This window comes from Methylobacterium sp. E-025, from assembly GCF_022829705.1.
Classification (GTDB): Bacteria; Pseudomonadota; Alphaproteobacteria; order Rhizobiales; family Beijerinckiaceae; genus Methylobacterium.
On record NZ_JAKSYR010000109.1, the window covers coordinates 1 to 110487 of the forward strand.

111 protein-coding genes, 2 tRNA genes, 1 pseudogene and 1 riboswitch (1 of these 115 only partly in view) are annotated in these 110487 nt (G+C 72.7%); of the genes and pseudogenes, 54 read left to right on the forward strand and 60 right to left on the reverse strand.

What is annotated here, in order from left to right:
* Positions 1-62: 62 nt before the first annotated feature.
* From MKK64_RS14720 to MKK64_RS14730, 3 genes are all read left to right on the forward strand, one after another.
* Positions 63-139 (forward strand) — tRNA-Met (locus MKK64_RS14720).
* 78 nt (positions 140-217) lie between these two features.
* Positions 218-976: a precorrin-6A synthase (deacetylating) gene (cobF, locus tag MKK64_RS14725; RefSeq protein WP_243935673.1), complete on the forward strand. Its 759-nt coding sequence runs from the start codon at positions 218-220 to the stop codon at positions 974-976.
* A 63-nt stretch (positions 977-1039) separates the two neighbouring features.
* Positions 1040-2677, forward strand: coding sequence for a DEAD/DEAH box helicase (locus MKK64_RS14730; RefSeq protein ID WP_243935674.1), 1638 nt, complete (start codon positions 1040-1042; stop codon positions 2675-2677).
* A 403-nt stretch (positions 2678-3080) separates the two neighbouring features.
* Here MKK64_RS14730 and MKK64_RS14735 read toward each other — a convergent pair whose 3' ends face one another.
* Positions 3081-3479 carry a hypothetical protein gene (locus tag MKK64_RS14735; RefSeq protein ID WP_243935675.1) on the reverse strand — a complete coding sequence of 133 codons (399 nt, stop codon included), beginning with the start codon at positions 3477-3479 and terminating at the stop codon, positions 3081-3083.
* 133 nt (positions 3480-3612) lie between these two features.
* A complete protein-coding gene (locus MKK64_RS14740) occupies positions 3613-4758 on the reverse strand; it encodes a sensor histidine kinase (RefSeq protein ID WP_243935676.1) in 1146 nt (381 codons plus the stop codon).
* A 225-nt stretch (positions 4759-4983) separates the two neighbouring features.
* On the opposite strand from MKK64_RS14740, the gene MKK64_RS14745 reads away from it, so the two are divergent.
* The 6 genes from MKK64_RS14745 to MKK64_RS14770 all read left to right on the forward strand — a co-directional run bounded on the left by MKK64_RS14745 (position 4984) and on the right by MKK64_RS14770 (position 11962).
* The gene (locus tag MKK64_RS14745) at positions 4984-5481 is read left to right on the forward strand and encodes a (2Fe-2S)-binding protein (protein ID WP_147844299.1); all 498 of its coding nucleotides are present in this window, start codon (positions 4984-4986) and stop codon (positions 5479-5481) included.
* Complete coding sequence (locus MKK64_RS14750) at positions 5478-6560, forward strand: FAD binding domain-containing protein (protein ID WP_243935677.1); 1083 nt, start codon at positions 5478-5480, stop codon at positions 6558-6560. The genes MKK64_RS14745 and MKK64_RS14750 overlap by 4 nt, the downstream gene beginning before the upstream one ends.
* On the forward strand, positions 6553-8808 hold the full coding sequence (locus tag MKK64_RS14755) for a xanthine dehydrogenase family protein molybdopterin-binding subunit (protein ID WP_243935678.1): 2256 nt from the start codon (positions 6553-6555) through the stop codon (positions 8806-8808). The genes MKK64_RS14750 and MKK64_RS14755 overlap by 8 nt, the downstream gene beginning before the upstream one ends.
* A 366-nt stretch (positions 8809-9174) precedes the next feature.
* Complete coding sequence (locus MKK64_RS14760) at positions 9175-9468, forward strand: hypothetical protein (protein ID WP_147729318.1); 294 nt, start codon at positions 9175-9177, stop codon at positions 9466-9468.
* Positions 9469-9683: 215 nt separating this feature from the next.
* On the forward strand, positions 9684-10394 hold the full coding sequence (locus MKK64_RS14765) for a carbonic anhydrase (RefSeq protein ID WP_147730031.1): 711 nt from the start codon (positions 9684-9686) through the stop codon (positions 10392-10394).
* Positions 10395-10405: 11 nt separating this feature from the next.
* Positions 10406-11962, forward strand: coding sequence for a SulP family inorganic anion transporter (locus tag MKK64_RS14770; RefSeq protein ID WP_243935679.1), 1557 nt, complete (start codon positions 10406-10408; stop codon positions 11960-11962).
* 96 nt (positions 11963-12058) lie between these two features.
* Here MKK64_RS14770 and MKK64_RS14775 read toward each other — a convergent pair whose 3' ends face one another.
* From MKK64_RS14775 to MKK64_RS14795, 5 genes are all read right to left on the reverse strand, one after another.
* The gene (locus MKK64_RS14775; RefSeq protein ID WP_147859538.1) at positions 12059-13333 is read right to left on the reverse strand and encodes an adenylate/guanylate cyclase domain-containing protein; all 1275 of its coding nucleotides are present in this window, start codon (positions 13331-13333) and stop codon (positions 12059-12061) included.
* Between the two features lie 26 nt (positions 13334-13359).
* The gene (hflX, locus tag MKK64_RS14780; RefSeq protein ID WP_147843072.1) at positions 13360-14766 is read right to left on the reverse strand and encodes a GTPase HflX; all 1407 of its coding nucleotides are present in this window, start codon (positions 14764-14766) and stop codon (positions 13360-13362) included.
* A 142-nt stretch (positions 14767-14908) separates the two neighbouring features.
* Complete coding sequence (gene hfq, locus MKK64_RS14785; protein ID WP_066925253.1) at positions 14909-15163, reverse strand: RNA chaperone Hfq; 255 nt, start codon at positions 15161-15163, stop codon at positions 14909-14911.
* 222 nt (positions 15164-15385) lie between these two features.
* Complete coding sequence (locus tag MKK64_RS14790) at positions 15386-16756, reverse strand: sigma-54-dependent transcriptional regulator (RefSeq protein ID WP_147726345.1); 1371 nt, start codon at positions 16754-16756, stop codon at positions 15386-15388.
* Positions 16753-19104 (reverse strand): sensor histidine kinase, encoded by a 2352-nt coding sequence (locus MKK64_RS14795; protein ID WP_147843073.1) that lies wholly within the window; start codon positions 19102-19104, stop codon positions 16753-16755. Before MKK64_RS14795 ends, MKK64_RS14790 begins: the two co-directional genes overlap by 4 nt.
* Positions 19105-19250: 146 nt before the next feature.
* Between MKK64_RS14795 and MKK64_RS14800 the strand changes: the two genes are divergently transcribed.
* The 3 genes from MKK64_RS14800 (at position 19251) to MKK64_RS14810 (ending at position 22647) form a co-directional block, all read left to right on the forward strand.
* Positions 19251-19343 (forward strand) — tRNA-Sec (locus MKK64_RS14800).
* 112 nt (positions 19344-19455) lie between these two features.
* Complete coding sequence (locus MKK64_RS14805; protein WP_243935680.1) at positions 19456-20388, forward strand: AEC family transporter; 933 nt, start codon at positions 19456-19458, stop codon at positions 20386-20388.
* Positions 20389-20514: 126 nt separating this feature from the next.
* Positions 20515-22647: a TonB-dependent receptor gene (locus MKK64_RS14810; protein ID WP_243935681.1), complete on the forward strand. Its 2133-nt coding sequence runs from the start codon at positions 20515-20517 to the stop codon at positions 22645-22647.
* 21 nt (positions 22648-22668) lie between these two features.
* On the opposite strand, the gene MKK64_RS14815 is transcribed toward MKK64_RS14810, so the two are convergent.
* From MKK64_RS14815 to MKK64_RS14825, 3 genes are all read right to left on the reverse strand, one after another.
* Positions 22669-22842, reverse strand: coding sequence for a metallothionein (locus MKK64_RS14815; protein WP_147843076.1), 174 nt, complete (start codon positions 22840-22842; stop codon positions 22669-22671).
* A gap of 159 nt (positions 22843-23001) precedes the next feature.
* Positions 23002-23424, reverse strand: coding sequence for a hypothetical protein (locus tag MKK64_RS14820; RefSeq protein WP_243935682.1), 423 nt, complete (start codon positions 23422-23424; stop codon positions 23002-23004).
* Between the two features lie 125 nt (positions 23425-23549).
* Positions 23550-24050 (reverse strand): peptide deformylase, encoded by a 501-nt coding sequence (locus MKK64_RS14825; protein ID WP_243935683.1) that lies wholly within the window; start codon positions 24048-24050, stop codon positions 23550-23552.
* 294 nt (positions 24051-24344) lie between these two features.
* Between MKK64_RS14825 and MKK64_RS14830 the strand changes: the two genes are divergently transcribed.
* A complete protein-coding gene (locus MKK64_RS14830) occupies positions 24345-24758 on the forward strand; it encodes an EF-hand domain-containing protein (protein ID WP_147726351.1) in 414 nt (137 codons plus the stop codon).
* A 365-nt stretch (positions 24759-25123) separates the two neighbouring features.
* Positions 25124-25507: a hypothetical protein gene (locus MKK64_RS14835; protein WP_243935684.1), complete on the forward strand. Its 384-nt coding sequence runs from the start codon at positions 25124-25126 to the stop codon at positions 25505-25507.
* A 13-nt stretch (positions 25508-25520) separates the two neighbouring features.
* Here MKK64_RS14835 and MKK64_RS14840 read toward each other — a convergent pair whose 3' ends face one another.
* Entirely contained in the window at positions 25521-29891 is a 4371-nt protein-coding gene (locus tag MKK64_RS14840) for a translocation/assembly module TamB domain-containing protein (protein WP_243935685.1), read from the reverse strand.
* Entirely contained in the window at positions 29891-31813 is a 1923-nt protein-coding gene (locus tag MKK64_RS14845) for an autotransporter assembly complex protein TamA (protein WP_147843414.1), read from the reverse strand. The genes MKK64_RS14840 and MKK64_RS14845 overlap by 1 nt, the downstream gene beginning before the upstream one ends.
* A gap of 565 nt (positions 31814-32378) precedes the next feature.
* On the opposite strand from MKK64_RS14845, the gene MKK64_RS14850 reads away from it, so the two are divergent.
* The 3 genes from MKK64_RS14850 (at position 32379) to MKK64_RS14860 (ending at position 33719) form a co-directional block, all read left to right on the forward strand.
* Positions 32379-32588: a cold-shock protein gene (locus MKK64_RS14850; RefSeq protein WP_018043862.1), complete on the forward strand. Its 210-nt coding sequence runs from the start codon at positions 32379-32381 to the stop codon at positions 32586-32588.
* 311 nt (positions 32589-32899) lie between these two features.
* A complete protein-coding gene (locus tag MKK64_RS14855) occupies positions 32900-33280 on the forward strand; it encodes a DUF6481 family protein (RefSeq protein WP_147727286.1) in 381 nt (126 codons plus the stop codon).
* Positions 33281-33407: 127 nt separating this feature from the next.
* Positions 33408-33719: a hypothetical protein gene (locus MKK64_RS14860; RefSeq protein ID WP_243933454.1), complete on the forward strand. Its 312-nt coding sequence runs from the start codon at positions 33408-33410 to the stop codon at positions 33717-33719.
* A 155-nt stretch (positions 33720-33874) separates the two neighbouring features.
* Here the strand turns inward: MKK64_RS14860 and MKK64_RS14865 are convergent, their stop codons facing one another.
* The 8 genes from MKK64_RS14865 to MKK64_RS14900 all read right to left on the reverse strand — a co-directional run bounded on the left by MKK64_RS14865 (position 33875) and on the right by MKK64_RS14900 (position 38568).
* Positions 33875-34084 (reverse strand): hypothetical protein, encoded by a 210-nt coding sequence (locus MKK64_RS14865; RefSeq protein WP_147843412.1) that lies wholly within the window; start codon positions 34082-34084, stop codon positions 33875-33877.
* A gap of 177 nt (positions 34085-34261) precedes the next feature.
* A complete protein-coding gene (locus MKK64_RS14870) occupies positions 34262-34936 on the reverse strand; it encodes an HAD family hydrolase (RefSeq protein WP_243935686.1) in 675 nt (224 codons plus the stop codon).
* 4 nt (positions 34937-34940) lie between these two features.
* Entirely contained in the window at positions 34941-35231 is a 291-nt protein-coding gene (locus MKK64_RS14875; RefSeq protein WP_147727282.1) for a hypothetical protein, read from the reverse strand.
* 116 nt (positions 35232-35347) lie between these two features.
* Entirely contained in the window at positions 35348-36664 is a 1317-nt protein-coding gene (locus tag MKK64_RS14880) for an AmpG family muropeptide MFS transporter (RefSeq protein WP_243935688.1), read from the reverse strand.
* Between the two features lie 181 nt (positions 36665-36845).
* Positions 36846-37253, reverse strand: coding sequence for a DUF2934 domain-containing protein (locus tag MKK64_RS14885; protein ID WP_243935690.1), 408 nt, complete (start codon positions 37251-37253; stop codon positions 36846-36848).
* Positions 37254-37365: 112 nt separating this feature from the next.
* Positions 37366-37626: a hypothetical protein gene (locus MKK64_RS14890; protein ID WP_147859544.1), complete on the reverse strand. Its 261-nt coding sequence runs from the start codon at positions 37624-37626 to the stop codon at positions 37366-37368.
* Between the two features lie 106 nt (positions 37627-37732).
* Complete coding sequence (locus MKK64_RS14895) at positions 37733-38137, reverse strand: hypothetical protein (RefSeq protein ID WP_147727278.1); 405 nt, start codon at positions 38135-38137, stop codon at positions 37733-37735.
* On the reverse strand, positions 38134-38568 hold the full coding sequence (locus MKK64_RS14900) for a hypothetical protein (protein ID WP_243935692.1): 435 nt from the start codon (positions 38566-38568) through the stop codon (positions 38134-38136). Before MKK64_RS14900 ends, MKK64_RS14895 begins: the two co-directional genes overlap by 4 nt.
* 197 nt (positions 38569-38765) lie before the next feature.
* On the opposite strand from MKK64_RS14900, the gene MKK64_RS14905 reads away from it, so the two are divergent.
* Positions 38766-38930 (forward strand): hypothetical protein, encoded by a 165-nt coding sequence (locus MKK64_RS14905; RefSeq protein ID WP_187276682.1) that lies wholly within the window; start codon positions 38766-38768, stop codon positions 38928-38930.
* 15 nt (positions 38931-38945) lie between these two features.
* Here MKK64_RS14905 and MKK64_RS14910 read toward each other — a convergent pair whose 3' ends face one another.
* The 6 genes from MKK64_RS14910 to MKK64_RS14935 form a co-directional block, all read right to left on the reverse strand.
* Positions 38946-40295 (reverse strand): NTP/NDP exchange transporter, encoded by a 1350-nt coding sequence (locus MKK64_RS14910; protein WP_243935693.1) that lies wholly within the window; start codon positions 40293-40295, stop codon positions 38946-38948.
* Positions 40296-40373: 78 nt separating this feature from the next.
* Positions 40374-41114: an NADPH-dependent F420 reductase gene (locus MKK64_RS14915; RefSeq protein ID WP_243935694.1), complete on the reverse strand. Its 741-nt coding sequence runs from the start codon at positions 41112-41114 to the stop codon at positions 40374-40376.
* Positions 41104-42033 (reverse strand): aldo/keto reductase, encoded by a 930-nt coding sequence (locus MKK64_RS14920; protein WP_243935695.1) that lies wholly within the window; start codon positions 42031-42033, stop codon positions 41104-41106. The genes MKK64_RS14915 and MKK64_RS14920 overlap by 11 nt, the downstream gene beginning before the upstream one ends.
* 111 nt (positions 42034-42144) lie before the next feature.
* Positions 42145-42483, reverse strand: a complete 339-nt coding sequence (locus tag MKK64_RS14925; RefSeq protein ID WP_147843737.1) for a hypothetical protein — start codon at positions 42481-42483, stop codon at positions 42145-42147.
* Between the two features lie 66 nt (positions 42484-42549).
* Positions 42550-42996, reverse strand: a complete 447-nt coding sequence (locus tag MKK64_RS14930; protein ID WP_243935696.1) for a CHRD domain-containing protein — start codon at positions 42994-42996, stop codon at positions 42550-42552.
* 114 nt (positions 42997-43110) lie between these two features.
* Complete coding sequence (locus MKK64_RS14935) at positions 43111-43539, reverse strand: helix-turn-helix domain-containing protein (RefSeq protein WP_147727688.1); 429 nt, start codon at positions 43537-43539, stop codon at positions 43111-43113.
* Between the two features lie 241 nt (positions 43540-43780).
* Here MKK64_RS14935 and MKK64_RS28445 point away from each other — a divergent pair.
* From MKK64_RS28445 to MKK64_RS14980, 10 genes and pseudogenes are all read left to right on the forward strand, one after another.
* Positions 43781-44086 (forward strand): annotated as a pseudogene (locus tag MKK64_RS28445) (acyltransferase family protein); the annotation flags it as partial.
* 76 nt (positions 44087-44162) lie between these two features.
* Positions 44163-44873, forward strand: coding sequence for an acyltransferase family protein (locus tag MKK64_RS14940; RefSeq protein ID WP_243935697.1), 711 nt, complete (start codon positions 44163-44165; stop codon positions 44871-44873).
* Positions 44874-45124: 251 nt separating this feature from the next.
* On the forward strand, positions 45125-45226 hold the full coding sequence (locus MKK64_RS14945) for a K(+)-transporting ATPase subunit F (protein WP_210246746.1): 102 nt from the start codon (positions 45125-45127) through the stop codon (positions 45224-45226).
* A 14-nt stretch (positions 45227-45240) separates the two neighbouring features.
* Positions 45241-46956: a potassium-transporting ATPase subunit KdpA gene (kdpA, locus tag MKK64_RS14950; RefSeq protein WP_243933466.1), complete on the forward strand. Its 1716-nt coding sequence runs from the start codon at positions 45241-45243 to the stop codon at positions 46954-46956.
* A gap of 3 nt (positions 46957-46959) precedes the next feature.
* Positions 46960-47175, forward strand: a complete 216-nt coding sequence (locus MKK64_RS14955; protein ID WP_243933467.1) for a hypothetical protein — start codon at positions 46960-46962, stop codon at positions 47173-47175.
* Positions 47176-47211: 36 nt separating this feature from the next.
* On the forward strand, positions 47212-49302 hold the full coding sequence (gene kdpB, locus MKK64_RS14960) for a potassium-transporting ATPase subunit KdpB (RefSeq protein WP_243935698.1): 2091 nt from the start codon (positions 47212-47214) through the stop codon (positions 49300-49302).
* 30 nt (positions 49303-49332) lie between these two features.
* Positions 49333-49935 (forward strand): K(+)-transporting ATPase subunit C, encoded by a 603-nt coding sequence (locus tag MKK64_RS14965; RefSeq protein WP_147843526.1) that lies wholly within the window; start codon positions 49333-49335, stop codon positions 49933-49935.
* A gap of 44 nt (positions 49936-49979) precedes the next feature.
* Entirely contained in the window at positions 49980-52715 is a 2736-nt protein-coding gene (locus MKK64_RS14970; protein WP_243935699.1) for a sensor histidine kinase, read from the forward strand.
* Positions 52712-53422 (forward strand): response regulator, encoded by a 711-nt coding sequence (locus tag MKK64_RS14975; protein WP_147728118.1) that lies wholly within the window; start codon positions 52712-52714, stop codon positions 53420-53422. Before MKK64_RS14970 ends, MKK64_RS14975 begins: the two co-directional genes overlap by 4 nt.
* A gap of 112 nt (positions 53423-53534) precedes the next feature.
* Positions 53535-54116 (forward strand): peptidase S14, encoded by a 582-nt coding sequence (locus MKK64_RS14980; protein ID WP_147728117.1) that lies wholly within the window; start codon positions 53535-53537, stop codon positions 54114-54116.
* Between the two features lie 122 nt (positions 54117-54238).
* On the opposite strand, the gene MKK64_RS14985 is transcribed toward MKK64_RS14980, so the two are convergent.
* The 7 genes from MKK64_RS14985 to MKK64_RS15015 all read right to left on the reverse strand — a co-directional run bounded on the left by MKK64_RS14985 (position 54239) and on the right by MKK64_RS15015 (position 62522).
* Positions 54239-56551, reverse strand: coding sequence for a TonB-dependent receptor family protein (locus MKK64_RS14985; protein WP_243935700.1), 2313 nt, complete (start codon positions 56549-56551; stop codon positions 54239-54241).
* 64 nt (positions 56552-56615) lie between these two features.
* On the reverse strand, positions 56616-56984 hold the full coding sequence (locus MKK64_RS14990; RefSeq protein ID WP_243935701.1) for a DUF2946 family protein: 369 nt from the start codon (positions 56982-56984) through the stop codon (positions 56616-56618).
* Positions 56981-57598 carry an SCO family protein gene (locus MKK64_RS14995; protein ID WP_243935702.1) on the reverse strand — a complete coding sequence of 206 codons (618 nt, stop codon included), beginning with the start codon at positions 57596-57598 and terminating at the stop codon, positions 56981-56983. Before MKK64_RS14995 ends, MKK64_RS14990 begins: the two co-directional genes overlap by 4 nt.
* On the reverse strand, positions 57588-58100 hold the full coding sequence (locus tag MKK64_RS15000) for a copper chaperone PCu(A)C (protein ID WP_147729784.1): 513 nt from the start codon (positions 58098-58100) through the stop codon (positions 57588-57590). The genes MKK64_RS14995 and MKK64_RS15000 overlap by 11 nt, the downstream gene beginning before the upstream one ends.
* A gap of 240 nt (positions 58101-58340) precedes the next feature.
* Complete coding sequence (locus tag MKK64_RS15005; protein ID WP_147862925.1) at positions 58341-58709, reverse strand: hypothetical protein; 369 nt, start codon at positions 58707-58709, stop codon at positions 58341-58343.
* 103 nt (positions 58710-58812) lie between these two features.
* Complete coding sequence (locus tag MKK64_RS15010; protein WP_409567956.1) at positions 58813-60966, reverse strand: TonB-dependent receptor; 2154 nt, start codon at positions 60964-60966, stop codon at positions 58813-58815.
* A 118-nt stretch (positions 60967-61084) separates the two neighbouring features.
* A riboswitch (cobalamin riboswitch) is annotated at positions 61085-61299 on the reverse strand.
* Between the two features lie 68 nt (positions 61300-61367).
* Positions 61368-62522: a DUF2778 domain-containing protein gene (locus MKK64_RS15015; RefSeq protein ID WP_243935703.1), complete on the reverse strand. Its 1155-nt coding sequence runs from the start codon at positions 62520-62522 to the stop codon at positions 61368-61370.
* A gap of 361 nt (positions 62523-62883) precedes the next feature.
* On the opposite strand from MKK64_RS15015, the gene MKK64_RS15020 reads away from it, so the two are divergent.
* A complete protein-coding gene (locus MKK64_RS15020) occupies positions 62884-63237 on the forward strand; it encodes a hypothetical protein (RefSeq protein WP_147729975.1) in 354 nt (117 codons plus the stop codon).
* A 75-nt stretch (positions 63238-63312) separates the two neighbouring features.
* Here MKK64_RS15020 and MKK64_RS15025 read toward each other — a convergent pair whose 3' ends face one another.
* The 3 genes from MKK64_RS15025 to MKK64_RS15035 form a co-directional block, all read right to left on the reverse strand.
* Positions 63313-64737: a mannose-1-phosphate guanylyltransferase/mannose-6-phosphate isomerase gene (locus tag MKK64_RS15025; protein WP_243935704.1), complete on the reverse strand. Its 1425-nt coding sequence runs from the start codon at positions 64735-64737 to the stop codon at positions 63313-63315.
* A 157-nt stretch (positions 64738-64894) separates the two neighbouring features.
* On the reverse strand, positions 64895-66694 hold the full coding sequence (locus MKK64_RS15030) for an alkaline phosphatase family protein (RefSeq protein WP_243935705.1): 1800 nt from the start codon (positions 66692-66694) through the stop codon (positions 64895-64897).
* A 146-nt stretch (positions 66695-66840) separates the two neighbouring features.
* Positions 66841-67512, reverse strand: coding sequence for a metal ABC transporter permease (locus MKK64_RS15035; protein ID WP_243935707.1), 672 nt, complete (start codon positions 67510-67512; stop codon positions 66841-66843).
* A gap of 222 nt (positions 67513-67734) precedes the next feature.
* Between MKK64_RS15035 and MKK64_RS15040 the strand changes: the two genes are divergently transcribed.
* The 9 genes from MKK64_RS15040 (at position 67735) to MKK64_RS15080 (ending at position 75800) form a co-directional block, all read left to right on the forward strand.
* Positions 67735-69069 (forward strand): LarC family nickel insertion protein, encoded by a 1335-nt coding sequence (locus MKK64_RS15040; protein WP_243935708.1) that lies wholly within the window; start codon positions 67735-67737, stop codon positions 69067-69069.
* Positions 69066-69896, forward strand: coding sequence for an adenine nucleotide alpha hydrolase (locus MKK64_RS15045; protein WP_243935709.1), 831 nt, complete (start codon positions 69066-69068; stop codon positions 69894-69896). Before MKK64_RS15040 ends, MKK64_RS15045 begins: the two co-directional genes overlap by 4 nt.
* Entirely contained in the window at positions 69893-70573 is a 681-nt protein-coding gene (gene larB, locus MKK64_RS15050) for a nickel pincer cofactor biosynthesis protein LarB (RefSeq protein WP_243935711.1), read from the forward strand. The genes MKK64_RS15045 and larB overlap by 4 nt, the downstream gene beginning before the upstream one ends.
* Positions 70574-70605: 32 nt before the next feature.
* On the forward strand, positions 70606-71721 hold the full coding sequence (locus MKK64_RS15055; protein ID WP_243935713.1) for an aldo/keto reductase: 1116 nt from the start codon (positions 70606-70608) through the stop codon (positions 71719-71721).
* Positions 71722-71803: 82 nt separating this feature from the next.
* Positions 71804-72406, forward strand: coding sequence for a HupE/UreJ family protein (locus MKK64_RS15060; protein WP_147859046.1), 603 nt, complete (start codon positions 71804-71806; stop codon positions 72404-72406).
* Positions 72407-72584: 178 nt separating this feature from the next.
* Positions 72585-73145 carry an iron transporter gene (locus MKK64_RS15065; protein ID WP_405042906.1) on the forward strand — a complete coding sequence of 187 codons (561 nt, stop codon included), beginning with the start codon at positions 72585-72587 and terminating at the stop codon, positions 73143-73145.
* A 2-nt stretch (positions 73146-73147) separates the two neighbouring features.
* A complete protein-coding gene (locus MKK64_RS15070; protein WP_243935714.1) occupies positions 73148-73528 on the forward strand; it encodes a cupredoxin domain-containing protein in 381 nt (126 codons plus the stop codon).
* Positions 73529-73531: 3 nt separating this feature from the next.
* Positions 73532-74935 carry a 4Fe-4S binding protein gene (locus MKK64_RS15075; protein WP_243935715.1) on the forward strand — a complete coding sequence of 468 codons (1404 nt, stop codon included), beginning with the start codon at positions 73532-73534 and terminating at the stop codon, positions 74933-74935.
* A gap of 40 nt (positions 74936-74975) precedes the next feature.
* Complete coding sequence (locus MKK64_RS15080; protein ID WP_147859047.1) at positions 74976-75800, forward strand: FTR1 family protein; 825 nt, start codon at positions 74976-74978, stop codon at positions 75798-75800.
* 102 nt (positions 75801-75902) lie between these two features.
* On the opposite strand, the gene rplS is transcribed toward MKK64_RS15080, so the two are convergent.
* Complete coding sequence (gene rplS, locus MKK64_RS15085; RefSeq protein ID WP_147729513.1) at positions 75903-76298, reverse strand: 50S ribosomal protein L19; 396 nt, start codon at positions 76296-76298, stop codon at positions 75903-75905.
* A 284-nt stretch (positions 76299-76582) separates the two neighbouring features.
* Here rplS and MKK64_RS15090 point away from each other — a divergent pair, with 284 nt between their 5' ends.
* The 4 genes from MKK64_RS15090 (at position 76583) to MKK64_RS15105 (ending at position 79548) form a co-directional block, all read left to right on the forward strand.
* Positions 76583-77149, forward strand: a complete 567-nt coding sequence (locus MKK64_RS15090) for a NifU family protein (protein ID WP_243935716.1) — start codon at positions 76583-76585, stop codon at positions 77147-77149.
* A gap of 189 nt (positions 77150-77338) precedes the next feature.
* A complete protein-coding gene (tsaB, locus tag MKK64_RS15095; protein WP_243935717.1) occupies positions 77339-78028 on the forward strand; it encodes a tRNA (adenosine(37)-N6)-threonylcarbamoyltransferase complex dimerization subunit type 1 TsaB in 690 nt (229 codons plus the stop codon).
* A 115-nt stretch (positions 78029-78143) separates the two neighbouring features.
* On the forward strand, positions 78144-78665 hold the full coding sequence (locus MKK64_RS15100) for a GNAT family N-acetyltransferase (protein WP_147844003.1): 522 nt from the start codon (positions 78144-78146) through the stop codon (positions 78663-78665).
* Between the two features lie 7 nt (positions 78666-78672).
* Positions 78673-79548 (forward strand): lysophospholipid acyltransferase family protein, encoded by an 876-nt coding sequence (locus MKK64_RS15105; protein WP_243935718.1) that lies wholly within the window; start codon positions 78673-78675, stop codon positions 79546-79548.
* Between the two features lie 6 nt (positions 79549-79554).
* Here MKK64_RS15105 and MKK64_RS15110 read toward each other — a convergent pair whose 3' ends face one another.
* Together MKK64_RS15110 and MKK64_RS15115 are read right to left on the reverse strand one after the other, a co-directional pair.
* The gene (locus MKK64_RS15110) at positions 79555-79854 is read right to left on the reverse strand and encodes an addiction module antidote protein (protein WP_147844005.1); all 300 of its coding nucleotides are present in this window, start codon (positions 79852-79854) and stop codon (positions 79555-79557) included.
* Positions 79851-80111, reverse strand: coding sequence for a type II toxin-antitoxin system RelE/ParE family toxin (locus MKK64_RS15115; RefSeq protein ID WP_409567957.1), 261 nt, complete (start codon positions 80109-80111; stop codon positions 79851-79853). The genes MKK64_RS15110 and MKK64_RS15115 overlap by 4 nt, the downstream gene beginning before the upstream one ends.
* Positions 80112-80259: 148 nt before the next feature.
* Here MKK64_RS15115 and miaB point away from each other — a divergent pair, with 148 nt between their 5' ends.
* The 7 genes from miaB to MKK64_RS15150 all read left to right on the forward strand — a co-directional run bounded on the left by miaB (position 80260) and on the right by MKK64_RS15150 (position 88104).
* The gene (miaB, locus tag MKK64_RS15120) at positions 80260-81642 is read left to right on the forward strand and encodes a tRNA (N6-isopentenyl adenosine(37)-C2)-methylthiotransferase MiaB (protein WP_147729193.1); all 1383 of its coding nucleotides are present in this window, start codon (positions 80260-80262) and stop codon (positions 81640-81642) included.
* A 70-nt stretch (positions 81643-81712) separates the two neighbouring features.
* Positions 81713-82795: a PhoH family protein gene (locus MKK64_RS15125; RefSeq protein WP_243937865.1), complete on the forward strand. Its 1083-nt coding sequence runs from the start codon at positions 81713-81715 to the stop codon at positions 82793-82795.
* Positions 82795-83301, forward strand: a complete 507-nt coding sequence (gene ybeY / locus MKK64_RS15130; RefSeq protein WP_147729656.1) for an rRNA maturation RNase YbeY — start codon at positions 82795-82797, stop codon at positions 83299-83301. The genes MKK64_RS15125 and ybeY overlap by 1 nt, the downstream gene beginning before the upstream one ends.
* A gap of 36 nt (positions 83302-83337) precedes the next feature.
* The gene (locus tag MKK64_RS15135) at positions 83338-84510 is read left to right on the forward strand and encodes a CBS domain-containing protein (RefSeq protein ID WP_147859051.1); all 1173 of its coding nucleotides are present in this window, start codon (positions 83338-83340) and stop codon (positions 84508-84510) included.
* Positions 84507-86168, forward strand: coding sequence for an apolipoprotein N-acyltransferase (gene lnt / locus MKK64_RS15140; RefSeq protein WP_409567958.1), 1662 nt, complete (start codon positions 84507-84509; stop codon positions 86166-86168). Before MKK64_RS15135 ends, lnt begins: the two co-directional genes overlap by 4 nt.
* The gene (locus MKK64_RS15145) at positions 86165-87358 is read left to right on the forward strand and encodes an MFS transporter (protein WP_409566112.1); all 1194 of its coding nucleotides are present in this window, start codon (positions 86165-86167) and stop codon (positions 87356-87358) included. Before lnt ends, MKK64_RS15145 begins: the two co-directional genes overlap by 4 nt.
* 182 nt (positions 87359-87540) lie before the next feature.
* Positions 87541-88104 carry a YgjV family protein gene (locus MKK64_RS15150; protein WP_243935721.1) on the forward strand — a complete coding sequence of 188 codons (564 nt, stop codon included), beginning with the start codon at positions 87541-87543 and terminating at the stop codon, positions 88102-88104.
* A 57-nt stretch (positions 88105-88161) separates the two neighbouring features.
* On the opposite strand, the gene panD is transcribed toward MKK64_RS15150, so the two are convergent.
* Positions 88162-88623 carry an aspartate 1-decarboxylase gene (panD, locus tag MKK64_RS15155; RefSeq protein WP_147729911.1) on the reverse strand — a complete coding sequence of 154 codons (462 nt, stop codon included), beginning with the start codon at positions 88621-88623 and terminating at the stop codon, positions 88162-88164.
* A gap of 139 nt (positions 88624-88762) precedes the next feature.
* Positions 88763-90193, reverse strand: a complete 1431-nt coding sequence (locus MKK64_RS15160) for an RsmB/NOP family class I SAM-dependent RNA methyltransferase (protein WP_243935722.1) — start codon at positions 90191-90193, stop codon at positions 88763-88765.
* A gap of 78 nt (positions 90194-90271) precedes the next feature.
* On the opposite strand from MKK64_RS15160, the gene MKK64_RS15165 reads away from it, so the two are divergent.
* On the forward strand, positions 90272-90523 hold the full coding sequence (locus MKK64_RS15165; RefSeq protein WP_243935723.1) for a DUF1674 domain-containing protein: 252 nt from the start codon (positions 90272-90274) through the stop codon (positions 90521-90523).
* A 78-nt stretch (positions 90524-90601) separates the two neighbouring features.
* Positions 90602-90910 (forward strand): cupin domain-containing protein, encoded by a 309-nt coding sequence (locus tag MKK64_RS15170; protein WP_147844212.1) that lies wholly within the window; start codon positions 90602-90604, stop codon positions 90908-90910.
* 20 nt (positions 90911-90930) lie between these two features.
* On the opposite strand, the gene MKK64_RS15175 is transcribed toward MKK64_RS15170, so the two are convergent.
* Together MKK64_RS15175 and bluB are read right to left on the reverse strand one after the other, a co-directional pair.
* Positions 90931-91446 (reverse strand): L,D-transpeptidase, encoded by a 516-nt coding sequence (locus MKK64_RS15175; protein WP_243935724.1) that lies wholly within the window; start codon positions 91444-91446, stop codon positions 90931-90933.
* A 173-nt stretch (positions 91447-91619) separates the two neighbouring features.
* Positions 91620-92267, reverse strand: a complete 648-nt coding sequence (bluB, locus tag MKK64_RS15180) for a 5,6-dimethylbenzimidazole synthase (RefSeq protein WP_243935725.1) — start codon at positions 92265-92267, stop codon at positions 91620-91622.
* 414 nt (positions 92268-92681) lie between these two features.
* Here bluB and MKK64_RS15185 point away from each other — a divergent pair, with 414 nt between their 5' ends.
* Positions 92682-93056, forward strand: coding sequence for a DUF2794 domain-containing protein (locus MKK64_RS15185; protein WP_147727234.1), 375 nt, complete (start codon positions 92682-92684; stop codon positions 93054-93056).
* Positions 93057-93341: 285 nt separating this feature from the next.
* Here MKK64_RS15185 and MKK64_RS15190 read toward each other — a convergent pair whose 3' ends face one another.
* The 3 genes from MKK64_RS15190 to MKK64_RS15200 all read right to left on the reverse strand — a co-directional run bounded on the left by MKK64_RS15190 (position 93342) and on the right by MKK64_RS15200 (position 97645).
* On the reverse strand, positions 93342-94109 hold the full coding sequence (locus MKK64_RS15190; protein WP_147844215.1) for a Bax inhibitor-1/YccA family protein: 768 nt from the start codon (positions 94107-94109) through the stop codon (positions 93342-93344).
* Between the two features lie 273 nt (positions 94110-94382).
* Positions 94383-96953, reverse strand: coding sequence for an ABC transporter permease (locus MKK64_RS15195; RefSeq protein ID WP_243935726.1), 2571 nt, complete (start codon positions 96951-96953; stop codon positions 94383-94385).
* On the reverse strand, positions 96953-97645 hold the full coding sequence (locus tag MKK64_RS15200; RefSeq protein WP_243935784.1) for an ABC transporter ATP-binding protein: 693 nt from the start codon (positions 97643-97645) through the stop codon (positions 96953-96955). The genes MKK64_RS15195 and MKK64_RS15200 overlap by 1 nt, the downstream gene beginning before the upstream one ends.
* Positions 97646-97852: 207 nt before the next feature.
* Here MKK64_RS15200 and MKK64_RS15205 point away from each other — a divergent pair, with 207 nt between their 5' ends.
* Positions 97853-98503, forward strand: coding sequence for an arylesterase (locus MKK64_RS15205; protein ID WP_243935727.1), 651 nt, complete (start codon positions 97853-97855; stop codon positions 98501-98503).
* A gap of 2 nt (positions 98504-98505) precedes the next feature.
* Positions 98506-99045, forward strand: coding sequence for an RNA 2',3'-cyclic phosphodiesterase (gene thpR / locus MKK64_RS15210; protein ID WP_243935729.1), 540 nt, complete (start codon positions 98506-98508; stop codon positions 99043-99045).
* 8 nt (positions 99046-99053) lie between these two features.
* On the opposite strand, the gene coaA is transcribed toward thpR, so the two are convergent.
* The 14 genes from coaA to MKK64_RS15280 form a co-directional block, all read right to left on the reverse strand.
* Positions 99054-100064 carry a type I pantothenate kinase gene (gene coaA / locus MKK64_RS15215; RefSeq protein WP_147725797.1) on the reverse strand — a complete coding sequence of 337 codons (1011 nt, stop codon included), beginning with the start codon at positions 100062-100064 and terminating at the stop codon, positions 99054-99056.
* Complete coding sequence (locus MKK64_RS15220) at positions 100061-100384, reverse strand: phosphoribosyl-ATP diphosphatase (protein ID WP_147725798.1); 324 nt, start codon at positions 100382-100384, stop codon at positions 100061-100063. Before MKK64_RS15220 ends, coaA begins: the two co-directional genes overlap by 4 nt.
* Positions 100385-100575: 191 nt before the next feature.
* Complete coding sequence (gene hisF, locus MKK64_RS15225) at positions 100576-101352, reverse strand: imidazole glycerol phosphate synthase subunit HisF (protein ID WP_147725799.1); 777 nt, start codon at positions 101350-101352, stop codon at positions 100576-100578.
* Positions 101353-101363: 11 nt separating this feature from the next.
* Complete coding sequence (locus MKK64_RS15230) at positions 101364-101849, reverse strand: DUF29 domain-containing protein (RefSeq protein WP_243935731.1); 486 nt, start codon at positions 101847-101849, stop codon at positions 101364-101366.
* Between the two features lie 37 nt (positions 101850-101886).
* Entirely contained in the window at positions 101887-102633 is a 747-nt protein-coding gene (gene hisA / locus MKK64_RS15235; RefSeq protein WP_147725801.1) for a 1-(5-phosphoribosyl)-5-[(5-phosphoribosylamino)methylideneamino]imidazole-4-carboxamide isomerase, read from the reverse strand.
* Positions 102634-102677: 44 nt separating this feature from the next.
* Positions 102678-103340 carry an imidazole glycerol phosphate synthase subunit HisH gene (gene hisH / locus MKK64_RS15240; protein WP_147725802.1) on the reverse strand — a complete coding sequence of 221 codons (663 nt, stop codon included), beginning with the start codon at positions 103338-103340 and terminating at the stop codon, positions 102678-102680.
* 22 nt (positions 103341-103362) lie between these two features.
* A complete protein-coding gene (locus MKK64_RS15245; RefSeq protein ID WP_147725814.1) occupies positions 103363-103842 on the reverse strand; it encodes a DUF2628 domain-containing protein in 480 nt (159 codons plus the stop codon).
* An 87-nt stretch (positions 103843-103929) separates the two neighbouring features.
* Positions 103930-104517: an imidazoleglycerol-phosphate dehydratase HisB gene (gene hisB, locus MKK64_RS15250; RefSeq protein WP_147842693.1), complete on the reverse strand. Its 588-nt coding sequence runs from the start codon at positions 104515-104517 to the stop codon at positions 103930-103932.
* An 88-nt stretch (positions 104518-104605) separates the two neighbouring features.
* Entirely contained in the window at positions 104606-105481 is an 876-nt protein-coding gene (locus MKK64_RS15255; RefSeq protein ID WP_147725804.1) for an S-methyl-5'-thioadenosine phosphorylase, read from the reverse strand.
* Positions 105482-105743: 262 nt separating this feature from the next.
* The gene (locus MKK64_RS15260) at positions 105744-106655 is read right to left on the reverse strand and encodes a cytochrome c1 (protein WP_243935732.1); all 912 of its coding nucleotides are present in this window, start codon (positions 106653-106655) and stop codon (positions 105744-105746) included.
* A gap of 20 nt (positions 106656-106675) precedes the next feature.
* Positions 106676-107962 carry a cytochrome b gene (locus MKK64_RS15265; RefSeq protein WP_147725806.1) on the reverse strand — a complete coding sequence of 429 codons (1287 nt, stop codon included), beginning with the start codon at positions 107960-107962 and terminating at the stop codon, positions 106676-106678.
* Between the two features lie 17 nt (positions 107963-107979).
* Positions 107980-108552 carry a ubiquinol-cytochrome c reductase iron-sulfur subunit gene (gene petA, locus MKK64_RS15270; RefSeq protein ID WP_147842694.1) on the reverse strand — a complete coding sequence of 191 codons (573 nt, stop codon included), beginning with the start codon at positions 108550-108552 and terminating at the stop codon, positions 107980-107982.
* A 214-nt stretch (positions 108553-108766) separates the two neighbouring features.
* Complete coding sequence (locus MKK64_RS15275) at positions 108767-110203, reverse strand: MATE family efflux transporter (RefSeq protein WP_243935733.1); 1437 nt, start codon at positions 110201-110203, stop codon at positions 108767-108769.
* 98 nt (positions 110204-110301) lie between these two features.
* Positions 110302-110487: the 3' end of an ABC transporter ATP-binding protein gene (locus tag MKK64_RS15280; protein WP_147859056.1), read on the reverse strand. 1698 nt of this gene lie beyond the right edge of the window; the window shows 186 of its 1884 coding nt (coding positions 1699-1884); its start codon lies beyond the right edge, outside the window; it ends in the stop codon at positions 110302-110304.

A 110487-nucleotide genomic window follows, 5' to 3' on the forward strand; every position in this document is an offset into this window, starting at 1 on the left:
CAGTCCCTCACCACGATCGCCGAACGTGCCGGTCCACACACCAGGACCAGCACGCACCCTGGCGCGGGGTGGAGCAGCCCGGTAGCTCGTCAGGCTCATAACCTGAAGGTCACAGGTTCAAATCCTGTCCCCGCAACCAAATCAGCATGAAGCCCGCGCCGTCCGACACGACGGCGCGGGCTTCGTCGTGCGCGGTCAACGAGCCTCGTCAAGCCTCATGCGAACCCTGCGCGTTATCGGAATCGGGACCGGCGATCCGGAGCACCTCACCCTCCAGGCGGTGCGGGCCCTGGCCGACGTCGACGCGGTGTTCGTCCTCGACAAGGGCGCCGACACGGACGACCTCGTCGCCCTGCGCCGAACGATCTGCGCCCGGCACATCCGCAAGGCGTATCGCCTGGTCGTGGCGCAGGATCCCCCGCGCGAGCGCCGGCCGGCGGACTACGCTGCCACGGTCGAGGCCTGGCACGCCGCCCGGGCCGACCTCCTCGGCGGCCTGATCGCGACGAATCTCGGGGCAGGGGAGGTCGGCGCCTTCCTGGTCTGGGGCGATCCGGCGCTCTACGACAGCACCCTGCGCATCCTCGAGCGCATCCTCGCCCGCGATGCCCGAGCCTTCGCCTATACGGTGATCCCCGGCATCTCCAGCGTGCAGATGCTGGCGGCCGCCCACCGCATCCCGCTGAACCGGATCGGCGGGGCCGTCCACATCACCACGGGCCGCGCGATCGCCGATGGCCTGCCGCCGGGCGTCGGCAGCGTCGTGGTGATGCTCGACGCCGACCCGCGCTTCGACCATCTCGATCCCGAGCTGACGATCCACTGGGGTGCCTATCTCGGCTCGCCGGACGAGCTCCTGATCGCCGGGCGGCTCGGCACCGTCGGGCCGGAGATCCGCCGGCAGCGTGCCGCGGCGCGCGCCCGCCACGGCTGGATCATGGACGTCTACCTGCTGCAACCGCCCGAGACGCCCTGATCCCAGCCGGGCGCGGCGAACGGGCCACGGACGCGTGCGCCCGGCTGCGGTAGAGCATGCGCCATGCTGACCTTGCGACCCTACCAGCGTGCCAGCCTCGACGCGCTTGCCGCCGCCTGGAGCGGGGCAGGGGGGCAGCCCCTGCGTGACGGCCTGATCGTGCTGCCGACCGGTGCGGGCAAGGCGCTGGTGATCGCGGCGCTTGCGCGGGAGACGCTGCAGGCGGATCCCCTCGCCCGCATCGTCGTCGTCACCCACAGCCGGGAGCTGATCGCCCAGAACTTCTCCGAGCTCACCGGCTACTGGCCGGAGGCGCCGGCCGGGATCTTCTCCGCCGGGCTCGGGCGGCGGGAGGCGGGGGCGCAGGTGCTGGTCTGCGGCATCCAATCCGTCGCCGACCGGCTCGACGCGATCGGCCCGCGCGACCTGGTCATCGTCGACGAGGCGCACCTGATCCCGCGCTCGGCCGAGACCCGCTACGGCCGCTTCCTCGCCGGCTTGCGGGCGCTGCGGCCGGAGCTTCGCGTCGTCGGCTTCACCGCGACGCCCTATCGGCTCGACAGCGGACGCCTCGACGAAGGCGCGGGCCGGATCTTCGAGGGCATCGTCTACGAGGTCGATGCCGGCGACCTGATCGGGCAGGGCTATCTCTGCCCGCTCCTGTCCAAGGCGACGCTGACCGCCCTCGACGTCGCCGGCGTGGGCAAGCGCGGCGGCGACTACATCCCGAGCCAGCTCGAAGCGGCGGTCAACCGCGACTGGATCACCCGCGCCGCGGTCGAGGAGATGGTCGGCTACGGCCGCGAGCGCCGGGCCTGGCTCGCCTTCTGTGCCGGGCTCAGCCACGCGGACGCGGTGCGCGACGCGATCCGCGCGGAGGGCCATTCCTGCGAGACGATCTCCGGCGAGACCCCGCGGCGCGAGCGCGACCGGATCGTGGCGGCCTTCCGCGCCGGGCGGATCCGCTGCCTGACCTCCGTCGGCGTGCTCGCCACCGGCTTCAACGTGCCGGAGGTCGACCTCATCGCCCTGCTCCGGCCGACCCAGAGCACCGGGCTCTACGTGCAGCAGGTCGGGCGCGCGCTGCGCAACGCGCCCGGCAAGCGCGACGCGCTGATCCTCGACTATGCCGGCCTGGTGCGGATGCACGGCCCGGTGGACGTGGTCACCGCCCGCACCGCCGCCGCGGTGAAGGGCAGGGAAGGGCTGGCGCGGGCCAAGCCCTGCCCCGGCTGCGGCGCGCTGATCGCGCTCAACGCCTCGACCTGCGAGCCTTGTTGGATCGAACCGGAGGACGACGCGGCGTCCGCCAAGCACGAGGCCGCGGCCGACGACGAATTGCCGATCCTGTCCGAGCGCGCGGACGGCTGGCGGCCGGTCTCGGATTGGCGCTTCGAGCGCGGGGCGGACGGCCTCGACATCGTGCTGCGCTGCTCCGACGGCGCCCATCGCATCCGGCTCGCGCTGGAGCGGACGGGCTTTGCCCGCGACAAGGCGGTGCAGTGGTGGCGCGGGCTCGGCGGCGGCCGCGCGGCGCCGATGGATGCCGCCGAAGCGCTGGACCGCCGCGACGAGCTGGTGTGCCCGGCGTCGATCCGCATCCGCCCGAGCGGCCGGGCCTCGGAGGAGGTGGCCTGCCGCTTCCCCGACGGACGCATCGTCTCCGATGTCCGCCGCCTGGCCGATGCGCTGGCCGCCTGATGCCGAGGGCGTTCGTGACTCGGGGCAAGCGTAGAGGGCAGGGGGGCTCGGAGCGCCCTCGCCCGGGACGACGCGCGCCTGGATCCGCCGGGCCCGGATCGCCGAGGCCGTGAAGGCGATCCTGCCGGATGCTGGCATGCCAGCTGGTTCGGGACCGGCCGAAGCCCCCTCGCCCCGGGACATCGGTCTATTAAGTTCCATAATATATCTTATGCGAATAGCGGATGTACCCTGTAGGGGCGTGTTTCCGCAGGCGATCCCGGGCGGTCGGCGGCCGGAATCGAATGCGGTCAGCGCACCGTGACGCGCACGTCGGACTCGTAGCCGGTGCCGTCGGCGTTGATGACGAAGATCCGGAAGGTGTCGAGCCCCTCGAACCCCTCCTCCGAGGTGTAGGTCAGCTTCAAGCCCGGCACCTTGCGGGCGTTGCAGGCCGCCAGCGCCGATCCCACGCCGTAACGGGAAATGAATCCGTCTGCGCCAGCTCGATCGAGCCGTGCCGGGGCTGCTCCAGGCTGCGGATCACCACCGGGCCCTGCGAGGAGCAGTCCGGGAACAGCGAGGCGAAGAACGCGATGGTGCGGGCCTCGCCCTTCGGCACCACCCGCATCAGCGGGAACGCGGCCGGCGGCGGAGGCGCGGGCGGCGCGGGCGGCGTCAGCGTGGTCGGCGGAATCGGATCGGCCGGCGTGGCGAGGGCCGGGCGCGTGCAGGCGGGAGCGGCGAGACACAGGGCCGCGAGCGCGGCGATCGGCAAGCGGGGCATGGCCGGGACGCGGGTCAAGACCGGGACGCGGGGCATGGCATCTCCTCGTATCCGGCCTGCAGCGTAGGGTGCGCCAGCGTCCGGCGCATGACGCATGACCGGCCTCCCCGATGCAAATCTTCGTGCGGTCGCGCAGCGCCCTCCGGCGCCCACCGTGCCGGAACCGGTCTCACGCCTCCAGCGGGATCTCGATGTAGAAGCGGGCGCCCTGCCCGCGCGGCGTCGCGATCCGGGCGTCGAGCTGGCGGGCGAGGTTCGCGATCACGCGCATGCCCAGGCTGCCCGAGGCCCGGCCGATGTCGAAATCCGCCGGCAGGCCGACGCCGTCGTCCGACACGTCGAGGACGAGCGCCGCGCCGGTGCAGGCGGCGCCCACGCGCACCTCCCCGGTCCTGTCGGGATAGGCGTACTTGATCGCGTTGGTGACGAGCTCGTTGACCATCAATCCCATCGGGATCGCCCGGTCGGCCGAGACCCGCAGCGGCTCGGCGCTGCAGCGGATGCGGTGGTTCGGCGCGCTGCTCTGCAGGTTGGCCGTCAACGTCTCCAGGAACTGCGCGAGGTCGATCTCGCCCGGCGTGGTGTCGCCCTGGCGCCAGAGCTGGTCGTGGACCCCGGCGATGGCCTCGACCCGGGTGCGGGCGTCGATCAGGGCGTCGCGCACGGCCGGGTCGTCGGCGTTGCGCGCCTGCAGCGCGAGCAGGCTCGCGACGATGGCCAGGCTGTTCTTCACCCGGTGGCTCATCTCGCGGACGAGCAGGTCCTGCCGCGCCAGCGCCTGCTTGAGCAGCCCCTCCGTGCGCTGCCGCTCGATCGCGCCGCCGAGCAGGTTGGCGAAGCCCTGCATGAAGGCGATGTCGGCCTCGGTGAACATGCCCTCGCGGGTATCGTCGACCTCGAGCACCCCGAAGGCGCCTTCGCGGTTCTCGATCAGCACGTTGATCGCCCGGCGGATGCCGTGCTCGGCCATGATCTGCGGCGTGCGGAAGCGGTTCTCGTTCTCGAGGTGGTTGGAGATCACCGGCCGGCCGGTCTTGAGGGCGAAGCCCGCGGGCGAGGCGAGGTCGGCGCCGACGCGGGCGTGGCCGACGACGTTCGGTCCCCAGCCGACGCCGGCGCGCACCAGCAGCATGTCCTCGTCGTGCAGGTGCTCCAGCGCCTTGCAGAACTCGGCGCCCATGCCCTCGGCGCAGAGTTCGGTCGCCCGCTGCAGCAGCGCGTCGACGTCCTCGCCGCGCAGGGCCTCGACGCCGAACTCGGACAGGATCGCCTGCTGGCGGAGGCGGTAGCTCAGGTCCGGATGGTGATCGCTCATGACGCGGGGAGGGTAGCAGGGATGGGTGCGGGAGGCGACGCACGTTGCGGACCGCCCTGCCCGCGCCGTTCCCGTTCGCGCCCCCTTCCCTGCCCCCGCCCTGCGCGCTGCCGCGCCCCCTGCCCTCGCCGCGCGAAGGTCCGTCCCCTGGCCTTCGCACCGCACGATCCTATCTGGTTTCATTCCAAGCTGCGCCATCCCAGCTGCGCCATGCCCGGAGATCGCATGATACCTCTCAGGCTCACCGTGAACGGCACGGTGCGCGAGGTCCTCTTGGAGGATCCCCGCGTGACCCTGCTCGACCTGCTGCGCGAGCGCCTCCATCTCACCGGATCGAAGAAGGGCTGCGACCGCGGCCAGTGCGGCGCCTGCACGGTGCTGGTCGACGGCCGGCGGATCAACGCCTGCCTCGCGCTCGCCGTCAGCCTCGACGGCGCCTCCGTCACCACCATCGAGGGGCTGGCGGACGGCGACGCTCTGCACCCGGTGCAGGCGGCGTTCATCGCGCATGACGGCTTCCAGTGCGGCTTCTGCACGCCGGGCCAGATCATGAGCGCGGTCGGGCTGATCACGGAGGGGCAGGCGGGGACCGATCCCGAGCGGATCCGTGAGGGCATGAGCGGCAACCTCTGCCGCTGCGGCGCCTATGCCGGCATCAGTGAGGCGGTGCTGGCCGCGCAGGGCGCCGGCGACGGCGCGGCGATGCGGGAGGACGCGGCATGAACCTGTTCGACTACACCCGTCCCGTCAGCGTCGCCGAGGCGATCGCGGCGGCGCAGGCGCCCGGAGCGGCCTATCTCGGCGCCGGCACCAACCTGCTCGACCTGATGAAGGGCGGCGTCGTGACGCCGGCCCGCCTCGTCGACGTCACCCGCCTCCCCGGCCTCGACCGGATCGAGTTCCTGGACGACGGCGGCGTGCGCATCGGCGCGCTGGTGCGCAACAGCGACCTCGCCCACGATCCGCGCTTCGCCAAGACCTATCCCGCGGTGGCCGAGGCGCTTCTCGCGGGCGCCTCGGCGCAGCTGCGCAACGCCGCGACCGCCGCCGGCAACCTGATGCAGCGTACCCGCTGCCCGTACTTCGCGGATGCCACCTCCCCCTGCAACAAGCGCGCGCCGGGCTCGGGATGCGCCGCGATCGGCGGGGCGACGCGGCTGCACGCGGTGCTCGGCTGGAGCGAGCACTGCATCGCCACCAACCCATCGGATTTCTGCGTGCCGCTGGCGGCCTTCGACGCCGTCGTCGAGATCGAGGGCGCGGGCGGCCGGCGTGCGGTGGCGCTGGTCGACTTCCATCGCCTGCCCGGCGATGCGCCGGAGCGCGAGACCGACCTGGCGCCGGGCGAGCTGATCGTCGCGGTGCGCCTGCCGCCGGAGGCGGCCGGGTTTTCGGCCCATGCCCGCTACCTCAAGGTCCGCGACCGCACCTCCTACGCCTTCGCGGTGGTCTCGGCCGCGGCCGGCCTGCGCCTCGACGGCGACCGGATCGGCGAGGCCCGCCTCGCGCTCGGCGGGGTGGCGCTGAAGCCGTGGCGGGCGCGGGAGGCGGAACGCCTGCTCGCCGGCCAGGCGCCGGACCCGGATGTGTTCCGAAAGGCCGCCGACGCGGCGCTCGCCGAGGCCAAGCCGTCGGGCGAAGCCAACGCCTTCAAGATCGAGCTCGCCCGCCGCATCCTCGTGCGGGCCCTGACGCTGGCGGCCGCCGGCACGCCGGAGCGCCTGCCGGCGCTGCCGGCCTCGCTGTTCGCCGCCCCTTTCGCCGTCCCCTCCCCTTCGCCGGCAGGAGCCGCCCATGGCTGAGATCGCATTGACGTCCGCGCCGCAGCGGGCCCGCCACGGATCGAGCATGGGCCAGCCCCTGACCCGGCGCGACGGGCCGCTGAAGGTCACCGGCCGGGCGACCTTCGCGGCCGACAACGTCGCGGACGGCACCCTCCATGCGGCGCTCTGCGTCGCCCGGATCGCCCGCGGGCGCGTCACCCATCTCGACGTGGCGGCGGCCGAGGCCCATCCGGGCGTCGTCGCGGTGATGACGCCGGACAACGCCCCGGCGCTCGCCCAGCACCCGGACGACAAGCCCCACGGCTTCATCTTCCGCCTCGACCTGCTGCAGGATTCGGCCGTCCGCTACGCCAACCAGCCGATCGCGGTGGTGATCGCCGAGACGCTGGAGGCGGCCACCGAGGGCGCGCGCCTGCTGAGCCCGCGCTACGAGGCCGAGACGCCGCGCATCGGCCTCGACGCCGAGCCGCCGTTCACGCCCCCCGGCATCGGCGTCGGCCAGCCCCCGGAGGAGACCCACGGCGACGTCGAGGCCGGCCTCGTCGCCGCGAGCCGGCGGATCGCGGCGACCTACGAGACCCCGGCCCAGTACCACAACGCCATGGAGCCGCACGCGGCGGTGGCCTCCTGGGACGGCGACCGGCTCACGCTGCACACGCCGAGCCAGGGCATGTCGATGGCCCAGGGGCGCCTCGCCGGGCTGTTCGGGATCGCGCCGGAGAACATCCGGATCGAGAGCCCGTTCCTCGGCGGCGGCTTCGGCTCGAAGGGCCTGATCTCGGGCCCGCAGATCCTGGCCTGCATGGCCGCGCGCCTCGTCGGCCGGCCGGTCAAGCTGGTGCTCGCGCGCGCGCAGATGTACGGCCCGGTCGGCCACCGCGCCGAGACCCGGCAGAGCTTCCGCCTCGGCGCCGACGACGCCGGCAAGCTGACGGCGCTGGAGCACGAGACGCTGACGGCCTCGAGCCGGTTCGACGACTTCTTCGAGCCGGCCGGCGGCGTCTCGCACACCCTCTACGCCAGCCCGGCCATCGCGGTCCGGCACCAGGCGGTGCGGGTCGACACCGGCACGCCGCTGTTCATGCGCGCGCCCGGCGAGGCCTCGGGCAGCGTCGCGCTGGAGAGCGCGATCGACGAGATGGCGCTGGCCTGCGGCATGGACCCGCTGGAATTCCGCCTGGCGAACTATGCCGAGGTCGAGCCGATCTCCGGGAAGCCGTTCTCCTCCAAGGCCCTGCGCGAGTGCTACACCCGCGGCGCCGAGCGCTTCGGCTGGTCGGCGCGGCCGAGAGCGCCGCGGCAGACCCGCGACGCGAACGGTCTCCTCGTCGGCTGGGGCATGGGCACCGCGACCTTCCCGGCGCTGATGTTCGAGGCGCAGGCGAAGGCCGAGCTGCGGGCCGACGGCACCGGCCTGATCGAGACCGGCGCGCACGACATGGGGCAGGGCGCCTGGACCGCGCTCGGCCAGATCGCCGCCGACGGGCTCGGGATCGGCCTCGACAGGCTGACCTTCCGGATGGGCTCCTCCGACCTGCCGAACGCCGGCATCGCCGGCGGCTCGGCTCACACCGCCACCGCGGGCGGGGCGATCCACGCGGCGGGCCAGGCGGTGATCGCGCAGCTCGCCGACCTCGCCACCAACGATTCCGCCTCCCCGCTCTACGGCGCGGGCAATGCCGGATTCGTCGCCCGCGACGGACGACTCTTCCGGCGCGACGACGAGAGCCGCAGCGAGGCGTATTCCGACATCCTGGCACGCGCCGGACGGGCGAGCCTCACCGCGACCGGGAAGGCCTCGACCGATCCGGCGGCGGCCAAGACCTACGCCATGCACGCCCACGGCGCGGTCTTCGCCGAGGTGAAGGTCGACCCCGATCTCGGCCAGATCCGCGTCACCCGCCTCGTCGGCGCGTTCGCGGCCGGCCGCATCGTCAACCCGCGCCTGGTCACAAGCCAGTATTACGGCGGGATGATCTGGGGAATGTCGTTCGCGCTGCACGAGCACGCGGCGATGGACGCCCGCACCGGCCGCTTCCTCAACGACAACCTCGGCGAATACCACGTGCCGGTGAACGCGGACACGCCGGCCATGGAGGCGATCCTGGTGCACGAGGACGACGCTCACGTGAACGCGCTCGGCATCAAGGGCGTCGGCGAGATCGGCATCACCGGCTCGGCCGGCGCCATCGCCAACGCGGTCTGGCACGCCACCGGCATCCGGGTGCGCGAGATCCCGATCACGCTGGACAAGCTGCTCGGGTAGCGCCCGCCGTCGCGATCCGGCAGCCCACGCCGGCGCGAACCCGGTCCCGACCACCCTGCCCTCCCGGAGGCCCGTCGCTCAGCGGCGCGGCCTCCGTCGTCGTTCGGCCCGACCCGCGATCCGCAGGTCGCCTGCGCTCCCGAAGGGCTGCGGCGGCGCCGGCCAGCGTCTAATCCCGCTCCGTTCGTCGCAGCGGACGGTCCGCGTGCGCCGCCGCACCCAAGTCGAAAGAGAAACGGATTAAATATAGTCTGATATACTTGTGCATCCGCACACATATTCGTCGAACGACATTGGTTATGTTCTTCTCGTCGGCGCAGGGCGGCATGTCCTGCAGAAGAAAACTTTGAGAGGAAGGATTATCTCATGACGCGCATCGTTGCCTCGGCGCTCTTCGCCGCCGTTCTCGCCCTCCCCGTCGCGGCTCGGGCCGGCGAGGGCGGTGGCGGCGACCGCCAGCCGGCCGGCGGCGGCCACATGAGCTCCTACGTGAACGACCCCTACCACGACCCCCGCTCCGCCCATTCGCAGCGCAACCGCACCGGGCAGCTCCTGGGCGCGCCGATGTATTCCGACATGCCCGGCGCCACCGTCGCGCGCCGCGACGTGGTCTCGCCGCACTGGGCGTCCGGAAGCGCGGCCCCCCGCGGCCGCCGCTGATCCGATCCGCCGACCGGCGCCGGCATCCGGCGCCGCCCCGCCCGACATCCGAGCCCGCACGGCCGCCCCCGCGCGGGCTCGCTCGCGTCCGCGCCGCGCAGGGCCGACGGGATCGCCGTCGCGGCGCCGCTCGACGGGACGCGCCCCGCCGTGCCGGCATCGCAGCGATCGCCGCGAGTCGGCGCCCACATCGTTTCAGCGCAAGAGGATCCTTCGTGGACAACATCATCCAAGGCATCTCCGAGTTTCAGGACAAGGTCTTCCCGGGGCAGCAGGCGATGTACCAGCGGCTGGTCAGGGACGGGCAGCAGCCCAAGGCCCTGATCATCGCCTGCGCCGATTCCCGCGTCTCGCCCGAGCACATCACCCAGGCCGGCCCGGGCGAGCTGTTCGTCTGCCGCAACGCCGGCAACATCGTGCCGCCGTTCTCGACCGCCACCGGCGGCGTCTCCTCGGCGATCGAGTACGCCGTCGTGGCGCTCGGCGTCCGCGACGTGGTGGTCTGCGGCCATTCCGATTGCGGCGCGATGAAGGGGCTGATGAGCCCCGAGGCCCTGGCGAGGATGCCCAACGTCGCCGCCTGGCTCCGGCACAGCCACGCGGCCGAGCGGATCGTCTGCGAGGCCTATCCCGCCGACATGGACCCGAAGGAGCGCCACCGGGCGCTCGCCCTGGAGAACGTGATCGTCCAGCTCGCGAACCTGCGCACCCACCCGAGCGTGGCCGCGGGCCTCGCCAAGGGCCAGCTGCGGCTGCACGGCTGGTTCTTCGAGATCGAGACCGGCATTCTGCTGGCCTATGACGGCGAGGCCGGCCGCTTCCTGCCGCTCGACGCCCTCGATTCCGCCGGCGACTTCCCCGTCGCCCAGGGCTCGGCCGTGCGCATGGCGGCGCCGGAATACGCGCCGCCGCAGGCGGCCGCGTAGGGGCCGGGCCGATGCGACCCACCCAAACGCTCCCAGCGCGCATCCTCCCGGCCTCCCTCGCGCGGGACCTGCCGGCCTCCTTCGTCGTGTTCCTCGTGGCGCTGCCGCTGTGCATGGGCATCGCCCTGGCCTCGGGTGTGCCGCCCGAGCGCGGGCTGATCACCGGGATCGTCGGCGGCATCGTCGTCGGACTGCTCGCGGGCTCGCCGCTGCAGGTCAGCGGGCCGGCGGCGGGGCTTGCCGTCATCGTGTTCGAGTTCGTGCGCCAGCACGGGCTCGGGATGCTCGGCCCGGTGCTCGTGCTCGCCGGCGCGGTCCAGGTCGCCTCCGGCGCGCTCCGGGTCGGAGGATGGTTCCGCGCGATCTCGCCGGCGGTGGTGCACGGGATGCTCGCCGGCATCGGCCTGCTGATCGTGCTCGGCCAGGTCCACGTGCTCACCGACGCCCTGCCGCTGGCCTCGGGCCTCGACAACCTCGTGGCGATCCCGGCCGCGTTCTTCGACTTCGTCACGGGCGAGGGCAACCGCGTCGGCGCCGTCACGGTCGGCCTCGCCACCATCGCGGCGATGATCGCCTGGGAACGCCTGCGGCCGGCGCGGATGAGGATGGTGCCCGGCGCGCTGATCGGCGTCCTCGCCGGCACCGCGGTCGCCGGGCTCGGCGGCCTCGCGGTCAAGCGGATCGAGGTCCCGGACGCGATCCTGTCCACCCTGTCGATGCCGGGGGCGGCGGAGTGGGGCCGGCTGCTCGAGCCGACGATGATCGTGATGGCGTTGACCATCGCCGCCGTCGCCAGCGCCGAGAGCCTGCTGTCGGCGGCCGCCGTCGACCGGATGCACGACGGGCCGCGCACGCAGTACAACCGCGAGCTCGGCGCGCAGGGCGTCGGCAACCTGATCTGCGGCCTGATCGGCGGCCTGCCGATGACCGGGGTGATCGTGCGCTCCTCGGCCAACGTCCAGGCCGGCGCGGCGACGCGGGCCTCGACGGTGCTGCACGGGACGTGGATCCTCGCCTTCCTGCTCGCCCTCCCCTGGGTGCTGAAGCTGGTGCCGACGGCCGCGCTCGCCGGCATCCTGGTGGTCACCGGCTGGCGCCTGATCGGGCCCCACCACGCCGTCCACCTGCACGCGCGCTACGGCTGGCTCACCGCCGCGATCTGGCTCGCGACGATGGTGATGGTGGTGGCCACCGACCTGCTCACCGGCGTGCTGGTCGGGCTCGGGCTCAGCCTGCTCCAGGTCATTCCTACGCTGCGCAAGGGCCGCCTGCGGATCGAGCACGCGGCGGCGACGGAGGTGGCGGGGGTGCCGGAACTGCGCCTCTCGGGCTCGGCCACCTTCCTGCAGCTCCCGCACCTCACCGAGGCGCTGGAGCGGACCCCCGAGGGCGGCGAGGTCCGCCTCGGGACGAAGGACCTCGCCCACATCGACCACACCTGCCTGGAGATGATCGGGGACTGGGCGGGACGGCGCGCCGCCTCGGGCACGCGGGTGTCGGTCGTCGGCGGGTTCGGCCGGCCGCACGAGAAGCTCGTCGCGGCCGTGGCGGCACCGTTCAAGGACTGAGCGGCGGACACGCGGGAACGAGGGGACGGAACGACGGAGCCGGCATCGCGCGAGCGGTGCCGGCTCATCGCGTGCCCGAGCCCGCGCGTTCCGGCCTTACGCGTCCGCCGGGACGGCGGCATCCGCGATCGCGAAGAGGGGCGGCTGCAGGGCCCCCGCCTCCGCCACCGGCACCGCCCGCGCGCCGTCCGGGAGGGCGGGCCCCAGAAGGCGCAGGAAATCCTCGGAGGCGGCGACGTCGAGATCAGCCGCCTTGGCGCGGGTCTCGAGGCGGGCGAGGGTGTTCATCGCCGGGCCGAGCACGGTGTACTCGGCGCGCAGCCCGTCGTCGAAGACGCCGACGAGGAGGTCGCCGGCATGGAGCGCGACGACGACGCGGAGCGGGAAGTCGCCGGCCTCGGCGCGGGTGCGGTTCAGGGCGGACAGCCGGGTGCGGATCGCGCGGGCGCAGGCCAGCGCGCCGCGGGCCTGCGCCACCGGGCCACCGACCACGAACTGCGCCAGCACGGCGTCGCCGACATACTTGTCGACGATGCCGTCGTGCTCGGTCACGGCCGCATGCGCCAGGGCGCGGATGGCGAGCAGCGCGCGCACCATCGCCTCGGGCGGGTGCTCGCGGCTCAAGCGCGAGAACCCGCGGACGTCGAGGGCCAGCAGGCAGGCATGGCGCCGGCGTGCCGTTCCGAGGTCGCCGTCGCGGGCGAGCTCGGTCGCGACGCCGTCGGGAACGAAGCGGGCGAGCTGCGTGCGCTCGTGCTCGAGGCGCACGGCCTCGCCGGCGGCGTGGCGCAGGCGCGCGACCCCGTCGACCACCACGACGCTCGCGGCCAGGAAGGTCAGCAGCCCCGGCACCTGCTCGCCGAGATCGACATGCGGGCCGAGGAAGCCGGCCGGGTTGACGAGGCCGACGAGGATCGCGGCGCCCCAGGCGAAGACGACCGTGCCGGAGAACAGGGCCGCGTGCCACACGCGCATGCTGAGCGCGGTCTGCAGCAGCAGCAGGAAGGCCGGCAGCCGGCTCACCGCGTCGGCGGCCCCGCCATCGTCGGCGGCGCCCGCCAGCATGTGCTCGACGAGGACGTAGATCGCCAGCCCGGCGTTCAGCCCGGTGCCGGCCCAGGCGAAGCCTTCCGCGTGGCGCCCCTCCCCGCGCTCGGCCCGGCCGAACCAGACCGAGCCCGCCGCATAGAGGCCGAGGATGAACCAGTGGCTCAGCGCGTGCAGCGAGCCGTCGTAGACCTGCGCCGCCATCAGCAGCACGAGCACGATCACCACGCGCAGGACCAGCAGGCGACCGCCGGTGGCGCGCTGCATCAGCCGCAGGACGGTGTTCTCGTCCTGCGCGCGCTGTGCGGCCCTGTCGTCGAGCATGAGGCGGGTGCCCGCGCGGGTCGGGACTACCCGGCCCGGCTGAGCCGGCGGGCGCCGCCGAAGCGGTTGAGGAAGCGCGGCTCCTTCTCCGGCGCGATCCGGATGGCGAGGTGCAGCGTGCCGCCCTCCTCCATGCGCCGGTCGAGCACCTCGGCGTTCTCGTAGAGCCAGTGCAGGGCCGCGCCCTCCTCGGGGCCGAGGATGACCGCGAAGGTCGAGCGCGCGCGGGCGATGCGCGCCTCGATCCGCGCGGTCAGCGCCGACAGCCCCTCCCCCGTCAGCGACGAGACCAGCACCGGTGCGGCGCCGTCGCGGTCGTTGCGGTCGTGGGCCGAGAGGTTGGCGAGGCGCGTGCGCTCGCCCTCGTCGAGCAGGTCCGCCTTGTTCCAGACCTCGATGATCCGGTCGGCCGACATCTCGATTCCGAGCTCGCCCAGCACCGTGCCGACATCCTCGGCCTGCGCCTCGGAATCGACGTGGGCGACGTCGCGCACGTGGAGCAGGATGTCGGCCTCGATCACGTCTTCCAGCGTGGCGCGGAAGGCGGCGATCAGGGCGGTCGGCAGGTCGGAGATGAAGCCGACGGTGTCGGACAGGATCACGGTCTCGCCGTGCGGCAGCTTGGTGGCGCGGGCGGTGGGGTCGAGGGTGGCGAACAGCATGTCCTGCGCCACCACCTGCGCCTTGGTCAGGGCGTTGAACAGCGTCGACTTGCCGGCATTGGTGTAGCCGACCAGCGCCACGATCGGGTAGGGCACGCGCGCCCGGCTTTGCCGGTGCAGGCCGCGGGTGCGGGTGACGGCGTCGAGGTCGCGCTCGATCCGCGTCATGCGCTCCTGGATCATGCGCCGGTCGGCCTCGATCTGGGTCTCTCCGGGGCCGCCGAGGAAGCCGAAGCCGCCGCGCTGGCGCTCCAGGTGGGTCCAGGACCGCACCAGCCGCGACTTCTGGTAGGCCAGGTGGGCGTGCTCGACCTGGAGCGTGCCCTCGCGCGTCGAGGCGCGGCGGCCGAAGATCTCGAGGATCAGGCCGGTACGGTCGATGACCTTGGCGCCGAATTCCTTCTCGAGGTTGCGCTGCTGCACCGGCGACAGGGCGCAATCCATCACCACGAGGCCGATCTCGCTCGCCTTGATCAGGCCGGCGATCTCCTCGACGCGGCCCTTGCCGAGATAGGTCGAGGGCCGGATGCGGGCGAGGCTGAGCGGGATCGCCTCGACCACGTCGAGCTCGATCGCGGCGGCCAGCCCCACCGCCTCCTCCAGCCGCGCCTGCGTCGAGCGCGAGACCGGCGCCGGCCCGTGCGGCGACGCGGCCGCGGTGCGGCTGAGGTAGGGACCGATGACGAGGGTGTGGGTCGCGGCGGCGATCTCGCCTTCCGGCGCGGCCATCGCCTGCAGTCGGGCCTCGCCGGAGGTCAGCGTCTCGGTCATGGAATCCTTGAGCCGCCGCCCGTCGGGGCGGCGGCGTGATGCGTTTCGGAACCCCTCAGATGGGGCTGAGCGGCCGGCGAACCAAGATGGCGCGGAACACGCTCGCGCGGACCGGGGCCGGCCGCGCGTCAGGAGCGCCCGGTCACGCCTTCTCGGGGGCGGTCTCGTCCGGCTCGAACAGCTGCACGGGATGGCCCGGCATGATCGTCGAAATCGCGTGCTTGTAGACGAGCTGGGAATGGCCGTCGCGGCGAAGCAGCACGCAGAAGTTGTCGAACCAAGTCACCACGCCCTGCAGCTTGACGCCATTGACGAGGAAGATCGTCAACGGAATCTTGTTCTTGCGGACATGGTTGAGGAAGGTGTCTTGCAGGTTCTGTGCGCGTTCGGCCGCCATCTTCTTGTCCTTTGTTGTCTTGGCGCCCGCCTTCGGGAGCGGGTTTTCGTTCTATCCGCGGCATCGATCCTGCCGCCGCAGCGCTGGTCTTGAGGAGCCCGCCGCGGAGCGGAATCGTGCATTACAGGTTCAATTCCGGCGCCGATGCAAGACCCGAACCGGCTCCGCACGCGACGAACGGGGGTTGCTTCTCACCGCTTCCGTCATCCGCCCGCAAGGCGCTCAGGGGCCGATCCCCAGGGACTTCAGCTTGCGGTGCAGGGCCGAGCGCTCCATGCCGATGAATTCGGCGGTCCGGGAAATGTTTCCCGAGAAGCGGGCGATCTGCGCCACGAGGTATTCGCGCTCGAAGATCTCGCGCGCCTCGCGCAGCGCCAGGCTCATCAGCTTCTCGCCGCCGGCGCCGTTCGGGGTCGTCGGCACCAGGGCGCCGATCTCGGAGGGCAGCATCTCCGAGGTGATCTCCTGGTCCGGGTCGGCCTGCGTCAGGATCATCAGCCGCTCGACGTTGTTCTTGAGCTGGCGCACGTTGCCCGGCCAGTTGTGCGACTGCAGCACCGCCATCGCGTCCTGCCCGATGACCCGGCGCGGCAGCCCGGTCTGGGCCGAGATGTTGTCCATGAAGAACTGGATCAGCTCCGGCACGTCCTCGCGGCGCTCCGAGAGCGAGGGCACGCGGATCGGCACCACCGAGAGCCGGTGGAACAGGTCCTCGCGGAAGCGCCCGGCGGCGATCTCCTCGGCGAGGTCGCGGGAGGAGGACGAGATGATGCGGACGTCGACGTGGACGCGGGTGGTGCCGCCGACGCGCTGGAAGTTCTGGTCGACGAGGACGCGCAGGATCCGCCCTTGCGTCTCGCGCGGCATGTCGGCGACCTCGTCGAGGTAGAGGGTGCCGCCATGCGCCTCCTCCAGCGCGCCGACCCGCCTCCCCTGCTCGCCGCCGGCCTCGACCCCGAACAGCTCCGATTCCATCGTCTCCGGCAGGATCGCGGCCGCGTTGAGCAGCACGAACGGCCCGCTCGCCCGGGCCGAGGCCTTGTGCAGGCCGCGCGCGGCGAGCTCCTTGCCGGAGCCCAGCGCCCCGGTGATCATCACCCGGGCGTTGGTCGGGGCGACGCGGTCCAGCGTCTGGCGCAGCTGGTTGATCGCCACCGAGCCGCCGACGATGCGGTTGGCGGTGCCGGAGCGCGCGGTGAGGTCGCGGACCTCGCGCCGCAGGCGCGAGGCCTCGAGCGCGCGCTCGGCCACCAGGATCAGCCGGTCGGCCTTGAACGGCTTCTCGATGAAGTCGTAGGCGCCTGCCTTGATCGCCGAGACCGCGGTCTCGATGTTGCCGTGGCCCGAGATCATCACCACCGGCAGGTCCGGGTGGGACGCCTTGATCAGGTCGAGCACCTGCAGGCCGTCGAGGCGCGAGCCCTGCAGCCAGATGTCGAGGAAGACGAGGTGGGGGCGGCGCGCCTCGATCGCGGCGAGCGCCTCGTCGGAGCTGCCCGCGGTGCGCGAGCGGTGGCCTTCGTCGTCGAGGATGCCGGCGACCAGGTCGCGGATGTCGGCCTCGTCGTCGACCACCAGGATATCGGCGCTCATGGCTGCATCTCCGCAATCTCTCGGGGGGCCGTCGTCGCGGCGCCCTTCTCGTCAGGGTTGGGGCGGGCCGGGCCCGCGACCGCGTCGTCCGCCGGCGACAGCGCGCGGGGCACGCGCATGCGCACCTGGCCGCCGCGGCCGGCGGGGTTGTCGTTCAGCTCGATCCCGCCGCCGTGCTCTTCCAGCACCTTGCTCACGATCGCCAGCCCGAGGCCGGTGCCGCCCTCGCGGGTCGTCATGTAGGGCTCCAGCAGGCGCTGGCGCCCCTCGACGGGAAATCCCTTGCCGTTGTCGGTCACCGCGATCGTGGCGAAGCCCTCCTCGACGGTGAGGCTCAAGCCGATCTTGCCCTTGCCGAGCTCGGCCTCCGGCACCTCGGCCACCGCCTCGACGGCGTTCTTGAGGATGTTGGTGATCACCTGGCTCAGCAGGCGGATGTCGAAGGCCGCGGTGATCTTCTCGGCCTCCGCCGTGCCGGTGCCGCCGAGGCCGTGCGCGGTGAAGGCGAAGTCGATGTCGGGGTGCGCCACCCGCATCATGAACAGGTTCTGCTTGGCGATCTCGGTGAGGTCGTTCTCGGCGATCGCGGGCTTGGGCATCCGGGCGAAGGAGGAGAACTCGTCGACCATGCGCTTGATCTCGTCGACCTGGCGGATGATCGTCGCGGTGCACTGGTCGAACACCTCCTTGTCGGCGGTGATGACCTTGCCGTACTTGCGCCGGATGCGCTCGGCCGAGAGCTGGATCGGGGTCAGCGGGTTCTTGATCTCGTGGGCGATGCGGCGCGCGACGTCCGCCCAGGCGGAGGTGCGCTGGGCCGAGACGAGGTCGGTGATGTCGTCGGCGGTCACCACGAAGCCGCGCGCGCCGCCCTGCGCCTGCTCGCTGGTGACCCGCACCGCGATGGTGCGCTCGCGCCCGCCCCGCGTGAGCTGGATCTGGTGCGCCTGCGCGCGCTGGCGCCCCTCGGCGCCGGGCAGGAGCGGGGCGAGCTCCGGCACCGCGTCGGACAGGCGCTGGCCGACGAGCGCGCCGTCGGCGAGATCGAGCATCCGCTCGGCGGCCGGGTTCGCGATGGTGACGAAGCCAGCGGCATCGACGCCGACGACGCCGGGCGAGACCCCCGACAGCACGGCCTCGGTGAAGCGCCGGCGGCGGTCGATCAGGTCGCTCGCCGCGGTCAGCCCGGCATGCTGACGGCGCAGCTCCTGCGTCATCTTGTTGAAGCTCTCGCCGAGATGGGCGAGGTCGCCGTCGGTCTTCCGCGCCGGAACTTGAGCGTAGAAGTTGCCCGAGGCGACCTGGTCGGCGGCGTTGATCAGGCGGCGGATCGGGGCGACGAAGCGGTTGGCGAAGTTCATCCCGAACCACACCGCCGAGAGCAGCGCGATCAGCGCGATCAGCACGAAGATCGAGGCGAAGGTCACCTGGATCGAGGTGCGCAGCGAATCATAGGTGAGGTACTCGGCCGCCGCCGCGCGCGACACGCCGGGGAAGTCGATGGCGAGCTGGTTGACCTCGCGCTGCACCAGCAGCACCGCGTCGTCGTAGGCCGGCATCCGGAACATCGCCGCGAAGACGCGGCCCTCGGTCGGCAGCAGGCAGATCGGGTCGCTGGACTTGGCGGCGTCCTCGAAGGCGGCAGCCGAGGGCAGGCGCGTCGTCTTGAGCACGTCGATCTTGGCGCGCGCCACCACCTCGTTCGGCCCGCGCATGATCTGGGCGACCGGGAGGCCGAGATTGGTCGCGCGGGTGGTGAGGAAGCCCTCGAACCAGTCGCGGTTGACGTCGAAGTTCGGCCGCGCCCGCGTCAGGTCGTCGTTGAGGATGCGGATCTCGCGCGCCAGCGACTGGCACTGGTTCTCCTGGTAGGCGTCGGCCACCTCGACGGATTTCAGCACCACGTCGCGGACCCGGTCGGTGAAGCCGAGGGAGAGGCCGCGGTCGATCGTCACCGAGGCGACGACGGCCAGCAGGCAGGTCGGCAGGATCGCGATCAGCGAGAACAGGCCGACGATGCGGGTGTGGAGCCGGGCCACCGCCGCGTTGGCGCGCCGCGCATGCAGGAAGACCCGCGCCTCCCAGGCGATGATCACCGCGAGCCCGAGCACCAGGGCGACGTTGATGGCGAGCAGGGTGACGCCGATCGTCGGCGTCGGCGTCACGCGGATGACGCCGGCCAGCACCAGGAAGGTGGCGATCGCCGAGATCAGGGCGGTGACGACCACCCCGGCGCCGATCCAGCCGGGCCCGCGCGGCCCCGCCCGCAGCGCGTCGGGGACGGAGGCACCGCCCTCGTCGGGCCTCGCCGACGGGGCCTCCGAAGTCCTGGATCGCAGAAACGGCATGGCTGATGCAGAGCCACCACAGTGTGGCGAAATTATTACGAATCGGGCATTCGCCCGGTCGCGCCGCGGGCCCGGCGCTCCGGCCGCGACGCTTCGGCCTCCGCGCGCGCTTGGACCCCGGGCCGGACGATGCTATCCCGGTCGGCGGAGGCGAACGGGGTCTGGTGGCCCTCCTGGTCTTCAAAACCAGTGGTACGCCCAAAGCGTACGGTGGGTTCGATTCCCATCCGCTTCCGCCAACCGCCCTCCCCCGTATCGATCCACGCGCCCCTCCGGACGGGGCTCGCGCCTTGGTGCGGACGGCCGTCGCGGCTAGGACGCGACGGACCTGTCCCGGACGCGGTTTTCCTGATGTTCTCGACCCTGATGGTCGTGCTGCCGATCTTCGCGCTGATCTTCGCGGGGTGGCTGGTGCGGCGGCTCGACGTGCTCGGCGACGGCGCCACGGCGGAGCTCAACCGCTACGTCGTCTACCTGGCGCTGCCGGCGCTGCTCTTCGACGTGATCGCCCACACCCATGCCGCCGAGATCTGGCAGCCCGGCTTCATCGCGGTGTTCGGCCTGAGCAGCGTGATCGTCTTCGCCGCCACCGTGACGTTCCGCCTGCGCCGGCCGCTGCCGCTCGCGGACGCGGCGATCGACGGCCTCAACGCGGCCTACGCCAACACCGGGTTCATGGGCTTTCCCCTGGCGCTGGTGGCGCTCGGCCCGGCGGCGCTGGCGCCGACCACCATCGCCGCGATCATGACCGTCTGCGTGGTGTTCGCGCTCGCCATCGTCCTGATCGAGATCGGGCTTCAGGCCGAGGGGCGGCGCTCCGACCTGGTCCTGAAGGTCGCCCGCTCGCTCGTGCGCAACCCGCTGCTGATCGCGCCCGCCCTCGGCGCGCTGGTCCCGCTCTCGGGCGCGGCCGTGCCGCTTCCCGCCGAGACCTTCCTGAAGCTGCTCGGCGGCTCGGCCGCCCCGTGCGCGCTCGTCGCGCTCGGCCTGTTCCTCGCCCGCCCGAGGGTGTCGGACGAACGCCCGGTCGCCGCGACCGCCCTGCTCGTCGGGCTCAAGCTCGTGGCGCATCCGCTGCTGGCCTACGGCCTCGCGCGTGTCTTCGGCCTGCCGCCGCTGCTGCTGCACACCGCCGTGCTGATGGCGGCTTTGCCGACCGGGACCGGGCCGTTCATGCTCGCCGAGTTCTACCGGCGCGAGGCCGCCGTGACCTCGAACGTCGTGCTGGTCTCGACGATCGTCTCGATCCTCACCGTCTCGGGCTACCTCGCCGCCATCCGCTGACCGGGGGATACGGCTGTGGCCGCACCGCAACGCCCGGGGCGCGAGCGGCGCCACGGTTCGTTTCTTGTCTTGTTATTGTGTTACATCCGCATATTGAAACATTATAACATAATGTGACGAGGCGTGATGCGAAGCGGGCAAGCGAGATTCCGGGCGACGCTGTTGGGACTGAGCCTGGGCCTGCTGCCGGGTGCGGCGCGGGCGCAGGACGCGGTCGCCCTGTCCGAGCTCAGCGTCACCACGGCGAGCCCGATCCAGCCCGGGCCGAAGGCGGCGCCCGAGGCGAGCCTGCCGGCGGGCATCCTGCCGGTGGCCGTCGACACCTTCTCGCCGGTGACGGTGGTGACGCGCGACCAGATCGCCCGCGAGCAGCCGCGCACGCTCGGCGACGCGCTGATGGACCGGCCCGGCATCTCGGCCTCGACCTACGCGCCGGGCGCGGCCAGCCGGCCGATCATCCGCGGCCTCGACAACAGCCGGGTGCGGATCCAGGAGAACGGCGTCGGCATCCAGGACGTCTCGGAGCTCGGCGAGGACCACGGCGTGCCGATCAACCCGCTGGTCTCCGACCGGATCGAGGTGATCCGCGGGCCCGCGACCCTGCGCTACGGCAGCCAGGCGATCGGCGGCGTGGTCTCCTCCGAGAACAACCGCGTGCCGACCTTCATCCCGCCGCGCGGCTATGCCGGCCAGGTCACCACCGGGTATTCCAGCGTCGACAACGGCCGGCTCGTGGCCGGCACCGTCGATGCGGGCGCGGAGAACGTCGCGGTCCATGCCGACGGCTTCCGGACCGGCGCCGACAGCTACGACACGCCCGCCGGCATCCAGGCCAACTCCGCCAACCGCTCGCAGGGCGGCGCGGTCGGCATGTCGGTGATCGGCGACCGCGGCTTCGTCGGGATCTCGTACAGCCACTACGACGCGCTCTACCAGATCCCCGGCGGCGAGGCGGCCGAGAGCCGCACGCGCCTGAACCCGAACCAGGACCGGGTGCTGGCGCGCGGCGAAGTTCGGCCGCTCGAGGGACCGTTCGAGGTGATCCGGTTCTGGGCCGGGGGCTCGGTCTACAAGCACCAGGAGATCGGCCTCGGCGAGGACGGGCTCGACGGGGTGCAGGCGACCTTCAAGAACCGCGAGGCCGAGGGCCGCGTCGAGCTGCAGCACGTGCCGGTCTTCACCGCCCTCGGCACGCTGACCGGGGCGCTCGGGCTCCAGGCCGGGCGGCGCGAGATCGGGACCTCGGGCGAGGCCGGCACCCTGCTGGCACCGACCGATTCCCGCTCGAACGCCGTCTACCTGTTCGAGGAGCTGAACGTCGGCCACGGCCTGCGCTTCCAGGCCGCCGGGCGGATCGAGGGCGACCGCTCCACCGGCACGGCGACGCAGTTCCCGGGGAGCTACCTGCCGGTCGAGGGCGAGGATCCGCTCGCCTTCGGGCGGCGGCGCAAGTTCGCCCCCAAGAGCCTCAGCTTCGGCGCCCTGCAGGACCTGCCCTACGGCTTCGTCGCGAGCCTGAACGGGTCCTACGTCGAGCGCGCGCCCACCGCCTTCGAGCTGTACTCGCGCGGGGCGCACGACGCGACCGCGACCTTCGAGATCGGCGATCCCGACCTCAAGAAGGAGCGGGCGCGCACCGTCGAGGCCAGCATCCGCCGGGCGGAAGGTCCGCTGCGCCTCGACGCGACGGGCTACTACACCCGCTACACCGGCTTCATCTACAAGCGCGAGACCGGCACCCGCTGCGGCGACGACTTCGCCTCCTGCGGCTCCGACGACGCGCTGCAGCAGATCGTCTACTCCCAGCGCAACGCCACCTTCTACGGTGCCGAGATCGGCGCGCAGCTCGACCTGATCCCAGTGGGCGACGGCTGGGCCGGCCTCGAGGCGCAGTACGACTTCGTCCGCGCGCAGTTCGACGACGACACCTACGTGCCGCGGATCCCGCCCCACCGGGTCGGCGGCGGCGCGTTCGTGCGGGCGGACGGCTGGTACGCCCGCGTCTTCCTGCTGCACGCCTTCGCCCACACCGAGGTCGCGCCGCTGGAGACGACGACGCCCGGCTTCGACGACCTGCGCGCCGAGGTGAGCTACACCAAGCCCCTCGACCCGGCGGTCTACGGCGCGAGCGCGGTGACGCTCGGCCTTGCCGGCCGCAACCTGCTCGACGACCGCATCCGCAACTCGGCCTCGTTCAAGAAGGACGAGATCCTGCTCGCCGGGCGCAACGTCCGGATCTTCCTGACCGCGCGGTTCTGACCGGCTCAGGAACCCGCGGCCTCAGCCGTGGCAGGCGCAGCCCGAATGGCCGCAGCCGGCATGGTCCGGGTGGCCGGCGGCGCAGTCCTCGCAGCAGAAGGTCTTGCCCGCGCGCGCGATGCCATGGCCTGGCGCAACCTCGCAGACGCAGTCGGGGCAGGCGCAGGGGACGGTCTCGGAGTCGGTCGGTGCCATCGGTCTCGCGTCCTGATCCGCGCCGCGGAAGGCGGCCGGGACTGGAACGTTACAGCCGGCGCGTGCATCCGGTCCAGGACGCGAGCGCAGCCGGGCCCGGTCGCGAACGCGCTCCCGGCGCCGTCCCCGGCATCGCCGCCGCGCGCCCCGGACGGTGCCTCAGCGTCGGCCCCTGTCGGCGGCCGACGGCTTCGGCTGCGACTTGGCCGGCACCGGCAGGTCGACGGTGCCGGTCGCCGTCCACTGGCAGATCGCGGTGCCCTGCAGGGCTAGGCAATCGTACTGCGCGCCGCCGAGGGCGACGTGCTCGGCGAGCGCGGCGATCCGATCCCGCGGAAACGCCGTGCAGCCGAGGTGGTCGGCCCTGACATCGCCCAGGCGTGCGAGCGCGGCGGCCTCGTCGGGCGCTTCCCGCCGCAGGAGACGGTAGTTCGCCAGCGACGGGCACGCGATCACCGGTGCGGAGACCGGCCCCTGCACGGCCGGCGCCGGCTTGGCCGGCCTGCCCGGCGCCTGGGCTTGCACGGGCCGGGATACGGCCAGGGCGGACAGGGACGTGGCGAGCAGGATCGCGAGACGCATGCCTCCTCCTAAGCGCAGGCCGGCATCGGGCCAAGCCTCTGTCCCGGCGTCAAGCCTCCGTGATCGAGCGGGCGTGGCCGGCACGGCGCGGCCCAAGGTCGGATGGCCTCGAGACGGGATCGCGCTCACGGTTGCGCCCGCAGCTTGGCGAAGCGCTTCACCGCCCGCTCCCGGCGCAGGCGCGAGAGGCGGGCGATCCAGAAGATGCCGTCGAGCTGGTCGATCTCGTGCTGGAGGCAGGCGGCCCGAAACCCCTCGGCCGCCTCCTCCTGCGCGACGCCGTCGAGATCCTGGAACCGCACCCGGATCGTGGCCGCCCGCTCGACCGGCTCGGACACGCCCGGCATCGAGACGCTGCCCTCCCGCGCCGTGACGCGCTCGGGCGAGCGGTCGACGATCTCGGGGTTGACGTAGACCATGGCCGGCCCGCCCGGCTCCGGGCGCAGCACGACGAGGCGCCGCCGCACGCCGAGATGCGCCGCGGTCAACCCGGCGGCCGCGGCCGAATCGAGGGTCTCCGTCACGTCCCGGGCGAGGTCGCCGAGATCGGCATCGAAGGCCGTCACGGGGTCGGACGGCACGTCCAGCCGCGGGTCGGGATAGAAGATCAGCGGACGGGCTGCCATCGGATCGGGGTCTCGCGCTGGAGGGTGGGGCGGGCGGCACGCCGGCCCCCGCGTCGGCCGTTCGGGGCGCACCGTGCGTCGGGACGATGGCGATTCGGCGAGCCTTCGCAACGACGCGGACGATGGCGCGTTGGGCTCGCGCCCGCGCCCGCAGGGATGTCGCGCCGGGCTCGCCCCGCCTTCGGCGTGGGACGCGCCATGGGCAACCTCAGCGATCGATCGAGAGAAATCGCTTGTGCAGTGCAATCGTCACGCGTAGGAAGTTCGCGCAACACATTTCGGGATAATTCGGCAATGACCCTTCGTCTTTCCAGCACCTTCGCCGCTCTCGTCCTGGCCTCGGCCACCATGACCGCCCCCGTCGCCTTCGCCAAGCCGATGACCGGCGCCCAGGCGGTCAAGATGATCGACACCGACAACGACGGCACCGTCGACATGAAGGAGATCGAGGCGACCGCCTCGGCGACCTTCGATCGCCTCGAGAAGGATGCTGACGGCACCCTCGACAAGAAGGAGCTGAAGGGCCGCCTGAGCGCCGCCGGCCTGAAGAAGGCCGACCCAGACAACGACGGCACGATCGACAAGAAGGAATACCTCGCCGCCGTCGCCGACCGCTTCCAGGCCGCCGACCCGGACAACGACGGCACGCTCGACGCCAAGGAGCTGAAGTCCCCCGCCGGCAAGGCCCTGCTGATGCTGATCAAGTGACCCTCGGGCGCGACCCTGCGGGGTCGCGTCGGATGTGCCACCTGCGAGCCGCCCCGGAAACGGGCGCGGCTCGTTTTCGTTCGGACGCTTCCTGACGCACGTCCGGTTCCGCTTCCCGTCCTGCACCCGCCTCCACCGGACCCTTGCACTGTCCCCTTGGCACTGTCCCCTTGGCACTGTCCCCTTGGCACTGTCCCCTTGGCACTGTCCCCTTGGCACCGTCCCCTTGGCACCGTCCCCTTGGCACCGTCCCCTTGGCACCGTCCCCTTGCGGCCGACCGTGCGACGTCGCGCGACATGCGAATCCTGTTGACGCATCTCAACCATAGGATGCAAGCTTGCTCCGTCGTGGGGGCAATATCAGCATGAGCATCGATCACCCGAAGGTCGCGGACCAGCCTTCCCTCGTCGCGGAGATGCGCGAGATCATCGAGGAGACCCGCAAGACGATCGAGGCGTCGCAGGGGATCCTCGACCGCTGCACGGCTCACGTCGCCGAGGCTCACAGTGCGGAGGCTCGGGCCGCCGAGGGGACGGCCGGCGATCCGTTCCGTCAACTGGCCGACGCGGCCAGCGAGACCGTCAGCCTGCTCGAAGGCATCGCCGACGGCCTGATCGTCGCCTACGAGTACGCCAAGCTCGACAACGATCCGCCGACGCTCGCCCTGATCGAGAGGGCGATGCTGCATGTCGGCCGGCGCCTCGCCCAGGCCGTCGGCCCGAAGCAGGCCGGCCTCGCCCGCCACTGAGCGCGTCGCGCGCTCAGTACTCCCATTCCGCGCCGACGCCGACGCTGGTGCGGCCGTCGCTGCCGGCCTCGCCCTGGATCTTCACCCGGCGCGTCACGTCGTAGTCGATGGTCGCGCCCGTGTCGGCCGGCTTGGCGCCGGCCTTGATGCCGACGCTGAGGCGATCGCTGAGGTAGCGCGAGGCGCCGAGCGCCGGGCTGCCGCTGGTCCCGGTCGAGACGTCGAGGCTGTCGAGCCCGAGGCCCTTGCGCGCCGCCTCGAACACGTCGACGCCCCCTGCCCCGCCCGAGAGCTGCGACACGGCCTGCGCCAGCTGCAGCGCCTGGAACGGCGACAGGCTGCCCGACGCCTTCTTGAACAGCAGCCGCGACAGCACCTCGTCCTGCGGCAGGCTCGGGTCCGAGGAGATCGCGAAGGCCGGGCTGTCGGCCGGCCCCGAGACCGCGATGCGGGCGGTGATGTCGGTGGCCTTGGTCTCGGCGACGAAGTCGAGGTCGGGGGCCGCGATGGCGCCGCCGAAGGTCACGCGGCCGCGGGTGAAGTCGAGGCGCTGCCCGATCACCGCGAGACGCCCGCGCCGAAGCTCGAACGCGCCGTTCGCGTTCGGGTCGCGCGAGGTGCCGGTGACGCGCAAGCTCCCGCCGAGCTCGGCGTCGATGCCGCGCCCGCGCACGAAGATGCGGTTCGGAGCGCTCACCGCGACGTCGAGGGTGGCGTCGAACGGCACTGCGGGCTTGCCGCGCGCGCCGCGTCTTCCCACGGCCGCCACCTGCGCCCCGCGCAGGGCCTTGGCGTCGAGCCGGGCGCGGATGTCGGGCGGGGTGTTGACCCGGCGGATGCCCGGCAGCGGCTGCACCGTCGCCGGCAGCCGGTCGGGCACCGACACGTCGATCGAGACCACGTCGACGCGGCCGGCGATCCGCGGCGTGCGCGACAGCGGGCCGGAGAGCGCGAGGTTCAGGCTCGCCACCGCCGTCATCAGCGGGCTCGAGATCAGCTCGGCGCGCTCGCCCGCGATGCGGATCGTGCCCGGGAACCCGGCCTGGGGCTCGAGCGCCACGCGGCCGTCGGCGCGCAGCGTCCCGCCGTTGCGGGTCGCCAGGGTGAGGCGTTCCAGCACGACCGCGTCGCCGCGCCCCGTGGCGCGGCCCTCGATGTTGGTCAGCCGGATGCCGTTGAGCGGGTCGGTGAAGCTGCCGCCCGAGAGCGTCGCGCTGCCCTCCGCCCGCGGTGCGGCGAGCGTGCCCGTCACCCCCGCATCGATCGCCACCCGCCCGGCGACCCGCTGGCCGCCGACGCTGAGCAGGCTGTTGGCCAGCGCCGCGTCGAGCGTTCCCCGCGCCTTCACCGCGAGGCTGCCGCCGGCCGCCGCCGGCAGAGAGCCGGACAGGGTCATCGCGACGCCGGGCCCCGCGGTGATGCGGCCGTCGAGCCCGATCCGGCCGTCGCCGAGGTCGCCCGACGCCCGGGCCTCGATCGGCGGCAGGCCGGCCTTGCGCGTCTCCGGCGTGACGAGGCGGGCGACGGTGAGGGCGTAGTGCCCCTGCGGCCGATCCGTCGGCCCCCGGATCGCGGCCTCGCCGTCCAGGGTGCCGCTCAGCGCCAGGCCGGGCGCGGCGATGCGCGCGAGCGCCAGCGGCAGGGCGCGGATGCCGATCGTCAGGTCGTTGTCGCGCCCGGCCTTGCCCGCGACGGTGACGCGGCCGCCGCCCGCGGCGATCGTCAGGTCATCGATCCGCGCGCCGCCGCCTTCGAGGGTCACCGTCGCAGGGCCCGCGAGCGCCAGCCGGTCGGCGCCCCGCGCGGCGGAGACGCGCAGCAGGTCGATCCGGGTGGCCGCGTCCGAACCGCGGCCCGGCACGAGGCGGGCGGCGCCGTCGAGGTCGAAGCCGCGGGCGCGCGCCTTGAGCACGAGATCGGTCGCCACCGGGGAGCCCGCCGCCGTCAGGCGCACCGTGTCGAGGATCTGGTCGGCGGCGACGATGCGGTCGGCCTCGGCCCGCCCGTCGATCCGCGGCGCCCCGAGAAGGTCCTGTCCCGTCAGGTCCGCGTCGAGCCGGGCGAGGCCGATCGCGCCGGCCTGCAGGCGCGCGCCGGTCGCGCGGATCGTCGCGTCCTGCCGGCCGCTCGCGCGGGACAGCGCGATGTCGGCGTCGAGGTGGCCGGCGAGCCGCGTCAGCGCCAGCGGCGTGAGGTCGTCGAGGTCGGCCGCCTTGAGCCGGACCGCGCCCTCCGTCAGCCGGGTCGCGGCGTCGAGCGCGGCGCTGCCGTCGAGGGTCACCGAGCCGAGTCCGAGACCGAGCCGGTCGAGGCGCCAGTCGGCCCCCGAGCGCGCGAGGTGGGCCCCTCCCTGCAGCGGCTTGCCGCCGACGGTGCCGCCGAGGGCGACCGTGCCGTCGAGCGCGCCGGTCAGGTCCTTGAGGGTCGCCTCGACCTTCAGGCCCCGCACGGGGCGGCCCATGGCGCTGGCCTCGGACGCGCTGACGAGGGCGAACAGGTCGGGATGCTCGAGGGTCCCCGAGAGCCGCCCGGACAGCCCGGCCCGCCCGGCGAGCGCGTCGTCGAGGGCGGACAGGTCCTTCAGGTCGACGTCGAGCTTGGCGTCGGCGACCCGGGCGGTGGCGCGGCCGTCGAGGCGCGCGACGACGGCCGCGCCCTCGAGCTTCGCGCCGTCGAAGGCGTAGCCGTCGTAGACCTGGGACAGGCGCCCGGTGACGCGCGGGGCCGCCCCGAGCAGCCCGTCGAGCGCCGGTCGCCCGAGGGACAGCGCCTCGGTGCGGACATCCACCTCCGCGGTCACGGCCTTCCGCGCCGGATCGCCGCCGAGCTTGGCCGTGCCCGACAGCTTTCCGGCGAGCGGCCGGCCCGCGAGGTCGGAGAAGGCCGAAAGGTCTGACAGCGCGGCCTCGACCGTGCCGGTGAGCGTGTTGCGCCCGACGCGGCCGGCATAGTCCGCCCGCATCGTCGGCGCCTCGACGTGCAGGCGCGAGACCGCGACCGCGTTGTCGGGCTCCAGGGTCCCGCGGAAGTCGAAGGCGGCGCGTGCGCCGAGCGCCCGCCGCAGGGCGGGGTCGGGCAGCGTCAGCCCCTCGACCCGGGCGTCGGCGCTGAGGTCGAAGCGGTCGGCCGCGGCGGGCTCGGCCGCGAGCCGGGCTTCGACGAGGTCCAGGGCGCTGTCCCGGGTGCGCAGGCCGGCGGCCTTCAGGCTGCCCGCCACGTGCGGCCGGGCGAGCGGGCCTTTCAGGCTGCCGTCGAACACCAGGGTCTTGAGCTCGCTGTCGGCGGCCCGGGTCACCCCGCCCTCGGTCGGCACGGCGCGGGCCTGGAGGGTGAAGTCGGCGTTCCGTGCCGCGTCCAGGGTGCCGCGCGCGTCGAGGCGGGCGGTCCGCGAGGTCAGCTCGAGCCGGTCGATCCTGAGCGCGCCGCCATCGGAAAACCCGAGGGCGCCGTCGAGCTTGGTCGTGCCGGAGAACACCGCCGCGGCCGGGCCTGGAAGCAGGCCCTCGATGCGCGCGGCGAGGTCGAGGGCGAGGCGCCGCTCGGCCCCGACCCGCGAGATCCGGGCGCCGCCCTGGGCGCCGATGGTCTCGCCGGCGGAGAAGTCGAGGCGGGCGTTCCAGGCGTCCAGCGTCCCGCGGCCGTCGAGGTCGAGGTCGACAGGCGGGGCGCCGGGCATGTTCAGGCCCCTGGAGAGCAGGCCGCCGGCCGGCTCGTTCAGGGTCGCCTTCAGCTCCAGGCGCTCGCCCTGCGGCACGAACAGCAGCTTGAGGCCGAACCGGCCGCCGGCATCCTGGCGCTGCACCGCCGCGTCGAGGTCGAGCCCTTCGGACGGCGCGCCGAGCTTCGCCCGGCCCTTGGCCGAGAGCCGCGCCGGCTGCCCGGCGAGCCCTTCGCCGAGGACGAGCTCGGCGAGCGAGAAGTCCTTGATCTCGACCTTGACCGGCAGGTCCGGCAGCAGGGTGCCGTCGGGCTCCGGCGTCGCGGCGACGGCGGAGGGCACCGGGCGCCGCAGCACGTCGAGCCGGCCGACCTCGAGGGTGTCGACCTCGAGCCGGCCGGAGAGCAGCGCGAGGCGGCGCCAGACGATGCGCGCCCGGTCGAGCTTCAGCCAGACCCCGTCGCGGTCGCTGATCGCCACGTCGCGGATCGTGGCGTCCGACGAGAGGGCGCCGTCGACCGCGCCGATGGCGACGCGCGACGACGGGGTGGAGAGCGCGCGCGACAGCAGCCCGCCGAGCACGGTCTTCTCGGCCTCGTCGGCGGCCTGGGTGACGGCCGCGGGCGCGGCGAGGCCGAGGACGAGCAGGATCGCGACGGCGACGCGGATCCCTCCCCCCCCTGCGGGGGGAGGGAGAACGCGCGCGAACCGATCCCGAATCCCCATCAGAACGACTGCCCGAGGCTGATGTAGAGGGCGACCGGGCGCTCGTGGTTGCCCTTGATCCGGTCGAGGGGGAATGCGACGTCGACGCGGATCGGGCCGATGCCGGTGTAGTAGCGAAGCCCGAGGCCCACCGCGGTGCGGATGCGCTCGTCGAAGTCGGGGAGCGAGCCGGCGAACGCCGTGCCGGCATCGAAGAACGGCACCACGCCGATCGTGTCGGTGACCTTGATCCGGGCCTCGAACGAGGCTTCCAGCAGGCTTCGGCCGCCGACCGGCAGGTTGAACGGCCCGCGCGGGCCGAGCGTGCGATAGGGGAAGCCGCGCACCGAGCCGCCGCCGCCGGCGAAGAAGCGGATGTTGGCCGGGATGTCCTCCAGGCTCGCGCCGGAGATCGAGCCGAAGCCGAGGCGGCCGGCGAGGATGTACCGCGCGTCCTCGTCCAGGGCGTAGTAGGTCGAGCCCTGCGCTTTGGCGACGAAGATCGACGGATCGGAGCCGAGGAAGCCGGCATAGGGCGTCGCCGAGGCCGTCAGCCGGACGCCCCTGGTCGGGTCCAGCAGGTTGTCGGTCGAATCGTAGGACACCGAGACCGGGATGCCGACCAGGCGGTAATCGACCTTGCCGAGCGCGTCCTGGGCGCGGCCCGCCTGCCCCTCGACGCCGACCTGCGCGTAGAACGTGTCCGAGAAGCGGTGGCGGACGCCGAGCGTCCCGCCGGCGGCGTCCGCGACGTAGCTCTGCTGCGCCTCGCGACCCGCGAACAGGTTGGCGATCAGGTCGTTGCGGGTGCCCCAGAGCGCCGGCTTCACGAAGGTGGCGGACAGGCGCCCGCCGAGCCCGTTCGACTCGATGCCGGCGAGCTTGCGCTGCGTGGCGTAGAGATCGTTGCCGAGGTAGAACAGGTCGGCGTCGAGCCGGATCGTCTCGCCGCCGCCGAACAGGTTGCGGTTGGCGTAGGTCGCGCGGATGCCGGGGCCGTCGACGGTGGAGTAGCGGGCCGAGACGCCGATCAGGTTGCGGTCGCGCTCGGTCACGTCGACGAAGATCGGCAGGTTGCCCTGCGCATCCAGCGCCTCGCCCTCGCGCACCCGCACCGAGCCGAGGCCCTCGACCTTCACCAGCGCCCGGCGCATGTCGGTGAGCGCCTTCGGCGAGTACGGGTCGCCCGGCTCCGCGTCGATGAAGGAGCGCACCACCGCCGGGTCGATGTCCTTCGTGCCGCGGACCGTGACCGCGCCGAGGCCGGCCTGCGGGCCGGGATCGACGGTGAAGGTCACGTCCATGACGTGGGCGGCGTCGTCCACGACGGGATCGCGCGACACCACCTTGGCGAAGGGGTGGCCGCGCTCGCGGAAGCGGTCGACGATCTTCGCCTCGCGGGCGAGCACGAGGCTGGAGCGCGCCGGCGTCTCGTCGTCGACGCGGGTGAAGCGCTTCGGCAGCACCTCCTCGGGGAAGGCGGCGCCTTGCGGGTCGCGCACGGTGACGGTGCGCAGGGTGTAGAGCGGCCCGGCATCGACCGCGATGCGGACCGGGACCAGGGCGCGGGCGCGCTCGGCATCCGCCGCCCGCGCGGCGGCGATCAGCGAGGCCTCGCCGCCGAGCACCACCTCCTCGATCCGGACGGTGACACGGCCGGCGTAGTAGCCGTAGCCGGAGAGCGCATCGGGCAGGCGCCGCAGGTCGGCCTCGGCGCGGCGCACCAGCCCTTCCCCGTCCGGCGGCGGCTCGCGGCGCAGGCGGTGGAGGGTCGAGGTGTCCTCCAGCGTCTTCTCCAGGTCGGAATCGTCGGTGCCCTGGATCTTCAGCGCGTAGGGCAGTGCGGTGGCGCTCGGCGCCAGGGGCTCCTCCTCGGAGCCGAACAACCCGAACAGGTCGAAGGCCGCGGCCGGCGAGGCGGCCAGGGACAGGCCGGCGGCCATGACGGCGCCGGCGAAGGCGCCGTTGCAGCCGCGCGGGACGGTGGTGGCGCGATCCGGGTTCCGTCGCGTCACGCGCAGGGGCCGGCCGTCCGCTGCACGTCCGCGGCGTGCGGAAATTCCGTCGCGCTCATCTCGAAGTCCCCCCTCGTCGCGATGCCGATCATGCCGGAGCAGGCCTTAAGGAAGGTCGCTGCCGGTGGTCCCCCGCCCGAGCCGGATCCGGGGTGATCGGGCGCCGGACCCTCCGTCCGGACCCCATCGCGCACCGGGCCGAACCTAGACGGCCGGGCCGGCTGCGGCAACCTTCGGCGGCCTTCGCAGGGGGCGGCGCCGGGACTGTCGGCCGGACTCTTGTCAGACGGCAGGCCGCGACCTAACTCCAGCGTGCGTCGATGCTTGCCGGCCGCCGCCGGGTTGCTCCGCCCGCTGTCCCTTTAGCCACTTGCAAGGGCGTCGCTTCGACTGACATTCCATCTCGACATCCAACCTGCTTCGCCCACCCCCGCGCGTGGACAGCCGCTCGGGCCGGCAGGCTCAACACATCGATACGACGGAGGTAGGCGCCATGAGCACGGGCACCGTGAAATGGTTCAACGAGACCAAGGGTTACGGCTTCATCCAGCCGGATGACGGCGGCAAGGACGTGTTCGTCCACATCTCCGCCGTCGAGCGCGCCGGCATGCGCAACCTGATCGAGGGCCAGAAGCTCTCCTACGAGATCGAGAACGACCGGCGCACCGGCAAGCAGTCGGCCGGAAACCTCCAGGCGGCCTGATCCGCGACAGCGACGCCTCCGGACGGAGCGGTCCGGGGGCGTCGATCGTCCCGCTGCGGCATATCCGCATCTGTCCCTGGATTTGCGACGGCGCGACGACGATTGTCACCCATCGCGGCGATTTCCGAATGCAGCTCAGGTTGCACGCCGCCCATCCGTCGGTCATTGGCTTTTTCGATTCGCCGCGAGGCGGAATCAGGCTTGCCGAATCCGATTTGCTGAAGGGCCCGTTCCCCCGGCCCCGTCCCGCGGATTGATCCGTCGCGGACGCTCCCGAAACCCGAAGTGAGACACCGTACGAGAAAGGTCAGATGAGCGCATTCGACTATCGTAATTTCGACGACCGCCGCCAGAATTCCGCAGCCGCCAAGGCTGCCCTGCTCGCCAAGTTCAAGGCGCGCCCCCCGGCCGACGACCCCGAGATGATCGCCAAGGCCAAGGCCCGGGCCGAGCTCGTCCAGGCCCGCGAGACCCGTCTCCGCGAGCGCGAAGCCGCCCGCATCGCCGCCGAGAAGCAGGCCGCGGAAGAGAAGCGCGCCCGCGAGGAGGCCGAGCTCGCCGCCCAGATCGCCCGCGAGGCCGCCGAGGCCGCGGCGTTGCAGGAGCGCAAGGCCGCCGAGCTCGCCGCGAAGAAGGAACTCCGCGACGCCCGCTATGCCGCCCGCAAGGCCAAGGTGAAGACCAAGCGCTGACGCGGACGCCGCGTCGCATCGGCCGCCAGACAGCGCCGTCCGCCCGCCGCGGACGGCGTTGCCGTTTCTTCCGGACCTTCGCGCCTCGCGCGGCCGTCCCGCCTGTCCGCAGACCGCCGAGGGAAATATGAACGAGCGGCATTTCCGACGGCGTGCGTGCCGGGCCGGCATCGGGCTGGCCGCGATGCTCGTCACCCCCGCGCTCGCGCAGCCGGACGATCGGGTCGCGGCCTGCGATACCCTCGTGTCGCTCCGCCTCCTTACGACCGCCGCCCCCGACCGCGCCGCCGCCCTCGCCCAGGCCGGCACCCGGCCCGGCTGCAAGGCGATCCGGCGCGCCGACGTCGGCGCGGTCGAGCACCGCGCGATGATCGGCGGCGCGCCGTTCGAATGCCTTGCGGTGAAGGGCGAGCCGGCCTGCCTCTGGGTTCAGCCTTGAGGAGCTGAAGTCAGGACGACGGCCTGCGGGTCGGTCGATGCGTCGCGCCGAGCTGCGGGGAGGCGCCGGCAGCCGTCCTGCTCCGGCTCACCCCGGCGGCGGGCGCATCGCCGGGACCGTCGTCGACGCCGGGCCCCCATCGGGGCGGGTCGGCCTCAGGCGCTGAGCGGCGCGCCGATGCGGGCACGCAGCTGAAGCCGCAGGTTCTCGTTGGCGTTGCCCTCGGCGTCGAGGGCCGACATCAGGCGCAGGAGCTGGCTGATCGGCGTGGCGCGGCTCTGGACCGCCTCCGCGATCCGCTCGTGGAGAGGCCTGTCGCTGCAGGGATTCCAGGTCTGTACGCTGGTCTCGGCCGTCTGACGCATGATCCGCCCCGTCCCTAGAAGGATCCCAGGAAGTTCCGGCGGGGTGGCTACGCCTTTCGCGCCACCCGCGCCAGTCTTATCCTGCGTTGTCCGTAGCCGGCGCGAGACCGCGTCGCATCCGGGCCACACGCATGCCAGGATTGCGGGGACAATCGCGGGCGCGCACCGGATTCGACGTCAGATCGTCTTGCGCTTTGCCAGCGGCGAGGATTCGAAGTCTTCGAGCAGGTGCTGCGGGCTGCGATAGATCGCGATGCAGCCGGCCGCCTTCAGGTCGGTTTCGGGGAACCCGCCGCACAGCAGGCCGACGGTGGCGAGCCCGGCCTTGCCGGCGGCCTGCGCATCGTAGGGCGTGTCGCCCAGGACCACGATCTCGGCGCGGTCGATGCCTTCGAGCCGCTTCAGCGCCGCCTCGAAGATGTCGGGATGGGGCTTCGAGCGCTCGGCGTCGTCCGAGCTCGTCGCCGCGTCGACGAGGTCCGCGATGCCGAGCACGTCCTGGTAGTGCTCGACCTCGCTGCGCTTGCCCGAGGAGGCCAGCGCGATCGTCGTGCCGTCGGCGCGGATCCGCTCGAACAGGGCGCGCACGCCCGGGAACGGCTTCACCCGGTCGCGGTAGGCGCGCTTGAACAGGTCGGAGCGGTAGGCCTCGATCGCCTCGCCCTGGTCGCGCAGCTGCGCCTCCGACAGGAAGACCGGCATCAGCTCGTCGCCGCCCTTGCCGATCTGGCTGCGGACCTTGGCGACGTCGGTCTCGATGCCGAAGTGGCGGAAGGCCTCGACCCAGGCCTCCGCGTGAAGGTCGACGCTGTCGAGCAGCGTCCCGTCGATGTCGAAGATCGCGGCTTTCATCGGCTCAGCGCGGGATCGGGACGAGGCGCAGGCCGTCGTCGGGCAGCAGGTTGCGCGTGGGGCCGCCGGTCTGCTGGCCGCGGCCCTGCTGGTAATAGGGCAGTTCCGGCCGCCGGTCGTTGTCGCCGCCGGAATCGTAGGCCCAGGCCGGCTGCCAGGGCGCGCGGCCGCCGACGGTGATCGGCACGGTCTCGCCGAGCGGGCCAGCCGGCGCGCGGTCGCGATAGACCTGCGCCTGCGCGGCGGCCGGGACGGCGAGCAGGGCGAGCAGAAGGCCGGCTGTGCGGAGCGTCATCGGGTCCTCGTGTCGGAAAGGGCGGCGCGCGGGGCGCGCGCGTATCCCGGCCGGTGCAGGGTTCTCGTCGGACAACGGCACAGCTTCGCCGCCGTTCCACGGCCCTCGTCGCGGACTCACGCCGCCGGCGCCTCCGTCCGCGGATGGACGTGCCAGACATAGGCGCACAGGAGCGCCACCGGCACGCCGATCAGCGCCGTGCCGACGAAGAACCAGGCGAAGCCGACATCGGCGATGATGAAGCCGGAGGCGCTGGCCAGCAGGCTGCCGGGGAGCGCGCACAGCGAGGTCAGCAGCGCGTACTGGCTGGCGGCGTGCTCGCTCGCGGCCAGCGACGACATGTAGGTGATCAGCACGATCGAGGCGAAGGCGTAGGCGAAGCTGTCGACGCTGACCGCGATCGCGAAGGTCCAGAACGCCGCTCCCCCGTCACCGCCGTGGATCGCGAGGTAGGCGAGCGCGAGGTGGGAGGCCGAGCCGAACACGGTGCCCGCGACGAGGCTCGCGAGGATCCCGATCCGCGGCACGACGAAGCTCGCCAGGAACGTGCCGGCCAGCGCGACGCCGAAGCCGAACAGCTTGGTCACCGTGGCGATGTCGGTGTTGGAGTAGTGCAGGCTCTTGAACAGCGGCATCGCCATCGCGCTCGACACGTAGCCGGGCATGCGGAAGCCCGCGACCATCACGAGGATCGGCACCGCCATCGGCCCGAGCCGCGTCACCAGCTCGCGGATCGGCGCGACCACGGTCTCGACGAAGCCGGCGCGCTCGTGCGCCGCGGGTCGGGCGGGTTCCGGCTCGGGGGCGATCAGGGCCGCGATCATCCCGGGCGCCATCAGCACGGCCATGCACAGGTAGGCGGCGCGCCAGCCGTAGGCGTCGGCGAGGTAGAGCGCCCCGGCGCCCGCCGCGAGGTTGCCGACCCGCCAGCCGACCTCGGCGAAGGACGACATCAGCGCCTGCCGCTCGGGCGCCGCCGCGGTGATGCGCCAGCCGTCGATCACCACGTCCTGGGTCGCGCCGGCGAATCCCAGCGCCAGCGAGAACACCACCGTCCAGGCGAGGAAGTCGGCCGGGTCGCCGAAGGCGATGCCGGCGAGCGTCAGCGCCACGCCGAGCTGCGTCGCCACGATCCAGCCGCGCCGCCGCCCGAGCCAGCGCCCGAGGATCGGGGCGTCGTAGCGGTCGAGGAACGGCGCCCAGAGGAACTTGAACTTGTAGGCCAGCGTCAGCTCGCTCAGCAGCCCGAGGATGCCGATCGGCACCTTCGCCTCCGACAGCCACGCCGACTGCGTGACGTAGACCAGCAGGAACGGAAGCCCGGAGCTGAAGCCGAGCCCGAGCATCGCCACGATGCGGCGATCCGCGAGGTGGGTCAGGACCGACGGCTTGGCGGATGCGGGCGCGTCGGCCCCGCTCACGGCGTCTGGCATGCGAACCACAACCCCTGGCTTACGGAGATTCGGGGATCCGTCCCTCGCGCCTGCAGGATCGGCGTATCCCGCATCCGGGGCCATCCGGGAAGGGGCCGAGCGGGTCCTCGAAACGGCAAGAGCCCGCCCCTCGGTCGAGGGGCGGGCTCTTGCGGTCGAGTTTCGAGGCCTCGGCGGCGGCTCAGTGCAGGCTGGCGCCGGTCGAGGCGCGGGCGGCTTTCGGCTTGGCGGCGAGGCTGGCGGCCGCGAGCGCCTTCGGAGCCTTGGGGGCCGCGATCTTGGACGCGGCGGCCTTCGGGGCCGGCTTGGCGGCAGCGGTCTTGCTGGCAGCGGTCTTGGCGGCAGGCTTCGCGGCGGCCTCGGCGGGCTTCGCAATGGCCTTGGCGCGGCTGGCGCGGGGCTTCAGGGTCTTGGCCGGGCTCGGGGCGAGGCTGGTCTCGGCGACGGCCTCGATCGTCAGGATCGGCGCGGGCGCGGCGATCTCGGCTTCGGCGCGCAGCCAGTGGGCGTCCGCCCGGCCGTGGATGCGGCCTTCGTCCTCCCAGATGTAGTAGGCGCGCTCGCGCACCCGGTGCTCGATCAGGTCCATGTCTCGTCTCCCGTTGCTGTCCCGGGGAAACGATGAAAGCCGGTGGTTAAGGCAGGGTTAACGGGTGTTGCGGTGCGAAGCCGGCGCGAATCCGTGCGCCGGCGCGGGGTCGTCAGCGCTTCGACAGGCGGAGCGCGTTCGCCCGGACCTTGCGCCGGTAGCCGGCGATGACCTTGGCGGTCGAGGCGCCGGACGCCATCATCAGCGCGGCTTCGCCCGCCGCCACGACCTTCTCGGTGACCATGCGCTGCGCCTCGGCCTGGCCGACGGCCCCGCCCGCCGAGAGCATCATCAGCCGCATGCCGATCACCTGCTGCGATTCGAACGCCAGCATCGTGGCGTCCATCCCGAGCTTGAACCAAGAACCGTACATGCGTTGACACTCCAGGCGAGGCGCGCGCGACGAGCGGCACCGGCGCGCCGCGGGCTCCCTCCGCGCGGCACCGGTGCCGTATCCGGGCCGACGAGAAAGAGGGGCTTCAGTCGAAGCTGCGGCCCTTGGCGGCCGAGCCGCCGAGGCTGATCTTCTTGGCAGGCCCGCCGAGGCTGACCTTCTTCGGCTTCGGCGCGCCGGCCTCGACCACCGGGACGGGGGCGGGCGCGGGCTTGAGGTGCGCCTGCCCGTGGATCACCGATCCGACCTCGCCGGCGACCCGGATCAGGTCCTCGCGCTCGCAGGCGCGGGCCACCTTCAGGCCGAGCTGGTGCATGTGGCTCTTGCCGTAGAGGTAGGCGGCGAGCTGCGCCCGCTTCAGCGGCGCGATGCCGGCGACGATCTCGGGGAAGTCGTACTCGTCGGCCCGGTAGACCTCGCCGAGCAGTTCCAGGGAGACCGGGCAGGCGGCATCGGGCTCGGCGCCGCTGGTCGGATGGGCTTGGGTCATGGATCACCTCGGGTCGATGTCGGGTCCGCGGCAGGGCCGGCGGCCGCGTCGGGGGAAGGTTCGGCCGGAGCGAGCGCGGCGCGCGCGCTCTCCGGCGGGGTGGCGGGCCGCGGCCGGTCCGGCCGCAGGGGCGTCGGCGCCGGCGGCCGTCCGAGGCAGCCGGTGCAGACCGAGGCGATCGCGATGTTCGCGCGGACGGTGCTGCGCTCCCACACCGCCTCGCGCGCCGCCCGCGCCGCCGCGATCTCCGGATCGACCCCGCCGGAGCCGATCGCGGGCGGAGGCGCATCCGAGGGGCGGATGCGCAGGAAGAGCGGTTCCTGCGCCGAGGCGGGCCCGATCGCAAGGGGACCGATCATAAGGGGCAGGCTCACGAGGGCGAGCGCCGGGGCGAGCCACAGGACGGGCCGCGAATCGGACCAGCAGGTCATGCCTTCGAGACCTCCCCTAGGCCGGTCGCGTCCGACGCTCCATCGAAGCGCCAGGGTTAACGTCGGCTTAACGGTTGCGGTGCCGGACAGATCCCGTCCCGGGGCGGCGGCTGTGCGGCGGGGATGCGGCGTCGGCGCATTAACATTTCGTTAACCGTCGGGCGCTCAGCTTGGAGCAGGATTCGGAGGGCTGTTGCATGGCGATCCTCGGGTTTGTCGAATGGCTCGGCCAGGGCGTCGCCGCGGCGCTCGCCGGATGCGCGGCGATCGGCGTCGCGGGCCTCGTCGGCCGGGCGCTCGGCGACCGCCACGCGGGCGCGCCCGTCCTGCGGCCGGTCCGGGTGCGCGCCCGCCGCCGCTGAGCCGCCGGCCGGTCCTCAGATCCCGTCGGCGTAGCCGGGGGCTTCGGCCGCCCGCGCGGCACGGTGGCGCCGCTCCTGCGCCCGCCCGAGCCACAGGCTGTTGACGAGCCAGGCCGCCGAGAGCGGCACCGCCACCACCGAGGCCGCCGCCGCGCCGAACCCGAGCGCCCCGAGGCCGGCATAGGACCACGCGCCGGCCTGGTCGCCCAGGCGGTAGACCACCGTGTCGATGAAGCTCTTGGCCTTGTAGCGGTCCTCCCGCGGCACCACCGTGAACAGCACCTCGCGGATCGGCCGGCTGATCGCGAAGTTGCCCGCCCGCCGCAGCACCTGGAACCCGACGATGGCGGCGATGGACGGCGCCAGCGCCAGCAGCCCGAAGCCGAGGATGCTCAGCGCGGGCAGGATCGCCAGGGTGAGCCCGACGCCGATCCGGCGCACGATCCGCCCGGTGAGGAAGAACTGCACCCCCAGCGTCAGCACGTTCACCGCCAGGTCGACGCCGGCGAAGAACGCCGTCTGCGCCGCCCGGTCGGGGAAGCTCGCCTTGGCGATCGCCGCCTGCTGGAAATACAGGTAGGTCGAGGTCACCGAGAACAGCAGCAGGAACAGCGAGATGTTCAGGAGGTAGGGCGAGGCGAACGTCCGGGTGACGCCGGCGAGCACGCTGCCGCCGATCACCTGTCCCGTCCCCTGCTCCGGCCCGCCGGACGGCGCCTGCCGCAGCCGCTCCGACAGGCGGGCGAGCCCGCGCATGCTGAACACGGCGCATTCGAGCAGCGCGACCGCGCCGAGCATCAGGCCCCAGGTCGGCACGGTCTTGGCGAGCAGCGCGGTCGTCGCCGAGCCGGCGATCGCCCCGAGCGTCGCGCCGGCCGCGATGAAGCCGAACAGGCGCTTGCCCTGGCTCGTCGAGAACACGTCGACGATGGTCGCCCAGAAGATCGACACCACGAACAGGTTGAAGATCGAGAGCCAGACGAAGAACACCCGCCCGATCCACACGTCCCAGTCCGGCGGGGCGAGGTAGAGCGCCAGCGCGAACAAAAGGATGTTGGCGCCGAAGAACCGGTAGGTCAGCGGCACGAAGCGCGCGCGCGGCATGCGCTTGACCAGCCAGGCGAAGGGCAGGTTCAGCGCCAGCATCCCGACCAGCGTCGCCGTGAACAGCCAGGGCAGGTTCTCGATGCCGCCGGCCACGCCCATCTGGTCGCGGATCGGCCGCAGGACGTAGTAGGCGGCCAGGATCGAGAAGATGTAGGCCCAGGACCAGGCCAGGGCCGGCCCCTCTCCGGGCCGGACGCCGATCAGGCGCGCGAGGGCGTTCGAAGGCGCGGCCTCGCTCGGCGGCGTTGCGTGATTCATCGGGTCAACTTGTTGCAAGGACCGGCTCCGACGCGCCCTCCCCCGCAGAGGGGAGAGGGAGTTGCCCGGTGGCCATCGTCACGGCGTCAGCCCGAGGGCCTTGCGCAGCTCCGGCGCGGTCTTCTCGTGGCCGAAGCCCGGCGAGCCCATGGCGAACTTGCTCGCGTCCTTGAGGCCGCCGACCACCACCGGGTCGAAGCCGGCATCGTGCACGAGGCCCTCGGCGACCTTGAGGGCGCTGGCGTCGTCGCCGGCGATCGGGATCGCCATGCGGCCGCCGGCCCGGTCGGCCCCGCCGTTGGCGCCCTCCTTGGCGAAGACCTTGTAGTTGGCGGCGTTGAACGCCCGGACGAGCCTGGCGCCGGGGAAGTACTTCTCCGAGGTGGCGCCGATGCCGTTGGCCTGGACCTCGTCGTAGAGCTCGCCGTCGCGCGCCTTGGTGGCGTTGCCGGCATCGAGCACGACCTTGCCCTTGAGCGCGGCGGCGTAGGATGTCGAGAGCTCCGGATAGGCCTTGTACGGCACCGCCACGAGCACCGCGTCGCCGAAGGCGATCGCCTCCTCGGGCGTGCCGGCCTTGGCCTTGCTCCCGAGGGCCTCGATCAGGGCCTTCAGGGTCTCGGGATGGCGGGAGGAGAACATCACCTCGTGCCCGTCCTTGACCCAGAGGCTCCCGATCGTGCCGCCGATGTTGCCCGAGCCGATCACGCCGATCCGGATTTTCTTGGATGCTTCCTGCGCCATCGCCGGAAACGCGAGGCATGCGAGGCCGGCGATGAGCGCGGCACGACGGGAAAGTCCCAAAAGGTCAGAGCGCATCGATGAAGGCCTCCATCCGTTTCCGCTCGGCCGCATCGGGCAGGCGCCCGCGGGCTGCGGCGAGGTTGTCCTCGACGTAGGCGACCTTCGCCATGCCGGGGATCGGGCAGGTCACGGCCGGGTGGCCGAGGACGTATTTCAGGAAGAATTGCGGCCAGGTCTCGCAGCCGAAGCCCTTGGCGAAGTCCGGCACCGCCTTGCCCTGGACCGCCTTGAACAGGCGGTCGCGCCCGAACGGCACGTTGACCATCACCGCCTGCCCCCGGTCGGCGGCGAGCGGCAGGATGCGCTCGGCGGCCTCGCGGTTGTCGATCGCGTAGTTGACCTGGATCGCGTCGAGGGTCTCGCCGCGCATCACCCGCTCCAGCCCGTCGAACTGCCCGTCGCGCCAGACCGTGACGCCGAGGTAGCGGATCCGCTTCTCGGCCTTGAGGTCGCGCAGCACCGCGAGGTTCTCGGTCGCGTCGATCAGGTTGTGCACGGCCAGCAGATCGATCCGCGCGACCTTCATCCGCGCCAGCGAGCGCTCGAACTCGGCGCGCGTCGCCTCGCGGCCGGTGGTGTCCACCTTGCTCGCCAGGAACACCTTCTCGCGCAGGGCCCCGTCCGGGAGGATGAGGCCGAGCACGTCCTCTGCCGTGCCGTAGCTCGGGGCGGTGTCGATCACCGATCCGCCGAGCGCCACGAAGCGCTCCACCGCCGCCCGCAGCGGCGCGACGGCGTCCGGCGTCGGCGCGACCTCGTAGCGGCGCGAGGTGCCGATGCCGACCACCGGCAGCAGCTCGCCCGTCGACGGGATCGGCCGGCGGATCAGCGCCTCCTCCGCCGCGAGGGTTTGGGCCAAGGGCATCAGCCCGGCGGCGGCGATCAGCGCGCGGCGGGACAGGCCGCTGGGGGCGGGAAAGGCTGCGAGAGGCATCGCGGAAGGCTCCGTGGCGCAAAGCGTGCCGGGACTCAACTAGGGCAACCGTGAGTAAGCGCCCGCCTTTTCTCGATTGTGACTCCGCGAGCCGTTCGGGCGGCTCTGCGATCAATCCTCTTCCGGCGGATCCTCGAACTCCGCGCCCTCCGTGTCGGGGGCGATGCGGAACCGGTACTCGTCGATGGCGAGGAACGCCCGGTGCACCGCCTGCGGGTCGAGGCCGTCGCGCACCACCAGGGTCTGGAAGTCGATGAACAGGCGGGCGATGCGCGCCTCCCCCGTCAGGGCTTGGAGGGCCGAGGATCCGGCCCCGCCGCGCATCAGGAAGCGCTTGGCCGCGCCCTCCGTGTCGGGGAGGGGCAGCACCGCGACCTGGCCGGCGGTGTCCGGGCGCAGCTCGGCCCAGCGCGCCGGCGTCCAGGCGATGATGGCGTCCGATTGCTTCACCGACCGAGCCTCCGCATGCCGTCCCCCGGCGAGCGGCCTACAGAAAGCGCGCGGCCCGGAAAAGGCCTACGGCGCGCGCACCACCTGCCCGCGGATCTCGCCCTTCGGGTTCGCGGCGGTGTGGAGGTTGACGTAGATCTTGCCCGCGACGAGGTCGGCCGCCTTGGCGTCGTCGATCGTGGCCGAGCCCTCGAACGGGCTGGCGGCGGCGGTCACCGGGATCAGCACGCCGGCATTGGCGCCGGCCTCGGCCGGACCGTGGAAATGCGCGGCCGTCACGGGCCCGGTCAGCCCATTGTAGCTGCCCTTCCAGGTCAGCGTCTTGCTCGCCGGATCGTAGGTCGCCGAGATCTCGCCGGTGCCCTTGCTGTCGTTGGCGGGCACTTCCGAGCCTGCCTTCAGCGCGGCCCGGTACGCCAAGCCTTCGGCTGCCGACGCCCCGGAGACGGTCGCGGACAGCGCGAAGGCGGACAGTGCCAATGCGGCGAAGCCGCCGCGGACGGTGCGGATCATCGGATCCTCCCTTTCGGCAAGCCGGCGTGGCTCGCATCCGGGAAGATAGGCGCATCGGAGCGCCCGGCGATCACGTTGTCGCGTGCGGCCGGCGCCGTGGCGTCGGCCCGCGTGTCAGGCGATGTCGGAAGCGGACGCGTCGGGCGTGCTGGCGCGGGCGATCCGGGCGGCGGACTTCACCATCGCCAGGACGTCGCGGCGCATCTGCAGGTCGGCGATCGCGGCGTAGGCCTTCAGCAGCTCCGCGGCGCCGGCGATGCCGAGGAAGGGCAGGCTCGTGCCGTCCTCGAAGCTGCGGGCCTCGCCGGGCTCGCTCTCGAAGAAGGTCGAGACCGGGACGCCGAGATGGTCGGCGATCGTCTGCAGGCGGCCGGCGCCGACGCGGTTGCGGCCCTTCTCGTACTTCTGGACCTGCTGGAAGCTCACCCCCAGCGCCTGGCCCAGGGCGGTCTGGCTGATCCCGCGGGCGGCCCGAAGCACCGCGATGCGGTTGCCGACGGTGTGGTCGGCATCGGTCGGCTTCTTCTGTTCCGCGGTCGTCATGGGGCTGGCCTCACAGGGTTCGTGCTGTCGGGCGGGATGCCCGGATGTGCGGTGTAACCGGCGCTCTCGGAATACAATCAAGAGGAGCGCTGTATTCGTGGTATCAATCTATACCTTTCCAACGGTGCAGCCACGCTTTTTTCGAATGGCCGGTATCCCGCACGGCAGGGGTCAACGTTTCTTAAGGCAACCGCGCTGTCATGGCGTGACGGGAACGCGTTGCGGAAAACGTACCTAAAGTATGTCGATTGATTCGGGCAACACCCCCGTCCGCCCCATCGGCCGAATCCGATCCATCGACGCCCTGCGTGGTCTCGCCGCAACGGCGGTGATGCTGCACCATTACCTCTTCAGCTACGAAGGCCGCATCGGGCCGCATGTCGACCGCGTTCCGAGCTTCGCCGCCGGGCATTTCGGCGTCGAGCTGTTCTTCATCCTGAGCGGTTTGGTGATTGCCGGTACGCTCGGGCGGACGCCGTCCCTCGGAGACTACGCCGTGCGGCGGGTCGCGCGGCTGTATCCCGCCTTCCTCGTCTGCTCGGGGGTCACGCTGGGGATTCTTCGCCCTCGGCGGCCCGAATCCCGTGGGGATCACGCCGGGCGCGGCCCTCGCGGGTCTGACGATGCTCAGTTCGCTGATCCGGGTGCCGCCGATCGATCCGTCCCACTGGACGCTGACCTACGAGGTCGCCTTCTACGCACTCGCCGCCCTCGCCCTGGTCCACAGGGGCCCGGCGACCGATCCCGGGCTGCGCCTCGAGCGGATCTGCGCCGGATGGCTCGCCGCGGCGTTCGTCGGCACGCTGGTCCTTCCGGTCCGCACGCTGCAGGTGGTCGTGCTCCTCAACCTCCCCTTCGCGCTGCTGTTCGTGATCGGGGCGATGCTCGCGCGCCTCGCGGCGGGCGCGCTGACCCCCCTCGGCCTCGGGGCGCTCGCCGCCGCGTTCGGCTTCACCGCCCTCGGGCCCGCCGTCGACTACGGCGGCGTCGGGACGGGCTTCTATGTCCTGCTCGTGCTCGGCTTTGCCGGCACGGTCCTCGCCGCCGCGACCGGGCGGCTGCCCTGGCTCGGCTGCGCGCCCCTGGTTTTCCTCGGGGCGATCTCCTACCCGCTCTACCTCGTCCACCAGATCCTCGGCTACGCGATCATCCGGGCGCTGGAGGCCGGCGGATGGTCGTCCGGATCGGCGATCCTCGCGGCCGTCCTCGCCTCGGTCGGGCTCGCGACCGTGATCCGCTACGCCGTCGAGACGCCGGGACAGCGCGCGATCCGCCGCGCCTTCGACCGGACGCGGTCGTCCGTGCCCGACACCGCCGAGCCGGCCCGATCCTGATGGGATCCTTATGGATTCGGCGCCGCCTCCCTCTCGCATTCCTACGGCGCGTCCGGCCACTCTGACGATCACGGCAAGCAGGTCGCCGGGGCGGATCGGTCGAAGCGGACCGGTCGGCCCACGACCGCGTTGCCGGCTCCTCGTCCGGACGCCCGCCATGCTCGACCTCGTCTTCCTCGCCGGAGGCCTCGCCTTCTTCGCCCTCGCGGTCGGCTATGCCGGCCTGTGCGCGCGCCTGTGAGGGCCCCGCCATGCCCTACGGCCTGTCTCTCGACCTGACCCTCGGCGCCCTCGTGACGGTCGGCCTCCTCGCCTACCTCGCCTACGCCCTCGTCCGCCCCGAGCGGTTCTGAAGGACACCAAGCCCATGACCGTGAACGGCTGGATCCAGATCGCGCTCTTCTGCGCGGTCGTGCTGGCGCTCGTGCGCCCCCTCGGCGGCTACATGACCCGCGTGTTCGCGGGCGAGCGGACGTTGCTCTCGCCCGTGCTCAAGCCGATCGAGCGCGGGCTCTATCGCCTGGCCGGCATCGACCGGACCCACGAGCAGCACTGGCTCGCCTACGCCACCGCGATGCTCGTCTTCCACGCGGCCGGCTTCGTGCTGCTCTACGGTCTGCTGCGGCTGCAGGCGGCCCTGCCGCTGAACCCGGACGGGCAGGGCGCCGTGGCGCCGGACCTCGCCTTCAACACCGCGGCGAGCTTCGTCACCAACACCAACTGGCAGTCCTACGGCGGTGAGACCACGCTCTCGTACCTGTCGCAGATGCTGGGGCTGACCCACCAGAACTTCCTGTCGGCCGCGACCGGCATCGCCCTGGCCGTCGCCCTCGTCCGGGGATTCTCGCGGGCCTCGGCGCGGACGGTGGGCTCGTTCTGGGTCGATCTCACCCGCTGCACCCTCTACCTGCTGCTGCCGCTCTGCGTCGTGTTCACGCTGTTCCTGGTCTGGCAGGGCATCCCGCAGACCTTCGGCGGCGCCGTCGCGGCGACGACGCTCGAGGGCGCGCCCCAGACCATCGCGGTCGGGCCGGTGGCGAGCCAGGTCGCGATCAAGATGCTCGGCACCAACGGCGGCGGCTTCTTCAACGCCAACGCCGCCCACCCGTTCGAGAACCCGACCGCGCTGTCGAACTTCGTGCAGATGGTCTCGATCTTCGCGATCGGCGCCGCGCTCACCAACCTGTTCGGCCGCAGCGTCGGCGACGAGCGTCAGGGCTGGGCGATCCTGGCCGCGATGGCCGTGCTGTTCGGGGCCGGGATCGCGGTCACCTACGGCGCCGAAGCCGCCGGCAGCCCGGTCCTGAACGCGCTCGGGCTTCCCGGCGGCAACATGGAGGGCAAGGAGATCCGGTTCGGGATCGTGGCCTCGGCGCTGTTTGCCGTCGTCACCACCGCCGCCTCCTGCGGCGCGGTCAACGCCATGCACGACTCGTTCACCGCGCTCGGCGGCATGATCCCGCTGATCAACATGGAGCTCGGCGAGATCATCGTCGGCGGCGTCGGCGCCGGGCTCTACGGCATGCTGGTCTTCGTCATCGTCACGATTTTCGTCGCCGGGCTGATGGTCGGGCGCACGCCGGAATACCTCGGCAAGAAGATCGAGGCGCGCGAGGTGAAGATGGCGATGCTCGCCATCCTCTGCCTGCCGCTGATGATGCTCGGCGGCACCGCGCTCGCCACCGTGGTCGCCGCGGGGCTCGCGGGGCCCGCCAATGCCGGCCCGCACGGCTTCTCCGAGATGCTCTACGCCTTCACCTCGGCGGCGGCCAACAACGGCTCGGCCTTCGGCGGCCTGACGGCGAACACGACCTTCTACAACACCACGCTGGCGGCCGGCATGCTGGTCGGGCGGTTCTTCGTGATCGTCCCGGCGCTCGCCATCGCCGGCGCGCTCGCCGCCAAAAAGACCGTGCCGGCCTCGTCCGGAACGTTCCCCACCGACGGCGGCCTGTTCGTCGGGCTCCTCGTCGGCGTGATCCTCATCGTCGGCGGCCTGACCTTCTTCCCGGCGCTGGCGCTGGGGCCGATCGTCGAGCACCTCGCCGGCGGCCTCGGCCAGACCTTCGCCGCGGGGGGCTGACCCGTGGGCCGCACCCTCCTCCACGCCGCCCCCCGCACAGCGCCCCGCCCCTTGCCGCGGCGCAAGCGGGGCGCGCAGCGCCCGCGCCCGGCCGTCGCCGGGCGCCGCCCGCCGGTCCGGGTCTCCGACCTGATCCTGGCGATGCTGAGCCTCACCCTCCTCGGCGCCCTCGGCCTGATGGCCGGCGCCGCCCTCCTCGGCCGCGCGCTCGGACACTGAGCCCGCCGGCCCTCCCCCGCATCCGGACGAAACCCCATGTCCCGCCCCTCCCAGACCCTGCTCAGCACCGCCCTCGTCGGCCCGGCCCTCCTCGGCGCGCTGCGGAAGCTCGATCCGCGCCTGATGGTGCGCAACCCGGTGATGTTCGTCGTCGAGGTCGTCGCCGCGCTCACCACGGTGCTGTTCGTCCGCGACGCCGCGACGGGCGCCGAGAACCTCGCCTTCTCCGGGCAGATCATCCTGTGGCTCTGGTTCACGGTGCTGTTCGCCAACTTCGCCGAGGCGATCGCCGAGGGGCGCGGCAAGGCGCAGGCGGATTCCCTGCGGCGCACCCGCACCGAGACCATGGCCAAGCGGCTGACGGGTGCGGGCCGCGCCTTCGAGACCGTCCCCGGCAACGACCTCAAGGTCGGCGACGTGGTGCTGGTCGAGGCCGGCGACATCATCCCCTCGGACGGCGAGGTGATCCTCGGCATCGCCTCGGTCAACGAGGCGGCGATCACCGGCGAATCCGCCCCGGTGATCCGCGAATCGGGCGGCGACCGCTCGGCGGTGACCGGCGGCACGCAGGTGCTCTCCGACGAGATCCGGGTGCGGATCACGGCCGCGGCCGGCTCGACCTTCGTCGACCGGATGATCGCGCTCGTCGAGGGCGCCGCCCGCCAGAAGACCCCGAACGAGATCGCGCTCAACATCCTGCTCGCCGGCCTGACCCTGATCTTCGTCTTCGCCGTCGCCTCGATCCCGAGCTTCGCCTCCTATGCCGGCGGCGCGATCCCGCTGATCGTGCTGGTCGCGCTGTTCGTGACGCTGATCCCGACCACCATCGGCGCGCTGCTCTCGGCCATCGGCATCGCCGGCATGGACCGGCTGGTGCGCTTCAACGTGCTCGCCATGTCGGGCCGCGCCGTGGAGGCGGCCGGCGACGTCGACACGCTGCTCTTGGACAAGACCGGCACGATCACGCTGGGCAACCGTCAGGCCACCGCGTTCCGCCCCGTCCGCGGCGTCACCGAGCAGGAGCTCGCCGACGCGGCGCAGCTCGCCTCCCTCGCCGACGAGACGCCGGAGGGCCGCTCGATCGTGGTGCTGGCCAAGGAGAGCTACGGGATCCGCGCCCGCGACATGGCAAGCCTCGACGCCACCTTCGTGCCGTTCACCGCACAGACCCGGATGAGCGGCGTCGACCTCGCCGGCTCGCAGATTCGAAAGGGCGCCGTCGATTCGATCGTCGCGGCGGTGAGCGGCGGCCCGGTCGCGACCCGGGGCTCCAGCGCGGCCCTGGCCTACGCGCCGACCGCCTCGGCCGAGAGCGTCGAGGAGGTCCGCGCCATCGCCGACGACGTCGCCAAGGCCGGCGGCACGCCGCTCGCCGTCGCCCGCGACGGACGCCTCCTCGGCGTGGTGACGCTGAAGGACATCGTGAAGGGCGGCATCCGGGAGCGCTTCTCCGAGCTGCGCCGCATGGGCATCCGCACGGTGATGATCACCGGCGACAACCCGGTCACCGCCGCCGCGATCGCCGCCGAGGCCGGCGTCGACGACTTCCTCGCCCAGGCCACCCCCGAGGACAAGCTGGCGCTGATCCGCCGCGAGCAGGCGCAGGGCAAGCTCGTCGCGATGTGCGGCGACGGCACCAACGACGCCCCCGCCCTCGCCCAGGCCGACGTCGGCGTCGCGATGAACACCGGCACGGTGGCGGCGCGCGAGGCCGGCAACATGGTTGACCTCGATTCCGACCCGACCAAGCTCATCGAGATCGTCGGCATCGGCAAGCAGCTGCTGATGACGCGCGGCGCGCTGACCACCTTCTCGATCGCCAACGACGTGGCGAAGTACTTCGCCATCATCCCGGCAATGTTCCTCGGGCTCTATCCGCAGCTCCAGGCGCTGAACGTGATGGGGCTCGCCTCGCCCCAGAGCGCGATCCTGTCGGCGATCATCTTCAACGCGCTGATCATCGTCGCGCTGATCCCGCTGGCCCTGCGCGGCGTGGCCTACCGCGCGGTCGGCGCCGGCGCGCTGCTGCGCCGGAACCTAGCGGTCTACGGCCTGGGCGGAATCCTGGTGCCCTTCGTCGGCATCAAGGCGATCGACCTCGCCGTCACCGCGCTCCGCCTCGCCTGATCCTCCCCCTTCGCGTCACGAGACACCGCCATGCTGACCCAGCTTCGCCCCGCCCTCGTCCTGCTGATCGCGCTGACCGCGCTCACCGGGCTCGCCTATCCGCTCGCGATGACCGGCCTCGCCGGCCTCGCCTTCCCGAGCCAGGCCGCCGGCTCGATCGTCCTGCGCGACGGCAAGCCCGTCGGGTCGAGCCTGATCGGCCAGGCCTTCGCCGACGCGCGCTACTTCCAGGGCCGGCCGTCCGCGACCAGCGCCGCCGACCCGGCCGATCCCGCTAAGACCGTGCCGGCGCCCTACAACGCCGCGAACTCGTCGGGCTCCAACCTCGGCCCGACGAGCGCGGCGCTCGCCGAGCGGGTCGGCGCCGACCTCGCCCGCCTGAAGGCCGAGAACCCGGGCGTGCCGGTGCCGGTCGACCTCGTCACGACGAGCGGTTCGGGCCTCGACCCCGACCTCTCGCCCGCCGCCGCCCTGTTCCAGGTGAAGCGCGTGGCGGCCGCGCGCGGGCTCCCCGAGCCGGCCGTGCGCGACCTCGTCGAGGGGCAGGTCCGCGGTCGCTGGCTCGGCATCCTCGGCGAGCCGCGGGTGAACGTGCTGGCGCTCAACCTCGCGCTGGACGGGCTGGCGAAATAGGCGCTGGCCCATTCGGGCCCCGTTGCGGGTAGGATGCGCCCCCGATGCCCGAGCCGAGCCGAGACCCGTCCCGCCCCTCCCCCGACGCGCTGCTCGAAGCCGCGCGCCGCGAAAGCCGGTCGCGCGGCCGGCTGAAGATCTTCCTCGGCGCCGCGCCGGGGGTCGGCAAGACCTACGAGATGCTGACCACGGCCCAGGCCAAGGCCCGCGCCGGCCTCGACGTGGTGATCGGCGTGGTCGAGACCCATGGCCGCGCGGAGACCGAAAGCCTCGTCGCCGGGCTGGAGGTCGTCCCGCGCCGCGCCGTCGCCTACAAGGGCACCCGCCTCGACGAGATGGATCTCGACGCGCTGCTGGCCCGGCGCCCGGCCCTGGCGCTGGTCGACGAGCTCGCCCACACCAACGCGCCGGGCTCGCGCCACCCGAAGCGCTACCAGGACGTCGAGGAATTGCTCGACGCCGGCATCGACGTCGACACCACCCTCAACATCCAGCACGTCGAGAGCCTGAACGACGTCGTCGCCCAGATCACCCGCATCCGGGTGCGCGAGACCGTGCCCGACGGCATCCTCGACCGGGCCGACGACATCGAGGTGATCGACCTCAACCCCGACGACCTGATCCGGCGCCTCGAGGACGGCAAGGTCTACCTGCCCCGCAACGCCGCCCGCGCGCTGCGGCACTACTTTTCCCGCGGCAACCTCACGGCCTTGCGCGAGCTGGCGCTCCGCCGCACCGCCGACCGGGTCGACGACGAGCTCCTGAGCCACATGCGGGCCAACGCCATCCCCGGGCCCTGGGGCGCGGGCGAGCGGGTGCTGGTCTGCGTCAGCGAGGATCCGCGCGCGGCCGGGCTGGTGCGCTACGCCAAGCGCCTGGCCGACCGCCTGCACGCGCCCTGGACCGCGCTCTCGGTCGAGGGGCCGCGGGCGCAGGCGCTGTCGGAGGCCGCGCGCGACCGCATCGCCGACACCTTGCGGCTGGCCGACCGGCTCGGCGGCGAGGCGGCGACCGTGCCGGGCTCGCGGCGGATCGCCGACGACATCCTGGCCTATGCGCGGAGCGCCAACGCCAACCACGTCGTGGTGGGCAAGTCCGAGCGCTCGCGGCTGTTCGAGATCCTGAACGGCTCGGTGGTGCACGACCTCGTGCGCGGCTCAGGGCAGATCAGCGTCCACGTCATCGCGGGCGAGGCGCAGAGTGGGGAGGCGCAGGGCGGGGACGCGGCCGGGCCGAAGAGCGTGCGCACGGCCGCGGAGCCGTCCCGCTCGGCCTGGCCCTACGCGGTCGCGCTCGCGGCCGTCGGGGGCGCCCTCGGGATCGCGCTCGCCCTGCAGCCGATGCTCGGCGTCGAGAACGCCGACCTCGTCCTGCTCACCGCCGTGGTCGCCGTGGCGGTGCGCTTCGGCCTCGGGCCCTCGCTCGCCGCCGTGGTGGCGGCCTCGCTCGCCTACAACTTCTTCTTCCTGCCGCCGCTCTACACCTTCACCATCGCCGACCCGACCAACGTCGCCGCCTTCTGCCTGTTCACGCTGGTCGCCGTGCTGGTCTCGAACCTCGCCGCGCGCACCCGCCAGGAGGCGGTGGTCTCGCGGGCGCGGGCCGTGGCGAGCGAGCGGCTCTACGGCTTCAGCCGCAAGCTCGCCGGCTGCGGCACCCTCGACGACGTGCTGTGGGCGACCGCCTACCAGATCGCCGCGAGCCTCGACGTCCGCGTCGTGCTGCTCCTGCCCGAGGCCGGCGCGATCGCGGTGCGCGCCGGCTACCCGCCGGAGGACACCCTCGACGCGGCCGACCTCGCCGCCGCCAAGTGGGCCTTCGACAACGACCGGGCGGCGGGCCGCGGCGCCGACACCCTGCCCGGCGCCAAGCGCCTGTTCCTGCCGATGCGGACCGGCCGGGGGACGCTCGGCGTCATCGGCCTCGACGCCGACCGGGCCGGGCCGATCCTCTCGCCGGAGAGCTGGCGCCTCCTCGACGCGCTCTCCGACCAGGGCGCGCTGGCCATCGAGCGCGTCCGCCTCGTCGAGGACCTCGACCGGGCCGAGCGCGCGGCCGAGACCGACCGCCTGCGCCAGGCGCTGCTCACCTCGATCTCGCACGACCTGCGCACGCCGCTCGCCGCCGTGCTCGGCGCGGCCACGACGCTGCGCGACCTCGACGACGCCCTCGACGCCCCCGCGAAGGCGGATCTCCTCGCGACCGTCATCGCGGAATCCGAGCGCCTCAACCGCTTCATCGCCAACCTCCTCGACATGACCCGCCTGGAGGCCGGCGCGGTGGTGCCCAACGTCGCGCTGCACGACGTCGCCGAGATCGCCGACACGGCCTTGCGCCGCCTGGAGGCGATCCTGTCCGGCCACCGCGTCGTGGTGGAGATCGCGCCCGGCCTGCCGCCGCTGCGGCTCGATCCGGTGCTGTTCGAGCAGGTGCTGGTCAACCTCCTCGACAACGCCGGCAAGTACGCCCCCGAGGGATCGACCATCCGCCTGCGCGGGCGGCGGGACGGGATGCGGGTGCGGATCGAGATCCTCGACGAGGGCGGCGGCCTGCCGGAGGCGGACCTGGAACGGGTGTTCGACACGTTCTACCGCGTCGCCAAGGCCGACAGCGTGCGGGCCGGAACCGGCCTCGGCCTGCCGATCTCCCGCGGCTTCATCGAGGCGATGGCCGGCACGGTCGTCGGCGCCAACCGCCGCGACCGCTCCGGCGCGGTGTTCACCATCACCCTGCCGGTCCCCGCCGAGCCCGCGCGGACCGCCTCGGATCGGGCGGCATGACCCTGCACATCCTCGTCGTCGACGACGAGCCGCCGATCCGGCGGCTGCTGCGCACCGGGCTCGGGACCCAGGGCTACGCCGTGCTGGAGGCGCCCGACGGCCGCACCGCCCTGGAGACCCTGGGCCGCAAGGCGTCCGGCCACGAGACGGTGGACCTCGTGATCCTCGATCTCGGGCTGCCCGACATGCGCGGGCACGACCTCCTCGCCCGGATCCGCGCGGCGCATCCCGCCCTGCCGGTGGTGGTGCTGTCGAGCCGCGACGACGAGACCGGCAAGGTCGAGGCGCTCGACCTCGGGGCCGACGACTACGTCACCAAGCCCTTCGGCATGGGCGAGCTGCTGGCCCGCATCCGCACGGCGCTCCGCCACCAGCTCGCGACGGAAGGGCAGCGCCCGCTGTTCCAGGTCGGGCCCCTGAGCGTCGACCTCGTGCGCCGCATCGTCCGGGTGGAGGGGCGCGAGGTGAAGCTGACGCCGCGCGAGTACGACTTCCTGCGGGTGCTGGTGCAGCATGCCGGCAAGGTGCTGACCCACGCCCAGCTGATGGGCGCGGTCTCGGCCTCGTCCGACCCGCAATACCTCCGGGTCTACATGCGCCAGCTCCGGCAGAAGCTGGAGGCCGATCCCGAGCGCCCGCGCCTGCTGCTCACCGAGACCGGCGTCGGCTACCGCCTGCGCGCGCCCGACGACGGGCTGTCGCGCTGACGGCGTCCCCGATGCGGATCTTTTCCTGAACGAACAGGTCCGGCGCGGGTTGTGCAGGCCGCGATCCCGTTCGGATCGCAAACCCGTCCGCATCGCAAGGCCGCCCCGCCCCATGAACACCACGACCCCGGATACGACCTTGAAAGCCGCCGACTTCGCGGCTCCGACCGTCCTGCTCGCCGGCACGGTGGATTACGACATGTACCGGGACTTCCGGGCCCAGATCGGAAAGGCCCCGTGCGAGGGGCTGGTCGTCGTCGAGCTGACCACGCTCGGCGGCGACCCGGAGGTCGCGCGGATGATGGGCGAGGACATCCGCTTCAAGAGCGCGATGAACCCGCAATGCCGCTACGCCTTCCTCGGCAAGGCGGCGATCTACTCCGCCGGCACCACCTTCATGAGCTTCTTCACCCGGCAGAACCGCTACCTCACCCCCGGCACGCGGCTGATGATCCACGAGCGCAAGCTCGCCAAGGAGCTCCGGATCAACGGTCCGCTGACCACCTGCATCGCCACGGTGAAGGCGACGCTCCACGAGATCGAGTGCTCGATCGCGATCCAGAACGAGGGCTTCGCCAACCTCGTCGAGGGCTCGAGCGTGACCCTCGACCAGGTGATCGAGCGGGCTCCCTACAATTGGTACATCGAGGCCGAGGAGGCCCGCACCCTCGGCCTGATCGAGGCGGTGATCTGAGGCTCATGCCGAGTCTTCAGGCCAAGCCTCGTAGGTGAGAACCCATGAGGTCCAGCGGACGACCGCCGCCCGGCGGTCGAGGGGGCCGACCCTCGATGAGCCGGGCTCACCGAGGGTCGGCATCAGAACGCCAGCTTCATCCCGGCGACGAGGTTGCGCGGGGCGCCGGCATAGATCGAGCCGGTGGTGCCGGCGAGCACGCCCGCGCCGTTCTGCAGCCCGGTCGTCGCGCTGATCGTGTCGGCGAGGTTCTGGGCCGAGGCGGCGTAGACCGTGTCGAACAGGTTGCGCACCTCGACGTAGAGCGTGAGGCGCTTGGCGTAGCCGCCGGGGAGTTCCGTCGCGTAGTGGACGTTGGCGTTGACGATCGCGTAGCCCGGCGCCTTCAGCTGGTTGGCGTTGTCGAGGTAGAAGTCGTCCTGGAACACGGTCTCGACGAAGGCGCCGAGCCCGGCGAGCGGCCCGGCCGGGACGTCGTAGCCGACGCGGGCGAGCAGCTGGTTGGCCGGCACCCCCGGGATGCGGTTGCCGGCGCGGTCGAGGCGGCGGGTCAGCGCTCCGGCGCTGAGCTGCTCGACGTAGCGGGTGTAGACCTGGTCGTCGAAGGTGTAGGCGGCGACGATGCGCCAGCCCGGCGCGAAGGCCCAGTCGGCGCCGACCTCGAGGCCGCGGTGCTCCGAGGCCGGGGCGTTGAAGGTGTAGCTCTGCAGGCCGGCCCCGGGCGATTGCGAGACGAGCTCGTTGCGGAAGATCTCGTAGAAGCCGGTGACGCTGAGGCGCAGCCCCTCGACCGGCGTCCAGTCGGTGCCGAGGTCGAAGCCGAGGTTCTCCTGGGTCTGCAGCCCGGTGTTGTTGCCGGGCAGGCCCGCCGAGGTCACGAACAGGTTGCTCGCCGCCGGCGTGGTGTAGCCGGTGGCGACGCGGCCGCGGAACGCCCATTCGGCGCTCGGGCGGTAGACCAGCGCCAGTTCCGGGGCGACGTTGAGGAAGCTGCGGTTCGCGTCCGCGATCGTCGTGGTCGCGCCCGCGGCCGCGTAGGCGTAGGCGAGGCTGCGCCCGGTGATCGACGTGGTCTCGGCGCCGATGCCGACGACGCCCGTCCACTGCTCGGAGAGCGCGACCTCGGTGCGGGCGCGGCCGCCGAGGTTCGACTGCACCGCCTCCTGGTCGCCGATCAGCGCGCCCAGCCGCGGGCCGCCGTAGGGCGCGCGGTTGTAGGTCGAGATCCGGTTGTCGATGGTGCTGTAGGCCAAAGCCACGTAGCCGACCGCCGGCAGGCCGAACAGGTCGTAGCGCCGGGTGAGGTCGGTGAGAAAGTTCCAGGACGGGTACGAGCCCCGTGACGCGGTCGCGTAGAACGGCTGGTTGAAGTTGCGCTCGTCGAAGCCGAGTTGCGTGCGCCAGGTGGTCTGGGCGTCGATGTCGTGCTCGTAGCGCGCCGCCACGATCGTGCGCCGGTCCTTGCGCTCGAAGCCGGCCTCGTCGGCGGTGACGCCGACCCTTCGGCCGTAGGCGCCGTTGACGAAGAGGTTGGTGAGCGAGCAGCCCGCCGCCGCGGTCGCCGCCGCCGCGCAGCCGCGCTGATAGGGGTTGGTGCGGAACTCGGCCAGCGACGACCGGGCGGCGAGGTCCGCGTGCAGGTCGTTGTTGATCACCTTGAGGGTGAAGCGGTTGTCCGGCGTCGGGGTGTAGCTCGCCAGCAGGTCGATGGTCTGCGTGTCGTAGGACGAATGGTCCTGGTAGCCGTTGGCGCGCACGTCGCTGGAGAACAGGCTGATCTCGAACGGGCCGCTGACGCCGCCGACCGTGAAGGAGGTGCTGAGATAGCCGAAGCTGCCGGCATCGGTGCCGATCTCGTAGCCGTTGATCTCGCGGCCGGTGCGGGTGCGGAAGGCCAGCGCGCCGCCCGTGGCGTAGTTGCCGAACAGGGCCGATTGCGGCCCGCGGAACACGTCGATGCGGGAATAGGCCCGCGGGTCGGAGAGGTCGAAGCGCGCGGCGCCGTCGGGCTGGGTCAGGACGAAGCCGTCCTCCAGCACCACCGTGTTCTTGATCACGCCGGTGGAGCGGGCGTTGTTGCCGCGGATCGAGATGATCACGTCGCGCCCGCCGTTGCCCTGGCGCACGGTGACGCCGGGGCTGTTGGCGAGCACCGCGCCGACGCTCGTCGCCGGCCGGTTCTCGATCGTGTCGCGCCGCCCGATCCCGGTCACGACCTGCCCGACCGGATGCTCGATGACGCTGGGCGCCGAGCCCTGCGGCGCGGCGACGCCGAAGGGAATGCCGGCCGCCGGTGCCGGCCCGTCGCGCTCGCCGACCACCGAGAGCTCGGAGAGCGTGACGCTCTCCTGTGCCTGTGCCTGCGCGACGGCGAGCGGGCTGGCGGACAGGAGGAGGAGGCCGGCACGCAGCCGGAGCTTGGGCAGGAAGGGCATCGGGCGGGCTCGTCTGATCGGGAGGCAGGCGGGATCGGCCCGCCGGAAGAGGTTCGCGATTCGATCAGAGCAGGGTCGGCGGTGCCCTCGGCCGGCCGGCGATCCGGGGGCGATGCGGGGTGCGGGCGGGCGGCGGGGTCGGCCAGGCGACGGGCGACCAGCGCAGGACCCGCGCCGCCGGCTGCGGTGCGGCGACGACCGACGCGGCGAGCCCCACGGCGCAGAGCGGGCAGGCGTGGCAGCCGGGAACGAGCGGAGCCGGCTCCCCCGCGGCGTCGGCTACGCCGGCATGGCCGCAGATCGCCGACAGGCCGAGCGGCGCGGCGTCGGGCGCCATCCGCAGGGCGGCGAGCGGCACGATCGACTGCGCCCAGATCGCCAGCAGGATCAGCGCGGTGCCGAGGGCGCCGACGCGCTTCGCCCGACCCGTCACAGGACGGCCTGGATCTGCCGGAGGGCGAGCCCGTGCCCGGCCGCGAGATCGAGCGGGCCGACGAAGCCGCCGTTCCGGTCCATCAGGTAGACCATCAGCGTGTGCTCCAGGGTGTAGTCGCCCCCCGGCAGCGGGACCTTCTTGGAGAAGACGCGGTAGGACCGCGCCACCCGGTCGATCTCCTCGCGGGTCCCGGTCAGCCCCGTGATCGAATCGCTGAACGAGCCCATGTAGTCGCGCAGCACCGCGGCGGCGTCGCGCTCGGGATCGAGGGTGATGTAGTAGGCGCCGATGTCGCCGCCGGCCTTGTGCAGGTCGTCGATCAGGTTGGAGAGGTCGGCCAGCGTCGTCGGGCAGACGTTCGGGCAGCGGGTGAACCCGAAGAACACCAGGAAGGGCCGGCCGGCCAGCGTCGCCGAATCGAGGATCCCGCCCTTGGACGATTGCAGCCGGAACGGGCCGCCGACCACCGACATCGCCGGCTTGGCGGGCCCGCGCGGCAGCATCGCCACGACGCCCCCGGCGATGCCGAGGATGCCGACGAGCACCGCCGCGAGGATGCCGTAGCCCGCCCGGCGCTGGGCCGGCGTGACGGGCGGCGGATCAATGGGCATGATCGTGGCCGCCGGCCGCCCCTTGCGCGCCCTCGGGGGCCTTCGCGCCGATCGCCTCCACCGCGAACTCGACCGGGACGGTCCCCGCCTTCTCGAACCGCAGCGTGCCCTTGACGCGCTCGCCCTTCTTCAAGGGCGCCGTCAGGTCGACGAACATCATGTGGTAGCCGCCGGGCGCCAGCGTCACCGTGGCACCGGGGGCGATGACCAGGCCGCCCGGGACCGGAGCCATCTTCATCACGGTGCCGTCCATCGTCATCGAATGGATCTCGACGTGGTCCGCCCCGGTCACCGTGGCGCCGAGCAGCGTGTCCGGCGCGGTGCCGGTGTTGGTGACGCTGAGGTAGCCGCCGCCGACCTTGGCGCCGTTCGGGGTCGCCCGCGTCCAGGGATGGGCGATCGCGAGCGCGCCGGCCTTGTACTCGTGGGCGCCGGCCGGGACCGCGAGCAGCGCGAGGGCGACGAGGGAGCCGGTCGCGCGGCGACGGAACAGCTTGGACATGGCAACTCTCCTGAAGGGGGCGGTGTCGGTCGCGGCCGCGGGCGGCCGGGCGGTTGGGCGGTTGGGGGACGGCGTCCCGGGCATGCCGGCTCGCGCGATCGCGAGGGGCCGAGCGACGGCGATGCGGCAGGCTGCATCGGTCGATGCGGGCCGAGGCCTTCCCGGAGCACGGCTTTCGGCGCGCAACCGTGAGGCAGGGCGCGACGCCGCGTTCCGGCTGGGCGGCGGCCGGGCGGTGGATCAGGCGGCGGGTGGGGCGCGTGCGCCGGCGCCGATGCCCGGCGGAGCGCGGGCGGCGGCGGCGAGGACGGGACGCCACGGAACGTCGACGGCCGGGGGAGCGGACCGGGCGACCGCGACGGCCGCCGGAACCGGCACGTCCGCCATCGGCATCGCCTGCGCGGCCGTGCAGCATGCCAGGTGGTCGCCGTGATGGGGCGCGTCGGCCGGGCCCTGCCCGTCCGCGCCGGATTCCTGCAGGCAGAGCGCGTGCGCCGGGTCGAGGGTGCGCACGCCCGTCATCCCGCCGAGGACGGCCTGCAGGGCGAGCGCGTAGAGCGCGGTCACGGCGATGACCGCGCGGCAGACCCGCCAATCTGGCCGCCACATGCGCATGCCCCACGCCTAGGGCGCCGGCCGCCGCCCCGTCAATGCGGCAGAACCGTGCGAGGCCGTTTTCGCCGGGCCTGCCGCTCGGATCGAGGGCCGCCGCTCAGAACCGCCCGGCCAGCGTCAGCCGCACGGCGGTGGGCTCGACCGGGTGGAAGTGCCGGTCGGCGACGCCGTCGGCCGGTTCGCCCGGCAGGCGCGAGATATAGTAGTAGGTGATCTGGTCCGACTTGGCGTTGGTCAGGTTCAGCACGTCGAGTGACAGGCTGAGGCCGTTGTTGAAATGGTAGCCGACGCGGCCGTTGAGCAGCGCCGTCGGCTTCGAGCGCACGGAATTGTCCTCGATCAGCGGGCGCGGGCCGAAGTAGCGCAGCCGCATCGCGCCGAACCAGCCGAGGCCCTCGCCGAAGGTGAACCCGGCCGACGCGATCGTGGTCGGCGCCTCGGGGATGCGGTTGCCGACCGGGTCGACGTCGGAGAAGCGGGCATTGGTGACGGTGAGGTCCCCCTCCAGCCTCAGCCACGGCGTCACCGCGTAGCGGTTGGTCCACTCGATGCCGAAGCGGCGGCTCGGCCGGCTCGGCTCCGTCGTGCCGGTGTCGCCCTGGAACAGGTTCTCCGACGCGAAATCGAGGCGGAACAGGGCCAATGCGGTCTCCAGCCCGGCGATCGAGCGGTTGCGGATGCCGACCTCGTAGCCGGTCGAGGGCACGAGGAAGGGCGAGCGCGCGATGTTGAAGAGGGGGCTCGCCGGGTCGACCGTCGCGGTCACGCCGCGCACGTCGTTCGAGTGGAAGCCGCCGCCGTAGTTCACGTAGAGCTCGGTGTCGAACCACGGCCCCAGCACCAGCCCGAGCTTCGGGTTGACGATGCCGTCCCGTGCCTTGCCGGAATTGGCCGCCGTGTCGGAGACCACGTCGCCGTAGTAGCCGTCGGCCCGGAAGCCGACGCTGGTGCGCAGCCAGTCGGTCCAGCGCACGCGGTTGTCGACGTAGAACGCCCCGCTCGCCTCCAGCACCCGGTCGTCGAGGACGCCCGTGCGGAACTGGCGGTTCGCGGTGTTGAACAGCCCGACGCGGATCGCGTCGGTGCGGGTCTGCACCCCGATCTCGTTCTCCATCGGATGCCCGAACAGGTCGCCCTGGAAGACGTGGCTCACCTCGCCGCCGCCGAGGATGCGCTGGTCGAGCTGGTGGAACTGGTCTCCGTTGACTGGATCGTTGAGGAAGTAGGTGAAGTCGTTGAACAGGTTGAGCTGCGAGCGGATGACGTAGGCCGAGGCCCGCGTGACGCCGGTGTCGTCGGTCATGCTCCAGCGGCCCGAGAGCGAGAACCGGCTGCTGTCGCCGCCATCGGTCGGGTTCAGGGTGCCGAAGCGGCCGATGATCCCCTCCGACACCGCGCGCGACGCGATCTGGTTGGTCGCGGCCCAGCGGCTGGCATAGGCCATGCCGGTGACCGAGAACCCGTCGAGCGCCGTGCCCTGGCTGTAGCGCACCACGCCGTTCACCTTGCGCAGCGCGTCCGGCACGTCCCACGGGCCGTCGTAGACCTGCGCCTCGCCCGCCACGAGCAGGTTGCCCTGGCCGAGGGGGGCCGAGGCGATGGTCAGCGCCCGCGCGTAGCCGAAGCTGCCGAACGAGGTCAGCGCGACGTTCTTGGCGACGGTGTCGAGGTAGTCGATCCGTACCGAGCCGGCCGAGGCGAAGTCGCCGTCGCGGACGAAGTACGGCCCCTTGTGGAACGCCACCGCGCCGACGAGCTCGGGGATCAGGAAGTTGATGTCGGCGTAGCCCTGGCCGTGCGCGTGCGTGCGCATGTTCACCGGCATCCCGTCGACCTCGATCGCGATGTCGGTGCCGTGGTCGAGGTTGAAGCCGCGCAGGAAGAACTGGTTGGCCTTACCCTCCCCCGAATGCTGGGTGACGATTAGGCCGGGCACGGATTCGAGCACCTCGCCCGGCCGCGTGATCGGGCGGCTGTTGATCTCGGCGCCGGAAACGATGCCGGCGCTCGCCGCATCCACCGTCCGAAGCGCCCCGCCGGCGCCGATGGTGCCGCCGACGTAGCCGGCGCTCGCCGCAGCCCCGGCGGCGGGCCTGGGATCGTCGGCCGTCACGGAGATCTCGGCGAGGTTCGCCTCGGCCTCCCCGGCGGCGGGGCGCGCCAGCGCGGCCGGGCCCGAGAGGGCGGCGACGCAGGCGAGAGCGAGCAGGGTTGGCGTTCGGAAGACGAGCGGGGACTGGGACGCGGACACGGGACCTCGGGCGACGCGGACGTGGCACGTCACCGCGAACGAGGCCGATCCACCGCTCCGTCCGTCGGACGGCCGGGGGCTTCGACACCCGCCGGAACACCCCGCCCGACGCGCTTCGCGTGTGACCACGACTGACGGCAGGTCTCCTGGCTCGCGGGTCATCGCCCGCCACCGTCTTCCCGGATGCGGCGCATCCAGTGACGTCCAGTGGTGGAAGGCTCGCCGCTTACAGTTGCGGGGGCAGCCGCGGCTTCGGGCAAGGCCTCGTCGGGCCCTCCCCTCACCGCGTTCCCTTTTGATCCTCGATGAGGAACCGTCGCGTGCAGGTTGCGTCGGGCGGCGCCGGCCCGTCAATCCGGCTTTCGGACGCCGTCGCCGGGTGTGGCCGATCGGTGACGGCGTCAGCGGCTCGCGGCGAAGCGGGCCGGGCCGTCGCCGCGGCCGGTCACCACGACGAGGCGGCGGATCTCCCCGCGCAGGAACGCCTGCAGGAAGCGGTCGTAGTTGCGGAAGGACACGCAGCCGTTCGAGGCGCCGCTCGGCCCGAGCATGTAGGTGTGGGCCAGCAGCCCGTCGCGGCCGTGGATCGCGGCGGCGCCGCCCACCGGGTTGAGGCGGATCGCCCGCACGCCGTGGAACAAAGCCTCGCGCTCGGTGAGGTCGTAGGTGCCCGGCGGGGTCGAGCCGCGCATGCGCAGGTGCACGAAGTCGGGATGGTCCATGCTGGCGCCGAGGCCGGAATGGGCTTCCAGCACCTCGCCGTTCGGCAGCCGGACGGTGCGGGCGGTGATGTCGTAGATCGCCGTGCCGGCGCCCGCGTCGGGGCTGGGGAACAGGCGGCCGCGCGACCGCTCCAGCCCGGGGCTCTCGAGGGCGGCGTAGGCCAAAGCCGGGCCCGGGTCCTTCCGCGCGGCGAAGAGCTCCTCGAAGAACGACGGCGTCTCGGCGGTGGGCGCCGGGACCGCCTCGGGCACCCGGCGCGGGGCGCGGCGCAGGGCGAGGCGCTGCGGCACGGGGGCGGCGATCAGGTCCGCCGGGCGGGCGACCGGCAGCGGCACGATCTGGGCCTGCCGCACGACCTCGGTGTCCCGCAGGACCTGGGTAACCCGCAGGACCTGCGTGTCCCGTAAGACCTGGTTTGCCCGCAGGGCCCGCACCTGCTCCACGACCTGGGCCTGCCGGCCGGTCTCCGCCGGGGGCGCGGCCTCCGTCGAACGCGGCTCGGCGGCCGCGAGCGTCGCGACCGGCGGGGCGAAACGCGGCTCGGGCGGCGTGAGCGCGGCGCCGAGGGGCGCGCCCTGACGGTCCGCGCCGGCCTCCGGGCCCAGCATCGGCCGGGGATCGAACAGGGCCGCGAGGGCGGTCGACCCGGTGCTGCGGGCCTGGAGGCTCGCGACCTGCGGCACCGGCTCGGTCCCGCCGCCCGGCGGCACGCCCTCGAGGGTGACGAGGCAGAGCAGGGCGGCGAGCGTGTTGCGAAGGATCGGGTGGCGGCGTGCCCGCCGGCGGCGGACGGGACGCGTGAGGCCGCAGGAGGAGCGCGGGTGATGAGGCATGCGGACTCGACTCGAAGGCGACCCGGTGCCCGCAGCCGCGCAGCGTCCGGCCCTCGCCCGCGACGGATCGGCGGGCGGCGGGCCGGCCGATGGGGTCGGCCGTGCGGGGATCGAGAGAACTGCGACTGATCCGTATTGGGCGCGCGTTTGGTTAATCCGCCCCTAAGCCGCCGGCCGACGCGTGCGGATCGCGCGCGAAAACCCGCGAGACCCGTGCGCCGGCGCGGCGATGATCGGCAGCGTCTCGCTCGACCCGCTCGACCCGCGCGGCGCGGGGATAAGCGGGGGCATGCGCATGCACGCGAACGTGTTGCCGCTTCGTTCTTGCCGAGCCGGCCCCGAATCGGCGATACCGTCGCGCATGCGGATGCCCGTCCTCGCTGTCCTCCTGTCCCTGAACGCCCTGCCCTGCGCGGCTGCGCAGGCGCCGCGGGCGGCCGACCCGGCGGCGCTGGAGCAGGCGTGGCGCGACTGCGTGCGGGAAGCCTATGCGCACCAGCCGCCGGCCCAGGGGCGCGCCGGCTCGCAGCGCAACGCCCTCGACGAATGCAAGGAGCGCGAGGACGCCGTCGTCGCGGCGCTGATGGCCGCCCGCGACGTCGAGGCCGGACGCGATGCCCGCTCGCTCCCGGCCCGTGCCCGCGCCTGGGCGGCCTCGGTCGCCGCCTACGTCGTCGACCCGGTCTCGTCCTGGATCGCGATGCTGCGCAACTGAGCGCCGGCAATTCCCGCGCCGACGGCGGCCGGGTCGTTCAGAGGATCGGATGCATCTGCCGGGCGCGCCGGCGCGTCACCGCCCGTAGACGTCCTCGACGCGGATGATGTCGTCCTCGCCGGTATAGGAGCCGACCTGGACCTCGATCAGCTCGAGCGGGATCCTGCCGGGGTTGGTCAGGCGGTGCAGCGAGCCGATCGGCAGGTACACCGCCTCGTTCTCGTGCACGAGGACCAGGCGCTCGCCCAGCGTCACCTCCGCCGTGCCCTTCACCACCACCCAGTGCTCGGCGCGGTGGAAATGCTTCTGCAGCGACAGGCGCCCGCCCGGCGTCACCATGATGCGCTTGACCTGGAAGCGCTCGCCGATGTCGACGCGCTGGTACCAGCCCCAGGGCCGGTACATCCGCCGGTGCGCGTCGGCCTCCGGATGGGCCCGGGCCCGCAGCACCCCGACCAGCTCCTTGACCCGGCCCGACTGGGCCTTCGAGGCGACCAGCACCGCGTCGGGGGTGGCCACCACCACCACGTCGTCGAGGCCGACCACCGTGGTCAGCCCATCGCCCTCGCTGTGCACCAGGCTGTTGCGCGTGCCCAGGAGCTCGACCCGGCCGCGCACCGCGTTGCCGGCGGCGTCCTGCGGCAGCACCTGCCAGACCGCGTCCCAGGTGCCGACGTCCGACCACGGGAACGACACCGGCAGCACGCCGGCGCGCGTCGTGCGCTCCATGACGGCATAGTCGATCGAGATCTTGGGCGCCTGCCCGAACGCCGCCGCGTCCAGGCGCACGAAGTCGAGGTCGACGCCGGCCCGCTCCAGCGCCGCGCGGGCGGCGGAGAGCACCGCGGGCGCGTGCGCCTCGAGCTCGGCCAGCATCAGGTCGGCCCGGAACAGGAAGTAGCCCGAGTTCCACAGGGCGCCCTCCGCGATCAGCGCGGCGGCGCCCTCCGCATCCGGCTTCTCGACGAAGCGCGCCACCGCGAAGGCGCCCTCGGCCTCCGGCAGCGCCCCCCCGCGGCGGATGTAGCCGTAATCGGTCGCCGGGCGCGTCGGCTCGATGCCGAGCGTCATGGTGTAGCCGGCCCGCGCGCCGACCGCCGCCGTGCGCACGGCGGCGGCGAAGGCCGGCACGTCGCCGATCACGTGGTCGGCGGCCATGATCAGCACCACCGCCTCCGGGTCTGCCTTGGCCGCGTGCAAGGCCGCCACCGCCACGGCGGCGGCCGAGTCGCGCCCCTCCGGCTCCAGGATGATGTCGGCGGACATCCCAGCCTGGGCCAGCTGCTCGGCGACGATGAAGCGCGACTCGGCCGCCGCGATCACCGCCGGCCGGGCGAAGACCGCCGCGTCGCCCACCCGCCGCGCGGTGGCCTGGAACGTCGACTCCGACGCGTCCACCAGCCGCGCGAACTGCTTGGGCATGCTCTCGCGCGATACCGGCCACAGCCGCGTGCCCGAGCCGCCGCACAGGATCACGGGCAGGATGCGGACGGTGCTCATCGGACGACTCCTGTTCCTGGGACCGGGCCGCACGGCCCGGTCTCGGCGAACCCACGGTAGCGCCCGCGCCGCCGCGAGGCGACTCGATGCCGGTCCGGCCGGCCGCGAATCCGTCGTGATGGCAAACGCCCGGCATCGGGCGCCTCGGCCGGCGGCCTCACTCTAGCCCGAACGTCCGCCCCGGGAACCCGGCCGCATCGAAGTAGCGCTGGTCCCCGACCTGCTGGAAGCGCAGCACCGTGGTCAGGCCCGCCGGCGACGGTTCCGAGCGGAGCGTGCCGGCCTGCGCCTGCGGCACCGGCGCCTCCCGCATCGCCTCCCGCATCGGGCGGCCGATCAGGCGGCCCTTGGCGGGGATCTCGAGCTTGAGCAGGGCGGCGAGCGTCTGCCCGACATCGGCGTTGCTCACCGGCAGCGGGTCGACGAAGCCGGCCTTGAAGCTCGGGCCGATCGCGGCCATGAAGTTGTGGGTGTCGGCCCGGCTGAAGCTGCCGTGCATGCCCTGGCCCTGCTGCAGCGCCGTGTCGGCGACCTCGACGACGCAGGTCTCCGGGTTGGCGCAGCCGGTGCTGTACGAGCGGAAGTTGACGACGATCGCCGGCGTCGGCGTCGCGGCCTCGCCCTTCAGGTTCACCGCCGAAAGCGGCAGCGTGCCGGGGAAGCGCCCGAGCGCGTCGTCGACGAAGAGGCCGCTGACGTAGTCCTGCGCCAGGAGCGCCGCGATCGTGCGCGCGGCGAGCGCCGTGTCGCCCTTCGGCAGGTAGACGAGGTCCGAGCCGCCGTTGACCGCGACGACGAGGTCCGGCGCCTTCGGGTCGGGGCCGAGCAGGGCGTTGCCGAGCTTCGGCCGCTGGCCGGCGAGGACGGGGGCGGCGCTCGCATCGGGCTCGTGCAGCGGCAAGCTGAGGGCGGCCGCGAGGTCGAGCGCGAGGAAGCCCGGCGGCAGCTGCCCCGCGGGCACGCCGGGAAGCGCGGTCTTCGTCGACGGGCTCGTCGCGCTCTCCTTCGAGATGGTCGAGAAGCCGTGGTCGGCGGCGACGACGATGTCGGTGGTGTCGGCCAGCCCGAGCGCGTCCAGCGCCCGGCGCAGCGCCGCGAGGTTGTCGTCGGCGTTGCGGATGCCGGCGAGCGAGGTCGGCCCGTTGATGCCGGGCACGAGCTTGCCGAGGCTGTCGCCGTGGTTGTGCTGCACGGCGTCCGGGTCGCGCGACCAATAGACCAGCACGAACGGTTTTCCGCGGGCCTTGAACAGCGGCAGCACGACCTTCGTGGCGACGTCGACAAAGTAGGCCTGCTGCGCGACGTTGGCGACCAGCGTGCCCGGCGTCGTCGCGTCGCCGGCCTTGCCGTTCTCCCCGCGCGAGGGGGCGGCCAGCGGCAGGCCGCCGGCCGCCAGCAGGCCCCGCATCTCGGCGCTGAAGGGGATGCCGCGCGCCGAGCCGGTGTCGTCGTCGACGATGATCGTCGGGGCGCCGTCGCGGCTGGTGTTGTCGAAGTTGAGGGTCGGCCCGAGCTTGCCGATCGCCGCGGTGCTGATCCCGGCCTTGGCGGCGGCCCGCAGCACCGTCTCCTCGTTGAGCCAGTCGCCGTTGAAGAAGCCGTTCATCTCGCCGAGCACCGCATCGTTCTCGACGAAGGGCGTCACCGTCCCGTTCTGCGCCGCGACCGGCTTGCCGACGTAGATCGTGTTCGAGAAGTCGCCGGTGTCGCCGAGGTGGTGGCCGGTCGCCATCGCCGAGCCGTTGGCGGTGGTGAAGGTCGGGAACAGCGAATGGCTGTTGGCGAGGTTCACGCCCTGGTCGCGCAGCGCCGCCATGGCGGGCGCGGTCTCCGGGGTGACCATCCCGGCGCGCATCCCGTCGGGGACGAACAGGATCACGTTGCGGGGGCGCTCGGCCGCCGCGGCGGCGGTGCCGAGCAGGCCGGCGACGATGACGCCGTTGAGGATCGCACGCATCGCCGTCGTCTCCTGAAGCGCCGGCTGGAACGCGGCTCGGGGCCGCTTCTCCCCACGTCCCCATGACGTCCGTGTGACGACGAACGCGGGCGGGGCGGCGGGCGGGTCGGAATCCCCGGCCCGCCCGCGCGATCGGGGCGCGACGCCTACATCGGCGGTGTCAGCCCGTCCTTGCCGACGGCGACCCGGCGGGCGCTCAACGCGCTGCCGTCGCGGGCCGCGGTGACGAAGGCCTTGGCGCCGGGCTTCAGGACCGCCCGGTCGGCCGGCACGAAGGTCACCACCGGCACCTGGGGCGGCACGACCACCGTCTGCGCGCCGTCCTTGTAGGTCACGGTCAGCGTGCGCTCCCCGCCGCCGGCGGCGCTGGCCGACACGGTGCCGTTGGTCATCGCGCTCTTCACCCGGGAGGCCGGGGCGTCGGCCTTGACCGTGCCATTGGTCATGGCGCTCTTCACCCGGGCGCCGCCGGCGGTGGTGTCGGGGATCGCGTCCCAGCCGTAATGGCCCTCGCCGGTGCCGCGCATGGCTTCGGGGAACAGCACGACTTCGATCGCGGTGCGCGGGCTCTCGCCCTTGGTGGCGGTGCCGATGAAGGTGCCCTCCTTCACGTCGTCGAGGCTGGCCTTGACCACCGAGACGAACTTGGTGTCGTCGCCGAGCGCGATCGTCTCCGACACGCCGTCGATGGTCTTCAGGGTGATCGCGCCGGGCGCGACCGCCTCGATCGTGCCGCGCAGGCGCTCGACGACCGGGGCGGCCTGGGCGCCGCCGATCGACAGGAGGCCGGCGAGGGCGAGAAGCGGGAGGCGTGTCATGAGGGTCCTGTCGTTGGGAAGGCCCGACCATCCGGCACGATCGTCCGAAAGCCTGCGGCTGCGGCCCGACCGCTATCATGCCGGCGCCGGGCCCGGCACCCGCCGGCCGGCGCGGCCATCCGCCTCGCCGGGGCTCGGCCGCGGGGCCTTGCCGCGAAACCTTTCCGGCCGATCTGGTGTTCGAACCGACGGGCCTTTCGCCCGCTCCACCATCGGACAGGCATGCAGATCCACCTCGACGCGGTCGGCGGCATGGCCGGCGACATGTTCGTCGCCGCCCTCCTCGACGCCTTTCCCGAGCACGCCGAGGGCGTGTCGGCGAGCGTCCGCGCGGCGAGCCGGGCGGGCGTCGCCTGCCGCGTGCTGCCGCACAACGACGGCGTGCTCCAGGGCAGCCGCTTCCTGGTCTCCGGGCCCGGCGAGCCCGGTCCCGCGCCGCAGGGCGCCGACCGGCACGCGCACGGCCATCACGCGCACGGCCCCCACCATCACGATCCTGCGCACGGCTCGTCGCACGCCCACGCCCACGCCCACGCCCACGCGGGCGACCACGGTCACGATCACCGCCCGTGGTCCGAGATCCGCGTCGCGCTCGAACGCGCCGATCTCGAAGCGGCGGTGCGCGGGCACGGGCTCGCGATCTTCGGCCACCTCGCCGAGGCGGAGGCGCGCGTGCACGGCATCGCGGTCGAGCAGGTGGCGTTCCACGAGGTCGGCGCCTGGGATTCGATCGCCGACATCGTCGCCGCCGCCCACCTCGTCGCCGCGCTCGGCGCCACGCGATGGAGCGTCGGCGCCCTCCCCCTCGGCTCCGGGATGGTGCGCACGCAGCACGGCCTGCTGCCGGTACCGGCCCCGGCGACCGCGCTGCTGCTCGACGGCTTCCCGACCCGCGACGACGGCGTGCCGGGCGAGCGGGTGACGCCCACCGGCGCCGCGATCCTGCGCCATCTCTGCGGCGGGGCCGGATCGGCGCCGAGCGGCCCGCGCCGTCTCGGGCGCTCCGGCGTCGGCTTCGGCACCAGGCGCCTGCCCGGTCTGAGCAACTGCGTGCGGGTGCTCGCCTTCGATGACGCGGCCCCGATGGCGGCGCTGGAGACGCATCCGGACCATCGCACGATCGCGGTGATCGAGTTCGAGGTCGACGACCAGTCCGGCGAGGACTTGGCCATGGGGCTCGACCGCCTGCGGATGCGGGACGACGTGCTCGACGTCGTGCAGATGCCGGTCTTCGGCAAGAAGGGCCGGATGATGGCGCATGTCCGCCTGCTCGCCCGCGCCGACGCCCTCGATGCCGTGGTCGCCGCGTGCTTCTCCGAGACCGCGACGATCGGCCTGCGCCACGCGCTCGTCGCCGGCCGCGCCCTGCCCCGCCGGGCCACGACCGTCGCGGTCGAAGGCCGGGACGTGCGGGTCAAGCTCGCGGAGCGGCCGGGCGGGCGCACCGCCAAGGCCGAGGCCGACGACGCCCGGTCGCTTGGCGGCCACGCCGCCCGGGCCGCCCTGCGCCGCGAGGCCGAGCGGATCGCCCTCGAGAGCCCGGAGCCGACGTCGTGAGCGCCCTTTCCACCCGGCTCGAGGCCGTCCTGCGCGAGATCGGGTCCGTCGCCGTGGCGGTGAGCGGCGGCGTCGACAGCCTGACGCTGGCGGCGCTCGCCCATCGCGTGCTCGGCGCCGACGCCGCGCTGATGGTGCATGCCGCCTCCCCCGCCGTGCCGGCGGAAGCCACCGCCCGCGTCCGCGCCGAGGCGGCGCGCGCCGGCTGGAGCCTGCGGGTGATCGAGGCCGGCGAGTTCTCCGATCCGGCCTATCGCGCCAACCCGGTGAACCGCTGCTTCTTCTGCAAGACCAATCTCTACGGCGCGATCCGCGGCGTCACCGACCGGCCGATGGCCTCGGGCGCCAACCTCGACGACCTCGGCGAGTACCGGCCCGGCCTCGACGCCGCGGCCGGCTACGGCGTCCGCCACCCCTACGTCGAGGCCGGCCTCGACAAGGCGGCGGTGCGGCGGCTGAGCCGCGATCTCGGCCTCGGCGCGGTGGCCGAGCTGCCCTCCGCCCCCTGCCTGTCGAGCCGGGTCGAGACCGGCATCCGCATCGAGCCGGAGGTGCTGGCCTTCATCCACGCGGTCGAGCGCCGCGTCGGGGCCGCGCTGGCGACCCAGGCGGAGCCGGGCCGCGCCGTGCGTTGCCGCGTGCGCGCCGCGGGGATCGTCGTCGAGCTCGATCCGGCGAGCCTCGCGGCGCTCGATGCCGGCGGCCGGGACGCGCTCGAAGGCTGGATCGCCGCGCAGGCACCGGGACGCCTCGCCGCGAACGCGATCCGCTTCGAGCCCTACCGCACCGGCAGCGCCTTTCTCGTCGGCGGCGGGGCCCGGGCATGAGCGTTTCCGACGAGTTCACCCTGGATTTCGCCCGCGCCGACCGGATCGGCCTCGAGGAGGCGGTGTTCTGCGCCGGCAAGTCCGCCGCGCAGATCGACGCGATCCTCGCTGCCGCGGCCGAGCGGGAGGCGCGCTTCCTCCTGACCCGCCTCGACGCGGACAAGCACGCCGCCCTGCAGGCGGCCCACCGCGCGGCGCTGGATTACTGCCCGGTCTCGCGCACCGCCGTCTTCGGTGCTGCCCGTCCGGTCGAGGGGCCGGCCCGCATCGCCGTGGTCGCGGCCGGCACCTCCGACGTGCCGGTCGCCCGCGAGGCGCTGCGGACGCTGGCCTACCAGGGTTGCGCGGCGACCCTCGTCGCCGATGTCGGCGTCGCCGGCCTGTGGCGGCTGACGCGCCGCCTCGACGAGATCCGCGCGCACCCGGTGGTGATCTGCGTCGCCGGCATGGACGCGGCGCTGCCCAGCGTGCTCGGCGGCCTCGTCGCCGGCGCGGTGATCGGCGTGCCGACCTCGGTCGGCTACGGCGTCGCCGAGGGCGGCCGCACGGCGCTCGACGCGATGCTCGCGAGCTGCGCCCCCGGCCTCGCGGTCGTCAACATCGACAACGGCTACGGCGCGGCCTGCGCCGCCCTGCGCCTGCTCCACACCGCCGAACGCCTCCGGGCGGCCGGCTGAACCGATCCGTCGCCCGAACTCAGGAGAATCCCATGGAACGCCGCAGCTTCCTTCAGAGCGCCGTCGTCGGCGCGGGCCTCGCCGCAGCCGGCGGCAGCAGCGCCACCGCGGCCGTCGACCCGACGGCCCTGCCCGGCAACCGGCCGTCCGATCCCGCGAGCCTCCCCCTCGTCACCGATCCGGGTGAGCGCCGCGGCGAGATGCTCTATCGCGCCTTCGGACGCCATTCCGACAAGATCTCGGCCATCGGCATGGGCGGGTTCCACCTCGGCAAGAGCGCGGTGACGGACGACGAGGCGACGCGGCTGATCCACCAGGGGATCGAGCGCGGCATCACCTTCATGGACAATTGCTGGGACTACAACGAGGGCCGCTCCGAGCTGCGCATGGGCGCGGCGCTGCAGGAGGGCAGCCGGCGCGACAAGGTGTTCCTGATGTCCAAGATGGACGGGCGCACCAAGGAGGAGGCGATGAAGCAGATCGATGCCTCGCTGCACCGCCTGCGCACCGACCGGATCGACCTCGTCCAGCACCACGAGATCCTGCGCTACGACGACCCGGACCGGGTCTTCGCCGAGGGCGGCGCGATGGAGGCCTTCGTCGAGGCGAAGAAGGCGGGCAAGCTGCGCTACATCGGCTTCACCGGGCACAAGGACCCGCGCATCCATCTGCAGATGCTGGAGGTCGCCCACGAGCGCGGGTTCCAGTTCGATTCGGTGCAGATGCCGCTCAACGTCATGGACGCGCATTTCCGCTCGTTCGGCCACCTCGTCCTGCCCTACCTCGTGCAGAACGGCATCGCCGCGCTCGGCATGAAGACCTTCGGCGACGGCGTCATCCTGAAGAGCGACGCGCCGATCAAGCCGATCGAGTACCTGCATTTCGGCCTCAACCTGCCGGTCTCGGTGCTGATCACCGGCATCCAGAGCCAGCGCGACCTCGACCAGGCGTTCGAGGCGGTGAAGACCTTCCGGCCGATGGACAAGGCGGCGGTCGCCGAGCTGCTCGGGCGCAGCCGCCCCTACGCGCTCGAAGGCAAGTACGAGCTGTTCAAGACCAGCGCGACCTTCGACGGCACCGCCAAGAACGCGGCCTGGCTCGGGGAGGACGTCCCGGGGGTGAAGACCCTCGCCCCGACGATGGAGTGATTTTTGCCAGGGTGTCGGTGACCCCTGGCGCCCGCCGCCTATCCATCCAATGATCGACCCGACCAGACCGTCAGGACACCCCATGAAGCGTCTCGCCGCCCTCGCTCTTCCCGCCCTCGTCCTGCTGCCGCAGGCCGCGCTCGCCCATCCCGGCCACGGCGAGGCCGCGGGCCTCGTCCACGGCTTCCTGCACCCGGTGAGCGGAGCCGACCACGTCCTCGCCATGGTCGCGGTCGGGCTGCTGGCGGCCCTGCGCGGCGGCCGGGCCCTGTGGGCGCTGCCCGCGGCCTTCCTGGCGCTGATGGCGGCGGGCGCCGGGCTCGGCATGGCGGGCGTCGAGGTCTCCGGCCTCGGCCTGCCGGTGGCCGAGACCGGGATCGCCCTGTCGGTGGTCGCCTTCGGCCTCGCGGCCGCGTTCGGCCTCCGGCTTCCGGTCGCCGCGCTCGGCGCCCTCGTCGGCGGCTTTGCCGCGTTCCACGGCTATGCCCACGGCGCGGAGATGCCCGAGACCGCCTCCGGCCTCGTCTACGGCCTCGGGTTCCTCGCCGGCACCGCCCTGCTCCACGCCGCCGGCCTCGGCCTCGGCCTGGCGATCGCGGCCGGCACCCGCCGTACGGTCATGGCTCCCATGCTCGGCGGCGCGGTGGTCGCCTCCGGCGTCGTGCTGCTCGCAGGGCATTTCTAAGTCGAGACCTCCGGCGGGGCAGGCACCCGCCGGAGTTCGAGCTTCCGAGATCTATGATTCATCTTTCAAGCCGGCTGATTTTCACCAACCTGGACTTTATAGTTCCCAGTTTGGAACGATTATGATTTGAGCATGTGACGAACAAGCCTCTTCCAATTTCGGCGCGGCCGGGTATGCGATGCATCCCATGCGCGCGCTCCGTCTCACCCTCCCCCTGCTCGCCGGCCTGGCCGGCCTCACCGCCTCCGCGGTCGCTAAGGAGATCCCCGTCGGGCCCCACGTGACCCAGAACGGTCTCGAGGTCGCGGCGGTGTACCTGCAGCCGATCGAGATGGACCCGCCCGACATGATGCGCGCGGCGGCGCAGTCCGACCTGCACCTCGAGGCCGACATCCGCGCCGCCAAGGACAACCGCAACGGCTTCGCCGAGGGCGACTTCGTGCCGTCGCTGACCGTGACCTTCGAGGTGGTGAAGCTCGACGGCGACAAGCCCACCGACCAGAAGGTCTCGGGGCCGCTGATGGGCATGGTCGCCAACGACGGCCCGCATTACGGCGACAACGTCAAGCTGTTCGGGCCGGGCCGCTACCGCCTCAAGCTCACCGTGGCGCCCCCCGGCCCGCACGCCCATTTCGGCCGCCACGTCGACAAGGAGACCGGGGTGGCCGAGTGGTTCAAGCCGTTCGACATCACCCAGGACTTCACCTTCGCCGGCATCGGCAAGAAGGGCGCGTACTGAGGATGCGGGCCGCGACCGGTCTTCCCGCCCGCTGGGCGCTGCTCGCCCTCGCACCGCTTCTCCTGGCGCCGCTTCTCCTGGCGCCTCGGGCCGCGCGCGCCGACGACATGCCCGTGATCAAGGTCGAGATGAAGGACGGCGTGATCCTGCCCGCGATCATCGAGGTTCCGGCCAAGACCCGCTTCAAGCTGGAGATCTCGAACACCGGAACCTCGCCGGTGGAGTTCGAGAGCCTCGAGCTGAAGCGCGAGAAGGCGCTCGCCGCCGGCTCGACCTCGTCGATCATCTTCCGCACCCTCGATCCTGGCAGCTACGACGTCTTCGACGACTTCCATCCGGAGGCGAAGGCGACGCTGGTGGCCAAGGACTCGGTGGCGAAGTAGCCGGTGGCCGGCGCGACCCTCAGCCCCGGCCGGGAGGCCTGGATCGACGGACGCCTCGCCGACTTCGGCGACTGGCTCCGCCGGCACGGCGGCGTGCTGCGCACCATCCAGTGGGCGGTGGTCGGCATCTACGTCGTGCTCGTGGCCGTGCCCGCCTTCCTGCCGCTGCCCGACCGCGGCGCCCATCTCTGGTCGAACCTGACGCTGGCGGCGCAATTCGCGTTCTGGGGCATCTGGTGGCCGTTCGTGCTGCTCAGCATGGTGATCGCCGGGCGCGCCTGGTGCGGGGTGCTGTGCCCCGAAGGCACGCTCACCGAGTTCGCCAGCCGGTGGAGCCTCGGCCGCGCCGTGCCGCGCTGGATCACCTGGGGCGGGTGGCCGTTCCTGGCGTTCGCCGGCACCACGGTCTACGGCCAGATGGTCAGCGTCTACGGCTACCCGAAGCCGGTGCTCGCCGTGCTCGGCGGCTCGACCGTGGCGGCGATCCTCGTCGGCGCCGTGTACGGGCGCAACAAGCGGGTGTGGTGCCGCTACCTCTGCCCGGTCAACGGCGTGTTCGCGGTGCTCTCCAAGCTCGCGCCGGTGAGCTTCCAGGTCGACGGCGCCGCCTGGAGCGCCTCGCCGAAGCCGAAGCCGGGGCAAGGCTTCAACTGCGCCCCCCTCGTGACGGTGAAGACCATGCGCGGCTCGGGCGCCTGCCACATGTGCGGGCGCTGCAGCGGCTATCGCGGCGCCGTGCGGCTGGCCCGCCGCTCGCCGAACCACGAGATCGTGCACGTGGCCGGCGACGAGCCCTCCCTCGACCAGACCGTGCTGATCCTGTTCGGCATGATGGGCCTCGCCGTCGGCGCGTTCCAGTGGTCGTCGAGCCCCTGGTACATCGACGGCAAGCAATGGCTCGCCACCTGGCTGATCGAGCGCGGCGTCACCTGGCCGCTGGAGACCTCGGCGCCGTGGTTCGTGCTGACGAACTACCCCGAGCACAACGACGTGCTCACCCTCCTCGACGGCGCGATGCTGCTCGCCTACATCGCCGCCGCCTGCCTCGGCATCGGGCTCGCGCTGACCGGCCTGGTCGCGCTCGCGACCCGCGCGGGCGGGCCGTGGTCTACCGCCCGCTTCCACCACCTGACGCAGGCGCTGATCCCGATCGCCGGCTGCGGCGTCTTCCTCGGCCTCTCAGCGCTCACGGTCACCTTCCTGCGCGGCGAGGGCTTCGTCCTGCCCTACGTCGACGAGGTCCGCGCCGGCCTCCTCGGCGGGGCCAGCCTGTGGAGCCTCTGGCTGGCCTGGCGGATCGCCGGCCTGTCGGCCGGCGGCCCGCGCCGGGTCGCCACCACCCTGTGCATCGGTGCCGCCGCGGGCCTCGCGGTGGCGAACTGGGCGCTTCTGTTCTGGATCTGGTAGCGCGCGAGCGCCCCATCAACGCGAAAGCCGGGATATCCGCATGATCGGAGCCTTCGTCATCGCCTTCCGCGAGGTCATCGAGGCGGGCCTCATCATCTCGATCGTGCTGGCGGCCACCCGCGGCATTCCCGGGCGCGGCCGCTGGGTCGCGCTCGGAATCGTCGGGGGCCTGGCCGGCGCCGCCCTCGTCGCGCTGTTCGCCGAGAAGATCTCGGACGCGTTCGAGGGCGCGGGGCAGGACCTGCTCAACGCCGCCGTGCTCATCGTCGCCGTGCTGATGCTGGTTTGGCACAACACCTGGATGGCGGCCCACGGGCGCGAGCTCGCGGGCGAGCTGCGGGCGGCGGGCGAGGCCGTCCGCTCCGGGCAGCGCACCGCGGCGGCGCTGGCGCTGGTCGTCGGCGCGGCGATCCTGCGCGAGGGCGCGGAGCTGGTGCTGTTCCTCTACGGCCTCGTCGCCTCGGGGGCGTCGGGGGCCGACCTGCAGGCCGGGGCGCTCGCCGGCGTCGGCGCAGGCGCCCTGCTCTCGGGCATCAGCTATTTCGGCCTCGCCGCGATCCCGAGCCGCTACGTGTTCTCGGTGACGAGCGCGCTGATCATCTTCCTCGCCGCCGGCCTCGCGGCGCAGGCGGCGCAGTTCCTGTCGAACGCCGGCATCGTCACCGGGCTCGACCAGATCCTGTGGAACTCGTCCGGCCTGATCCCGGAGAACGGCTGGCCGGGCCGCGTGCTGCACGCGCTCGTCGGCTACACCGACCGCCCGACCGCGCTCCAGGGCATCGTCTACGTCGGCACGATCCTGGTGATGGTCGGGCTGATGCAGGTGACCGCCTCGAGCAAGCGCCGGGCCCTGCGCACCGCCTGAGCGCCTCGGCCGGCACGCAACCGCGGCAACGAAAAGCCCGCCGCGATCGGATCGCGGCGGGCTTTTCTCGTCGCGTCCGCTCCCCGTACGGGGAGGCGCGGACTACTCGGCGGCGGCCGGCGCGGCCTTCGCCTTGCCCTTGTTCTTGTCGGTGCGCTCGGCGATGCGGGCGGACTTACCGCGGCGATCGCGCAGGTAGTACAGCTTGGCCCGGCGTACCTTGCCGCGGCGCACCACCTTGATCGAATCGATCAGCGGGCCGTGGACCGGGAACAGGCGCTCGACGCCCTCGCCGTAGGAGATCTTGCGGACGGTGAAGCTCTCGTTGAGGCCGCCGCCGGAGCGCGCGATCACCACGCCCTCGTAGGCCTGGACGCGGGTGCGCTCGCCTTCCTTGACCTTGACGTTCACGATCACCGTGTCGCCGGGCTGGAAGTCGGGGATGGTCTTGTTCAGTCGAGCGACTTCTTCCTGCTCGAGCTGCTGGATGATGTTCATGAATAGCTCCGGCCGTCGCGCCGCGCTGCCCCGGATGGGCTTGCGGGCGTCAGGATTTCGGCATCCTGTTTTGAGTTGGCGCCGCGATACACCAAGCCCACGCGCTTGTCGATTGCCGGCCGCGCCCGTCGATTGCCGGCGGCGATTGCCCATTGCCGGCGGGGCCCGTCGATTGCCCGCGCCGGTTGAGAAAATTCGGTCCGCGGTCCACATGGAGGATGGCGCGAGACGCGCCGTTCCCGGCCGGCCTTGAACCGGCGCAGCGGACGAGGATCCTGTCAGACATGTTCATCCAGACCGAAGCGACCCCGAACCCCGCCACCTTGAAGTTCCTGCCCGGCCGGGTGGTGCTGCAGGAGGGCACCTTCGAGGCCAAGGACGCGGACGGCGCCGCCCGCTCGCCCCTGGCGCAGCGCCTGTTCGACGTGCCCGGCGTCGCCGGCGTGTATTTCGGCCACGACTTCATCTCGGTGACCAAGGCCGACGGCGTCGACGAGTGGCCGCAGGTCAAGCCGGCCCTTCTGGGCGCGATCATGGAGCACTTCCAGTCCGGCGCGCCGGTGATGGCGGAAGGCTCCGCGCAGGCCGACGACGACGCCGAGGAATTCTACGACGCCGCCGACCACGACACCGTGGTGACGATCAAGGACCTGCTCGAGACCCGCGTGCGCCCGGCCGTGGCGGGCGACGGCGGCGACATCACCTTCCGCGGCTACAAGGAAGGCATCGTCTACCTGGAGATGAAGGGCGCCTGCTCCGGCTGCCCGTCCTCGACCGCGACGCTCCGGCACGGCGTGCAGAACCTGTTCAAGCACTTCCTGCCCGAGATCCGGGAAGTCCAGGCGGTCTGAGACCGGCGCTTCGAAATCGCGGCGCTTCGGGTGCGCGCCCAGCCGGCACCCGAAGCGCCTTTGCAACACCTTCTCCCGAACCGCGCGCCGACGGCCGCCCCGCACTGACGGGCGCGGCCGTTTTGGCTTAGGCTCGCGGCTTCCTTCAGAGGGCGGACGGGAGCGAAGCCCCGGCGAACGGGAGTGGGCGTGCATATCCTGGCCATCGACACGGCACTCGAGCTCTGCTCGGCCTGCGTCGCGACCGAGGCGGCCGACGGGTCCGTCGATCTGCTCGCGCAGGAATCCATGACGCTCGCCCGCGGCCACGCCGAGGCGCTGCTGCCGCTGGTCGAGCGGGTGATGGCCCGGTTCGAGGCCGGGTTCGAGGGCCTGTCCCGCGTCGCCGTCACCGTCGGCCCCGGCAGCTACACCGGCCTGCGCGTCGGCCTGTCGGCGGCCCGCGCCGTCGGCCTCGCCGCCGGCATTCCCGTGGTCGGGGTCACCACCCTCTCGGCGCTGCTGGCGCCGCAGCTGGCGCTGAACGGCGACGGCCTGATCGCCGCCGCGATCGATGCCCGCCACGGTGCGGTCTACCTCCAGGCGATGAGCGCGGGCGACGGCATCGTCGTGCCGCCGACGCACCTGCGCCTCGAGGAGGCCGCCGACCGGCTCGGGGCCGGCCCCATCACCCTCGTCGGCTCCGGTGCCGCCCTCCTGGCGGCCGTGCTCCGGGCCCGCGGGATCGCGGTCGACGTCGCGGGCGCCGGCGGGCCCGACATCGCCTGGGTCGCCTCGCTCGGCCTGGTCGCCGACCCGGCCCAGGCCCTGCCCCGGCCGATGTACCTGCGCGGGGCCGACGCCCAGCCGCAGGACCACGCGCGGATCGCCCGCCGATGACACGCAAGCCTCATCGCTCGGACCGTTCCAGCGGCCTTCGGCCGCCGGCAAGCGCGAAGGCGCGCCGCCGATGCGGCGGATCGCCCGCGATGCGGCGGCATCGAGGGCCACAGGCATGAGCCGCCCGGTCTCGCCCTTCTGGCCGCTGGAATGGTGGCTCGCCTGGTGGGAGGCCTGGGGCCCCGAGCCCTACGTCGCGCCCTTGCGCGAGGCCGACCAGGCGCGCACGCTCGCCCGGCTCCACGCCACCGCCTTCGCGCGGCCCTGGGACGCGCACGAGTTCGAGCGGATGCTGTGCGAGCGCGCGACGCAGGGGCACGCCCTGTGGCGGGCCGGCGCGATGCAGGGCTTCATCCTGTCCCGCAAGGTCGCCGACGAGGCCGAGATCCTCACCGTCGTGCTGGCGCCCTCCGCCCGCGGCGGCGGCCTGAGCCATCGGCTGCTGCGCGAGCATCTCGGGCACCTGGCGCTGATCGGCGTCGCGCAGGTCCACCTGGAGGTCGACGAGGGCAATGCGCCCGCGCTCAAGCTCTACGCCCGGCACGGGTTCACCCGGGTGGGCACGCGGACCGGCTACTACGCGCAGGCCGACGGCAGCCGCGCGACCGCGCTCACCATGCGCGCCGACCTGACGTGAGCGCCCGGTGACGCGCGTCGGGGTGGCCCTGCGCCTGGTCGTCTGCGCGCTGGCCTTCGCGCTGCTCGCCGGTCCGCACTGGCTGGCCCTGCGCTTCGGCGAGCGCCGCGGATGGGGCCTCGCGCCGGCGCTGTTCCACCGGGTGTTCCTGGCCCTGTTCTCGGTGCGCGTGACGCAGAGCGGCACCCCGCCCCGCCCCGGCGAGGCCGCGCTGGTGCTCGCCAACCACGTCTCCTGGCTCGACATCATCGCCGTCGGCTCGCTGCGGCCGCTCTCCTTCGTGGCGAAGTCCGAGATCGCCGGCTGGCCGGTGATCGGCACGCTCGCCGCCCTCCAGCGCACGGTGTTCATCGACCGGGCGCGGCGCGGCGCGACCGCGACCGTCAACGCCGCGATCGGCGACCGGCTGGCGCGGGGCGAGCTCGTGGTGCTGTTCGCCGAGGGCACCACCGGCGACGGCACCCGCCTGCTGCCGTTCCGCTCCTCGCTCGTCGGCGCGGCGCGGGCCGCGATCCAGGCGCGAGGGGCCGACGGCGGCCTCGACCGCATCCGCCTGCAGCCCCTGGCGATCACCTATCCGCGCCGCAACGGCCTGCCCGTGGGCCGGGCCGAGCGCCCCGAGATCGCGTGGTACGGCGACATGGACCTCGCCCCCCATCTCGCCCTGTTCTTCGAGCGCGGGCCGATCGACGTCCACGTGGTCTGGGGCCAGCCGATCGCCTTCGAGGCCGGCACCGACCGCAAGGCCGTCACGGCCCAGGCCGAGGCCGCCGTCCGCGCCGCGATGAAGGGCCCGGGGGCGATGCAGGGCCACGCGGGGGTGCCGGGCCACACGCCCGCCCGGCCGCTGCCGGGCCTCACGGACGGCACGGCGGCGGCCTGAATCCCGTCAGGCCGGTTCGGGCGCGTGCGGCACGGTCGCCGTCAGCCGCAGGTTCATCGCCCTCAGCACGCGCACCGTCGTATCGAGGCTCGGATTGCCCTCCTCGGAGAGGGCCTTGTACAGGCTCTCGCGCGACAGGCCGGAGGTGCGGGCGATCCGCGTCATGCCGCGGGCGCGGGCGGCGACGCCGAGCGCGTGGCGGAAGAGCGCCGTGTCTCCTTCCTCGAAGGCCGCGGTGAGGTATTCCGCCAGCGCCTCGTCGGTCTCGAGATAGTCTGCCGAATCGTAGGGCTGCGTCTCGGTCATCCGCCGTCTCCGTCCTTCAGATCTGCGGCCAGCGCCCTGGCCCGCACGATATCCCGTTGCTGGCTGCCCTTGTCTCCGCCGCAGAGCAGAACGATCAGGGCTTCGCCGCGACGGATGAAGTACAGTCGGTAGCCAGGTCCGTAATCGATGCGCATCTCGCTCACCCCGGAGCCGACCGGCTTCGCGTCGCCGGCATTGCCCAGAGCGAGACGGTCGATCCGGATCGCGATCCGCGCCTGGGCACGCGGATCCCGCAAGGCGCCGAGCCAAGCATCGAAATCAGCCGTGCGTCGGGCCGGAATCCTAAATGTTCGTATTCTATAGGATACGAATTGGCAAGCGCTCGGACCGGGTCGCGACGGCGGGCCGGATCTATGATAGAGGCGTGCCGCCTCGGCCGCAGAGATGTTCGCGCGCCGTATCCCAAGGAACCCGGGACCCGACGCGGTGTCGAAAAAAGCCTTCGTCAAATCCTACGGCTGCCAGATGAACGCCTACGACGCCGCCCGCATGGCGGACGTCCTGGCCGAGCAGGGGTTCTCCGCCACCGACGCCGTCGAGGAGGCGGACGTGGTGGTGCTCAACACCTGCCACATCCGCGAGAAGGCGGCCGAGAAGGTCTATTCCGAGCTCGGCCGGCTGCGCGTGCTCAAGGACGCGCGGAAGCTCGAAGGCCGCGACACCCGCATCGTCGTCGCCGGCTGCGTCGCGCAGGCGGAAGGCTCCGAGATCCTGCACCGCGCGCCCGTGGTGGACGTGGTCGTCGGGCCGCAGAGCTACCATCGGCTGCCGGACCTGCTCGCCCGCTCGCATGCCAGGCGCGTGGTCGACACCGAATTCCCCGTCGAGGACAAGTTCGACCACCTGCCGGCGCGCCGCACCGCGGGCGTCTCCGCCTTCCTCACGGTGCAGGAGGGCTGCGACAAGTTCTGCGCGTTCTGCGTGGTGCCCTACACCCGCGGCGCCGAGGTCTCGCGTTCCGTCGCCGCCGTCGTCGCGGAGGCGGAGAAGCTCGCCGCCGGCGGGGTCCGCGAGATCGGCCTCGTCGGCCAGAACGTGAACGCCTATCACGGGCTCGGGGCCGACGGCGGCGCGGCGACGCTGGCCGACCTGATCCGCGCGGTGGCGCGCGTGCCGGGCATCGCGCGGATCCGCTACACCACGAGCCACCCCAACGACATGGGCGACGACCTGATCGCGGCCCATGCCGAGATCCCGGCGCTGATGCCCTACCTGCACCTTCCGGTGCAGTCGGGCTCCGACCGGATCCTGTCCGCGATGAACCGGCGCCACACCGGCGACGCCTACCGGCGGATCATCGACCGCGTCCGCAGGGCCCGCCCCGACATCGCCCTGTCCTCGGACTTCATCGTCGGCTTTCCCGGCGAGACCGACGCCGAGTTCGCCGACACGATGCGGCTCGTCTCCGACATCGGGTTCGAGAGCGCCTATTCCTTCAAGTACAGCCCGCGCCCCGGCACGCCGGCCGCTGAGCGCAGCGACGCGGTCCCGGAGGACGTGATGACCGGCCGCCTGCACGCTCTGCAGGCGCTGCTCGACGCGCAGCGCCACGCGTTCCAGCGCGCGGCGGTGGGGCAGGTGGTCGAGGTCCTGGTCGAGAAGGCCGGCCGCAGGCCCGGCCAGGTCGCGGGCAAGACGCCGCACCTGCTCGCCGTTCAGTTCGACGCCCCCACCTCCCGCATCGGGCAGGTCGTGCCCGTGCGCATCGTCGAGGCGGGGACCAACAGCCTGTTCGGCGCGGCGATTGAGGCCGCGGCGGCCGCGTAGGGCGGCGGGCCGGGCGATGAAGGGAGTGTTCGTGGCGTCATTCGACGGAACGGCCGGGCGCAGCGGCCCCTTGCGCGGGCGCGGGCCCGCCGCGCGGCCGCTCGGCCCGGGCTTCGGCCACGACGAGCCGGTCGAGGTCTCGCTGACCTTCGACGACAACCGCCTCGCGAGCCTCGTCTTCGGCCAGTACGACCAGAACGTCGCGCATATCGAGCGCCGGCTGGAGGTGACGGCCACCGCGCTGGGCAACCACGTCGTGCTCAAGGGCTCGCCGGACGCGACCGAGCGTGCCCGCCGGGTGTTCGAGAAGCTCTACGCCCGCGTGCGGACCGGCGGCAGCGCCCTGACGCTGGGCGACGTCGACGGCGCGATCCAGGAGGCCACCGTCCAGGGCCAGCTGTTCCCGGCAGCCGCCATCGCCGCCGAGCCGGACCGGCCGCATTTCGAGCAGATCGCCACGCGCAAGCGCGGCGCGGTCCGCGCCCGGAACGCGGCACAGGACGCCTACATCAAGGCCCTGCGCGCCAACGAGCTCGTCTTCGCCGAGGGTCCGGCCGGCACCGGCAAGACCTGGCTCGCCGTCGGCCACGCGGTCTCGCTGCTGGAGCAGGGCCACGCCGAGCGGCTGATCCTCTCGCGCCCGGCGGTCGAGGCCGGCGAGCGCCTCGGCTTCCTCCCCGGCGACATGCGCGACAAGGTCGACCCGTACCTGCGCCCGATCTACGACGCGCTCTACGACTTCATGGAGGCGCGCCACGTCGACCGCGGCCTGCAGACCGGGGTGATCGAGATCGCGCCGCTGGCCTTCATGCGCGGGCGCACGCTCACCAACGCGATCGTGCTGCTGGACGAGGCGCAGAACACCACCTCGATGCAGATGAAGATGTTCCTGACCCGGCTCGGCGAGAACTCGCGGATGATCGTTACCGGCGATCCCTCCCAGGTCGACCTGCCGCCGGGGCAGAAGTCGGGGCTGGTCGAGGCGGTGCGGGTGCTCGACGGCGTCGAGGGCATCGGCCGCATCACCTTCCGGGACAAGGACGTGGTCCGCCACGACCTCGTGCGCCGCATCGTCACCGCCTACGAGGGCGCGGCACACGGCGAGGCGGATGCCGACCGCAACCCGAACCCGCGGCGGCGGCCGCTCGCGTGATGGGGCACGCGATCGACATGGTTGTCGAGGTGGCGATCGAGGACGAACGCTGGAGCGGCGCGGTCCCCGACCTCGAAGCCTTCGTGATTCGCGCCGTCGAGGCCGGTCTCGCCGCGGCCCCCGAGCCGCCCGCCGGCCCGGTCGAGGTCAGCGTCCTGCTCGCCGACGACGCGACCGTGCAGGCGCTCAACCGGACCTGGCGGGGCAAGGACCGGCCCACCAACGTGTTGTCGTTTCCGTCCTCGCCGCAGCCCGCCCATGCCGGCGTCGCGGTGCCGCTCGGCGACGTCGTTCTTGCGTACGACACGTTGGTGCGCGAAAGTGCCGAGCAGTCGAAGCCGCTCGTCCACCACCTCGCGCATCTCCTGGTTCATGGCACCCTCCACCTGCTCGGTCAGGACCACGAGACCGGCGACGCGGACGCGGAGGCCATGGAGGCCTTGGAGGTCGCGGCGCTCGCGACCCTCGGCGTGCCCGACCCTTACGCGGACTCCGCGGCCGGCTGAGCGACGACGTCCCAACCGATCCCAGACACGAGAGACATGACCCACGATCGAAGTCGCGGCGCGGCCCAGGCCGCGCTCAGTTCCAACGAGGCGGAATCGGGTGCGCGCGAGCCCTGGTACGATCGCCTCCTCCAGGTGCTGCACCTGAAACCGCGCGATTCGCTGCGCGGCGACATCGAAGAGGCCCTGGCCGAGCCCGATTCGGGCGAGAACGCGTTCTCGCCGCTCGAGCGCGCCATGCTCAAGAACGTTCTCGGGCTGCACAAGGTGCGCGTCGACGACGTGATGATCCCGCGGGCCGACATCGTCGCGGTCTCCGTCGAGACCAGCCTCGGCGACCTGCTGAAGCTGTTCCGCACCGCCGGCCATTCCCGCCTGCCGGTCTACGGCGAGACGCTCGACGACCCGCGCGGCATGGTCCACATCCGCGACTTCGTGGACCACATCGCCGCGCGGGCCGAGGCCGCCCCGCGCCGCAGCGCCGCGGCCGCCGCCAATGGCGCGACGCCCGCCCCCGCCGAGGCCGAGGCGGCCAAGGATGCACTGAAGGACGCGCAGAAGCCCGCCCCGCGGGTGCGCCGGGCGCCCGCCCGCGCCCTGCGCACGCTCAACCTCGGCAACGTCGACCTCACCGCGACGCTCGCCTCCACCCGCATCCAGCGGCCGGTGCTGTTCGTGCCGCCCTCGATGCCGGCGATCGACCTGCTGGTGCGGATGCAGGCGACCCGCACCCACATGGCGCTCGTCATCGACGAGTACGGCGGCACCGATGGGCTGATCTCGATCGAGGACCTCATCGAGATGGTGGTCGGCGACATCGAGGACGAGCACGACGTGGTCGAGGGCCGCCTCGTCCAGCGCCTCGAAGGCGAGGCCGAGGTGTTCGTGGCCGACGCCCGCGCGCCGCTGGCCGAGGTCTCCGAGGCCACCGGCGTCGACCTCGTCGCGGCGGTGGGCGAGATGGCCGAGGAGATCGACACGATCGGCGGCATGATCGTGACGCTGGCCGGCCGCGTGCCCTCGCGCGGCGAGCTCATCGCCGGCCCCGGCGACCTCGAGTTCGAGGTGCTCGACGCCGACCCGCGCCGCCTCAAGCGCCTGCGCTTCCAGCGCGGGCCCGCCCGCATCGCGGCCTCCGCCGTGCCGCTCGCCCTGCCCCCGCCCGCCGCGCCCCCTGCCGTCAACGCGATCGAGACGCCCGCACCGTGACGCCGGCTCCCGAAGCGCCCCCAGCAGCCACGCTGCCGGGCGGCGCGGCCGCGCGCCTGGCCAACGGCGTCATGCTGCTGCGCGGCTGGCGCCGGCTCGCCCTGAGCTTCCTCGCCGGCAGCGTCGGCGCGCTGGCGATGCCGCCCCTCGGCCTCCTGCCCGCGCTGGCCGTGTCCCTCGTCGTCGCGGTCTGGCTGGTGGACGGGGCGGCGGGCTCGCGCAGCACGGTCGCCGCCCGGCTCCGCCCCTGCGCGCTGGTCGGCTGGGCCTGGGGCTTCGGCTACCTGTTCGCCGGGCTGTGGTGGCTCGGCTCGGCCTTCCTCGTGGAGGCCGACGAGTTCCTGTGGGCGCTGCCGCTCGGCGTCGTCGGCCTGCCGCTGGCGCTCGGGCTGTTCTACGCCGCGGGCTTCGCCGTCGCCGGCCTGCTCTGGGTCCGCGGCCCGGCGCGCATCGCCGGCCTCGCCTTCGGGCTGGCGGGCGCCGAGTGGGTGCGCGGGCACGTCTTCACCGGCTTCCCCTGGAACACCCTCGGCATGGCGCTCGGCCAGAACCTCTGGCTGATGCAGTCGGCCTCCCTCGTCGGGCTCTACGGCCTGACGCTGCTCGCCGTCCTCGTCTGCGCCGCGCCGGCGACGCTCGCCACCGGCTCGCATCCGCGCAGCCGCCTCGGCCCGACGGCCGCCGCCGCGATCGTGCTGGCCGCCATGGCGCTCCACGGCGCGGAGCGGGTCGGGCCCGATCCCGCCCCCACCATCGCCGGGGTGCGCCTGCGGCTGGTGCAGCCGAACCTGCCCCAGGACGCGAAGTTCCGCCCCGAGAACCGGCAGGACATCGTCGACCGCTACGTCGAGCTGAGCCGGCGCCCGCCGGAGGCCGGCGAGGCGGCGCCGACGCACATCCTCTGGCCGGAATCGGCCTTCCCGTTCCTGATCCAGCGCGATCCCGCGGCGATGGCGCAGGTCGGCGCCGGGCTGGAGCCCGGCCAGCACCTGATCACCGGCGCGGCCCGCGCCGAGGAGCCGCTGCCCGGCGAGCGCCTGCGCTACTTCAACGCGATCATGGCGATCGAGCCCGGCGGCCGCATCGTCGACAGCTACGACAAGGTCCACCTCGTGCCGTTCGGCGAGTACCTGCCCGCGCCCCTCGACGCGGCCCTGCGGGCGGTGGGCCTGCGCCAGTTCGTGGCCGTGCCGGGCGGCTTCTCGGCCGGGACGCTCGCCGGCCAGCGCATCCTCAACGTGCCGGGCCTGCCGCCGGTGGCGGCGACGATCTGCTACGAGGCGATCTTCCCCGGCGCGATCCTGCCGGCCGGCGCCACCGCCGCCGATCGGCCCCCCGGCCTGATCCTTAACGTGACCAACGACGCCTGGTTCGGCGACACGCCTGGCCCGCGCCAGCACCTGGCGCAGGCCCGCCTGCGCGCCGTCGAGGAGGGCCTGCCGCTGGTGCGCGACGCCAACACCGGGATCTCGGCGGTGATCGACGCGCACGGGCGCGTCGTCGCGCAGCTGCCGATCGAGCAGGAGGCGGTGCTCGATGCCGACCTGCCCGTCCGCATCCTCGGCGGCACCCTCTACGGCCGGGCCGGCGACTGGCCCTTCGCGGCGATGCTCGCCGCCTGCCTCGCGGGCGCCCTCCGGGCCCGGCGGCTCGCGTGAGAGCGGCGCGGCGCATCCCGCCCCTCCTGCTGACCTGCGGCCTGATGGCGGTGGCGTTCAACCTGCGCCCGGCGCTGAGCACCGTCGGGCCGCTGCTCTCGTCCATCCGCGCGGCGACGGGTCTCTCCGCGGCGGGGGCTGCGGTGCTGACCACCCTCCCCGTCCTCTGCCTCGGCCTCGCCTGCGCGCTGACGCCGCTGATCCTGCGACGGCTCGGCGCCGACCGCGGCGTGCTCCTCGGCATCGTCGTGGTCGCGGCCGGCCTGGCCCTGCGCGGCCTCGGCGGTGTCGCGGCGCTGTTCGCCGGCACCGCGGTCGCCGCCTTCGGCATCGGGCTCGCCAACGTGCTGCTGCCGGCCGTGGTCAAGCGCGACTTCCCCGGCCGCGCCGGGGCGATGACCGGGCTCTACACCATGACGCTCTGCCTCGGGGCCGCCGCCGGCGCCGGCCTCGCGGTGCCGCTGGAGCAGGCGATCGGCCGGGGCTGGCCGCTGGCGCTCGCGGTCTGGGCGCTGCCGGCGGTCGTCGCCGCCCTCGCCTGGGCACCGTTGAGCCGGGCTGTGCCGGAGCGGTCGTCGGCGGCCGCGCCGGGCCGGCTCCTGCGCGATCCGTTGGCCTGGCAGGTCACCGCCTTCATGGGCCTGCAATCCTCGCTCGCCTACGTGCTGTTCGGCTGGCTGCCGGCGATCCTGCAGGGGCGCGGGCTCCCGGCGCTGGATGCCGGCCTCGTCGCCTCGGTGGTGACGCTGCATCAGGCGCCGGGCGCCCTCGTCGTGGCGATGCTGGCCGCGCGCGTGCGCGACCAGCGCGGCTGGATCGTCGCGGTGCTGGCCGCGACGCTGACCGGCTTCCTCGTCCTCGCCTTCGGCCCGGAGAGCCTGCGGTTCCCCGCCTCCGGGCTCCTCGGCCTCGGCATCGGCGGCTGCTTCGGGCTGGGCTTGAGCCTCCTCGTCCTGCGCACCCGCGACGCCGCCTCGGCCGGCGCCCTCTCGGCGATGGCGCAGGGGATCGGCTACGTCTTCGCCTCGCTCGGCCCCCTCGGCTTCGGCCTCGCCCACGACGCCACCGACGGCTGGGTCCTCCCGGCCGCCCTGTTCGCGACGATCATCGCGGCGGCGGGCGTCGCCGGGATGGGCGCCGGGCGCGACCGGGCGGTCGGCGCGGCGGCCCGAGCCGCCGGCACGGCGTAGAGGCTTCCGGCCCCCGTCGGAGGGTCCCGCCCGCGCCGCCCCACGCGGTGATCTGCGGTTGCGCCGCAGCGACGGGGGCGGGCACTGGAAATGGCCGTTAACCGACCGGTTACCATGACGACCTAGCGCCTGCCGCCAGTGCGGCGCGCTTCCGCGCCGACCGGGCGCGGACCATGACCCTGATGACGTTGGCCCTGAGCGGATGGGCCGCGGCGAAGCCGCATCTCGACCTCTTCGGAACCCTCGGCCTGCTGCTCGGCTTCGCCGCCGGGATCCTGCCGCATCGGCGCGGGATGCTTCTCGCCTCGGCCGGATGCGCCGCCGCCTTCGGCCTGCACTACCTGCATCTCGGCGCGCTCACCGGCACGGCGATGTGCGCCATCGCCCTGCTGCAGAACCTCGTCTCGGCGCAGGCGATCGGGCCCGCGGGCCGTGCCGCCTGGGTGGCACCGCTCTTCGCCGCGACGACGCTGGTCGCCGCCGGGACGACGCTCGCGACCTGGTCCGGCTGGCCGTCGGACTGCGCCGGGCTCGGCGCCCTCCTGGCGACGGCTGCCCGCCTCCAGGGCGATCCGCAGGGCATGCGGCGCCTCTTCCTCGGCGCCAGCCTGTGCTGGGCCGTCCACAACGGCCTCGTCGGCTCGGTCTTCGGGCTCACCTGCGACCTGCTGACCCTGTCGGGGCTGGCCCTGTCGCTGGTCCGGCATCAGCGGCGCCCGGCGCCGCGGGCGCTCCCCGCCACCTGAGGCCGCGCCGCGGCGGGCGGCGCCGCTTCCCTCCTCCGTCCCGAGGGGGCGCGACGCTCACGCCACGCGGATGTGGGTCGCCACCCGCGGCGGCTCCTCGGCGCCCGTCTCCGCTTCGAGGATGCGCATGTCGAGCCGGCCCTCGTCGTCGCGGAACACGTCGTAGACGACCCGGTCGACCACGGCGTTGCCGTCGCCGAAGATCAGCACGCGCGGCTTGTGGGCGATCACGTCGTCGACGCCGCCGTAGCTCGCCGAGGCGATGATGACCTCGTCGCCGACCTGGCAGGTGCGGGCGGCGGCGCCGTTCAGGACGCAGCAGCGCGAGCCGGCGGGGCCGTACAGCACGTAGGTGCTGATCCGCGCCCCCGACATCTTGTTCCAGATCTCGACGAATTCGAGCGGGTCGAGCCCCGCCTCGCGGCAGAGGTCGGCATCGAGCGTGATCGAGCCGTGATAGTTCAGGTCGGCGCCCGTCACGCGGATGCCGTGCAGCTTGGCCCGAACGAAGCTCTGCATCATGCTCCTCCGAGCCGGGCGACGTCGGCCCGGCGATGCGCGGCCGCACTTCCGAGACGGGGCGGTCGCGTCGCGCTTCCTACGGCGGCGCATGCCTGCGTGGCAATCGGCCGGTCGGGACGCTCCCCTGCCCCCCGCGCTACCCCTTGTGCCGCAGCCGGCTCGCGAAGAAGCCGTCGAGGCCGCCGCGCCGGCTGTCCGAGCCTTCGAGGTGGGCCGGGAGCGTGCGCAGGTCGCCGTCGGCGTTGATCACGCCGTCGAGGCCGCCGACCTCGTCCGCCCGCACCGGCACCCGCTCGAACGCGCCGTTGCGCTTCAGGAAGGCGGCGACCTGGCGCTCGCCCTCCTCCTGCTCCAGCGAGCAGGTGCAGTAGACGAGGCGCCCGCCCGGCCGCACCAGGGTCGCGGCCTTGTCGAGCAGGCGCGCCTGGAGGAGGTGCAGGCGGATCAGGTCGGATTCGGTCTTGGTCCAGGCGACGTCCGGATGGCGGCGGATCGTGCCGGTGGCCGAGCACGGCGCGTCGAGCAGCACCGCGTCGAACGGCTTTGGGGGCTCGAAGGCGAGCGCGTCGCCGACGACCACCTCGGCGGTCAGCCCGAGGCGGGCGAGGTTCTCGGACAAGCGCTCCAGGCGCGGGGCCGAACGGTCCAGCGCGGTCACCACGGCGCCCCGGCTCGCGAGCTGCGCGGTCTTGCCGCCCGGCGCGGCGCAGAGGTCGGCGATGCGCTCGCCGGGCTGCGCGCCGAGGAGCCGCGCGGGGATCGCGGCGGCGGCATCCTGCACCCACCACGCGCCATCGGCGAAGCCGGGAAGCTCGGAGACCGGCACCCGCAGGTCGCCGAGCCGGAGCGAGCCGGTGGGCAGCGCCGCCGCGCCGAGGCGCTCGGCCCAGTCGCCGGCCTCGCCCTTCAGGGTCAGGTCGATCGCGGCGCCGGCCAGGTGCGCGCGGGCGATGGCGGCGGCTTTCTCCGGCCCGTAGGCCTCGCGCCAGCGCGCGGCCAGCCAATCCGGGGTGTTGGCCTCGAGCGGGTCGTCGCATTCGGCCAGGATCGCCTCGCGCTCGCGCACGACCCGGCGCAGCACCGCGTTGACGAGGCCGGCGAGATGCCGCGCCTGCGGATCGGCCTTGGCCAGGCGCACCGCGAGGTCGACCGCGGCATGGTCGGGAACGGCGAGGTCGAGGATCTGGGCGGCGCCGGTGGCGAGCAGCGCGACGAGGCGCGGCTTGTCCTCGGGCAGGCCCTGCTCCATCCGCGCGGCGAGCGCGCGCCGGAGGAAGCCGAGGCGGCGGAAGGTGACCGTGGCGATGGCCCGCGCCAGACCGGCATCGCCGGCGTCGAGCCCCGCGACGCGGGACGCCTGGGCCAGCGCATCCTCCAGGGCGAGGGCGCGGTTCTTGCCCAGCAGGTCGGCGACGACGGCGTGCGCCACCCGGCGCGCGGCGAGGCCGGCGACGTCCGCCTCGACCGCCTCCGGTGCGGATTTCGGCGGCGATTTCGGCCCCGGGCGCGGACCCTTGGTCGCGCCCGCCGCCCGCGCCGGCCCGGACGCGTTGCGCCCTCTGCCCATGGATGCCACTTCTCGAAAGACCCTTCGTGCCGGCGTGCTGCCGCCGGACCCCGATGCCCTCCCACTTGAGCGAGTCCGATGCAAGGTGAAACCAGCCGCGACGGGACCAACGAAGCCCGGACCGAACACGTCGAGGACGGCGGCGGGACCGCCCCCCGTCCCCTCACCCCGGCGGCCGCGCGCGCCCTGGCGGAGGCGGCCGAGCGCCGCAGGGCGATCGACGCGCGGGCCGCCGCGGTCTCGGCCGCCCCCGAGCGCCTCGGGCGCGGCGGCCTGGAGCCGGTCCGCTACGACGACTGGGAGGTGAAGGGGCTCGCCGTCGACTTCTGACGTCGCGCCTCGCCGGCCGGAACGACCGTGCCGGCCCGTTGTTGGGCTCGCGAAGCACATGGCGCGACGAGGGACCCGATGACGACCAAGGTATCGAGCAAGGATGCGCCGAGCGGCGCCGACGGCGAGATCGCGCTCGCGAAGGGCGCGCTGGTCGCCATGCGGATGTGGCGCGACGAGCCGCCGACCGACGACAAGCCGAGCACCACCTCGGAGCACGAGACCGTGGGCTACGTGATCGCCGGCCGAGCCAAGCTGGTGCTCGAGGACCGGACGGTCGCGCTGGAGCCCGGCGATTCCTACTGCGTGCCGGCCGGCATCGCGCACACCTACCACATCCTGGAGACCTTCACGGCGATCGAGGCGACGGCCCCGCCCGCCGCCTGATCCCGCGGGTTCCGGGGCGTTCAGCGCGTCACGTAGACCGGGGTGCCGACCGAGACGCGGTCGTAGAGGTCGACCACGTCCTGGTTGTACATCCGGATGCAGCCGTAGGAGGCCCAGGTGCCGACCGAGCTCGGGCGGTTGGTGCCGTGGATGGCGTATTCGCCGCCCGACAGCGTCATCGCGGCGGCGCCCATCGGGTTGTGCGGCGAGCCGCCGACGATCAGGTTCGGCAGGCGCGGGTTGTCGCGCTTGACCTCGCTCGGCGGCGACCACGCCGGCTGCACGTACTTGCCGTCGATCGACTTGGTGCCGAACCACTGCTTGCCCGGCTTGCCGACCGCGACGGGGTATCGGATCGCGGTTCCGTCGCCGTTCACGAGGTAGAGCCGGCGCTGCGAGACGCTGATCACCACCGAGCCCGGCATCACCCCGTCCGAGAACGGCACCACCTCGCGTGCCAGGGCCGGCGCCCCCGCGACGAGACCGGCCAGCAGCGCGCCGCCGAGGCTCGTGGACACGTACTTCCTGACCGACATCTTGGGATCTTCCTGCAGAGCGTGACCGTTCGCTGCAGCAATAATCCACGGCCAAGCTCGGCGTTCCAGCTCATCCTGCGACGACTGCGGGCTTGCTCACCGTCTTCGGGGAAGACGGTAAAAAGCGCCGGGCTTGATCGTGATAAAGGCGATCGTCCGTCGAAAGATCTGCTTTACCGCTCGATCAGATCCAGCGCCGTCGCGTCCTGGGCCTGCCAGCCGTGGCGGACGAGCTCGGGGTCGGCATGCTCCTCGACGGGCCAGCCGACGCAGAGGTAGGCGACGAGGTGCCAGCTGCCCGGCACGTCCAGCAGCGCCGCGATGCGCGCCGGCTCGAGGATCGAGACCCATCCGGTGCCGAGGCCGCGGGCGCGGGCGGCGAGCCAGAAGGTCTGCACGGCGCCAACCACGGAGTAGCGCAGCATCTCCGGCATGGTCGCGCGACCGAGGCCGTGGCCCGCCTCGGTCGCCTCGTCGCAGAAGACCGCCAGGTGCACCGGCGCCTCGCGCAGGCCCGCGAGCTTCAGGGCGCGATACTGCGCCTGGCGGGCGTCGGCGTAGCGCAGGGCCGCATCGGCGTTGCAGCTCTCGAAGCTCGCGACCACGCCGGCGCGGCGCTCGGGGTCGGCGACGCGCACGAAGCGCCACGGCTGGCTGTTGCCGACGGAGGGGCTGCGATGGGCCGCCGCCAGGCTCTGGCGGAGCAGGGCCTCGTCCACCGGGTCGGGCCGGAAGCGGCGCACGTCGCGGCGCCACGCGAACAGGTCGTCGAGCGCCTGCCGGAAGTCGTCGTCGAAGCGGGGCGGGCGGGGGTCGGTCATGGTCGGTCCGCCTCATAGCGGGTTTTGCGCCTTCCCGCTGCCCGTGGGCCCCGGGGAGATCGAACGGGCCGGGCGGGCACAAAAAAAGGCCGCCCTCGCGGGCGGCCTGAAGTCCTTGGGTCTCGAAACCTCTGGGATGTCGCGTCGTGGGATCCGGTGACGCCCGAGGGCTGGGGAGCTCGGGATTCGGGCGTCGACGGGCACGACCCGACGAGGGTTCGGCCTTCGTTGTCCCGCCGCAACGCGGCTCGGGAAAGGCGTGATCGGGGCGAAAGCGCGGCATTTGTTTCTTGGGCGTGTCCCGTCCGCAACGAATCGGATCGCCGCCGCGGGACTCTTGCGGGCCGGCCACCCGAGGCCCATCCTCAGCGGCTGACGGCAAGACGACGGCGGCAGGCCGACGGCGGAGGAACGATGACCGAGCGGACGAGCGGCGAGATCCGGACAGACGATTCGACGGCCCGCGTGGTCCCCTTCCCGAGCCCATCCACCGCCCCGCAGATCGCGTTCGATCGGCACGAGCTGCGCACGATCTTCAACCTCTACGGCCGCCGGGTCGCGGAGGGGGAGTGGCGCGACTACGCCCTCGACTTCCGCCGCGACAAGGCGGTGTTCTCGATCTACCGCCGCACCTCCGAGATGCCGCTCTACCGGATCGAGAAGGACCCGAAGCTCGCGCGCCGCCAGGGCGCCTACGCCGTGGTCGCCGCGACCGGCGTGGTGCTCAAGCGCGGCACCGACCTCGCCCGCGTGCTGGCGGTGCTGGAGAAGCCCCTGCGGGCCGTGTGAAGCGTTCGGATTTCTGCTCGGCGATCCTTCGTCCGGTGCCGTCTTGGCCGATGGTACGCTCGCTGCGCGCTCGGATCGCGGCGCGGGGGAGCCTTCCCCCGAGCAGGCGATCGGCCTCGCACATCTTCAGATTCCTTTTCCGGACCCTCCCCCGTCATCCCGGGGCTGCGCAGGGCGGACATTGCCCGCTGGGGGAAGTGGCGCAGCGTAAGCGTAGCTCCCCAGAACGAAGAAGGCCCCGGCGTTTCCGCCGGGGCCTTCTTCGTTCGTCGGGTCCGTCTTCGCTCAGCGGCGGTCGCCGAGGAGCGAGAGCAGGAACTGGAACATGTTGATGAAGTCGAGGTACAGCGTCAGCGCGCCGTTGACCGACATCTTGGCCGCCGCTTCGCCGTCGAAGCCGCTGGAGAGATACATCTCCTTCAGCTTCTGGGTGTCGTAGGCGGTGAGCCCCGCGAAGATCAGCACGCCGAGCACCGAGACGGCGAACTGCAGCGCCGACGAGGCCAGGAAGATGTTGACGATCGAGGCGATGATGATGCCGATCAGGCCCATCATCAAGAACGAGCCCATCCCCGAAAGGCTGCGCTTGGTGGTGTAGCCGTAGAGGCTCAGCGCGCCGAAGGTCGCCGAGGTGATGAAGAACACCCGCACCACGCTGGCGCCGGTGAACACCAGCAGCAGCGTCGACATCGAGGCGCCCATCACCGCCGCGAAGGCGAAGAACATCGTCCGCGCCGACGAGGCCGACATCCGGTCCATCCGCATCGAGAAGACCAGGATGAAGGCGAGCGGGGCGAACATCAGAACCCACTTGAGCGGGCTGTTGTAGAGCGTCTGGCCGAACGGGGTCAGGGCCAGGCGGCCGGTCGCGGTCGCGGTGGTGGCGGCCATGTTGAGGCCGAGCGCGACGAGGCCGGAGATGCCGAGCCCGACGACCATGTTGTTGTAGACGCCGAGCATGAAGGTCCGCAGGCCCTGGTCGAACGCGACCTGGGTGCCGGCCTGCGACGGCGCCTGGGCGCCGTAGCGGAAGGGAGAGTTGTCGAATGCCATGGGAGTGACCTCGGAAGGCTCGCTCGTGCGTGGTGTTTGAGACGAGGCCCACGCAGGGGACCTCTGGCGCCATCGAGCGCCTCGTGTCGGAATATGTTGCTTTCGGCCGCCCCGCACAAGAGCCCGGCAGAGCTTGAAAAAGCGCTTTCGATGAATCCCCGCGGGTGAAATTTGTTCACGAAGTCTGGGATTAAAGTTCGCTGCTACTTCGCCGACGGCTCCCGATGCCGTCGTTCACGATCGCGGCAAGCTCACGCGGGGGATACGCAAGGGTCACGACTGCCGCAGGTACGGTGCCGGCTTCTGGCCGAGGATGCGCCAGGTCCCGGCGAGCCCCAGCACCACGGCGAGCACCACCGCGGCCGCGGCCGCCGCCAGCGCCCCCGACAGGTCGAGGACGAAGTCGAGGCGCATCACCCGGGTGACGATCACCCAGCCGGCGAGCGTGCCGGCGAGCAGCCCGAACAGGGCGGTGACGAGGCCGAGCGCCCCGTATTCGAGGCCGTAGGCGGCCAGCAGCCGTCCGCAGGTCGCGCCGAGCACTTTCAGCACCACGGCGTCGTAGAGCCGCGCCCGGTGCCCCGCGGCAATGGCGCCGGCCAGCACGAACAGGCTTGCCAGCACCGCCACCGCGCTCGCGCCGCGGATCGCCAGCACCAGCCGGCCGACGAGGTCGCCGACGGCATCGAGGGCGTCCTTCACCCGCACGCTGGTGACGGAGGGGAACGCCTTGGCGACGTCGCGCAGGATCCGGTTCTCGACCGCGCCGTCGGTGCCCCCGGGCAGGGTGAGCGTCGCCAGGTCCGAGTGCGGCGCGCCGCGGAAGGTGCCGGGGGAGAACACCATCACGAAGTTGATGCCGAGGTTGCGCCACTCGACCTTGCGCAGGTTGGCGATGGTGGCGGTGAGGTTCCGCCCGAGCACGTTGACGGTGACGCGGCTGCCGACCTTGAGGCCGAGGTTTTTCGCGAGATCCGCCTCGAACGAGACCAGCGGCGTCCTGGCTTGCTCCGCGTTCCACCACGTGCCTGCGGTGAGCGTCGAGCCCTCGGGCACGTCCTCGGCGTAGGTGATGCCCCGGTCGCCGTCGAGCACCCAGGCGACGTCCTCCGGCGGGCGGATCTTCTCGGCCGGGACGTCGTCCAGCGCCACGATGCGGCCGCGCATCATCGGCACCCGCTCGATCTTGGCGCTGGGCGCCTGGCGCGCGAGGAAGTCGTGGAAGGCGCCCGAATCGGCGGCCGGGATGTCGAGGAAGAACAGGTTCGGCGCGCGCGCCGGCAGGGTCGCCGAGATGGTGCGGCGCACGTTCACGTCGATCAGGCTCAGGGTCACCAGCAGGGTCACGCCGAGGCCAAGGGAGAGGACGATGGCCGGCGTCAGGGCGCCGGGGCGGTGGAGGTTGGCCAAGGCCATCCGCGGCGCGGCCCGCCGCGGATGCGGCAGCCGGCGGGCGAGCGCCATCACGCCGACCGCGACCAGCCGCAGCAGGCCGAAGGCGAGGCCGGCGGCGGCGATGAAGATCAGCGCCACGCGCCGGTCGAAGGCGGTGCCGACGGCGAGCCCCACCAGGGCGGCGAGCGCCAGCGCCAGGATCGCCCGGTAGCGCGGGCGGATGCCGCTGGCTGCCGGGTCGACGGTGTCGCGAAACAGCCCCGAGACCGGGACGTCGTGGGCGCGCCCCAGGGGCGCGATCGCGAAGGCCAGGGCCGTGAGGAGCCCGTAGGCCGCCGCCTGGAGCAGCTCGAGGGGCGCCAGCGTCGGGTTCAGCGGCAGGGGCAGGCTGTCCCGGAACAGCGCGTCGAGGGCGAAGGGCAGCGCGGCGCCCACAGTGAGCCCGATCGCCGTGCCGAGCCCGGCGATCAGCATCACCTGCGTCAGGTACAAGGCGACGACCTTCGAGCCCGGCGCGCCGACGCTCTTCAGGGTCGCGATCGAGGGGCGCTTGCGCTCGACGAAGGCGTTGACGGCGTTGGCGACGCCGACCCCGCCGACGATCAGCGCGGTGAGGCCGACCAGCGTCAGGAACTGGGTGAAGCGCTCGATGCTCTTGGAGAACCGCGGGTCGGCGTTGGTGCGCGCCCGCATCTCCCAGCCGGCCTGCGGAGCGGCCGCCGCGATCCGGGCGGCGGCGGCGTCGAGGCCCGCATCGTCGGCGCCGGGCAGCAGCAGCCGGTAGCTCCAGCGGTTGAGGCTTCCCGGCTGGACCAGGCCGGTGCGGCGCAGCGCACCCTGCGACACGATCAGCCGCGGCCCGAAGCCGATGCCGCCGGCGATCTTGTCGGGCTCCGAGACGAGGGTCGCGCGGATGGCGAAGGGCCGGCCGGCGAGCGTGATCCGGTCGCCGACCTTGAGGTCGAGGCGGGTCAGAAGCGCCGGGTCGGCGAGCGCGCCGTCGATCCCGTCACGCTCGGCCAGCAGGTCGGCGAGGGGCGCCTGCGGCTCGGTGACGAGCTCTCCGGCGGTCGGGTAGCCGGCATCGACCGCCTTCAGCTCGACCAGCGCCGCGCCCTCGCCCGCCACCGCCATGGCGCGGAGCGAAGCGACCACGTCGACACGCCCCTGCGCGTCGAGCACCGCGCGCTCCGGCTCCGTCGCCTCGCGGTTGATCAGGCTGTAGCTGAGGTCGCCGCCGAGGATGCGCTTGCCCTCGCGGCCGAGCCCGTCCGACAGCGAGCGCGAGATCGAGGCGACCCCGGCGATCGCCGCGACGCCGAGCGCGATGCAGGCGAGGAACACGGCGAAGCCGCGCAAGCCCCCGCGGAGCTCGCGCAGCGCGAGGCGCAGGGTCAGCGGCAGGCGCGAGGCGGGCGTCGGCCGGGGCTGGGAGAGGGTGCCGTGCATCAGGCCGCCACCGGCTCCTCGATCCGCCCCGAGCGCAGGCGCACCGTACGATCGCAGAGGCGGGCGAGCCCCGGATCGTGGGTGACGAGGACGAGCGTCGCGCCGCGGTCGCGCTTCAGCGCGAACAGCAGGTCGACGATCTGGCGGCCGGTCGCCTCGTCGAGATTGCCCGTCGGCTCGTCGGCGACCAGGATCGCCGGGTCCGGTGCGACGGCGCGGGCGATGGCGACGCGCTGCTGCTCGCCGCCCGAGAGCTGGGCCGGGTAGTGGTTCAGCCGGTGGCCGAGGCCAACGGCTTCGAGCTCCCGCCGGGCGCGGGCATGGGCATCCGGCTTGTCGGCCAGCTCCAGCGGCAGGGCGACGTTCTCCAGGGCGGTCATCGTCGGGACGAGGTGGAAGGCCTGGAACACGATGCCGATCCGCCGGCCGCGGAAGCGTGCGAGCGCGTCCTCGTCGAGGGCGCCCAGGTCGGTGTCCTCGATCCGGATCGCGCCGGCATCGGGCCGCTCGAGGCCCGCCATCACCATCAGCAGGGTCGACTTGCCGGAGCCCGACGGCCCGACGAGGCCGACCGCCTCGCCGCGGCCGACGTCGAGCGAGATGCCGCGTAGCACGTGGACGCGGGCGGCCCCCCGCCCGAGGCTGAGGTCGATGCCAGAGAGAGCGATGGCTGGCGTCCCGGACGCGGACATGGCAGGCGAGGTCTTGCCGGGAGAGGGGTTGTCGGCGGTCACGGTCGAGCCGATCTGTGGCGGATGGCGAACATGCGGGACGGAGATCACGGTTGGCGGACGAACGTTCGGTGCGCTCCGGCACGACCCGTGCCGGGCGATGCGCGCGGGCTCGATATGGCGAGCGCGACGGAGCCACGCCATGATGGCCGGCGCAGGGCGGCGCTGATGGCGCTCTTTGCCGCAGCGGGGCTGGTCCTGTCGATGGCGGGCCTCGCGCCGGCCAAGGCGGATCCGAAGCCCGAATCGAAGCCGATCCGGCTCGTCGCGCTCGGCGACAGCCTCACCGCGGGCTACCGCCTTCCGGCGGGCTCCGCCTTCCCGGCGGTGCTGGAGCGGGCGCTCGCTGCGAAAGGCCGGACGGTGACGGTCGCCAATGCCGGCGTCTCGGGCGAGACCGCCACCAACGGCCTCGACCGGGTCGACTGGTCGGTGCCCGACGGCACCGACGGGGTGATCCTGGAGCTCGGCGCCAACGACATGCTGCGCGGCACCGATCCCGCCGTGACGCGGAAGGCGCTGGAGGCGATCGTGACGCGGCTGAAGGCGCGCGGCATCCCGGTGCTGCTCGCCGGCATGCGGGCCTCGACCAACCTCGGGCCCGACTACGTCGCGCGCTTCGACGCGATCTACCCGGATCTCGCCCGGACCTACGACCTCGTGCTGTACCCGTTCTTCATGGCTGGAATGGTCGGCGACCGCGCCTACACCCTCGACGACGGGCTCCACCCGAACGCCAAGGGCGTCGACGTGATCGTGGCCGGCATCCTGCCCTCGGTCGAAACCTTCCTCGGGCGGCTCCCGGCCGGGGCTCGTTAGCGATGCCGCGCCTGTTCACGGCGCTCGGCCTCCCGCCGGAGATCGCCGCCGGGCTGGCGCCGTTCCGCGGCGGCCTGCAGGGCGCACGCTGGATCGAGCCGTCGGATCACCACGTCACCCTGCGCTTCCTCGGCGACGTGCCGGTCGCGCTTGCCGAGGACGCGGTCGAGGCGCTGTCGGAGATGCGGGCGCGGCCGGCGCTCGAGGTGGTGCTGGACGGCCTCTCGGTGTTCGGCGGCGACAAGCCGCGCGCGCTGCTCGCCAGCGTCGCCGCCACCCCCGACCTGATGGACCTCCAGGCCGAGCAGGAGCGCCTGATCCGCCGGGCGGGCGCCGAGCCGGAACGGCGCAGGTTCGTGCCGCACGTGACGCTGGCGCGCCTGCGCCGCGAGGCCACGCCCGAGGCGGTGGCGATGTACCTGTCGCAGGCGCCGATCTTCACGCCGCTGCGCTTTTCCGTGACGCAGGTGGTGCTGTACTCGGCGCGCGACTCGACCGGGGGCGGGCCCTACGTCGCGGAGGCGGCGTTTCCGTTCGCCTGAGCGGGGTCCTACAACCGCCGCAGCGCGACGCTCTCGATGCGATGGCTCGCGCCCTTGGCCAGGATCAGGCTGGCGCGCTGGCGGGTCGGCAGGATGTTGTCGCGCAGGTTCGGCAGGTTGATCGTCGTCCACAGCCGGTCGGCGATGGCGAGCGCTTCCGATTCGGGCACCTCGGCGTACTTGCGGAAATACGAGCGGGGGTCGCGGAACGCGGTCTGCCGCAGGCGCATGAAGCGCATCACGTACCAGCGGTGCAGATCGTCCTCGTGCCCGTCGAGGTAGATCGAGAAGTCGAAGAAGTCGGAGACGAACGGAATCGCGGTGCCGTCGCGCGGCAGGCGGGCCGGCTGCAGCACGTTCAGGCCCTCGACGATCAGGATGTCGGGGCTCTCGACCACCCGCTCCTCGCCGTCCACCCGGTCGTAGACGAGGTGCGAGTAGAGGGGAGCGGTGACGCGCTTCCGGCCGGATTTCACGTCGTGCAGGAACTGCAGCAGGGCGGCGGTGTCGTAGCTCTCGGGAAATCCCTTCCGGTCCATGATGCCCTGCGCGGCGAGCGCGGCGTTCGGCAGCAGGAACCCGTCGGTGGTGACGAGGTCGACCTTCGGGGTGTTCGGCCAGCGCGCGAGCAGCGCGGCGAGCACGCGGGCCGTGGTCGACTTGCCCACCGCCACCGATCCGGCGAGCCCGATGATGTAGGGCGCCTTGGTCTCGCGCTCGGCCATCAGGAAGCGCTGGGTCGCCTTGAACAGGCCCTGGCTCGCTGCGACGTAGAGCGCGAGCAGCCGCGACAGCGGCAGGTAGATCGCGACCACCTCCTCCACCGAGATCGGGTCGTTCAGCGATTGCAGGCGCTCGATGTCCTCCTGCGTCAGCGTCAGCGGCGTGTCGGCGCGCAGCTGTGCCCAGGATTCGCGGCTGAACAGGCGGTAGGGCGACAGCCGCTCCGACCCGTCGCCGGTGACCGGGTTCTGCCCCGTCACCGGGGTCTGGCCGGCGGCGAGCGCGGCCGCCTTCATGCCGGCGGCCTCGACGCCTTCTCGGCGATGCCGCTCTGCGCCGTGCGGCGCTCCAGCTCCGCCATCACCGCGGAGAGCTCGACGCCGCCGGCGCGCAGCAGCACCACGAGGTGGTAGAGCACGTCCGCCGCCTCGTTGGTCAGCCCGGTCTTGTCGCCCTGCACCGCGGCGATGGCGGCCTCCACCGCCTCCTCGCCGAGCTTCTTGGCGGCCTTGGCCGGGCCGCCCGCGAGCAGCTTGGCCGTGTACGATTGGTCGGGCGCGGTGCCGGCGCGGCTCGCCACCAGGCGGGCGAGGTCGTCGAGGGTGTAGGCGGACATAGAGGACCCGTGCGGCAGGGTTCGGAAACGACGATGCCGTCGCCGGAACCTGCGTCAACGGCGGGCGCCGGGCAAGCCGGGAGCCGGCACAGCAGCGCCTCGCCACCCGCATTTGCGCGACGGGCGGGTGGAATTGTCGGAAAAATGGTGCCGGATCCGGCCGCGGCCCCCGGCGTCTTCCCGATCTCGGGTCAGGCGTCCAGCCGCATCGCGAGGCCGGCCGCCGCCATGTGCGCCTTGGCCTCGGCGACGCTGGCTTCCCCGAAATGGAAGATCGAGGCCGCGAGCACCGCGCTGGCATGGCCTTCGGCGACGCCGGCCACGAGGTCGTCGAGCCCGCCGACGCCGCCCGAGGCGATCACCGGCACGGTCACCGCGTCGGCGACGGCGCGGATCAGCGCGAGGTCGTAGCCCGAGCGCGTCCCGTCCCGGTCCATGGAGGTGACGAGCAATTCGCCCGCTCCCTTGGCCGCCACCGTGCGGGCGAAGGCGATCGCGTCGAGGCCGGTGGGGGTGCGGCCGCCATGGGTGAAGATCTGCCACGCGTCCGGCTCGCCCGGCGCGGAGGTGCGCTTGGCGTCGATCGCCACCACGACGCATTGCGCGCCGAACTTCTCGGCGGCCCGCGCGACGAGGTCGGGATCGTTCACGGCCGCGGTGTTGATCGCGACCTTGTCGGCGCCGGCGAGCAGCAGCGCGCGCACGTCCGCCACCGCGCGCACGCCGCCGCCGACGGTGAGCGGCATGAAGCAGGCCTCCGCCGTGCGGCTCACCACGTCGAGCAGGGTGCCGCGCGCCTCGTGGCTCGCGGTGATGTCGAGGAAGCAGAGTTCGTCGGCCCCGGCCGCGTCGTAGGCCTTGGCCGCCTCGACCGGATCGCCCGCGTCGCGCAGCTCGAGGAACTTCACGCCCTTGACGACGCGGCCGTCCTTGACGTCGAGGCAGGGAATGATGCGGGTCTTGAGCACGCTGGGAGCCTTCAGGCGGTCGTGTCGTCGGGGTCGATCGCGAAGGGACGCGTGAGCATCTCGTCGTGGGTGTAGGGGCAGGTCTCGGGAAAGGTCTTCAGCGGAAGGCCGGTCTCGTCAGCCGCTTCGAGACGGGCGCGGCGGTAGGCGCGTTCCATCGCTTCCACCCGACGGCTCTTCAGGCCGGGACTGTCCGCCAGCTCGTCGGCCGCAGCCACCCGATGCGTCGCGATCGAGATCACCCAGCTTCGCGTCCGTCGCGATGGCTGGTGATCCCACTTGAGCATATGCAGCAGGACGATGCGCCACGCGCCGACGAGGCTGCTGAACTGGCTGCGACCCAAGCTCTCGATCTCCTCGGCGAGGTTCTCCCGATCGAGGCCGGTCAGGTCGCCCGCCCGGAGGCGTGCCCCCTGCTCCTGCGTCCAGGCGTAGAAGTCGTCCGCGTAGGCCGTCCCGGTCTCGGCCGGTCGCGCCGCCTTCGCCGAAGCCGTCATCGCCGCCTCCCGGCAAACCCTTGACCGGGCGAGCCTATCACGAAGCGCCGCCTCCGCGCGCCGCCCTGATCGCGAACAGCGCCGCGCGCGGGTCGATGCGGCCGTCGTAGAGGGCGCGCCCCGTGATCGCGCCGGCCAGCATCGCGCAATCGGGCTCGAGCAGGCGGTGCACGTCCTCGATCGAGGCAAGGCCGCCCGACGCGATCACCGGGATGCTCACGGCTTCGGCGAGCGCCACCGTCATCTCGATGTTGAGGCCCTTCAGGATGCCGTCGCGGGCGATGTCGGTGTAAATGATCGCCGAGACGCCGGCATCCTCGAACCGGCGGCCGAGGTCCTCGGCGGTCATGCTCGAGGTCTCGGCCCAGCCCGCCACCGCGACGCGCCCGTCCTTGGCGTCGATGCCCACCGCGATCCTGCCGGGATGGCGCCGCGCCGCCTCGTGGACGAAGGCCGGGTCGCGCACGGCCGCCGTGCCGATGATCACCCGTGCGACGCCCTTCTCGAGCCAGCCCTCCAGCGTGCGCATCTCGCGGATGCCGCCCCCGAGCTGCACCGGGATGTCGACCTGGGCGAGGATCGCGTCGACGGCGGCCGCGTTCATCGGCGCCCCGGCGAAGGCACCGTCGAGGTCGACCACGTGGAGCCAGGAGAAGCCCTGCTCGGCGAAGGCCCGGGCCTGCGCCGCCGGGTCGTCGTTGAACACCACGGCCTGGGCCATGTCGCCCTGCACGAGGCGGACGCAGTGCCCTTCCTTGAGATCGATGGCCGGATACAGGATCACGCGGACGCTCGTTTCTTCTGGTCGTTCGACGGAGGGCGCGGCGGTTACGGCCGCCAGCGCAGAAAGTTCGCGAGCAGGGCCAGCCCGAGATGCTGGCTCTTCTCCGGGTGGAACTGGGTGCCGGCGAGGTTGTCGCGCGCCACCATCGCAGTGACGGGACCGCCGTAGGCCGCCTCGGCGACGACCTCGTCCGGGCGATCCGCCTTCAGGGCGAAGCTGTGCACGAAGTAGGCGTGCAGCCCGTCCGGCCCGGTGCGGATGCCGTCGAGCAGCGGATGGTCGCGGGACGGCGTCAGGGTGTTCCAGCCCATGTGCGGGATCTTGAGCGTGGGGTCGGACGGCCGGATCGGGCCGACGTCGCCGGAGATCCAGCCGAGGCCTTCCGTGGTCTCGTATTCGAGGCCGCGCGTTCCCATCAGCTGCATGCCGACGCAGATGCCGAGGAAGGGACGCCCCGACCCGATGGCGGCATCGGTCATCGCCGCCACGAGGCCGGGGACGGCATCGAGCCCGCGGCGGCAATCGGCGTAGGCGCCGACCCCGGGGAGCACGATCCGGTCAGCGCGCGCGACCGCGTCCGGATCGCCGGTGACGACGATGCGGGTCTCCGGCAGCCCGGCCTCGCGGGCCGCCCGCTCGAAGGCCTTGGCCGCCGAGTGCAGGTTGCCCGACCCGTAATCGATGATCGCGACGGTCTCGGCGCTCACGGTCATTGTTCCTCGAAGACGCTCACCGGCCGCCCTGCGCGGGAAACAGGCCGATCACAGGCTCGGCCGCGCGGTTGCCCGCGAACGCGGTCGAGGCCCGGACGGTCGGCGCGGGGGCGGGGTCGAGCCAGCGCGTCATCGCCTTGGCTTCGGCCTCGTCGGCGTTGAAGGCCACCACCGCGTCGCGCGCCGGCCGGCCGTTGCGGGCGAGCGTCCAGCGCCGGAGCGAGGACGCCTCGAGCCCGATCAGCACCAGGACCAGCAGCGTGATCGCGGTGCCGGCGGCGGGCGACAGGCCGAGGCCGTAGCCGACGAGCGCGGTGGCGCCCAGCCCGGCCAGCACCAACAGGGCTGCGAGCCAGAGGCGGTGATAGAGGAACCACAGCACCGAGAAGGCGAAGGCCGCCCACGAGAACCCGTCCGGCACCAGCTGCGCCCGGTCGAGGTCGTGCGCCTCGCCGGAGCGGGCCTCGTGCGGCAGATGGAGCGTGTAGCTGCGCATCCTCATGGCGACCCCTTCCCTTTCCTGTCGGCCGAACGCCGGAGGCGGCTGCGCGAGCCCGCCGCGACGGCCGTCCGCGATCCTCGCCTACAGCGAACCCTTGGTCGAGGGAACGCGTCCCTCCTCGCGGGGATCGACCGCGACGGCCTTCCGCAAGGCGCGGGCCAGCCCCTTGAAGCAGCTCTCGGCGATGTGATGGGCGTTGTCGCCGTAGAGCGTCTCGACGTGGAGCGTGATGCCGGCGTTCATGGCGAAGGCCTGGAACCACTCGCGCACCAGCTCGGTGTCGAAAGCACCGATCTTCTCGACGCGGAAGGCGGTGCGGAACACCAGGAACGGCCTGCCCGAGATGTCGATCGCGACCCGGCTCAACGTCTCGTCCATCGGCATGTGGATGTCGGCGTAGCGGGCGATGCCGCGCTTGTCGCCGAGCGCCTTCGCGAAGGCCTGGCCGAGCGCGATGCCGCAATCCTCCACCGTGTGGTGCTGGTCGACGTGCAGGTCGCCGGTCACCCGCGCCTCGACGTCGAACAGGCCGTGCCGGGCGAACAGCTCGAGCATGTGGTCGAGGAAGCCGACCCCGGTGGCGATCCCGGCCTTGCCGGTGCCGTCGAGGTCGATCGAGACCGACACGTCGGTCTCCGCCGTCTTCCGGCTGATGCTGGCGCTGCGCATGGTCTTCGTGGGTGTTCGTTCGCCGGGCCGATGCGGCCGGCTTTCGTGCCTTCTAGTGCGGAAGCCGTCGCCGGGGGAAGGGCTCGGCTCAATCCTTGAGCACGCGCCCCGCCACCGCGTCGAGCTTGGCCAGCAGGTCCGGGTCGCGGTGGGACGGCGCCGTCATGATCGCGCCGTCGAGCGCCCGGTGCGAGCCGGCCGGGCAATCCTCGCGGGTCGCGGGCAGGTCGCGGGCGAGCCGCGCCACGAGGCGGGCGGCCTTGTCGGCGTTGGCCCGCGCCACCGCGACGACCGAGGCCACGTCGACCGCGTCGTGGCCTGGATGCCAGCAGTCGAAGTCTGTGACCATCGCGATGGTGGCGTAGGTGATCTCGGCCTCGCGGGCGAGCTTGGCCTCGGGCATGTTGGTCATGCCGATCACGTCGAACCCTTGCGCCTTGTAGCTCTTCGATTCGGCGAGCGAGGAGAATTGCGGCCCCTCCATGCAGACGTAGGTGCCGCCGCGATGCACGGCGATCCCCTCCGCCTCCGCCGCGTTCGCGATGCGCTTCTGCAGGTTCGGGCCGACCGGGTGGGCGAGCGAGACGTGGGCGACGCAGCCGTTGCCGAAGAACGAGGACGCGCGCCCCACCGTCCGGTCGACGAACTGGTCGACGAGCACGAACAGGCCCGGATGCAGCTCGTTGCGGAACGAGCCGCAGGCCGACAGCGCGACGAGGTCGGTGACGCCGGCCCGCTTCAGCGCGTCGATGTTGGCGCGGTAGTCGATGCCGGACGGGGAGAGGCGGTGCCCGCGGCCGTGGCGGGCCAGGAACACCACCTTGGTGTCCCCGATGCGCCCGATCCGCAGGGCGTCGGACGGCTCGCCCCAGGGCGACGCCACCCGCTCCTCGCGCACGTCCTCGAGCCCCGGCAGGTCGTAGACCCCCGACCCGCCCATCACACCGAGCACCGCTGCCGTCATGTCGATCGTCCGTTGTCGAAGGTGGCGCGTAGGAGCCGCTGCGGGGCTCCCTCTCCATGGGGAGAGGGGTGGGGTGAGGGGCGTGACCTCTCCGGACGGCGCACGCCCCTCATCCTGTCCTTCTCCCCCCGGGGGAAGGGACCCGCGCAGGTCTCGGCGAGGTCGAGATCTCCGCGTCCCGCTATCACGAACTGCGCGCGCGGCAAAAACGCGAACGGGCCCCGCGAGGGGCCCGTTCGGTCGTCCGTGGATCGATCGGGCGTCAACCCGCCTTGTGCAGCTCGGGCTGGAGACCGTGGACCTCGCCGCCGACGTCGGCCCAGACCCGCTTCTTGACGTAGTACAGCAGCCCCGAGAGCAGGATCAGGAACAGGATCACCCGGAAGCCGAGCGCCTTGCGCGCCATCATGTGCGGCTCGGCGGCCCAGGCCATGAAGGCCGCCACGTCGCGGGTGTACTGGTCGACCGTCTCCGGCACGACCGGCTGGCCGGCCTCGTTCTTCGGGTAGGTCACCTGGCCGTCGCTGATCGGGTTCGGCATCGCGATCAGGTGGCCGGGATAGTACTTGTTGTAGTGCACGCCGTCCGGCACGTCGGTGCCCTTCGGGGGCTCCTCGTAGCCGTTCAGCACCGCGTGGATGTAGTCCACGCCCTGCTCGGAATAGCCGACGAAGGGCAGCGCGTCGGTGATGAACCACGGGAAGCCGCGCTCGAAGGTGCGGGCCTTGGCCAGCACCGAGAAGTCCGGCGGCGCCTTGCCGCCGTTGGCCGCCGCCGCCGCCTGGTCGTTCGGGAAGGGCGGCGGGAACTTGTCGGCCGGGCGGCCGGGCCGCTCGAACATCTCGCCGGCGTCGTTCGGGCCGTCCTTGACCTGGTAGGTCGCGGCGAGCGCCTTGACCTGGCTCTCCGAGAAGTCGGGACCGCCCTCCTCCGCGAGGTTGCGGAAGTCCACCAGCTTCATCGAGTGGCAGGCGGAGCAGACCTCCTTGTAGACCTGGAACCCGCGCTGGAGCTGCGCCTGGTCTAAGCGGCCGAACACGCCGGCGTAGCTCCACTGGAGGCGGGGCGGCTGGTTGCCGCCATGCGCGTCCTCGGCGGAGGCCGCCGAGGAGCCCAGCGGGGCGCCGAGGGAGAGCGCCAGCAGGGAGGCGGCGAGAAGGCTCGAGAGTTTCATCGTCGGTTCCGGTCCTGCCCTCAGCCCTTGGTCGTCGGCGCCGCGGCGGCGCCCGCCGGCAGCCCGGACCCGCTCACCTGCTTGCCCGGCCCGGTCACGCTCTCCAGGATCGACCCGGGCAGCGCCTTCGGCGTCTCGATCAGGCCGACGATCGGCATCACGAGGAGGAAGTGGGCGAAGTAGTAGAAGGTGCAGATCTGCGAGGCGATGACGTAGCCGCCTTCCGGCGGCTTGGCGCCGAGCCAGCCGAGGATGACCGTGACTGCCAGGAACAGCCAGAAGAACTGGCGGTAGATCGGCCGGTAGTTGCACGAGCGCACCCGCGAGGTGTCGAGCCACGGCGCGAGCGCGAGGATCAGCACCGCCGAGAACATCAGGATCACGCCGCCGAGCTTCGACGGCACCGCGCGCAGGATCGCGTAGAACGGCAGGAAGTACCATTCGGGCACGATGTGGGCCGGGGTCACGGCGGGGTTGGCCGGGACGTAGTTGTCGGCGTGGCCGAGATAGTTCGGCTGGTAGAAGATGAACCACGCGAACAGGATCATGAACACCACGGTGGCGAACACGTCCTTGATCGTGGCGTAGGGGGTGAAGGGCACCGCGTCCTTCGAGGACTTGATCGGGATGCCGGTCGGGTTGTTCTGGCCGGTGACGTGCAGCGCCCAGACGTGGAGCACCACGACGCCGGCGATCATCCACGGCAGCAGGTAGTGCAGCGAGAAGAAGCGGTTGATCGTCGGGTTGCCGACCGAGTATCCGCCCCAGAGCAGGCTCTGGATGGTGTCGCCGACCACGGGGATCGCCGCGAGGATGTTGGTGATGACGGTCGCGCCCCAGAAGCTCATCTGGCCCCAGGGCAGGGTGTAGCCGAGGAAGGCGGTGGCCATCATCAGGAGGTAGATGATCACGCCGAGGATGTAGAGCACCTCGCGCGGTGCCTTGTACGACCCGTAATACAGCGCCCGGAAGATGTGCACGTAGACCGCGACGAAGAACATCGATGCGCCGTTGGCGTGGGCGTAGCGCAGCAGCCAGCCGTAGTTCACGTCGCGCATGATGTGCTCGACGGAGTTGAACGCCTGGGTCGCCGAGGGCTCGTAGTGCATCGCGAGCCAGACGCCGGTGACGATCTGGATGCCGAGGAAGGCGATCAGGATCGCGCCGAAGGTCCAGAAGTAGTTCAGGTTGCGCGGCACCGGGAAGGCGACGAACGACGAGTGCACCAGCCCGACGATCGGCAGGCGGGCCTCGAACCACTTCGCGAGGCGGCTCTTGGGGACGTAGGCGTTGGCGTGAGCGCTCATGGGCGGTCCCTCGTGTCTCAGGCCGCGGCCTTGGCTTCCTCGCCGATGCGGATCTTCGCGTCGGTCTGGAAGGAATAGGGCGGGATCGGAAGGTTGATCGGGGCGGGGCCGCGGCGGACGCGGCCGACCGCGTCGAACTGCGAGCCGTGGCAGGGGCAGGCCCAGCCCTCGAAGTTGCCCTGGTGGCCGATCGGCACGCATCCGAGATGGGTGCAGTTGCCGTAGACCACGAGCCACTGGTCGTGGCCCTTCTTCACCCGCGTGCCGAAGGGAGCCGGATCGGAGAGCTGGCTCTCCGGGATCGCCTTCATGTCCGTCACCTCCTTCTCGGTGAGCTTGCGGACGAAGATCAGCTTGCCGCGCCAGAACACGTTGATGATCTGGCCGTCGGTGATCGGGGCGAGGTCGACGTCGATCGGCGCGCCGGCGGCGATGGTGGCGGCGTCCGGCGCCATCGAGGCGACGAAGGGCCAGGCGACGGCGCCGACGCCGACGGCGGCGCCCGCGCCGGTGGCCAGGTACAGGAAATCGCGGCGGGTTCCGTCCGGGGCGGCGGTGCCGGTGGACGCGGCGGCGGAGGTGTTCGCCAAGGTCGTCAATCTCCCAGTGTGCCGTCGCCCGATCTCGTGGCGTCGGGCAGGTCGGCGGAGCGCTCCCGGGCGGATGGAAATCCGATCTCGCCCGCCGCGTCGGACCGCCCGTGCGGAGCGGACCAGAGCATCATCGTTCTAATCTGTGCAATGCGACCGCACGTCGCCCGAAGTCAAGCCAAGCTGTGCCGGAGGACGACACGGATCGGGTTTCCTATCGCGCGGGCGGCCCGGCGGGCCCGGGCCTGCGGTCCCGAAGCGCGGTCAGGCGGCGCCAGCGGGCGGTGAGCAGGATCGCGACGACGAACAGGCCGGCGCAGAAGCCGAGCCAGATCCCGTAGCCCTGCAGCCCCGCCCCCCAGGCGAGCGCCGCGCCGGCGGGCACGCCGATGCCCCAATAGCCGCCGACGGCGATCAGCATCGGCACCTTCGTATCTTGCAGGCCGCGCAGCATCCCGAGGGCGACGGACTGGACCCCGTCGGCCACCGCGAACAGCGCCGCGAAGCCGAGGAAGCCGACCGCGTAGGGCATCACCGCGGCGTTGGCGGGTGCCTCGACGTCGAGGAACAGCCCGATCAGCAGGCGCGGCGCGCCGAGCTGGAGGCTGGCGCAGGCCGCCATGAAGCCGAAGCCGAGCGCCAGCGCGACGCGGCCGGCGAGCCGCACGCCCTGCGGGTCGTGCGCGCCGTGCCGCAGGCCGACGCGCACGGTGGCGCCCTGCGCGACCCCGTTCGGGACCATGAAGCAGAGCGCCGCGATCTGGATCGCCACCGCGTGCGCGGCGAGCTGGGCCGCGCCGAACAGCCCCATGCCGAGCACCGCCGCCTCGAACAGGCCGGCTTCCGCGAGCCCCGTCCCCGCCATCGGCAGGCCGAGGCGGAACAGGGCCGAGAGGCGCTTCGCATCGAAGCGCCAGACCCGGTGCAGCAGCTGGTACCGGCGCAGGCCGCGGTCGCGCAGGATCACCGCGACGAGCACGAGGAGGGTGAAGAACGCGGCGCAGGTGGTGGCGATGCCGACCCCGACCAGCCCCATGCCGAGGCGTCCGGGGCCCTCGAAGGCGAGCCAGACCCCGAGGCCGATATTGACCGGCAGCGCCATCAGGCTGGCGGCGAGCGGCCAGCTCGGGCGCTCCAGCGCCGCGAAGGTGCCGCGCAGCACCATGAACAGCAGGGCCGGCCACATCGCCCATTCCAGCGCGCGCATGTAGCGGCCGGCATCCTCGGCCAGCGCCGGCGGCTCGCCGATCGCTTCCAGCAGCGCCCGCGTGTGCCACAGCCCGAGCATCAGCGGGATCGCGACGAGGGTCGCGGCCCAGAACCCGGCCCGCACGAGGCGGCGCACGGCGTCCGAATCGGTGCGGTCACGCCCGAGCGCCTCCGCGATCAGGGGCGCCACCGCCGAGGTCAGGCCGATGCCGCAGATGAACAGGATGAAGTACAGGCTGGTGGCCAGCGTCGCCGCCGCGAGCTCGGGCGCGCCCAGGCGGCCGAGCATCACCGTGTCGGCGGTGATAAGCCCGTGCTGGGCGAGGTTGGTGAGGACGAGGGGCGCGGCGAGCGCGAGGGTCGCGCGCAGCTCCGCGATCCACGCTCGCCGGACGGGAGGCCGCCCCTCCCCGGCCGAGGCCGCGAGGCCGAATGCCGGCATGTCTTGGTCTTTCGATGATCTGGCCGGCGCGGCCGCCCATTTGAATGCAGAGAGGTCCTATGCCCTCCCCGTCATTCCGGGCTCTGGTTCCGCGCGTCCTACCCAGGCAACGCGTCGGAAATCCGACGGGGCTCGGGTTTGGGCGCCCGGTCGGGCAGGAAGCCGCCGGACTGGCGCTCCCACAATCGGGCGTAGAGGCCGCCGCGGCCGATCAGCTCGGCATGCGTCCCCTCCTCGACGATGCGGCCCTCGTCGATGACCACGAGGCGGTCGAGCGCCGCGAT

Excerpts from the sequence above, each read along its gene's own strand:
- MKK64_RS15080 (WP_147859047.1), top strand. The coding sequence starts at position 74,976 with ATGATCGGAGCCTTCGTCATCGCCTTCCGCGAGGTCATCGAGGCGGGC.
- MKK64_RS14795 (WP_147843073.1), bottom strand. The coding sequence starts at position 19,104 with ATGCCGTTTCTGCGATCCAGGACTTCGGAGGCCCCGTCGGCGAGGCCC.
- MKK64_RS15020 (WP_147729975.1), top strand. The coding sequence starts at position 62,884 with ATGCGGATGCCCGTCCTCGCTGTCCTCCTGTCCCTGAACGCCCTGCCC.
- MKK64_RS15135 (WP_147859051.1), top strand. The coding sequence starts at position 83,338 with ATGACCCACGATCGAAGTCGCGGCGCGGCCCAGGCCGCGCTCAGTTCC.
- MKK64_RS14835 (WP_243935684.1), top strand. The coding sequence starts at position 25,124 with ATGAGCATCGATCACCCGAAGGTCGCGGACCAGCCTTCCCTCGTCGCG.
- MKK64_RS14740 (WP_243935676.1), bottom strand. The coding sequence starts at position 4,758 with ATGAGCGATCACCATCCGGACCTGAGCTACCGCCTCCGCCAGCAGGCG.
- MKK64_RS14995 (WP_243935702.1), bottom strand. The coding sequence starts at position 57,598 with ATGCCCATTGATCCGCCGCCCGTCACGCCGGCCCAGCGCCGGGCGGGC.
- MKK64_RS14830 (WP_147726351.1), top strand. The coding sequence starts at position 24,345 with ATGACCCTTCGTCTTTCCAGCACCTTCGCCGCTCTCGTCCTGGCCTCG.
- hfq (WP_066925253.1), bottom strand. The coding sequence starts at position 15,163 with ATGGCGGCCGAACGCGCACAGAACCTGCAAGACACCTTCCTCAACCAT.
- MKK64_RS15040 (WP_243935708.1), top strand. The coding sequence starts at position 67,735 with ATGCAGATCCACCTCGACGCGGTCGGCGGCATGGCCGGCGACATGTTC.
- MKK64_RS15245 (WP_147725814.1), bottom strand. The coding sequence starts at position 103,842 with ATGCGCAGCTACACGCTCCATCTGCCGCACGAGGCCCGCTCCGGCGAG.
- MKK64_RS15190 (WP_147844215.1), bottom strand. The coding sequence starts at position 94,109 with ATGGCATTCGACAACTCTCCCTTCCGCTACGGCGCCCAGGCGCCGTCG.
- coaA (WP_147725797.1), bottom strand. The coding sequence starts at position 100,064 with ATGAAGGCGGCCGCGCTCGCCGCCGGCCAGACCCCGGTGACGGGGCAG.
- MKK64_RS14730 (WP_243935674.1), top strand. The coding sequence starts at position 1,040 with ATGCTGACCTTGCGACCCTACCAGCGTGCCAGCCTCGACGCGCTTGCC.
- MKK64_RS14885 (WP_243935690.1), bottom strand. The coding sequence starts at position 37,253 with ATGGACCTGATCGAGCACCGGGTGCGCGAGCGCGCCTACTACATCTGG.
- MKK64_RS14905 (WP_187276682.1), top strand. The coding sequence starts at position 38,766 with ATGGCGATCCTCGGGTTTGTCGAATGGCTCGGCCAGGGCGTCGCCGCG.
- MKK64_RS14810 (WP_243935681.1), top strand. The coding sequence starts at position 20,515 with ATGCGAAGCGGGCAAGCGAGATTCCGGGCGACGCTGTTGGGACTGAGC.
- panD (WP_147729911.1), bottom strand. The coding sequence starts at position 88,623 with ATGCAGAGCTTCGTTCGGGCCAAGCTGCACGGCATCCGCGTGACGGGC.
- MKK64_RS15200 (WP_243935784.1), bottom strand. The coding sequence starts at position 97,645 with ATGTCCGCGTCCGGGACGCCAGCCATCGCTCTCTCTGGCATCGACCTC.
- ybeY (WP_147729656.1), top strand. The coding sequence starts at position 82,795 with ATGGGGCACGCGATCGACATGGTTGTCGAGGTGGCGATCGAGGACGAA.
- MKK64_RS15065 (WP_405042906.1), top strand. The coding sequence starts at position 72,585 with ATGCATCCCATGCGCGCGCTCCGTCTCACCCTCCCCCTGCTCGCCGGC.
- MKK64_RS15230 (WP_243935731.1), bottom strand. The coding sequence starts at position 101,849 with ATGACGGCTTCGGCGAAGGCGGCGCGACCGGCCGAGACCGGGACGGCC.
- MKK64_RS15260 (WP_243935732.1), bottom strand. The coding sequence starts at position 106,655 with ATGAAACTCTCGAGCCTTCTCGCCGCCTCCCTGCTGGCGCTCTCCCTC.
- MKK64_RS15150 (WP_243935721.1), top strand. The coding sequence starts at position 87,541 with ATGACGTTGGCCCTGAGCGGATGGGCCGCGGCGAAGCCGCATCTCGAC.
- MKK64_RS14910 (WP_243935693.1), bottom strand. The coding sequence starts at position 40,295 with ATGAATCACGCAACGCCGCCGAGCGAGGCCGCGCCTTCGAACGCCCTC.
- miaB (WP_147729193.1), top strand. The coding sequence starts at position 80,260 with ATGTTCGCGCGCCGTATCCCAAGGAACCCGGGACCCGACGCGGTGTCG.
- MKK64_RS14815 (WP_147843076.1), bottom strand. The coding sequence starts at position 22,842 with ATGGCACCGACCGACTCCGAGACCGTCCCCTGCGCCTGCCCCGACTGC.
- MKK64_RS14845 (WP_147843414.1), bottom strand. The coding sequence starts at position 31,813 with ATGGCCGCCGGCCTGTCCCTGGCCGCCTCGCCGGCCGCGGCCTTCGAC.
- MKK64_RS15055 (WP_243935713.1), top strand. The coding sequence starts at position 70,606 with ATGGAACGCCGCAGCTTCCTTCAGAGCGCCGTCGTCGGCGCGGGCCTC.
- MKK64_RS14920 (WP_243935695.1), bottom strand. The coding sequence starts at position 42,033 with ATGCCTCTCGCAGCCTTTCCCGCCCCCAGCGGCCTGTCCCGCCGCGCG.
- MKK64_RS14935 (WP_147727688.1), bottom strand. The coding sequence starts at position 43,539 with ATGACGACCGCGGAACAGAAGAAGCCGACCGATGCCGACCACACCGTC.
- kdpB (WP_243935698.1), top strand. The coding sequence starts at position 47,212 with ATGTCCCGCCCCTCCCAGACCCTGCTCAGCACCGCCCTCGTCGGCCCG.
- MKK64_RS15090 (WP_243935716.1), top strand. The coding sequence starts at position 76,583 with ATGTTCATCCAGACCGAAGCGACCCCGAACCCCGCCACCTTGAAGTTC.
- MKK64_RS15000 (WP_147729784.1), bottom strand. The coding sequence starts at position 58,100 with ATGTCCAAGCTGTTCCGTCGCCGCGCGACCGGCTCCCTCGTCGCCCTC.
- MKK64_RS14915 (WP_243935694.1), bottom strand. The coding sequence starts at position 41,114 with ATGCGCTCTGACCTTTTGGGACTTTCCCGTCGTGCCGCGCTCATCGCC.
- MKK64_RS15060 (WP_147859046.1), top strand. The coding sequence starts at position 71,804 with ATGAAGCGTCTCGCCGCCCTCGCTCTTCCCGCCCTCGTCCTGCTGCCG.
- MKK64_RS14755 (WP_243935678.1), top strand. The coding sequence starts at position 6,553 with ATGGCTGAGATCGCATTGACGTCCGCGCCGCAGCGGGCCCGCCACGGA.
- MKK64_RS14975 (WP_147728118.1), top strand. The coding sequence starts at position 52,712 with ATGACCCTGCACATCCTCGTCGTCGACGACGAGCCGCCGATCCGGCGG.
- hisB (WP_147842693.1), bottom strand. The coding sequence starts at position 104,517 with ATGCGCAGCGCCAGCATCAGCCGGAAGACGGCGGAGACCGACGTGTCG.
- MKK64_RS15265 (WP_147725806.1), bottom strand. The coding sequence starts at position 107,962 with ATGAGCGCTCACGCCAACGCCTACGTCCCCAAGAGCCGCCTCGCGAAG.
- MKK64_RS15205 (WP_243935727.1), top strand. The coding sequence starts at position 97,853 with ATGGCGCTCTTTGCCGCAGCGGGGCTGGTCCTGTCGATGGCGGGCCTC.
- MKK64_RS15005 (WP_147862925.1), bottom strand. The coding sequence starts at position 58,709 with ATGTGGCGGCCAGATTGGCGGGTCTGCCGCGCGGTCATCGCCGTGACC.
- MKK64_RS15255 (WP_147725804.1), bottom strand. The coding sequence starts at position 105,481 with ATGACGGCAGCGGTGCTCGGTGTGATGGGCGGGTCGGGGGTCTACGAC.
- MKK64_RS14965 (WP_147843526.1), top strand. The coding sequence starts at position 49,333 with ATGCTGACCCAGCTTCGCCCCGCCCTCGTCCTGCTGATCGCGCTGACC.
- MKK64_RS14860 (WP_243933454.1), top strand. The coding sequence starts at position 33,408 with ATGAACGAGCGGCATTTCCGACGGCGTGCGTGCCGGGCCGGCATCGGG.
- MKK64_RS15025 (WP_243935704.1), bottom strand. The coding sequence starts at position 64,737 with ATGAGCACCGTCCGCATCCTGCCCGTGATCCTGTGCGGCGGCTCGGGC.
- MKK64_RS15100 (WP_147844003.1), top strand. The coding sequence starts at position 78,144 with ATGAGCCGCCCGGTCTCGCCCTTCTGGCCGCTGGAATGGTGGCTCGCC.
- MKK64_RS14865 (WP_147843412.1), bottom strand. The coding sequence starts at position 34,084 with ATGCGTCAGACGGCCGAGACCAGCGTACAGACCTGGAATCCCTGCAGC.
- MKK64_RS15110 (WP_147844005.1), bottom strand. The coding sequence starts at position 79,854 with ATGACCGAGACGCAGCCCTACGATTCGGCAGACTATCTCGAGACCGAC.
- MKK64_RS14735 (WP_243935675.1), bottom strand. The coding sequence starts at position 3,479 with ATGCCCCGCGTCCCGGTCTTGACCCGCGTCCCGGCCATGCCCCGCTTG.
- bluB (WP_243935725.1), bottom strand. The coding sequence starts at position 92,267 with ATGACCGACCCCCGCCCGCCCCGCTTCGACGACGACTTCCGGCAGGCG.
- MKK64_RS14820 (WP_243935682.1), bottom strand. The coding sequence starts at position 23,424 with ATGCGTCTCGCGATCCTGCTCGCCACGTCCCTGTCCGCCCTGGCCGTA.
- MKK64_RS14775 (WP_147859538.1), bottom strand. The coding sequence starts at position 13,333 with ATGCTCGACGACAGGGCCGCACAGCGCGCGCAGGACGAGAACACCGTC.
- MKK64_RS14895 (WP_147727278.1), bottom strand. The coding sequence starts at position 38,137 with ATGACCCAAGCCCATCCGACCAGCGGCGCCGAGCCCGATGCCGCCTGC.
- MKK64_RS14880 (WP_243935688.1), bottom strand. The coding sequence starts at position 36,664 with ATGCCAGACGCCGTGAGCGGGGCCGACGCGCCCGCATCCGCCAAGCCG.
- MKK64_RS15160 (WP_243935722.1), bottom strand. The coding sequence starts at position 90,193 with ATGGGCAGAGGGCGCAACGCGTCCGGGCCGGCGCGGGCGGCGGGCGCG.
- MKK64_RS15195 (WP_243935726.1), bottom strand. The coding sequence starts at position 96,953 with ATGCACGGCACCCTCTCCCAGCCCCGGCCGACGCCCGCCTCGCGCCTG.
- MKK64_RS15275 (WP_243935733.1), bottom strand. The coding sequence starts at position 110,203 with ATGCCGGCATTCGGCCTCGCGGCCTCGGCCGGGGAGGGGCGGCCTCCC.
- MKK64_RS14770 (WP_243935679.1), top strand. The coding sequence starts at position 10,406 with ATGCGACCCACCCAAACGCTCCCAGCGCGCATCCTCCCGGCCTCCCTC.
- larB (WP_243935711.1), top strand. The coding sequence starts at position 69,893 with ATGAGCGTTTCCGACGAGTTCACCCTGGATTTCGCCCGCGCCGACCGG.
- MKK64_RS15015 (WP_243935703.1), bottom strand. The coding sequence starts at position 62,522 with ATGCCTCATCACCCGCGCTCCTCCTGCGGCCTCACGCGTCCCGTCCGC.
- MKK64_RS15165 (WP_243935723.1), top strand. The coding sequence starts at position 90,272 with ATGCAAGGTGAAACCAGCCGCGACGGGACCAACGAAGCCCGGACCGAA.
- MKK64_RS14805 (WP_243935680.1), top strand. The coding sequence starts at position 19,456 with ATGTTCTCGACCCTGATGGTCGTGCTGCCGATCTTCGCGCTGATCTTC.
- MKK64_RS15185 (WP_147727234.1), top strand. The coding sequence starts at position 92,682 with ATGACCGAGCGGACGAGCGGCGAGATCCGGACAGACGATTCGACGGCC.
- MKK64_RS15170 (WP_147844212.1), top strand. The coding sequence starts at position 90,602 with ATGACGACCAAGGTATCGAGCAAGGATGCGCCGAGCGGCGCCGACGGC.
- MKK64_RS15070 (WP_243935714.1), top strand. The coding sequence starts at position 73,148 with ATGCGGGCCGCGACCGGTCTTCCCGCCCGCTGGGCGCTGCTCGCCCTC.
- MKK64_RS14940 (WP_243935697.1), top strand. The coding sequence starts at position 44,163 with ATGCTCAGTTCGCTGATCCGGGTGCCGCCGATCGATCCGTCCCACTGG.
- MKK64_RS14870 (WP_243935686.1), bottom strand. The coding sequence starts at position 34,936 with ATGAAAGCCGCGATCTTCGACATCGACGGGACGCTGCTCGACAGCGTC.
- MKK64_RS14825 (WP_243935683.1), bottom strand. The coding sequence starts at position 24,050 with ATGGCAGCCCGTCCGCTGATCTTCTATCCCGACCCGCGGCTGGACGTG.
- MKK64_RS14850 (WP_018043862.1), top strand. The coding sequence starts at position 32,379 with ATGAGCACGGGCACCGTGAAATGGTTCAACGAGACCAAGGGTTACGGC.
- MKK64_RS14930 (WP_243935696.1), bottom strand. The coding sequence starts at position 42,996 with ATGATCCGCACCGTCCGCGGCGGCTTCGCCGCATTGGCACTGTCCGCC.
- MKK64_RS14900 (WP_243935692.1), bottom strand. The coding sequence starts at position 38,568 with ATGACCTGCTGGTCCGATTCGCGGCCCGTCCTGTGGCTCGCCCCGGCG.
- hflX (WP_147843072.1), bottom strand. The coding sequence starts at position 14,766 with ATGACCGAGACGCTGACCTCCGGCGAGGCCCGACTGCAGGCGATGGCC.
- MKK64_RS14790 (WP_147726345.1), bottom strand. The coding sequence starts at position 16,756 with ATGAGCGCCGATATCCTGGTGGTCGACGACGAGGCCGACATCCGCGAC.
- MKK64_RS15220 (WP_147725798.1), bottom strand. The coding sequence starts at position 100,384 with ATGTCCGCCTACACCCTCGACGACCTCGCCCGCCTGGTGGCGAGCCGC.
- MKK64_RS14875 (WP_147727282.1), bottom strand. The coding sequence starts at position 35,231 with ATGACGCTCCGCACAGCCGGCCTTCTGCTCGCCCTGCTCGCCGTCCCG.
- MKK64_RS14840 (WP_243935685.1), bottom strand. The coding sequence starts at position 29,891 with ATGGGGATTCGGGATCGGTTCGCGCGCGTTCTCCCTCCCCCCGCAGGG.
- kdpA (WP_243933466.1), top strand. The coding sequence starts at position 45,241 with ATGACCGTGAACGGCTGGATCCAGATCGCGCTCTTCTGCGCGGTCGTG.
- MKK64_RS14855 (WP_147727286.1), top strand. The coding sequence starts at position 32,900 with ATGAGCGCATTCGACTATCGTAATTTCGACGACCGCCGCCAGAATTCC.
- MKK64_RS14980 (WP_147728117.1), top strand. The coding sequence starts at position 53,535 with ATGAACACCACGACCCCGGATACGACCTTGAAAGCCGCCGACTTCGCG.
- MKK64_RS15175 (WP_243935724.1), bottom strand. The coding sequence starts at position 91,446 with ATGTCGGTCAGGAAGTACGTGTCCACGAGCCTCGGCGGCGCGCTGCTG.
- MKK64_RS15030 (WP_243935705.1), bottom strand. The coding sequence starts at position 66,694 with ATGCGTGCGATCCTCAACGGCGTCATCGTCGCCGGCCTGCTCGGCACC.
- MKK64_RS14985 (WP_243935700.1), bottom strand. The coding sequence starts at position 56,551 with ATGCCCTTCCTGCCCAAGCTCCGGCTGCGTGCCGGCCTCCTCCTCCTG.
- thpR (WP_243935729.1), top strand. The coding sequence starts at position 98,506 with ATGCCGCGCCTGTTCACGGCGCTCGGCCTCCCGCCGGAGATCGCCGCC.
- rplS (WP_147729513.1), bottom strand. The coding sequence starts at position 76,298 with ATGAACATCATCCAGCAGCTCGAGCAGGAAGAAGTCGCTCGACTGAAC.
- cobF (WP_243935673.1), top strand. The coding sequence starts at position 218 with ATGCGAACCCTGCGCGTTATCGGAATCGGGACCGGCGATCCGGAGCAC.
- MKK64_RS14970 (WP_243935699.1), top strand. The coding sequence starts at position 49,980 with ATGCCCGAGCCGAGCCGAGACCCGTCCCGCCCCTCCCCCGACGCGCTG.
- MKK64_RS14890 (WP_147859544.1), bottom strand. The coding sequence starts at position 37,626 with ATGTACGGTTCTTGGTTCAAGCTCGGGATGGACGCCACGATGCTGGCG.
- MKK64_RS14760 (WP_147729318.1), top strand. The coding sequence starts at position 9,175 with ATGACGCGCATCGTTGCCTCGGCGCTCTTCGCCGCCGTTCTCGCCCTC.
- MKK64_RS15035 (WP_243935707.1), bottom strand. The coding sequence starts at position 67,512 with ATGACACGCCTCCCGCTTCTCGCCCTCGCCGGCCTCCTGTCGATCGGC.
- MKK64_RS14945 (WP_210246746.1), top strand. The coding sequence starts at position 45,125 with ATGCCCTACGGCCTGTCTCTCGACCTGACCCTCGGCGCCCTCGTGACG.
- MKK64_RS14750 (WP_243935677.1), top strand. The coding sequence starts at position 5,478 with ATGAACCTGTTCGACTACACCCGTCCCGTCAGCGTCGCCGAGGCGATC.
- MKK64_RS14745 (WP_147844299.1), top strand. The coding sequence starts at position 4,984 with ATGATACCTCTCAGGCTCACCGTGAACGGCACGGTGCGCGAGGTCCTC.